The sequence below is a fragment of the Streptomyces sp. NPDC031474 genome, assembly GCF_055581185.1.
In genome coordinates this window covers 227154-321851 of record NZ_JBVIJX010000014.1, presented here as the reverse complement: position 1 = coordinate 321851, position 94698 = coordinate 227154, and the positions used below count along the sequence as shown (strand labels likewise).

The following is a 94698-nucleotide window of genomic DNA, read 5'->3' as shown; positions in this document are numbered from 1 at the left end:
TTGCCGGAGTAGCTGTAGCCGTTGACGGTTTGGGGGTCGTTCAGGTCGAGGATGGGGTCGACGCTGATGAAGCGGCCGATCGCGGGGTCGTATTCGCGGGCGCCGAGGTGGGTCAGGCCTGTGTCGGCGTCCTTCGTGCCGCCGATGAAGCCCTTGTCGCCGGCCCACGGGCCGACCTGGGCGCCGCGCGCGGTACCGAAGATGCCCGTCTTGCGGCGGGTGACGGCCTGGGCGGCGTCCGCGGTGACCTGGGTCGTGGTCGTGCCGTGGTGGTCGGCCAGCAGGAACGTCAGCTTGCCGCCGGTGCGCATCGCGACCGTCTGCGTGCCGGTGCTGTAGTAGCGGGTGCCGGTGGCCTTGCCGGCCTTGTCGACCTGGAGCTCGTTGCCGCCGGGGAGGTAAAGCGTCGTGCCCGTCGAGTCGGTGCGGGTCAGACGCTGACCGTCGACGTCGTAGGTGTAACTCGTGGTCTGGCCGTTTCCGGTCACGGACTTGAGGTGGCCCTCCTCGTCCCAGTCCAGGTCCTGGCCGACAGTCGTCGTGCTGCCCTGCTTGAAGGTGCGGGACTCGGTGTTGCCCGCCGTGTAGGTGTACGTCTCCGTGTGCGGGTCGGCGCCGGTCTGGGTGACGCCCGGCAGGTTGTGCGTGCCCGCGTCCGGCTCGGCATACGCGCGGACCGTGTCCGCAGCAGGCCCGCCGGCCGTCTTGTGCTGGGTCTCCGTCTTGCGGTTGCCGAGCGCGTCGTAGGCGTACGTCGTCCAGTACGGGTCCTGGCCGCCCACCACCGCGTCGGACGGTGCGGCGGCGCACGTGCTGCCGGTGTTCGTCCACGCCTCGGTGATCCGAGCGAGCCCGTCCAGGGCGAAGCACTGGGTGTCGCTCGTGCGGGCCGCGTCCTGGCCGTAGTTGGTCGCGATCTGGGTGATGTTCCCGGCCGGGTCGTACGTGTAGTGGGAGTCCTCGATCCGCTGGGGGGCCTTGTCCCGGTCGGTGTAGGCGTCGGTCAGCTTGCCGGTGTGGTCGTCGTAGACGCTCGTGGTCCTCATGTGCTGAGCGAAGTCACCGTACTCAAAGACCGTGTTGCGGCCGTAGTGGTCGTACCTGGTGTCCGAGATCAGCGGGTCGCTCTCGGCGTTCATGGTCCACAGCAGGCCGCCGCCGTCGTAGTTGGAGGTGACGACTTCGGCAGGCAGACCGCCGAGCGCCGGCTGTTCTGCGTCGGTGAGCAGACCGGTGTGCTCCTCATAGATGTAGGACCACTCGTAACTGCCGGCGGGCACGCCGAGGCCGGCCGGGATGGTCACCTTGGTTCCGGTCGGCTGGTTGTAGGCGTTGTAGCCGGTGGTCTCGGTGACGTAGGCCTTGCCGTCGATGTAGCGGGTGGCCGTGGCGGGCTGTCCCTTGGCGACGGTGTCGTAGGTCCAGGCCGAGAGCGTGGCCGCGTCCTTCTTCACCGCGGTCCGGCGGCCCAGCGCGTCGTAGTCGGTGTGCAGAGTGATGCCGCGGGCGTCGGTGACGTCGGTGGCGCGGTCGCCCTGGTCGTACTTGGTGTGTGACGTGCCCGTGTCCGGGTCCGTGACGTCGGTCTTACGGCCGCGGACGTCGTATGCGTACGTCCACTTGGCGCCGGAGGCGTCTGTGATCTGGTCGAGGCGACCGAGCTTGTCGTAGCGGTAGCGCATGGACTGCGAAGCCGTGCGGTCGGCGTTCGTGTACTGCTTGACCTCCGCCGTGCGGCCCAGCGCGTCCACCACCGTGGTCGTCGCGACGCCGCCCCTGGGCGGGATCACCGTCGTGGTGTCGCCCGTGTAGCTGGTGACCGTGCGCTTGGTCTCGTCCCCGAACTTCTTGGCGATCACGGTCGTGGGCCGGCCCGCGCCGTCGAAGACGGTCTCGGTGGACGACGGGTACTTGGTGTCCTGGCCGGTCACCAGGACGGCCTCAGGCGCGCCCGTGGCGAAGAAAGTGCCCGAGGTACGCCAGGCCTCGCCGCGTGTGTTGTAGAACGTCTCCGTCACCAGGCGCCCGGCCAGGTCCGGGGAGACTGTCTGCGTCTGGCGGTCTCGCAGAAGGCCGTCGTAGAAGGCGTAGCCGGTCTGGTACCTCGAGTTGTGGTCGAGGTGTTTGGTGGTCACGACGGCCGGGCCGTCGGTGCGGATCTGGTAGGCGTAGGAGTAGTTGGGCGCGTTGGGGAACTGGGCTGCCGAGCGGGTCGGCAGCCATACCTTCGTGGTCCGGCCGAGACCGTCGTAGGCGGTGGACGTGACCAGGCCGTTGGCGTCGGTGGCATCGGTCGGCTGGCCGCGCAGCGGATCCAGCAGGGTCTTGGCGGTGTGGCCGCGCGGGTTCGTCACCGTCGTGGCGGTCGGGTTCTCTCCTGTTGCAGGGGTGTACGTCGTGGACGTGACCTGGCCGTACGCGTCCGCCGCTGCCAGCCCCCGGCCGTACTGGTCGTAGCAGAGCTGGTTCTTGGCCGTGCCGCAAGTACTGGGGACGGAACTGGTGGCCTCGTACGCCGTGCCGGCGCCGTTGATCCGCTCGGACTTGGTGACCAGGCCCTTTGTAGGGGCGACCCCGAAGGCAGCGCCGTCGTAGGAGGTGCGGACGTCGTCGATGACGTCCTCGGGGCGGTTGACCGTGGAGTTGCACAGAGCGGCGACGGTCTCGGCGCGGGAAACCGTGTTGAGGATCCAGGCCGTGGTGTTGCGCAGATATGTCGTGGTGGTGCACTTCTCGTCACCGACCGTGGTGGCGCTTCCGGTCTTGGCGGTGTCGCCGTGTTCGGAGACCTGGGTGACCATGCCGTAGGCGTCGAAGCCACGGGTGGTCTTCGTGGTGCGGGTGCCGCCGGTGACAGTGGTGCGGGTCTCTTCCGCTGCGGTGCCTGTGTGGTAGGCCTCCAAGGCCGGCAGGTCCGCCTCGCTTCGGCTTCTGGTGGCGACCACGGCCGAGCGCCACGGCGTGTAGGAGGTGGCCGAGACGAGCGCGCCCCCGTCGCCGTTGTACGTAGCGTTCTCGCGGACCGCGCCGGCGAACTGTTCCCGGTCGGTGACGGCGATGCCCGCCGAGTCCTTCACCTCGGCGCCGTCGATGCCCCGGAAGTAGCGGCTCTCGGTCAGGGTTCTGGCGTCCGCACCGGTCCCCTTGCGGGTCTGCACGCGCTCATAACCGCGGGAGACGGAGTAGGTGCGGTCCTTGGCCTTGGTGAACTCGTCGGTGCTCTTGGCCCACTTGGCGCCGCCGAGGTACGTGTACTCGGTGACGGTGTCGGGAGACTCGACGAGGTTGTCGTCCTCGATGACGCGCTTGACCGGATAGACGATGAACCAGTCCTTCTTGGCGTCCTCGCCCTCGAAAGGCCACTTGACCTGGTAGCAACGGGTGGTGTTGGTTCCGTCGGCCGCAGGCAGGGTGGTGGCGGTGCAGTCGGGGTCGAGGTAGTCGACCCCGATGGCGCCGCCGGTCTCGGTGCGGATCTTCGACATGCGCAGCCGGACGAACGGGGCCAGGCTGTCGTAGAGCTTGTCGACCCGGTTCGGCTTCTGCACGCCCTCGAACATGACCGCGGGCAGGGCTACCGCAGCCCCGGACTTACCCGTGTGCTGGATCGACTTCAGCCACATCGGGGTGGAGATGCCGTCACCGGAGGCCGGGAAGTTCTGGTCGAGAGTCCAGGTGTCGACGTCCTTGTAGGCGCCGCCGGTCAGGATCTTGGTGGTGATGGAGGTCAGGCGCTTCTGGGACCAGAACGTCGGGGAGTACTTGTCCTTGCACTCGGTGGAGCCGTCCTTGCAGTACTGGTCGTAGGGGACGTCCGGCCAGTTGGCGGCGTTGGCGTCGTCGAAGGTGCAGTTCGTCAGGCAGCGGGAGGTCACGCCGAACTGGACCTGGCCCGCCGCCTTGCCCGAGTAGACCTGGTCGTCGCGCAGGCCGTAGTCGATGCGCTCCAGCCAGCCACCGCGCACATACGGGGTGACGGTGGCCTTGCCGGTCGTCTCGGAGACGTTGCGGCCGTAGTTGTTGGACTCCTTGGACCAGTAGTAGGCCATCGCGTTGCCGCGCGGGTCGACGACGTAGTCCAGCTGCCAGCGCCAGGCCTGCTGGCACCAGGCGGAGGCGAAGGAGGCGTTGTAGCACGGCTCGCCGGAGTGGTTGCCGAAGACCGGCGCCGTCCAGGTCGAATTGGTCACCGGGTCGTCGGCGGCGGTGCCGTTGTCGCTCCAACCCGGGAGCTTGTTGCGGCCGAAGAAGTACTGGGTGCCGTCGGCCGTGGTGACCTTCCAGTACTCGCCCTTGCCGTCGACGCCGTCCGTGCCGTCGTCGCCGTTCGTGGCGCCGGTGAGCTTCTCGATCTTCTCACCGTCGTCCGCGACCGCGTGCCAGCCTTCGTCCTTGTCGTGGACGAGGTCGATGGTCTTGCCGCCCAGGGACATGACGGCGTTGTCGTTATACCAGCACTGGTCGCCGACCTTCGTGGTGTTGGTGGCGCCGGCCTTGTCCTTGTCGTCCTCGCAGGACTTGTAGCGGCGCTCGACGTAGCCGGGCTGCCAGTCCCAGCCGTCGCCGATCCAGGAGGGCTGGTTGTTGGACGCCGAGGTGCGGCCGTCGACGGCCTTGGAGTCGTAGCCCAGCGACACGTTGGGCTTCAGGCCGCCCGGTACGGCCGGCGTGTCGATCGGGTACGACCAGGAGAACCCGCCGGTCGAACCGCCCGCCGCCCAGGAGCCGGAGGCCTGTAGGGAGGTCGCCTTGTAGTCGCCGCTGGCGCCTGACGCCTGGGCGGTGGCCGCCAGCACCGTCGCCGCGGACAGGCCCGCCGACTTGAGGGCCGTAGACGGACTCGTGGACGTTCTCGAGGCCGCGGGCACGGGGGCGTTCGCGGTCAGGGTGCCGGTCTTGGTGTCGTTCGTCGTGGGCAGCGGCTTGCCGACGCGGCAGACAGGCTTGTCCGGGGTGGTCAGCGCGCAGGCAGGCAGTTGCACCAGGCGCAGGCGGGACGCCCAGTCGCCGCCGTAGGCGCCCTTGAAGGAGTTGTAGTCCACCTGCACCGAGGCGGTGCCCGCGACTGTGTTGCCATCCGCGCGGGCCAAGGAGAACAGCAGGCCCTCGACGCCGGCCCGGCGGGCGGTCTTCTGGTCGGTGAGCGTGACGGTCGCCTTGGTGGGTGTCGTGGCAGCAGTCCGCTGCTTGACGAGAGGAGCCGTCAGGGCGAAAGGAAGCGAACCGGCCTTTTTCGCACCGGACTTGGCGGTCACGGTGTTCAACTGCACCGTGGCCGAGCCAGGTTCGGGCCAGGTGACCTTCGGCGCCTTCCAGGGGCGCACGTCGTCAGGCCGATGGTCCGTACTGCCGACAGCCATCGGCTTCACTGCCACGGTAGGCGGCTGCTTCGGCTCGGGAACGCTGGCTCCCTTACCGGACGATGTCGCTGCCAAGCTGTTCGCAGGAAGCATTCCCAGTATGAGGGCAGCAGAAATAAGGCCACCCCATCTACGCGCGCCGTACCGGCTCACGCCCCACCCCTCGTGAAGGTAAACAAAGCCCCCAGAAGGTAACAGGAAGATCGGCCGCGAGAAATAGGTTTCCCGCCTTTATGCGCACCGAAACAACTAGAAATCACGACCCCTCGACGTCACATTTGAGCGAGTTGTGAGTTTTCTATGGATCAGTAAAGTCGCAGTTCAGGCCACTGCAGCGAGTTTTGGCCATGGTGGCGATTTGCCCACCTTCACATCGAATACGCACGTTCTCCATGTTTTCCTGTTGCTGCCGGACCATGCAGCCGTGTGAAATACCTGGACGCGCCGCCGATAGAGTTGCGCGAAATCAGGGCGCAGGGATTGGGGATTGAAGTCGTGTCCAGAGAACACGAGGGTGGGGCACTTTTCCGAAGGCGTAGATTCCGCTTGCCGGCCGGAATCCTGACCGCGGGTATTCTGGTGGCGATACTGCCTGCCAATTCGTCCGCAGCTGCACCGGAGCGGCCCTCCAAGGCGCTCACCGCAGCGTCCGACCCGGTCGCCGACGGCTCGATGACCGAGGAGGACAAAGCCCTCGCCGATGCGCAGGCCTCCGGTCAGCCGGTCGAAGTGGTCTCCGCCCGCACCGAGTCGAGTGACACGTGGGCCAAGCCGGACGGTTCGGTGTCGGTGCAGCAGTACGGCAGTGCCGTGCGGGTATGGCGGAACGGGGCGTGGGTCGGTACCGACCCCACTCTGATGTTCGCCTCCGACGGTTCCGTGGTGCCCAAGGCTGCTGCGGTCTCGGTCCGGTTCTCGGGCGGCGGTACCAGTCCCATGCTCACCGGGAACCGTGACGGCCGCACGCTGTCGCTGACCTGGCCCAAGACGTTGCCCAAGCCCACGCTGGCAGGGAACGTCGCCACCTACGCGGAGGTCCTGCCCGGCGTCGACCTCCAACTGAAGGCGGAGGTCGAGGGATTCTCCCAACTGCTGGTGGTCAAGAACGCCGAGGCTGCGAAGAACCCGGAGCTGACCCAACTCCAGTTCACCATCGGCACGGTGGGCCTCGGGGTGTCCAAGGACAGCGAGACCGGGGCACTGGAGGCGACCGACCCGGCGGGGCAGACCGTGTTCACCAGCCCCACCCCCATGATGTGGGACTCCAGCCGGCCCACCACCTCCCAGGCCAAGCAGCTGATCTCCGCCTTCACCACGTCCGCGTCCACCACACAGGCCGCCTTCGACCCCGGAGCCGGAGCCAAGGACGCGGCCATGGCCACGGCCGTGAGCGGCGACACACTGACGATCACCCCGGAGCAGGGGCTGCTGACCGGTGCCGGGACCACGTACCCCGTCTACATCGACCCCACCTGGTCCAGCAACGTCCGCACCCACTGGACGAGGGTCTATCAGGCCTACCCCAACACGTCGTTCTGGGATGCCAAGGAGGTGGTACGCGTCGGCTACGAGGCCGAGACCGGCGGCCGCGACCGCATATCGCGCTCCTTCTTCCAGATGGACACCAGCGCCACTCAAGGGGCGCAGGTCAAGTCCGCGACCTTCCGGATCCGCAACACCTGGTCCTGGTCCTGCCAGGCCCGCGAGGTCCAGTTGTTCGAGGTCGGCGGCATCTCCGACAAGACCACGTGGAAGAACCAGCCCGGCAAGACCGGCTCGGTGCCGCTGGACACCGTCAACGCCGCCAAGGGCTGGAGCAGTGACTGCCCGGCCGGCAACCTGGAGTTCAACGCCACCAGCGTCGTCCGCAAGGCGGCTGCCAACGACGCCGCCAACGTCATTTTGGGCATGTACGCCGCCGACGAGACCGACACCTTCGGCTGGAAGAAGTTCGACCCCAAGACCGCAGTCCTGGAGATCGTCTACAACAACCCGCCCGAGACCCCGACCGAACTGGGCACCTATCCGAGTACCAGTTGCACCGCGGGCGGCACCATCGGGAACACGTCGGTCAGCCTGCACGCGAAGGTCGACGACCCCGACCCCGGAAACCTGACGGCCGAGTTCCAGCTCTTCGCGGCCGGTTCAACCACCCCCGTCTACCAAAGCAGCGTCCCGGCGGTACGCGGACGCGTCCCCACAGTCGTGCTGCCCGCGGACAAGACCCCGAGCGGGACGTACACCTGGAAGGTCCGGGCCAAGGACTCGGACGGCGCGTTGTCGCCGTACAGCAAGACCTGCACGTTCACCGTCGACCGCGTCCGTCCCAGCAAGCCGCCCGTCATCACCTCCCAGGACAACACGTACCCCTCAGGAGACAAGGGCTGGCCGGAGCGGACCGGTCCGGCCCGTGCCACCGCGCGCTTCCAGCTCGCCCCCAACGGTGTGACGGACGTGAAGGCCTACTTCTGGTGGACGGACACCAAGCCTGATCTCGAGGACGTACCACCGGACGCCGCCTGGGCGCAGTTCACGGTTCCTTCCTACGGTCCGCACCTGGTGTACGCCTACAGCGTGGACTCGGCCGGCAACCGCTCCGACACCGCCGTCTATCTGTACTACGCCACGCGCGCCACGGACCGCGACGAGCCCGGTGACCTGAACGGAGACAAGTTCAAGGACATCTGGAGCACCGACGCGAACGGCACTCTCCTCACCCACGCCGGCCAGGAGGGCGGCCACTTCTACGCCGCCACCAACGCGGGCGGCACCTTCCCCGGACGACAGGTCGGTCTCTCCGGCGACTGGGGCCGGGACGGCTACAACGATCTCGTCTCCCTCGAGTATGAGGAGAACGAACAGAGGAACAAGTTGCGCGTCTACGTCAACAACGGCCAGGGAAGTATCGACAGAGACCGACCGCAGACCCTGAAGGTGAGCTCAGGCAGCGACGATCACTGGTACGACGCCGAGCAGGTCACCACTGGCGGCGATCTCAACGGCGACGGCTTCCCCGACGTTCTGGTCAGGCAGGGCGGAAACCTCTGGGTCTACTACGGCAACCGCACGGACCGCCTCGACCGGGTAGAGCTCCACCCGCCCCTCGCCGGCGGAGCCGACTGGAGCAAGTTCACCGTGGTCGCCCCCGGTGACCTGAACGCCGACGCCGTCCCCGACCTGATCCTCCGCGAGGACGCCACCGGCAAGGTCTTCCGCTCCTACGGAACAAAGAATCCGGACACCGGCAAGCTCAACCTCGCCACCTGGGGAGCCTCACTCACCCAGATCGCCACCGGCTTCAAGAAAGCCGACTACCCCACCCTCGGCACCTCCGGCGACCTGACCGGGGACGGTGTCCTCGACCTCTGGACCCGTAAGGCCGACAACACGATGACCGGCTGGCCCGGCAAGGCCACCAACGGTCAACTCACGAGCCTCGGCACCGCATTCAACATCGACGGCATCACCGGCGGCGCCCGTATCGCGGCCGGCACCCAGCTCGCCTCCGGGCAGTCCGTCACGTCCAACTCCGCCACGCTGACCATGAAGGGCGATGGCAACCTCACGGTCACGTCCAAGGCGGGGACCGTCGTCTGGTCGTCCAAGACCTCGGGAAACCCGAACGCCACCGCCCGCGTCGAGGCGGACGGCAACCTCGCCGTCTACAGCGCCGACGGTCAGAACCCGCTCTGGACCACGGGGCTGACCGCCATGAACACCCCCAATCTCACCGGCGAGGGCTACGTCCTGCTCCAGGACAAGGGCAACCTGGTCGTCTACAACGCCAAGAGCCAGGCACTGTGGTCCAACGGCTCCGCGGTGCGTCACGACTACAACGGCGACGGCCGCAGCGACCTGGCCTGGTGGAACGACTTCGACGCCGGCACCGACGCCACCTACAGCCTGCTGACCAACTCCGACGGCACCTTCAAGGAGCCGCTCAAGTCATACGCGGCAGCGGCCGGCGTGTACGAGGCCAAGTACATGAAGTTCGTGACCGGCGACTTCAACGGCGACGGGCGCGGCGACCTCGCGGCCCTGCACCCGCAGGGCGACACCAGCCTCAAGATGCTGACCTTCCTCGGGCAGGCCAACGGCGGCTTCGCCGCGCCGTTCTCCTCGTGGAAGGTCGGGCCCAACGTCATGCACGGCACCTACATGACCCCGGAGGCTGGCGACTTCAACGGCGACGGCCGGGACGACGTCGCGATCTGGTACGCCTACCCCGACGGCACCACCAAGCTGTTCACCCTCACCGCCGACGTCCGCGGCGGCTTCAACACCCCGTTCGAGTCCTGGTCGGCGCCCTCGGGCACCTGGCAGCGCAGCCGCTGCAAGTTCACCACCGGCGACTTCAACGCGGACGGCCGCGACGACATCGCCGTCTTCTACGGCCAGGGCGACGACACGATCCGTACGCACACGTTCCTCGCCAACGTCACGGGAGGCTTCGAGAAGCCGACATCCTGGTGGTACACGGCTTCCCTCGACTGGGACCAGGCCACCCCGCACGCGGGTGACTTCAGCGGCGACGGCCGCGACGACATCATGATCTGGTACGACTACGCCGACGGGAGCGACAAGGTCTCCACCATGTTCGCCGAGTCCATCAAGGGCGCGGACCAGTTCGGCTCGGCGAAGGTCACCCTGGACGGAAAGAAGAGCTGGGACATCAATGCCACCCAGCTCGCCACCGGCGACTTCAACGGCGACGGATACGACGATCTAGCCGCCCTGCGCAAGCAGGACTCCAGCGTCCAGACCTGGACCTGGACCTGGTCTGCCGCGGACTCGACCTTCAAGGGCGGCCTCGCCGGCTGGACCGCTCCCACCAGCACCTATCCCTACGAGCCCATGAAGCTCGTCACCCCCTACAACTGACGTCAACGCAGTAAAGCGGGGCGGGGCATGCGGGACCTCCGTGTGCCCCGTACGCTCTCCCCTCGATGACCTCCATACCCGCCCCCGCCCCCAGCCGTGACCGGCTGCCCTCGCTGACCGGGCTGCGTTTCTGGGCGGCGCTGCTTGTCGTGCTGTATCACCTGTCGCGGCAGGTGGGGACCGTGCCGGGGGTCAGTGACGCCGTCTGGTACGGGCGTAGCGGGGTCACGTTTTTCTTTGTGCTGTCCGGTGTCGTTCTCGCCTGGACCTATGACGGCGCCGGCGTCCCCGCCCGGGTGTTCCTGTGGCGGCGGTTCGCCCGTATCTGGCCGATGCTTGCCGTCAGCGTCGCGGGGTCCGTCGGTGTGTGGGCGGTCATGGATCGCGCCGTGTCCCTGAAGGCCGTCGTCGCGACGTTGCTGCTGGTGCATGCTTGGTTTCCGCAGCCGGTCATCTTCACCGGGGGCAATCCGGCTGCCTGGTCGCTCAGTGACGAGGCTTTCTTCTATCTGACCTTTCCTGTGCTGTTGGCGCTGCTCGCCGGGCGGCGGGCCAGGGTCTGGGGCTGGACGGCCGTCGCGGTCAGCTGTGCCGCTCTCGTGCTGTGGCCTGCCCTGTCCGGCCTGTCGGCCACTCACCGCACCTGGGCACTCGACTATCTGCCGCTGACCCGGTTCCTGCAGTTCGTGCTCGGGGTGGTCGCCGGGCTCGCGCTCAAGCGCGGGTGGCGGCCTCCGGTATCGCTGCCCATCGCCGTCGGGCTCGTCGTCGGCTGGCATCTCGTCCTGATTCCCTGGTCGAACCGGGTGCCGGACGCCCTCTGGTACAGCCCTTACTCCGCCTCGCAGTTGCTCTCCGCGCCCCTCTTCGCGGCCCTGATCTGCGCCGCCGCCCGCGCCGACCTGGACGGCAGGCGGACCGGGCTGGGCGGAGCCTGGATGATCAGGCTGGGCCACTGGTCGTTCGCCTGGTATCTCATCCATGAGGTGGTGATCCGCGCGGCCGTCTTCAAATGGGGCAAGCCCGGCCCCGGCAGTGGCAGCGGCGAGACGCTCTTGTTCTGGGCGGGGGTGCTGCTCGTCAGCCTCACCCTCGCGGCGCTGGCCTATCAGTGGGTGGAGCGTCCTGCGGAGCGGTGGCTGCGAGGCCGGGTGGGCCGGCCGCCGGCCGTTCACGCGGCCAGTAGCGCGCAACCGTCAGCACGACGGCCGCGATCAGGCTCCCCACGGTGATGAGCGCCAGACAGACCAGCGTGGGGTTGATCCAGAACGGCACGAGGTCGTACGACGCGTTGCACTTGTTGTGCAGGGGGAACACGCGCGACGGCTCGCGCCAGTGCTCGGTGCGGTAGGCGTCGTCGTAGACCTGGCCTTTCAGCAGCCGACAGGTCTCCTCCGGGTCCAGGCCGCCGGAGAACGCTCCCCAGAGCCAGACGAAGGGCATCACGGTGCAGGACAGCACGGAGAGCGGAAGCCAGAACAACGGCCGTCGCCGCCTGCGGTGCAGGACAGCCTTCCCGCTCATGACTTCCCGCTCATGATCCGGTCTCCCCCTTCGTTCCCGGCAGATCAGCCGCTCGGCGTGCGTTGCTTGCGCTCCACCGACTCGACCGACTTCGACGCATCCGCCGACTCCGACACGTCCGCCGACGCCGACGCATCCGCCGATTTGGTGCTCGCCGCCGCCGCCGTCGCCGTCGCGAACCGCGCTCTCGGGCCCATCAGCAGGTACGACAAGCCGAAGCCGCCGCCCACCACCGCCGCGCCGCCGACCGCGTCGAGGACCCAGTGGTTGCCGGTGGCCACGATCGCCGAGACCGTGAAGAAGGGGTGGAGCAGGCCCAGGGCCTTCATCCACCACTTCGGGGCGACGATCGCGATGACCAGGCCGCACCACAGGGACCAGCCGAAGTGCAGGGACGGCATCGCCGCGTACTGGTTGGTGAGGGCCGTCAGCGTGCCGTAGTCCGGCTTGGAGAAGTCCTGGACGCCGTGGACGGTGTCGATGACGCCCAGGTTGGGCATCAGGCGGGGCGGGGCCAGCGGGTAGAGCCAGAAGCCGACGAGGGCCAGCAGGGTCGCGAAGCCGAGCGACGAGCGGGCCCAGCGGTAGTCGACCGGGCGGCGCCAGTACAGGACGGCGAGGACCGACAGCGGCACCACGAAGTGGAAGGATTCGTAGTAGAAGTCGAAGAAGTCACGCAGCCAGCCGACCTTGACCACCGCGTGGTTGGCCCAGTGCTCGATGTCGATGTGCAGGAAGCGCTCGATGTCGAGGATCTGCCGGCCGTGGGCCTCCGCGCGGGCCCGTCCGCCGGAGTTCGTGCCGCCCGTCGCCGCCAGCCGGACCTGCTGGTACGCCGCGTACGTCACCCGCATGAGCAGGAGTTCCAGGAGCAGGTTCGGGCGGGTCAGGACGCGCTTCATGAACGGCAGCAGCGGGACGTGCTTCCAGCGCGTCGGGATGGGGGCCGCGTGCTCCGTGGGGATCGGGGTCCGGTAGTGCGGGGAGGTGCGCGGGAGGAAGGGGACGACCGTCGCGGCGGCGAGCGCGGCCAGCAGGACAGCGTTGTCGCGCAGGGGGTACAGGGTCGTCATGTTCGGCAGCAGCATCTTCGCCGGGAGGGTCATCACGAGGATGACCGCCACCGGCCAGACATAGCGGTCGGAGGCGCGCTTGCCGACCCTGCCGACCACCGCCAGCAGCACCCACAGGAGCTGGTGCTGCCAGGACGCCGGGGAGACGACGATCGCCGCGCAGCCGGTCAGGGCCACCGCCAGCAGCAGCTGGCCGTCGCGGGCGTAGCGGACGGCGCGGCGGATGCCGAGGACGGCCACGGCCGCGCCCAGCGACAGGAACAGGACGATCTCCAGCGGGCCGGCGACGCCGAGGCGCAGCAGCGCGCCGTGCAGGGACTGGTTGGCCAGCGCGTCGGCCTCGCCGCCGAGGCCGACGCCGGCCGTGTGGTGCACCCAGTAGGTGTACGAGTCGTGCGGCATCGCCGCCCAGGCGAGCGCCGTGACTGCGGCGAAGGCGGCGCCGGTGGCGGCCGCGGCGCGGCGGCGGCCGGTGAACCAGAGCAGGGCGGCGAAGAGCAGGACCGTGGGCTGGAGGGCCGCGGCCACGCCGATCAGGGCGCCGGCGGCCCGCCAGTCCCGGGCGACGAAGCAGCCGAGGAGGACGAGGAGGACGGGGAGAATGCTGGTCTGGCCGAGCCAGAGCGCGTTGCGCACCGGCAGCGACAGCATCAGCAGGCTGCTGGCGACCGGCGCGGCCAGCAGGGACGTGCGTCTGTTGACCGGCTGGGGCAGGGCGCGGGCGGCGACCAGACCGAGGGCGGCGACGAGCAGCAGGGTGCCGAAGGTCCAGCCCCAGCCGAGGGCCTGTTCGGCCGCCCTGGTCAGGGGCTTGAGGACGAGTCCGCCGAAGGGGGTGCCCGTGAAGCGTGTGGAGTCGTAGAGCGAACCGTTGACGTGCAGCACACCGTTGGGTCCGACCCAGGTCTCCAGGTCCGTCAGTCTTTCTCCGCGCGGGGTGCCGAGGACGACGGCCACCTGGCGTACGGCGAGGACCGCCGCCACCAGCCAGAGGCCGAGGCGGGCCGCGCGCAGCCGCGCTCTCGTCGTGTCGACCGTCGTCGACCCGAAGGCCTCCGCCGGCCGCCCGCTGTGCTCCGCATTCGCCACGACCGGTCGGCCTCCGCCCCGTTCGTCCCACACGTCTCGTGCGCGGGTTCCCAAGCGCACCTTACGAGGAGCCGAGACTCCCCCGGACAGAGACGCAGGCCACCCCTACTTCACCTGACGTCCGTTCTCCTTTTGTCCGGAAGACGATAGTGCTCCTGCGACGGGGCCGCCTCCGCGGGGTTGGCTCGATGGCTGGATCAGGACGGCAGGTGGGCGGCCGGTGGCAGCCCCGTCGCGCCCGCGTTGCGCAGCGGCTCTCGCCCCCGTGCGCCGAACGGCTGAATTCCTCGGGCGGGGGGCCGTGGCACGCGGCGGGAGGGAAAACCGTGCGCGGCGGGTGGCGTTGACCTGTTCTAGTTAGCATTCCTAACGAGGTATGCCGACCATATGTCAGGCACACGATCAGGAACATGATCAGGCACACATCAGGCACACGATCAGGCACACGAGAGGCAGAGCGCATGAGCGAGTCGCAGGTCTGGGACGCCGTCGACGCCTACTTCACCGACCTACTCGCCCCGGACGACGAGGTGACGGCCGCCGCGCTGCGCGACAGCGGGGCCGCCGAGCTGCCGCCCATCAGCGTCACGGCGAACCAGGGCAAGCTGCTCCAGCTGTTCGCCGAGATGCAGGGCGCGCGGGCGATCCTGGAGATCGGCACGCTCGCCGGTTACAGCACGATCTGGCTGGCCCGTGCGCTCCCCGCCGACGGCCGTCTGATCTCGCTGGAGTACGACCCCCGGCACGCGGAGATCGCCACCCGCAACATCGCCCGCGCGGGCCTCGACAAGGTGGTCGAGGTGCGGGTCGGGCCGGCCCTGGAGTCGCTGCCGCTGCTGGCCGACGAGAACCCGCCCCCGTTCGACCTCGTCTTCATCGACGCCGACAAGGCCAACAACGCCCACTACCTTGAGTGGGCGCTGAAGCTCACGAGCGTGGGCAGTCTGATCGTCCTCGACAACGTCGTACGGGGTGGCCGGGTCATCGACGCGGACAGCGAGGCGGGGGACGTGCGCGGCACCCGCGCCGCGATCGAACTGATCGCTTCGCACCCCAGGCTCAGCGGCACGGCGATCCAGACGGTCGGGGCGAAGGGCTACGACGGTTTCGCGCTGGCGCGCGTCCTGGCGTAGCCGGGAAACGGGAACGGGGAGCCGGGACGGGGAGCCGGGACGGGAGCCCGGAACCGTCACGCCTCGTGGTAGAACCCCACGTTGACGCTGCGCGGCCCGGTGCGGTCGAGGACGATGATCTCGCCGGAGCCGCCGCGCGCCAACGGCACGGTCCCGCCGTACGCGAGCTGCTGCGCGTACTCGCCGATCATCAATCGCACCTCGGAGGACGGCTCGTCCTGCGAACCGCGCAGCCAGGTCACCTGCCAGGTGCCCTCGGGGCCGCACAGGAACTCCAGGTGCACACGGGAGACGAACAGCCAGTCGTCCGGGGTCGCGAGACGGCACACGGACTTGTCCCGGCCCACCCGCAGCACGGCGCCCGGATCGCTGGGCGAGTCGGCCATCAGCATGCCGGCCGTGGCGCCCTCTTCCGTGCCGGAGACGGTGGCCATGGTCAGTTCGAGCACGTGCGCTCCCCTTGAGATGTCTGTGACATGCCTGTCGGCGTCCTGGGTCCTCAGTGTGTATGTGCAGCCGCCGCATGATAAATCGCCCGGCCCCACCGCGTCCGGCACAATGGACGCATGACCGAGCGAAAGCCACCGGGTGTCCCGTTCGAGTCCTGGGTCGACAAGCAGATCCGTGACGCGGAGCGGCGCGGCGAGTTCGACCAACTCCCGGGCGCGGGAAAGCCGTTGCCGCCGGGCACGGACACCACGTACGACGAACTCTGGTGGATCAAACGCAAGATGGCCCGCGAGGGCCTCTCCGTCCTGCCGCCGACGCTCGCCCTGCGCAAGGAGGCGGAGGACGCGCTCGCGGCGGCGTACGCGGCGCCCTCGGAACGCATCGTCCGGAAGATCATCACGGACGTCAACGTCAAGCTCCGCGACATGATGTTCAAGCCGCCGCCCGGCCCCCCGCTGGGCATGAAGCCGTACGACGTCGAAGCGGTCGTACGGGAGTGGCGGGAGCGCCGGGCGACGGCCGGGGAGTCCGGGACGTCCGGGAAGTCACAGGTGTAGCAGTCGCTCCGTCAGGGCGCGGTAGTCCCGCAGGGCCAGGCGGAGTTGCTCGGTGTCGACGGTCGGCGCGGCCGTGGCCGCCGCCCGGTCCTTGCCGCCGTCACCCTTGCCCTTCGCCGGCTCCTGCCAGGACCCGCGCAGGGTACGGCGGCGCCGGTCCACGGCGTCGGTGAGGCGGGCGGCGAGTTCTTCCAGCACCTGGTCCGCCTCCTCCACGGCGTCCCGGGGTCCGTCGACGAACCCGACGACCGCGTGCCGCATCCGAGCGGCGATCCGGTCGTACTCGTCCTCCGGGAGGAGATGCGTTCCCTGACCGCCGGCGGGAGGCGCGGTTGCGGTGGCGGCAGGGGTGGCCGCGGCTGTCCCGGAAGCGGCAGGAGCCCTGGAACCGGCTGTCGTGCGCCCGCGGGGCTCGCCTTCGGCCGGCTCGTCCGGCAGGGCGACCTCGCCGGACGGCACGGCCCCACCCGGTTCCATCGGCGCCACGGTCCCGGCCGGGGGTGGGGGCGGGGCAGCGGCCCGGGTCGGAGCCTGGGTCGGAGCCGGGGCGGGGGCCCGCGTCGGGTCGTCCGGCCCGCGGCGGTTCCCCGAGCCCGTGCCTGGGCCCGTGCCGGTGCCGCGACCCGTGCCCGGGGCGGGTGTCACGTTCGGTGTCGTGTCCGGCATGGTTCAGCCCTCCTTCGCCTGGTGGCGGTGGAAGCCCCACGGCAGGTGGTGGCCGGAGCGGGAGCGGTCCTGTCGTGCGGGCTGCTGCGCGCGGTGTCGGCCGGAGTCACCGCGGGCCGCGCCGACCAGGTCGTCGAAGAGCGCGCGGGCCTCGACCATGGCGGCCCGCATGTCCTCCGTGCCGGGCGCGCGACCGTCGTCCACACCATCTGCACCAGCCACCCCGGTCGCACCGCCCCTACCGCCCGCGCCGGTCATATGGACGCGTGCGACGCGGTGGACGCGTCGGTAGCCGTGGACGTGGCGGGCGTGGTGGACGGAGAGGGCGGCGAGCTGCTCGTCGTACTGGGCGCCGTCCGGGAAGCCCCGGGCGCCCGCCACCTCCGCGAGCAGGTGGTCCGCCTCGGCGACCGCCTCCCGGGGCGAGTCGACGAAGCGCTCCTGCGCGGCCGTCCAGCGGGCCGTGAACCGATCGCGTTCGGCGGGCTCCAACGGCCGCTCGTGCAGCCCGCCGTGCCGCTGCACGAGAGCCTCCAGTTCCCGCTCGGCGGCCTTGACGTCCCCGTCGTGCCGGGCCACCGCCCGGTCGTACTCGGGTCCGAAGCGGTGCTTGAGGCCCCGTCCGCCGTGCGAGCCGCGGGCCCGTACGGCCAGGACGGCCGCGACGGCGACGACGGCCGCCACGATCACGATCAGAGCGATGATCACTCCTGTGGACATGCCTTGCCTTCCGGTGTGTCGGCCCCACGGGCCGGTTCCCGTTTCGGGTTGCCCGGACGGCCCCTCCCAAACGGCGCGCGGCGCACGGCGCATCGCGCCGGTGGTCCTCGGAATTGATGCGAGCAGCGTGTCGATTCGGCGGCGGGCCGATCGACGCAGAGGTGGAAGCAGGAAGTCAGTGATCGCTGAAACAGGAAGTCAGTGATCCGGGAAACAGTTGCCGAGGAGGCTGTCATGGGTGAGGTCATCGCACGGCTGGCCATGTCGCTCGACGGATACGTGGCGGGCCCGGAGTCGGGGCGTGAGCATCCTCTCGGAATCGGCGGGGAGCGGCTGCACTCGTGGGTGTTCGGGTTGCGGACGTTCCGGCAGATGCAGGGGATGACGGGCGGGGAGACCGGCCCCGACGACGAGTTGATCGCCGAGCACGTCGCCCGGCCCGGCGCGGTGGTGATGGGGCACGGCATGTTCATCACCGGGGAGATCCCCTGGGGCGACGAGCCGCCCTTCCACGCGCCGGTGTTCGTCGTCACCCACCACCCCCGTGAGTCCCTGGTGAAGAAGGGCGGCACCACCTTCCACTTCGTCACCGAGGGCCCGGAGCGGGCGCTGGAACTGGCCCGGGAGGCGGCGGGCGGCAAGGACGTGTCGCTGGCGGGCGGCGCGGACCTGGTGCAGCAGTTCATCCGCAACGGCTGGCTGGACGAGCTCCTCCTGCACGTCGTGCCGGTGCTGGCCTGCGGCGGCCGACGCCTGTTCGACAACCTCGACGACCTCGGCGGTTCCGGCGGCTCCGGCGTCCCCGGCGGTTCCGGTCACCGGCACATCGAGTGGCAGAAGACGCAGGTGCTGGACTCGCCGGGGGTGACGCATATCCGGTTGCGCGCCCCGCACACCGTCGCCGCAGAATGAGCGGGTGACCTGGACCATCGCCCCCGAACCCCACGACTCCCCGGTCGCCGGCGCGCTCTGGCGGGAGTACTACACAGAGGTCAGCGACCGCTGGTACCTGCTGCACGAGGGCCGAAGGACCGATCCGGACGAGCTGGAGCGGGAGATCGCCGCCCGGAGCTGGGCCGAACTCACCGCGCCCGGCGGGCAGTTGCTGGTCGGGCGGTACGACGGTGAGCCGGGCGGCTGTGCGGGCGTGCGGCTGATGGACGTGACGACGGCCGAGCTGAAGCGGGTGTTCGTACGGGAGGGGCTGCGCGGGAAGGGCGGCGCGACGCTCCTCGTCCGGGCCGCCGAGGACGCCGCCCTCGCTCTCGGCGCCGCACGGATGGTCCTGGACACCCGGGGCGACCTCGTCGAGGCCCGCGCCCTGTACGCCCGGCTGGGCTACGCGGAGACCGAGCCGTACAACGACGACCCGTACGCCGAGCACTGGTTCGCCAAGTCGCTCGGCCAGGCCCCCGGATGAGCAAGTCCCTCAGGTGAGACGGTGGTCGGGCACCACCCGTCCGCCGTACGGCTGTTCGCGGTCCGAGCCGCACAGTTCGTCGTTCAGTTCCTTGACCAGTTGGACGAGGTCGGTGGGCCGGTCCGGGCCCCACCAGTCGCCCAGCAGTTCGGCCAGCGACTCCTCGCGGGCCTGCGCGAGCCGTTCGGCGGCCTCGTGGCCCTCGTCGGTCAGCACCATGTCGAGCCCCTCGCGTACGGCGAGCCGGCGTACCTCGACCTGCCGGGCCCCCTCGATGATCACCGCGAGCGGGACGGTGCTGCGCTCGGCGAGCACGCCCGGCTCGACACTGCCGTACCGCTTGATCCGCAGGAGCAGCCAGCTCGCGGCCGGGAGGAGGTCGTAGCCGGCCCGCGCGGTGATCTTCACATAGATCTCGCGGCGGCCCTCGCGGGTGCCGAGGACGGACAGCGCGCGGCACACCTCGTCGTACGACGACCGCTCGACCGGGTTGCTGGCGAGGGTCTCCGTCACGTCGGGGGCGGTGACCGAGCCACGCAGCGGGTCCTCCTTGAGGAACCACGCCAGGACGAAGCCGAGGAGCGCGACCGGCGCCGCGTACAGGAAGACGTCGGTGATGGAGGAGGCGTAGGCGTGCAGGACGCGCGGACGCAGCGCGGACGGCAGGTCGGCGATGCCGCGCGGGTCGGCCTCCAGCGCGCCCGGCGAGATCCCGGGCGGAAGCGGGACGCCCCGGAGGGCGTCGGTGAGCTTGTCGCCGAGGCGGCTCGCGAAGACGGTGCCGAAGATGGCGACGCCGAAGGAGGCGCCGATGGAGCGGAAGAAGGTCGCGCCGGACGTGGCGACGCCGAGGTCCTCGTAGGCGACCGCGTTCTGCACGATCAGCACCAGCACCTGCATGACCAGGCCCAGTCCGAGGCCGAAGACGAAGAAGTAGGCGCTCATCTCGCCGGTGGAGCTGTGCTCGTCGAGCCGGTGCAGGAGGAGCAGGCCGAGGGCGGTGACGGCGGTGCCCGTCACCGGGAACACCTTCCAGCGGCCGGTGCGGCTGACGATCTGCCCGGAGCCCGTGGACGACAGGAGCATGCCGGCCACCATCGGCAGCATGTGGACGCCGGACATGGTCGGCGAGACGCCCTGCACCACCTGGAGGAAGGTCGGCAGGTAGGTCATCGCGCCGAACATCGCGAAGCCGACGATGAAGCTGATCACGGCGGAGAGGGTGAAGGTGCGGATGCGGAACAGCTTGAGGGGGAGGACGGGTTCGGCCGCCCGCCGCTCCACCGACACGAACGCGAAGGCCAGCAGCACGCCCAGGACCGCCAGTGCGACGATCTGCGGCGAGCCCCAGTCCCAGGTGGTGCCGCCGAGGGAGGCCACCAGGACCAGGCAGGTGGCGACGGAGGCGATGAGGAGGGTGCCGAGGTAGTCGATGACGTGCTTGGTCGCCTTGAGCGGGATGTGCAGGACCGCCGCGATGACGGCGAGGGCCACGACGCCCACGGGCAGGTTGACGTAGAACACCCAGCGCCAGCTGAGGTGTTCGGTGAACAGGCCGCCCAGCAGCGGGCCGAGGACGCTCGTGGTACCGAACACCGCGCCGAACAGGCCCTGGTAGCGGCCGCGGTCGCGCGGCGGGACGAGATCGCCGACGAGTGCCATCGACAGCACCATCAACCCGCCGCCGCCCAGGCCCTGGACGGCCCGGAAGGCGATCAGCTGCGGCATGTTTTGCGCCATTCCGCACAGCGCCGAACCGATCAGAAAGAGGACGATCGCGATCTGGAACAGCCTCTTGCGCCCGTACTGGTCGCCCAGTTTGCCCCACAGCGGGGTCGCGGCCGTCGACGCCAGCATGTAGGCCGTGACCACCCACGACAGGTGCTCCATACCACCCAGGTCGCTGACGATGGTGGGCAGGGCGGTCGACACGATCGTCTGGTCGAGGGCGGCGAGGAGCATGCCGAGCAGCAGGGCGCCGATCGAGACGAGGACGTTTCCGGACACGTGTTCCTGACGTGGATCCGCCGTCCTGCTGTGCGCGTCCAAGGCCATGGATGCCTCCTGGGGCTCTGGTGACCCTTTCCATCGTGATCGGTGTGACCCGTTATGGCCTCTTGAGTCCTCGTAAGCCCCCTTGATTCCTGGCGGAATATGACATTCCGGGGGGTGCGGGCGGTCCGCTGTGTGGAGGATCTGCATAATCCTTGAAGTTTGAATGGGGAGGGGCGAACACGTGATCGATGCGACGGGGCGGCAGGGGCCACCGGGGCAGCGGGGGCTGCCCTGCCCGCAGTGCGGAGCGCTCCGCGCGCCCGACAACACCCCGTCCTGCTCGTGCGCCCAGCGCGCCGCCGAGACCCTGCTCGACACGCGCACGGCGGAGGCGGCCGCGGCGGAGGACTTCGATCCGCTGCGGATACGGCCGTACGTGGAACTGGACGGAGAGCAGCCGCCCACGGAGGGGGCCCGGGGTACGACCGCGGAAGGGGGCTCGGGCCCGGGCCCGACCGGGAGTGGGGCGTGGGCCGCGGTTGCGCCGGACGGTGAGCTGACCATGCCGCTGCCTGCGGTTCCGGCCGACGCGACGATGCCGTTGCGCGCGGTGGATCCCGCCGGGCCGCCGCCCCACGCGACGGCGGCGCCGTTCACCCCGTCGGCCCCACCCGCCGCCCTGCCCGGCGCCGGCACCGGCGACCTGAGCCTGTTCGGGGCGGCGGCCGCCGGCTCCGCGCACCCCGACGACGAGGAGCCGGGAAGGCCGCGCCGTCGCCGGACGCTGCTGGTCGCGACGGCCGCTGCCGTCGTGGCCGTGGTGGCCGCGGCCGGGTTCGCGAGCGGGCTGTTCTCCTACGACAAGCCGACGCGCGACGGGGCTGCTCCGAAGGACGTACGGGCGGCCGTGCCGGTCCCGGCGACGAGCGCGTCCGCCGGGACGCCGTCGGCGAGCCCGTCCGCGTCCCCGTCGGCCTCCGAGGCGTCGGTGTCCCCGTCCGAGAGAGGGACTCCGTCGCCCTCCGCGGCGAAGGAGAGTGCCTCACCCTCGGCGTCCCCGTCATCGTCGTCGTCGGCGGCGGGCCAGGCGAAGCCGACCGCCCCCGTCAGCGCCTCCGCGAGGCCCGGGAACGGGGCCGACAAGAGCGAGCCGATCTCCGAGGGCACGGTCCTGCGGCGCGGCGACACGGGCGCCGAGGTGACGGAACTCCAGTTGCGGCTACGGCAGTTGTTTTTCTACAACGGCGAGGCCGACGGCACCTTCGGCAGCGAGGTCGAGGAGGCGCTGCGCAACTACCAGTGGTCCAGGGGGACTACGGCGGACGGGCTGGGCGTGTACGGGGCGGCGACGCGGACGAAGCTGGAGTCCGAGACGAAGGAACCGTGACGCGGGAGGTGGGGCGTCCTGCGCGGGGGACGCTGGGGACGCTGGGGACCCCTACGCGCTGAAGGACAACCGCACGCCGTCCGCCACGACCTCCACCCGCACCTGCCGCAGATCGCGCACCACCACGTCCGGGCCGTGCACGGCCGCCCGCGGCCCCACCCCCACGACGCGCATCCCCGCGGAGCGCCCCGCCGCGATGCCCGCGCCGGAGTCCTCGAAGACCACGCAGTCCGCCGGGGCGACGCCGAGCTCGGCCGCGCCCTTCAGGAAGCCCTCGGGGTCCGGCTTGCTGGCGCCCACCGATTCCGCGGTGACACGCACGTCGGGGAGTGCCAGTCCCGCCGCGGCCATCCGGGCGGTCGACAGGGGGACGTCCGCCGAGGTGACCAGCGCGTGCGGGACGCCCCGCAGGGAGGCGAGGAACTCCGGTGCGCCGGGCACCGGCACGACGCCCTCCAGGTCGGCGGTCTCCTCCGCGAGCATCCGCGCGTTGTCCGCCAGGTTCAGGTGCATCGGACGGCTGGGCAGCAGCACGGCCATCGAGGCATACCCCTGGCGGCCGTGGACCACCTTCATGACCTCGTCCCCGTCGAGCCCGTGCACGTCGGCCCAGCGCCGCCAGATCCGCTCCACGACGGCGTCGGAGTTCACGAGGGTGCCGTCCATGTCGAGCAGGAGGGCGCGGGCGGTCAGGACCGGCATCATCAGCTCCAGGTACGTAGAAACAAGGCGGCCCCGCCCGCCGGTCAGGGAAAACGGGCGGGAGCCACTTTGTTTCCTCACGGTACAAAACAATCACCCCCCACCGCCACCCCCCACAAAAACCAGCAGCAACCATTCACCAACCGTTCAGCCGACCGCCCCCGACTCCCCGACCCCCAAGCCCAGCGACCCCAGCTCGCCGACCCTCCAGCCCAGCGAGCCCGGCTCGCCGACTCCCCAAGCCCAGCGAGCCCGGCTCGCCGACTCCCCAAGCCCAGCGGTCCCAGCCCCCGGCCCGACTCCCCCCGCCCCCGGCTTCCCCGCCCCCCCAGCCCAGCCGAACCGACCTTCCTGCCGCGCGGCCCAGCCGGACCGTCCCGCCCCACCCCCAAGCCGGACCGACCCCCACGCCCCCGGCTTCCCCGGCCCAGCCGAACCGACCTCCCCCGCCGCCAGGCCCAGCCGCGCTGACCAGCCTCGCTCCCCCAGCCACCTGGACCGACTCCCCGGCCCCCGGCTCCCCGCCCCCAGCCCAGCCGACCAGCCTCCCTGCCGCGTGGCCCAGCCGGACCGGCCTCCCTGCCCCCAAACCGGACCGACTCCCCCGCCCCCAGCTTCCCGGCTTCCCCGGCCCAGCCGAAGCAGCCTCCCCCTGGTGCCCGACCCAGCGCACCGACCTGCCCCACTCCCCCCACCCAGCCGAACCGGCCTTCCCTGCCCCTGACGTTCGCGGCCCAGCCGAACCGACCTCCCCCCGCCCCCGGCGCCCCCGGCCCAGCCGGACCGACCTCCCCCCGCCGTCGGCTCAGCCGGTGATTGCCTCCCACAGGCTCCATGCGCCGAGTGTCAGCATCAGGAGTGCTGCGATCCGGGTGATCAGTTGGAGCGGGATCCGCTTCATGAGGGCCTTTCCGCCGAGGATGCCCAGGCCGGCGACCGCCCACAGCGCCAGCACCGCGCCGAGGCCGACGGAGAGGGGGTCGTCGTAGCGGGCGGCGAGGTTGGCCGTCATGATCTGGGTGAGGTCGCCGAACTCGGCGACGAGGATCAGCATGAAGCCCGCGCCGGCGACCTTCCAGAAGGACTGGTTCTCCGGCCGCCGGATCTCCTCGTCGTCCTCGTCCTTCTTCAGCAGCAGCACGGCCGCGCCGCCCAGGAACAGCACGCCCGTCAGCGCGTGCACCAGCTGCTGCGGGAGCAGGGTCAGCACGCTGCCCGCCGCGACGGCCAGCGCGACATGCAGCGCGAAGGCGGCGGCGACGCCGGCGAAGACGTACGAGGCGCGGTAGCGGGTGCCGAGGACGAGGCCGGCGAGTGCGGTCTTGTCGGGCAGCTCGGCCAGGAAGACGACGCCGAAGACGAGCGCCGTCACGGTGATGCTGATCAAGGTTCCTCAATCGGTCGGGGGCCGCCCCACCGAGAGTCCTCAACTCCTCAGGAATAAGACACCTCGGCACGGCAGCACACATCTCACCCGTGCCATGCGGCACGGATGTGCACTGCTTGCCGAAGGTCTCGCTGGCCGACCCACCACAACGGGTCTGCCTCCGGGCGCCGGCTCAGACGAGCTGAGCAGTATGTCGACGGTCCGGCGAAGAGCTACTCCCCTTCTGCGCATCCCATTGTACGAGATCGTTCTGCCATAAACCTTGTCGTGTCATGAGCACGTCACTAACTTCTTACCGAACGCACACCTCCCCGCAACGCGACACGGCGAGCATTCCAACGCTCGCGCTCCAACACCCCCGCCTCCCCAAGGGAGTTCGCATGTCGAAGTTCTACGCGCGTGGACGGCTGAGCATACTCGCCGCCCTCACGGGCCTCATAGCATCGGTCGGACTGTTCACCTCCCCGACCGCCTCCGCCGCTCTCCCCACCCCGGTCAGCGCCGCCACCGCGCGCAGCTACCTCGCCTCCCTCACCGTGGCGAGCGAGGTCAGGACCGGCTACAACCGGGACCTGTTCCCGACCTGGATCACCATCAGCGGCACCTGCAACACCCGTGAGTACATCCTCAAGCGGGACGGTACGAACGTCGTCACCAACTCCGCCTGCACCGCCACCAGCGGCAGCTGGTACTCCCCCTACGACGGCGCCACCTGGACCGCCGCCTCGGACCTCGACATCGACCACCTCGTCCCGCTCGCCGAGGCCTGGGACTCCGGCGCCCGGAACTGGACCACCGCCCAGCGCCAGGCCTTCGCCAACGACGTCACCCGCCCGCAGCTGATCGCCGTCACGGACAACGTGAACCAGCAGAAGAGCGACCAGGACCCGGCCGACTGGATGCCGTCGGTCACCTCGTACCGCTGCACGTACGTCCGCGCCTGGGTGCAGGTGAAGTACTACTACGACCTCTCGGTCGACTCCGCCGAGAAGAGCGCGCTGACGAGCTACCTCGCCAACTGCTGAACCCGCGCGCCGATCGATCCGCGTCCGAGCCGTGACCGCCGGAACCTCCCCGCGGACCTCCGTCGTTCCGTACCGTACGGGGCGACGGAAGAGGGCGGGCCGCAGGCGAGCCCGACCAGACAGAGGGGCGGCTGATCGCGTGGCCGGACTGCGGCTGGGACCACTGCTGAGATACGCCGACGCCTCGTCCGCGACCGTCTGGGTCGAGGCGAGCCGCCCGTGCACCGCCGAGGTGCGCTGCACGGACGGCGCCGGCGGCACGGCCCGCACCTTCCAGGTGGCGGGCCACCACTACGCCCTGGTCCCGGTGACCGGTCTCACGGCGGGGACGGCGACGGTGTACGAGGTGCTCCTCGACGGCGCCCGGGTGTGGCCGCCGCCCGACTCCCGTTTCCCGCCCTCCGAGATCCGCACCCCCGGCGACGGGGGCCACGGCGTCCGGGTGACGTTCGGCTCCTGCCGCTGGGCGGCGCCCCCGGCCGGCGGACACGATCCCGTGGGCCCCGACGCCCTGGACAGCCTGGCCGCGCGCCTCGCCGCCGATCCGACGGCCGAACGGCCCGACGTACTGCTGCTGTTGGGCGACCAGGTGTACGCCGACGAGGTCTCCGACGCGACCCGCGAGCGGATCGCCGCCCGCCGCGGCCTCACCGATCCGCCGGGCGCCGAGGTCGCGGACTTCGAGGAGTACACCTGGCTGTACTACGAGTCCTGGCTCGACCCCGAGGTGCGCTGGCTGCTGTCGACCGTGCCGAGCTGCATGGTCTTCGACGATCATGACGTCGTCGACGACTGGAACACCTCCGCCGCCTGGCTGGCCGACATGCGGGCCACGCCCTGGTGGCGCGAGCGGCTGCTGAGCGGTCTGACGTCGTACTGGGTGCACCAGCACCTCGGCAACCTCACCCCCGCCGAGCTGGCCGCCGACCCGCTCTACGCCGCCGTACGCGCGGTCCCCGACGGCACCGACGTGCTGCGTGACTTCGCGTGCCGCGCCGACACCGACCCGGCGTCCGTGCGGTGGAGCTACCGGCGCGACTTCGGGCGGGTGCGGCTGCTGATGGTCGACACCCGGGCCGCGCGGGTGCTGGACGAGGACGGGCGGGCGATGCTCGACCCCGGCGAGGCGCGGTGGCTGCGCGAGCAGATCCTCGACGGTCCCGGTTCCTACGACCATCTCCTGATCGGCACCTCCCTGCCCTGGCTGCTGCCGCATCTGGTGCACGACGCCGAGGCGTGGGACGCGGCCCTGTGCCGGGGCGAACGCGGGGCGCGCTGGGCCCGGTTCGGGGAGAAGCTGCGGCGGGCGGCGGATCTGGAGCACTGGGCGGCCTTCCCGGCGTCCTTCGCCGCGCTGACAGAGCTGATCGCCGAGGCCGGGACGGGATCGCGGGCGCCGGCGAGCGTGCTCGTGCTCTCCGGGGACGTGCACCACGCGTATGTGGCCGAGCCGCGCTGGCCCGACGGGAGGGGGCCCGACGCCCGGGTGCTGCAACTCACCTGCTCGCCCGTCCACAACTCCATCCCCCTGTCGATACGGGTGGGCTTCCGCTTCGGCTGGAGCGCCGTGGCCCGTGCGCTCGGGCGGCGCTTTCGCCGGCACGGGCGCTGTCCGCGACCGCCCGTCGACTGGCGCAGGACCGGCGGGCCGTGGTTCGGCAACCAGCTCATGTCCCTGACGCTGAACGGCCGTTCGGCCCGGCTGCGGCTGGAGCAGGCGCGAGCGAACAGCGTGCTGGCCACCGTGGAGGAGTCCGAGCTCACCTCCTGATGCGGGACAACCGGGGCCTGTGGGACCCGCGTTGGCGTCCGTGACGGTGGGGGTCCCCCCGTTCTCGAAGAGTTCGGAGGGCATGATGAGGCGGACCGTCCGCTTCCGTCAGGGCCTCGCGGGCGGCCTGCTCCATCGCGCCCCACACGCCCGGGAGTCACCCCCTTGCCCTCAGTGAACACCGATCTCGCCGTCGCCCTCGTCGGCGCCGGGCCACGCGGCACCAGCGTCCTGGAACGTCTCTGCGCCTCAGCGCCCGAGCTGTTGCCGCCCGGGGTGCGGCTGACCGTCCATGTCGTCGATCCCGCCCCACCGGGACCGGGGCGCGTGTGGCGGACCGCCCAGTCGCCGGAGCTGCTGATGAACACCGTGGCCTCGCAGGTGACCCTGTTCACCGACGACAGCGTGGACTGCGCGGGCCCGATCCGCCCGCACTACGGCCGCTATCGAACACTTGCCCAGTGCGCCATCCTTCAGGGTGGAGGTGTAGGGCATCCTGCCCGTAGTAGCCCGGAGGGGCGCAGCGGCATGGCTAAGATCGCCTTGTCCGACAACGGAGTTGTGGGACCTACCGCCGGACGGGCGGGAAGTCAGGCCTGCGGAGGCCGTGTAAGACCGACCCTCACCGGTCGGCGGTGGCCTGTGAAACAGGAACCCATGGTGGTACCGCGTAGCGGTACGGACCGGAATCCCCTGCCCTCGGGCAGGGGAGGGCGTCAACTGGAGTGGGTGTTCGCCCGGACCGTGCGCCAGGCCCCACCCTCGGTGCGCGTCGAGACGCACGCGGCTAGCGCGGTCCGGCTCGACGACGCCGCCGACGGCCGTCAGCTCCTCACCCTGGACAGCGTCCCCGTCCCGCACGGCCTGCGCTACGTGCCCTCCGGCCACGAGCCGCGTCTGTACGCCGGCTCCCGGCGCGGCATCCCCTACCAGGCGCGCGGCGACAACGCCAAGGGGCCGTACGGGCGTCACACCCCGCGCGTGCTGACCCCGGAGGTGATCGCGGGCTTCCGCAAGCGCGCGGACTCCGGTGAGGCGCCCGACTTCCTCGCCGAGATATGGCCGTTGGTGGCGAAGGAGGTGGAGACGGTGTACTACGCGGCCCTCGTACGGCATGCGGCGTTCCTGGACCGGTTCCTCGCCGTCCCGCACCGCGCTCCCCAAGAGGCTCTGATGCTCGACGAGTTCGGGGTGCCCGAGGCCGCCCGCTGGAGCTGGGAGCGGATCTCCCGGCCGTATGGGGAACGCCGGTTCGCACATCCGGGGCAGTGGCGCGACTGGCTGCTGGCGTATCTGCGCAGGGACGCGGCGGAAGCCGCCCGGGGCAATGTCGACGGCCCCTCGAAGGCGGCCCTGGACGTGCTGCGCGACCTGCGCAACGAGCTGCGACTGATCGTCGACCACGCGGGGCTGGCCGGCGCCTCCCGCCGGGACCACCTGGATCGCTGGTACACCCCGCTGAACGCCTTCCTGTCGATCGGACCGCCCCGCCGCCGCGTCGAGGAGCTGGCCGCCCTGGTGGAGGCGGGGGTGGTGGAGGTGCTCGGGCCCCGGCTGGAGGTGCGGGAGGAGGACGGGGCCTGGCGGGCGCACTCGCCGCAGGTGCCGGGCTCGGCCGTCCGCGTGAGAACCCTCATAGAGGCCCGGCTGCCGGAGACGGACGTGCGCCGCACCGCCGACACCCTGCTGGCCCGACTGCTGAGGACCGGACAGTGCCGTCCCCACACGGTGGACGGTTACGAGACCGGAGGACTGGACGTGACACAGCGCCCCTACCGCCTGATCGACCGTCAGGGGCGGGCGCACGCAAGGCGGTTCGCCTTCGGGGTGCCCACGGAGGGCGTGCACTGGGTCACCGCGGCGGGCGCCCGCCCAGGGGTGGATTCGGTCACGCTTTCGGACGCGGACGCGGTGGCGAGAGCCGTTCTACGTGCCGCTAAGGCGGAAACGGAGCCCCAAACGGAGCCCAAGTCATGGCCAAAAGTTGAACTTGAAAGCATCTATTAGGTCCACCTAACGTGAGTCGCTCATTCGGTACCGCCGCCCCACCGGCCCGTCAACCCCCTTGTACGGGACCGGCCCTGACCGACACCGAAGGAGCACCCCCCATGTCCGCTCGCCTCAACACCGCACAGCCCTACGCGGTCGGCCTCTTCCGCATCGTCGTAGGCCTGCTCTTCGCCTGCCACGGCGCGTCCTCCCTCTTCGGCGTCCTCGGCGGCGTCCCGGGCACCGACGGCGGCACCATCGACTCCGGCACCTGGCCCGGCTGGTACGCGGCCGTGATCCAGCTCGTCTGCGGCAGCCTGGTGCTGCTCGGCCTCGGCACCAGGGCCGCCGCGTTCCTGGCCTCGGGCTCCATGGCGTACGCGTACTTCGACGTGCACCAGTCGAACGCCCTGTGGCCCATCGAGAACGGCGGCGAGGCCTCGGCGATGTTCTGCTGGGCCTTCCTGCTGCTGGTCTTCACCGGTTCCGGCGCACTCGGCCTGGACCGCCTGATCGCGCGCCGCGCGGCCACCGAGCGGCCCGCGGAACAGCGGGCCACGGTCGCCGCCTGACCGGCCCGGCCGAACGGCACAGTGCTCTCCGCGGCCACCCGGGAGTCGACCGCGCCCGGGTGACCTCGGAGCACGACGTCAACGACGCGAACGATGCGAATCATGTGAATCATGTGAACGACGCGAATGACGCGAATGACGTCAATATCATGACGTGGATCATGACGTGGGTTGCGGCGCAGGTGAACGTGCTGTGCCGAACACACGAGCCCCCCGTGAATCTGCTGTCACACCCCACGCGTACGCTGTATGGCTGTCATTGGCCGCATCTGCCGCTCCCCGCGACACAGCGGCACGGTCGGCCGTCACGGGGGAGACACGGGGAGACTGCGGTGTTCGAGAGCGTGGGGGCTTTGCTCGGCAGCCCCTGGATCTACGCGGTGGTGGGCCTCTCGGTCCTCCTCGACGTGTTCCTGCCGGTGCTGCCCAGCGGAGTGCTCGTCATCACCGCGGCGACGGCCGCGGCGGCGGGCTCGGGCGCGGCCACCGGCCAAGTGCCGAACGACGTCCCCGACATCATGGTCCTGATCCTCTCCGCGACGACCGCCTCGGTACTGGGCGACCTGGTCGCCTACCGGCTGGCCTGGCGCGGCGGTGAGCGCCTGGACCGGGCGATCTCCCGCTCCCGCCGGCTGACCACCGCGCAGGAACGTCTCGGCGACGCGCTCGCCCGGGGCGGCGGCGCCCTGGTCGTGCTGGCGCGCTTCGCCCCGGCCGGCCGTTCCGTCGTCTCCCTCATCGCGGGCGCCGCCCATCGCCGCCCGCGCGAGTTCCTCCCCTGGTCCGCGCTGGCCGGCCTGTCCTGGGCGGGCTACAGCGTGGCCCTCGGCTACTTCGGCGCGCACTGGCTGGGCACGACCTGGCTGGCGACGGGGGTGTCGGTGCTCGCGCTGTTCGGCGCGGGGGCGGGCGCGGCGTACGTGATGCGACGGCAGCCGGCGTAACCGGGCCGTTCCCGGCCCGCAGGCAGCTTTCAGCGCTCACGCCCGCGCGCGTACGTCTCAGCGCCCGCGCGCGTACGTCGACGTCACGCCGCCGTCGGGCGGTGCGACCCGCGCACCTCCAGGCCGTCCAGCAGTTCCGCGGTGGCCGCGGCGATGACCTCGACCGCTGTCTCGAACACCTCCCGGTTGTGCTCGGCCGGCGCCCGGAAGCCGGACACCTTGCGTACGTACTGAAGGGCTGCGGCGCGAATCTCGTCCTCCGTGGCCTCTTCGGGCAGGGCGGGGGGACGCAGCGTCTTGATACTCCGGCACATGTGCCCAGTCTGCCCCGGGACCCCGCCCGCGTGCCATGATCATGTCCGCGGCATGATCCGCCGGACAGACCCTCGGGCCCGACCGACGGGAGGACGACATCACCATGACGAACGGCACTCCCCGCGTTGCCGTGCTCGGCCCCGGCGGGGTGGGCGGCCTGGTACGGGAGTTGGCGGCCGCTACACGCCAGGCGGCGCCGTGCGGATGCTCCGCAGGTCGACGTACCAGTCGTTGGACCGGATCGGGTTCCCCTTCGGGTACTCGAGGTCGATCTGCCCGAGCAGGGTGAAACCGGCTTTGCGGCACACTCCGTTGGACGCCGTGTGGTCGACCTTGGGGAAGGCGTGCAGGGACGGGTGGCCGCCGTGACCGGCCGCCTGTCCCGCGACCTCTATGAGCGCCCGGGCGGCCCGCACCGCGAGGCCTCTGCCCTGGAACTCGGGCAGGGTCCCCCACCCGGTCTCCCACACCGTGGCGCCCCGCACCTGGGTCTCCCAGTAGCCGATCGACCCGACCGTCTCCCCGCTGTCCGCCAGCGCGACGCGGTACATACCGCCCGGGGACACCGCAAGGTACCGGCGGTGTCGGTCGGCGAGCTTCTCCTCGCTCTCCGGCCCGCCGAGATGCGCGGTCATCTCGGGGCTGTTGGACCGCTGCAACAGCCAGAAGTCGCCCTGCGACCATGGCACCAGCCGCACCTGCTCCACACCACTGTGATCCATACCGGCAACCGTAGAACGAGGGTCTGACAATGGGCCGTCCGTCAGCGGGCGACCCGGTCCGTACCGGTCCGTACCGGTCCTTCGGAACGGTTGCCCTGAGGGAAGGGAACACCCATGCCCGGCTCCGCACCCCCCGTTCTCGCCTACGACGGGGACTGCGGCTTCTGCCAGACCTCCGTCGACCGCCTCCGGGCGCTCGCGGCGCCGACGCTGGAGGCGGTTCCCTGGCAGTTTCTGCCCGCCGAGGAGACCGCACCGCATCTCGAACGGCTGGACCAGGAGGTGCTGTTGCTGCGCGGCGGCACGGTCCTCGCGGGCGGGTCGGACGCGCTGGCCCGCTGGGTGGGCACCTCGCCGTCCGGCGTGTGCCGCGTGCTCGCGGCCGTCGTGCGGCTGCCCGGCATCCGGGCCGGCGCCCGCGTGGTCTACCGCTGGGTGTCCCGCAACCGGCACCGGCTGCCCGGCGGCACTCCCGCGTGCGCGGTGCCGCCGCGCTGATCCGGACGAGCGGCGACTTCGTGAACCCACGCGGCCCCGCTCGAACGCATGTTCACACGAACACCCCAAAGGAGCTCGCCACTCAAATTCGAACAGGCGTACCATTGCCGTGTGGCTAAGACCTATGACTTTCCCAGCGACCTGCGCGCCGGTCAGGAGGAGCTGCATCAGGTCCGGGGCGAGCTGGCGGCCCTGCTGAAGCGGCTGCCCTGGTCCGTCGAGCCGCTGGACGGCTTCAGTGACGACGGGGGCTGGCGCAAGGTCGAGCGCCCCGCCTCCCCCGGCTGGACGGCCGACGAACAGGCCGAGGTGGAGAAGCTCCGGCGCCGGGAGCACGAGCTGGCGGTGTTCGTGAGCTGCCACCGCTTTTGGGCGGAGGTCGCCGAGGCGGACCGGGTCGAGGCCCGCATGAGCCTCAAGCATGCGCATCCCGACACGTGAAAGGACCCCCGGATCGCTCCGGGGGCCCTCTCGCTCTCCTGGTGGGCGCGGACGGTTTCGAACCGCCGACATCCTGCTTGTAAGGCAGGCGCTCTACCCCTGAGCTACGCACCCAGGACGAGTCGACAGCCTACATTGCCGGGGCCTGTGTCCTGCAAACCCGTATCCGCCCGAGGATTCCCCCGGGGGTTACCCCCACCCCGGATGCGGGAGCCCACCGGATCGTCCGCCCGCCCACGGCTGCCTACGGTCGTCAGTGCGCATCAGTGCACCGTCAGGCAGCAGCCCAGGGGGAGACCGACATGGCCCGCACGACCCGTACGACCCGAACGACCCGTACGACCCGAACGCGCCGTTCGACCCGTGGGACGCTCGCCGCCGTCGTCGTGGTCCTCGCCGTGGGTGCGACCGCCTGCGCCTCCGCCGACGACGACGAGCATCCCGACCACCGGTCCTTCGGCCTACAGGGCCGCACGCTCACGATCGACTCCGACGACTCGGCGCTCGAGATCGTCGCCTCGGACACGGCCAAGGCGGACACGGTCGACGTCACCCGGTGGTTCCAGGGGTCGGTCACCGTCGGCAGCAGCCCGAAGGTGACCTGGTCGATGAAGGACGACCGGCTGACGCTGCGCATGCACTGCTCCGGCCTGGTCGCCGACTGCGCCGCCAAGCACCGCGTCGTGGTGCCCCGGGGCGTCGCCGTGAAGATCGACAGCGACGACGGCAGCGTGCGGGCGCAGGGCTTCCGGGACGCGCTGAGCGTGCGCACCAAGGACGGCTCCGTGCGCGTCACCGACTCCAGCGGGCCGCTGGAGCTGCGCAGCGACGACGGCTCCGTACACGCCGAGGTCGCCTCGCGCACGGTGAACGCGCACACCAAGGACGGCTCGGTGCACCTGACCCTGAGCGCCGTACCGGACCGGGTGGAGTCGGTCAGCGACGACGGCTCGGTGACGATCGCCCTGCCCGCGGCGACGTACCGGGTGACCACGAAGACCGACGACGGCGGGGTGCATGTGTCCGTGCCGCGCGACGAGTCCAGCGCGCATGTCGTGGACGCGCGCAGCGCCGACGGCGAAGTCACCGTCAAGAACGCGAACTAACGGGCCCGTGTGTTCGTCCTTAACCGGTGGGAGAATGAGACCGGCAGGACGGATCACAGCACGGGAGAGGGATGTGACGGCGACACCAGCGCAGCCGTACTCGCCGTTGGTGCCGCGCGCACGGCGTCCCGCGCGAAAAGCGCTGCGCTCAGCGCTCCAGGACACCGTCACGCTGGTCGCCCTCCCTCTCGTGGTCGCCCTCGCGCTGCCCGCCGCGTTCGCGGGCGGCGGCACCCGGCGCTGGTTCGGCGGGCGGGCGGAGGGTCAGCGGGCCGAGGCGCAGGCCGCGAAGGACGCCGCCGCGGCCGCGTTCTACGAACTGGACACCGCCCAGCGCGACCTGCGGATCTCCATCGAGACGATCATGGCGGTGGACGACACGCCGGCCGCCCGGCGCGCGGTCTCCGACTTCGAGGCCGTCGGCCGGCGCATCGACGAGGCCAGCAGCCAGTACATCAACGCCGTAGACGCCCACGATCTCGACCGGGACGACCTGGAGGCGTCGGTGGCCGCCCGGGCGCGCACCGAGCTGACCCGCGCGAAGGACGAGTTGGGGCGCGTCAAGCAGGAGCTGGACCGGTTCGCCGACGGGCTGGGCCCGCTGCTCGGCAAGGCCGAGACGCAGCTGGCCCGGCTCGCGCCCGCCGTGGAGCGGGCCCGGCAGGCGCTGCGGGCCGCGTCCCAGGCGCTGGACGCCGTACGGGAGAGCGGTCTGCGGGCGGACGATCTCGCGGCGCGGCTGGCGGCGCTCGCGCCCGAGCTGACGATGCTGAACCAGGGCGCGGGGCAGCACGGGGTGGCGCAGACCTTGGAGCGGGCGGAGCGGGTGTCGCGGGAGGCCGAGGCGGTCCGCGTGGAGGCGGCGCGGCTGCCGGAGCGGGCCGCCGAGATCGACCACCGGCTGGTGTCGCTGCGTACGCGCGCGCAGGCGCTCCAGACCCGCTCGGGGCAGGTGGAGCCGATCCTGAGCGAGCTGCGGCGGCGGTTCTCGGCGGCCTGCTGGCAGGACCTCCAGCACGTCCCCGAGCAGGCCGGGGAGAACGTCCGGCAGGCGGAGGCGAAGCTGAAGGAGGCGCAGGCCGCGCGGGACGCCCAGCGCTGGCCGGACGCCACCGCGCTGCTGTCGACGGTGCGGGCGCTGCTGAACGGCACGGACGAGGCGGTGTCGGCGGCCGGTGACCGGCTGAGCAGGCTGAACGCCGTGCAGAAGGATCCGCAGGCGGAGATCGACCGGACCCGGTTCGCGATCCGGGACGCGCAGCGGCTGGCCATGTCGGGCCGCAACACGCCCGATCCGCGGCATGCGCGCCCGCTGGACGACTCGGTGGCGCGGCTGGAGCGGGCGATCGCCACGCTGGAGGGCCGGCACCCCGACTACTGGCACTTCCTGACCGAGACGGAGGCGGTCCGGCGGGCGGTGGCGGACACGGTGGCCCGGATCCGCGAGGAGCGCGGCGCCGGGCAGTGACGCCCCGGACGCCGCGGACGCTCCGAACGCTCCGACATTGCCCTCGGCGCGCGGCGGGCGGATATTGAGAGGTACGTACGGCCCCCGTCGGCACGTCCACCCCCAGGGAGGCGGAGATGGCCACACACGTACTGCACGGCCGGTCCGGGCGGCGGATCAGACTCGACGACCACCTGCCCGTCGACCACCGCCTGAACCTGGTCTACCGGATCGGCGCCGGGCTGATGGGCCTGGGTCTCGTCGTCTTCGGGATCTTCGGGATCATCGACGAGATCGGCTTCTTCGACACCGGCGGGGACGAGGTGTGGAGCCTGAACACCAACGGCGCGCTGAGCTGGCTGTCGGTCGGTGTCGGGCTGCTGCTCTTCGTGGGCATGGTGATCGGCGGGAACTTCGCGTCGACGCTGAACATGACCCTCGGCCTGCTGTTCATCGTCAGCGGCTTCCTGAACATGGCGCTGCTGGAGACGGACTACAACTTCCTGGCCTTCAAGATCCAGAACTGCATGCTCAGCTTCGTGATCGGGATCCTGCTGATGGTCTTCGGGATGTACGGCAGGGTGGGATCCGCCCTGCCGCACGACAACCCGTACTGGCGGGCCCGTCATCCCGAGGAGTGACGGAGTGACGGGCCGGCCGGATCAGGTGCGGTAGGCGTAGTAGTACGCGTTCGGGTTCTGCGTGATGATGCTCGACAGCGACTTACGCAGCGTGTTGTTCGAGTGGTACGTCAGGTACGGGATGCCGTTGGCCTTGTACGTGACGATCATCGTGTGGTCCTTGGCCCCGTCCCGGTCGAAGTCCATCTGGAGGACGTCGCCGACCTCGAGCTGGTACACGTTGGCGAGCGGGGTGGTCCGCTTGGAGTTCTGGGCGAACCAGGACCACTCGTTGACGCCGACGAACGAGTCCGACTGGATGTCGGCGTTGCCGAACCACTTGGTGTAGTCGTACACGTAGCCGGGGACGTGCTTCCAGCCGCCCGCCTTCAGGGACTGGCTGACGAAGTTGGTGCAGTCGCCGCCGGCGGTGTGGTTGTTGAAGTCCGGGTAGTCCTTGTTGTAGACGTTCCAGTACTTCTCGGCGTAGGTCGCCATCGCCTTGTAGTCGTAGGCGGTGCCGGTCTTCGGGACGGCGGCCGGATTGCGGGTGATCTCCGCGCGCTTGGCGTTCGGCATCGGGTTGTCGTCGGCCGCGGTGGTCACCTTGACGGACGTCGGCTTGGACAGCGTGTTCACGGCGAGGCCACCCTGGTCGGTGTCCGTGATGCCGGTGAGCTGCCAGGTGCCCTGCCGGTCGGCCTTGAACGTCAGCTCGTGCCTGGCCTGGAACCCGGTGGTCTTCGGCGCGTTTCCGCGGGCCTGCGCGTAGGTCAGGGTCGTGGTCTCGGTGACATCGGCCTTGGCCGTGCGGCCCGTCACGCGCGTGGCGTTCAGGGTGACGGTGGTGGCGGCCTTGCTGTACTTCTCGCCGGCCTTCGCGAGCTTGTCCTTGCGCTGCCCCAGGGAGGACAGCGTGGCGCCCTCGCTGCGGGCGGTGCCCGAGGACAGCTTGACGTCACCCGAGAAGCCGTTGGTCAGCGGCTTCTCACGGTCGCCCTGAGCGCCCGTGACGAGGGCGTCCGTACGGTCGGTGAAGACCGCGTCCGCCAGCCGCTGGAAGGTGGCCTTGGTCTTGGCGTCGACCGTGGGGTCGTCGACGACCGCGGCGCCGGCGGACCAGTTGGGCAGCAGCGCGACTCCGGCGACGACCGAGGTCGCCGCTGCCCCGAGTATCGTGACGCGGCGGCGCGTCCCGCTCAATTTCCTTGACTTCACTGATGTTTCCCCTCTTGACCCGGCGGGGGGATGCCGGGCAGGGGCATCTTTGCATGACATGTGCAGCTCGTGTGAAGAGGGTTGCGGTTGAGGTTTGGTTACGCCGTACCCGGGATCCGGCGGTCACTTCACGACGGTCGACCAGTCCGGATTCTGCGCCGGGTCCAGGGTGCGCATCCGCTCCAGCGTCGCGGGCGACTGCACGTCCATCCAGTCGGCCAACTCCTTGAAGGACACGCACTTGACGTCCTTCTTGGTGCATACGTTCTGGATGACCTGGTCGACGGCCTTCATGTAGATGCCGCCGTTCCACTGCTCGAAGTGGTTGCCGATGAACAGCGGGGCCCGGCTGCCGTAGTACACCCGGTTGAAGCCGGCCATGTAGGAGTCGAGGGTCTCCTGCTCCCACTGCGTGTACTTGGCGGGGTCGCCGTCGGGCTGGCCGTCGGACTGGTTGGCCAGGAAGTTGAAGTCCATGGACAGGGACTGGACATCGCCGTTCGGGAGCGCCTGGAGCGGGAAGTCCCAGAGGCCGTTCTTCTTCGTCGGCCAGATCTGGAAGCCGCCCGGGTTGGAGGCGTCGTAGCGCCAGCCGTAGCCCTTGGCGGCCTTCAGGAGGTTCGGCTGGCCCTCCAGGCAGGGCGCCCGGCCGCCGGTGACCTCTTTCTTGAAGTCGAAGGGCAGCGGGGGGATGTCCTTGTAGCCGGTGTTGGTCTTCCAGTTCTCCACGAACTTGTAGAACTGGTCGATCTCGCTCTTCCACTCCGCGACGCTCCAGTCCTTGCCGCCCTTGGCGCCGCAGAAGTGGCCGTTGAAGTGGGTGCCGATCTCGTTGCCCTCCTTCCAGGACTCGGAGAGCTGCTCCAGCGTGGTGCGGATGTGTTCGTCGGTGGGGTAGCTGATCGCGGCCGAGCCCCTGGGGTGCTGCGGCGGCAAGTACAGGTTCTTCTTGCTCTTGGGCAGCAGGTAGATGCCGGTGAGGAAGAAGGTCATGTTGGCGTTGTACTTCTCGCCCAGCTTCCGGTAGTGCTCGAAGAGGCCGTCGTCGCCCATCAGCGCGCCGTCCCAGGAGAAGACGACGAACTGCGGGGGCTTCTCACCGGGCTTGAGCGGGACCGGCTTCAACTGGCCCGTCTGCGGCCCGGTGTACGAGGTGGAGCCGTCCCCCAGGACGTGGGTCTTGCCGTCCCACGGCGGCTCCTTGGCAGCCTCCGACGACGCCTTCTTGCTGTCCCCCGAGGACGCCGTCGGCTGGGTGTCGTCCGTGCGGTGGAGCACCAGGTAGCCGGCCATCAGGGACGCGACGACGAGGAACGCCGCCAGTGTCAGGAACCCCGGGTGGGTGGCTGCGGGGCGGCGCGTGGATGCCGGGGCCTTGCGGCGGCGGCCCGACGGTGACTTCATGTGCGGATCATTTCTCCGGATTCGGGGGCGCGGGTGCCCGGGGTCGGTGGTCAGCCGAGCGGGCTCATGGCACCTGACCAGATGCCGTACGGAACGCTGTCGTCCCTCGTGCCGGCGACGCCCTTCAGCGGCAGCGGTTCGAGGCTCTTGGCGAGGTCGATGCGGTAGACGACGACGGCGGTGGACACGGCCTTGGCCGAGCCGACGTACCAGGCGGCGGTGTCGTCCTGGGTGGTGCCCGCCTTCCCGGCCACCCGGCCGAGCGAGCCGGACCGGGCGGCCTGCTGCTGCGAGGAGGGCACGTCGTCCGGGTGGGCGAGGCTGAAGGAGTCCGCGAGCGCGGAGTTGACCTCCTCGGCCACGTCGGCGCCGAACGCGCGGTCGGTGGCCGGGGTCTCCAGGACGACCTTGGTGCCGTTCTTGGTGATCATGCGCACCGAGTACGGCTCGGTGTGCTTGCCGCCCCCGGCGAAGGTGGCGTAGCCGCTCGCCATGCGGATCGCGCTGGGCGTGGCGCTGCCCGTGGACAGGGCGGGCACCTGCGCCCCGAAGCTGGAGGACAGCAGCCCGGACTTCTCGGCGGTGGAGCGCACCACATCCAGGCCGGTGTCCATGCCGAGCTGCATGAACGGCGTGTTCACCGACCGGGCCAGGGCCCGGTGCAGGGAGATCTGCCCGTAGGACTTGCCGCCGTCGTTCTCGGAGGCGACCCGCTTGCCGTTGCGGTCCCAGTAGTAGCCCTCGGGGGTGGTCAGCAGCGCCTTGTTGTCGCCGTCGTAGAGCGAGTCGCCGGTGATCTCGGTGGTCTCCCCGTCACGGGTCTTGTGGATGCCGTGCTCCAGGCCGGCCGCGTACACGAACGGCTGGAAGGCCGAACCGGCGGGGACGGTGGTGGCGTTGGACTCGTTGTAGCCCTGCGTCCGGTGGTCGGGGCCGCCGTAGACGGCGAGGATCCGGCCGTCGGCGGCCACCGAGGAGGCGCCGTAGTGCGCGGTCGCGGCGTTCTTCGGGTCGTCCTTCTGGGCCTGCTTGCGGGCCTTGGTGACGGCGTCGGTGAGCTGGGTCTGGCGCTTCTTGTCGAAGGTCGTGTAGATCTGATAGCCGCCCAGGTCGAAGTCCTTGTCGGAGATGTTCCCGGCCTTCTTGACGTACTGGGAGGCGAGTTCGACCAAATAGTCGCTCTGCTCTCCCGTGTCGTACAGCGGGTTGGCCTTGAGCGGCTCGGGGAACTTCGTGTACTTGGCGCGCTCGGCCTTCGACAGCTTGCCGATCTCGACCATCCGGTCCAGGGTCCACGACCAGCGCTCCACGGCGCGGGCGCGGTTGGCGGGGTTCAGCGTCGGGTCGTACAGGCCCGCCCCCTTGAGCAGGGAGGCGAGGAACGCGGCCTCGCTGGCGTTGAGTTCGCCGACGTCCTTGCCGTAGTAGGCCTGGGCGGCGCGCTGGATGCCGTAGGTACCGCGGCCGAACCAGCTGGTGTTGAGGTAGCCCTCGAGGATGTCGTCCTTGCTCATCTGGTTGTCGAGCTTGAGGGCGATCATCGCCTCGGTGAACTTGCGGCTGACCGTCTGATTCTGGTTCAGGTAGACGTTCTTGACGTACTGCTGGGTGATCGTGGAGCCGCCCTGGGTGTCGCCCTGGCCGATCGTGCGGAACAGGGCGCGGCTGATGCCCTTGAAGGAGATGCCGGGGTCGCTGTAGAAGCTCGCGTTCTCCGCTGCGAGCACCGCCCAGCGGACGTCCTCGGGTATGTCCTTCAGCGGCATCGCCTGCCGCTGCACCCAGCCGGTGCGGGCCATGGGCGTCCCGTCGGCCCAGAAGTACACGTTGTCCTGCTGGGTGGCGTACGAGTTGATGTTGTCCGGTATGTCGGTGGCCGCGTAGGCGACGACCAGCAGCAGGCTGCTCAGGCCCATCGACGTGAGGAAGCCGCCGAGCCACTGCCGCCAGGAGGGTATCCAGCGCCGCCAGCCGGTACGGCCCGGGCGCGGGTACTGCGGGCGCAGCTTGCGGGCGTACGGAGTGACACGAGCCACATACGGGGCCAGTGCCGCGAGAAGCGGGGTCAGCCGGGGGCCCAGAGCCGCGGATATGCGGGCAAACACGGAAGGACGGGGGGCTTTCCGCCGATTTTTCGACGAACGCGCTTTCTTGTCGTCGCCGCCTTCACCGCCCCCCTCGAATATGTCCGGCAAGGCCGGTATATCCGATACCCGCAGTTGCATGGTCTCGTCCGCCCGGAAAGAGGCAGGGACCTTCAACTGCATGGTGGCATCTGGCTCCTGGGGCTCCTCCCCCTGCCCCGCCTGGGTCACGACGCGTCTCCCTCCCGCACTCCGTATTGCTCGCAGGCAGACGTACAGACTTACGAGGGCCTGACATGGTTGCCGTTGACGCGGCCGCAAACGGCGAACCCTTCCGACCTTGGGGTTCGCGCGGCGCTCTCAAATTACCAGCGCCCTTCGCAAATTCTCCACATAAGAAAACGACAGAAGTGAACAACGGTCAAACTGCTGACGCCCCGTCCGAGGATAAGGCCCTAATCTGGGGCCATGCCTCGCTACGAGTACCGCTGCCGGACCTGCGGCGACACCTTCGAATTGAGCCGGCCGATGGCCCGGTCCGCCGATCCCGCGTCCTGCCCCGCAGGTCATGACGACACAGTGAAGCTTCTCTCAACCGTGGCCGTGGGCGGCACCGCCTCCGCCCCCGCGCCCGGAGCGGGCGGCGGGGGCGGAGGCGGAGGCGGTTGTTGCGGCGGCGGCTGCTGCGGCTGACGGCCGGCCCAGGGCGGATTCTCAGGAGTTCTTCAGAAACTCCCGCAGGATGCGCTCGCCGGCCAGCACGCCCCGCTCGGGCAGGGCGGTGATCTCCGGGGCCGTCCAGGCCGCGTCGGCCAGTTCGCCGTGCCCCGGGCGCCAGCCCCGGTCGGCGGCCAGCAGCAGGTCGGCGTCGAGCAGCGAGTCGCCCGCGGCCAGCGTCAGTTCGGCGCCGGTGCGGCGGGCCACCTCGCGCACGGCCGCGCTCTTGGTCAGCGGCTTCGGCACGGCGTAGATCTTGCGGCCCTGGAGCGACACGGTCCAGCCGCGGTTCTCCGCCCAGGCCGCGAGCTCCTTCACCCACTCCTCGGGCAGCAGCTCGCGTTCGACGACGAGGTAGGCGAACAGGTCCTCGGCGATGCGCTGTTTGCGCAGCCAGAGCGGGTCCGCCGTCTTCGTCAGGTACTCCTGCACCTCGGCGAGCGGCGCGCACTCGTCGGCCAGCCGGGCGAGCACGGACCCGTGCCAGTCCTGGTCGGTCGCCCCGTCGACCAGCAGATGACCGCCGTTCGCGCAGATCGCGTACGTCGGCTGCGGGCCGGGAAGGTTGATGCGCTGGTACTGCTTGCGCGTCCGGGTCGTCGTCGGCACGAACACCGCCGTGTCACCGAGGTCGGTGAGCAGCTGCGCCGCCGTCTCGGTCATGAACGACAGCGGCCTCGCCTCGTGGACCTCCACGCACAGCAGGCGCGGCGCGCGGGCATCCGGCATGGTCAGCGCCAGGGCGGCCGCCGAGTAGATGAGCGTACGGTCGAGGTCGCTCGCCACCAGAACCGGCATCAGACCGTCACCGCCCTGCCGTCGGCGCCGGTCGCCCCGCGCGTGAACTGCGGGTGGATCAGCCCCACGCAGGTGTACGGCAGTTCGTCGACCTCCTCCACGGGCACCCCGCGCTGCCCGGCGAGCAGCCGCACGTGCTCCAGGTCGGCGCCCGCCCCGGCCCGCGCGAGGATCTTCCAGGGCACCCGGCGCAGCAGCACCCGGGTGGTCTCGCCGACGCCGGGCTTGACCAGGTTCACGTCGTGGATGCCGTACTCCTCGCTGATCCGCTCGACGGCGGCCCAGCCCTCCCAGCTCGGCGTGCGGTCACTGGCCAGGAGCTCCTTCGCCGCGCCGTCGACGGCGTCCGCGACCTCCGGGAAACGGGCGGCGACGGCGTCCACGAAGGCCACCGAGACGTCCGCGCCGGCGAGCTCACGGTAGAACTTCGCGCCGTGGAAGTCGTCCGGGCCGACGAGGTCGGCGCGCAGGACGGTCCGCGAGATGAGCCCCGACACGGTCGAGTTGAGACAGGCGGACGGGATCAGGAAGTCCTCCCGGGTGCCGTACGTCCGCACGCACGAGCCCGGGTCGGCCAGCACCGCGATCTCCGCGTCGAAGCCGGCCGCGCCACCGCCCGCCTCGAAATCCTCGATCGCCGCCGCCAACTCCCGGGTGATCGCGCCCTTGCCGGTCCAGCCGTCGACGAAGACGACGTCCCGCGGGTCGTGATGGGCGGCCAGCCAGCGCAACGCGTTGGCGTCGATGCCCCGGCCGCGCACGATGGACACGGCGTAGTGCGGCACGTCGAGCCCGTGCCGGAACCGCGCCCAGCGCCGCATCAGCACCCCCACCGGGGTGCCGGCGCGGGCGAGCGAGACCAGGACGGGCCGCGGCGACCGCTCGGCGATCACGGTCTCCGTGACGACGCCGACAGCCTGCGCGAGCCGCGCCGCGGAGGTCTCCAGGGCCGCGTGGAACAGCTCCTGGTACTGCTCGCTGGGCTGGTACTCGACGGGCAGCGACTCGGCGTAGTGCGCGCCGCCGCTCTGGATGGCCTCCTCCCGCTCCTCGGTCGGCGCCTCCAGCGTCACGTCCGAGAGGTCCTGGAGCAGCCAGCCGACCTCCTCGGGCGGGTACGAGGAGAAGGCGGGGCCGCGAAGGGGCTCGGGCAGCATGGCGGGTCTCTCTTCCGGCAGGGCGGCTGCGGACAGCGGCTCGGGGACGTACGACGGTACGACCGCGAGGACGACATGCGGGGTATGCGCGGCGAGCCGGGCGAGCAGCCCGTCGGGCGCGTGCAGAGCCGCGGTGTCGGCCACGGAGTCCACGACGGCGACCACGGCGTCGAAGCCGCCGCCCGCGACGTTGTAGGCGTAGCGCTCGCCGGGGCCGTCGGCCGGGTCGTCATGCGCAGGGAAAACGATTCGGCTGCGTATCGCGTAGCCGGGGTCGTCGACCGCGAGGACGGGTGAGCGGGTGGTGGTCGAGTAACGCACCTCCGCGGCCAGGACCTGCTCCAGCTCACGGGCAAGGCGGAGGGGCGTGTACATCAGCTCCTCGAAGCCGAGTACGAGGACGCTCCCCGGGTTGGCCGGGATTGCCTCCGCGAGGCGGGCTGTCATGGCGGGGAGGGCGGCTTCGAGGCGTATTCGGTCGTGCGGGGTGAAGCCGTGGCGGCCGCCGTCGGGGAGGCCTTGAGGCCAGCCGAGTTCTACGCGGGTGATGTGGCCGTGGGGGCGCGTCTGCCGGGTGCGGTTGTCGTCCGGGTGCGGGTGCGCTGTGGCTGGTCGCGCAGTTCCCCGCGCCCCTTCGAGGGCGGCTGCCGCAGCGCCCGCTTCTAGGGGCGCGGGGCTGTGTCGATATGCGGCTCCGCCGCGGGGCGCGACCAGCCCCGACGGCGCGGCAGAGTACTGCGCCACCAGCTCCTGCCCCTTCTCCAGCACGCCCTCCGGGAGCCGTACGGTTCCCGAGGCCGCCGCGACCAGGTCGACGCGGGCGCCGATCTCGCGTGCGAACGCCGCGAGGCGACCCGCGTCGGCGGCCGAGCGCATGTCGACGAGGGCGACGACGACGTACCGCCTCCGCGGATACCGCTCGTGCAGGCCCCGGATGGTGTTCAGGACGGTGTTGCCGGTGGAGAACTCGTCGTCGACCAGGACGAGCGGGCCGTCCCCGGCCAGCAGCGCGGCATCCTCCGGCAGGAGGAGGTGGGACGTGGCGTGGGAGTGGGACTCCTCGAAGCCGCCCGCCGTCGGGACGCCCGCCACCGGACGGCGGGTGGAGTGCAGGTAGGGGGCGGTGCCGAGGCCGTCGGCGACGGAGTGGCCGAGGCCGGTGGCGGTCTCCGCGTAGCCCAGCACGACCGCCTCGGCCGCCTCCTGCGCGCCGAGCAACTCGCGCACCCGGCGGCCGAGGGCGAAGCCGTGTCCGTGTACGAGGGACGGGGACTGCGGGACGTGCTTGCCCAGCACGTTGGACACCAGCAGGTGCGCCCGCTTGGGGTTGCGGCGCAGGGCCAGCCCCAGCATGTCCGTCAGCGTGTCGTCGCCCACGAGCTCGACCCCGAGCCGCTCGGCGACCCACGAGCCGGACCAGACCCGGCTGTCCCGGGTGTCCCGGCGGTCCCGGCGGTCGTGGTCGTCCCCGTTGTTCACTGCGTTGTTCATGCGTCCCTTGTGAGTGAGGTGGTGGTTCAGCCGGGTATGCCGGCGGCGAGCAGGTCGACGAAGCTGACGTCCTCATGCGCGACGCCGAAGACCTCCGCGCGGAGCATCGTGCGCTCGGCCCAGGCGCGGTGCGGTTTCACCTCGTTCATCTTGTTCGTGTACTGCGACCGCAGCACACCCCCGCCGCCGCGTTCCGGCCGCAGGATGTCCGCCGCGTCGCTGTACTCCTCGTGACTGACGACGGACAGCGCGTGCACGGCCGGCACATGCGAGGGGTGGATGCAGGTCTTGCCCAGCAGGCCGTTGGCGTGGTCGAGGGAGATCTCACGCAGCAGCCCGTCCATCGCGTGCTCGATCAGTCTCTCGCGCAGTTCCACGGCCTGCCCCTCCAGGAAGGGGCTGTGTCGCAGCATCGGCTTGAACATGCGCTCGGGGACCCGGAAGTACTCCCACACCGGGCCCGTGACCGTGAAGCCGGTGCCGTCGGCCCGCCCCAGCATGTTCACCACGTCGGCGATCACGGAGGCGACGATCTGGACGTCGTAGGCGGTCATGTCGGGGGCGCGGCGCAGGCCGTAGGACGAGCAGAAGTCGGTCACGCCGAGGCGCAGGGCGAGGACCCGGCTGCGGTACTTCTCGACGGCGCGGGCGATGCCCTCCAGCGCGTCCACCCGGGACTCGCGGTACATCAGCTCGGGCGTCTCCAGCACGGGCATGCCGAACAGCCTGCGTCCGCTCGCCGCCTCGGCGCCCGACAGCGCCTCCAGGAACGGGATGCCCCGCTCCTCGGTGAACTTCGGGAACACGAACCCGCTCAGCAGCTCCGCGCCGGCCCCGAGCCGCCGGACCAGGTCGGGGATCTGCTCGGGCGTCCGCACCCGGATGAAGAGCAGCGGCGGCTCCAGGTCCGTACGCGCCGCCAGGTCGGCGAACTGCCGGACGAGGTTCTCCTCGCCGGCCGCGACGTCCTCGTCGCCGATGGAGTCCTCCAGGCACAGCACCATCGACACCACACCGCGCTCGGTCTGCTTGACGATGTCGTCCGCCAGCCGGGGCCGGGTGGCCGGGCTGTAGAGCGTGGCGCCCAGGGCCGCGGAGAGCAGCCTGGCCGGGGAGTCCCTGTCGAAGACGCACGGCTCCCGGTAGAAGAGGCGCTGCCGCACCTCAGGGGCGAGGTGCCCGAAATGACGCATAAAACTCCCCCGTGGTGCAAGGTAAGGCGGTGGATTCGGCAAGAGGTGGCCGGTAATAGTACGTAGGGATCCATGTCTGGGGTTCCCGCCGGGCATGAACTTCAGGTAACTCGCCCGTGAGACTTGTCCGGACCCGCCATGGACCCCGCGTTGTCGTGAGCAGGACCGAGAAGGCAGGATGACCGCATGACGCACGCGATGCTGAAGGGGTCGAACGTCCCGCTGAAAACCACCACGGTACGTGCCGTGCTGCGCTGGACCCCCGGGCAGGGGGTCCCGGACGTCGACGCCTCGGCGCTGCTCCTCGGCCTCGACGGTCGTGTGCGTTCCGACGAGGACTTCGTCTTCTACAACCAGCCCCGGCACCCTTCCGGGAAGGTGTGGCGGCTCGGCAAGAAGCGGGTCGCCGAGGGCCTTACGGACACCATCCAGACAGATCTCTCCGGTGTCGAGTCCGGCGTCGGTCAGATTCTGCTGGTCGCTTCGGCGGACGGCGTCCCGTTCGACCGCGTACGTTCCCTCAGCATTCTGCTGTACGACGCGAAAAGCGACGGCGAGCCGCTGGCCACCTTCGACATCCGTCCCGAGACGGGCGAGGAGACGGCCCTGATCTGCGGCGAGCTGTACCGGCGCGGCGACGGCTGGAAGTTCCGCGCCCTGGGCGAGGGCTACTCCAACGGCCTCAAGGGCCTGGCCACCGACTTCGGCATCTCGGTGGACGAGTCCGAGGAGGCGTCCGACCCGACGCCCGCCCAGCCGACCCCGAGCCTCTCCCAGCCCCTGCCTCCGGAGCAGCCGACCTCGGCCGTCCCGCAACAGCAGCAACAGCAGCCGGCCTACGGCTACCCGTCCAGCCTTCCGACCCACGGCTACGGCTACCCGGACGGCTCCTTCCGTCTGCCGCCGCAGGGGCCGCAGTTCGTCGGACGGTGAGGACTCGGGGAACGCGGGACCGCGGGGCCGTGAGCGCTACTTCTCCACCTTCGTCTTGTAGCCCCGCCCCCACTGCAGCCCCCACCCGTACAGCCGGTCCAGCTCCGCCTGGAATCCGTAGACGAACCGCACCTCGCGCCGGACCATCAACTCCCCCTTCACGTTCTCGATCATGACCACCGCGCAGGACCGGGCCTGCGGATGCCGCTCGTCGAGCCCTATCTCGATCCGCGGCCCGTTGCTCGGGTACAGCGTGACGATGGCGTGGGTGCGGTCGAACGCCGGCGTCTGGTCGTAGATGTAGACGAAGACCAGCAGTCGCTTGATCTCGTCCCGGTGGTCGAGGTTGACGTACATCGTCTCGCCGGACGCCGATCCGAATCGGTCGTCGCCGCTCAGCTTCACGTACGGCGCCGCGTTCACGTCCCCCAGGAACCCGCCCAGCGGCTGGACGACGCCCTTGGTGCCGTCGGCCAGCTCGTACAGGCAGCCGAGGTCGAGGTCGACGTTGACCATGCTCTGGCTGTGTCCGATGACCTCCGGGGGCCGCAGCGCCTTGAAGGGGTGGCGCAGCAGGCTCTCGCGCTGCGGCCCGCCGATGTCGGACGTCCGCATCCGCCAGGTCAGGTTGACCCGTAGGTTCCCCGTCGCGGCGCCCTGCTTGGTGAGGGAGACCTGATGATGCCGCTTGGTCAGCTCGATCGCGTTGCTGGCCGCGCTGCCCGAGTCGAAATCGGCCGTTCGGCTGCCCAGAATTCCGTCGAAGAAGCCCATTCCCGCCCCCTGCCTCCCCATCGTTCGCCACAAGGATTCGCCACAAAGATCCGTACATGGCCGGCGGGGCGGCCGTGGAGGACAGTTTCCTCACCGGCCGCCCCGCACAGAGCGTTCCTCGGTCAGAAGGTGATCACACCCCGGACGAGACCTCAGTCTTCTCGTCCGAGCCCTCCGCTTTTCCCTCGGCGGCCGCGAGTGCCTTGTTGCGGCGCACGGAGGACCAGAAGGACGCGGCGATCAGGACCACGCCGACGAGACCGGTGATGACCTCGTTGATCTGGTGCTGGATGGTGACCAGGAGGAGCACGGCGAGGGCGCCGATGGCGTAGTGGGCGCCGTGCTCCAGGTAGACGTAGTCGTCCAGGGTGCCCTGGCGGACCAGGTACACGGTCAGCGAACGGACGTACATGGCGCCGATGCCGAGGCCCAGGGCCATGAGGACGATGTCGTTGGTGATGGCGAAGGCGCCGATCACGCCGTCGAAGGAGAAGGACGCGTCGAGGACCTCGAGGTAGAGGAACATGAAGAACGCGGCCTGGCCGGCCAGCACGACGGGCGAGCGCTGCTTGCCGCTGCGCACCGCCTCTTCCTCCTCCTCGTGCTCGCGTTCCTCCTCTTCTTCGAGTTTGTCCTCGAAGTAGCCGGAGAGACCGCCGACGATCATGTAGGTGATCAGTCCGGCGATGCCGGAGATCAGCACCGTCTGCGCCTTGTCGACGTGGGCGCCGCCGTGCTGGTGGGCGTGGGTGGCGAAGGTGAAGGCGGTGATCAGCAGGACGATCAGGGCGATGCAGACCGACAGCATGTCGACCTTGCCGAGCTTGGCCAGCGGGCGTTCGATCCAGCGCAGCCACTGGATGTCGCGGTCCTCGAAGATGAAGTCGAGGAAGATCATGAGCAGGAACATGCCGCCGAAGGCGGCGATCGCCGGGTGGGCGTCGGTGACGAGCTGCTGGTAGTGGTCCTTGTCGTTCAGCGCGAGATCGACGGCGTCGATCGGGCCGATCTTGGCGCTGATCGCCACGATGACGACGGGGAAGACCAGCCGCATGCCGAAGACGGCGATGAGGACACCGACGGTGAGGAAGATCTTCTGCCAGAAGGCGTTCATCTTCTTCAGGATTCCGGCGTTGACCACCGCGTTGTCGAACGACAGCGAGATCTCGAGGATGGTGAGGATCGCCACGATGCCGAAGGCCTCCCACCCCCCGTAGAAGACCGCTGCGACCAGGCCGAGCGCGGTGACCGCGAACGACCAGCCGAAGGTTTTCAGAAGCACTGGCTACCCAATCCTGTGTGTACGGGTCTCCCCCGCGCCGTACTCGGCTTTACAAAAAGTTGACCTAACGGAGCAAGTCTAGAGGCGACTGCCCCGACAGGCACCGGCACCCCCATACCAGCCGGTAGCAGCGCTCGCGCGGGGAGGTCCTGGGCCCACCAGCCGACCGGCCCACCGGCCCACCGGCCCACCGGCCGACCGGCCCACAAGTCGCCTAGGAGACGTGCACGCCGAAATCGAGGGCGATGCCTCGCAGACCCGACGCGTACCCCTGGCCCACCGCCCTGAACTTCCACTCGCCGCCGTAGCGGTAGAGCTCGCCGAAGATCATCGCGGTCTCGGTCGACGCGTCCTCGCTCAGGTCGTAGCGGGCGAGTTCCTGGCCGTCGGCCTGGTTGACGACGCGGATGAACGCGTTGGAGACCTGCCCGAAGGTCTGGCCGCGCTCGTCCGCCATGTGGATGGAGACCGGGAAGACGATCTTGTCGCACCGGTCGGGCACCTTGGAGAGGTCGACCAGGAGCGACTCGTCGTCGCCTTCGCCCTCACCGGTGAGATTGTCGCCGGTGTGCTCCACGGAGCCGTCCGGACTCGTGAGCTGGTTGTAGAAGACGAACCACTCGTCCCCCATCACCCGCCCGCTCGAGCACAGCAGCGCGCTGGCGTCGAGGTCGAAGTCGGCTCCGGTGGTGGAGCGCGCGTCCCAGCCGAGTCCGACCATCACCTGAGTGAGGTTCGGCGCGGCCTTGGACAGGGAGACGTTGCCCCCCTTGGCGAGCGTGACGCCCATTGCTGGTCCTCCCCTAGGTACTGCTTCTTCGGTTGTCCTGCACGTCCGGCGCCGCCCGTAAACGGTGCGGCGCCGGACGGTCGGGCTTTCGGTGACCTCAGGTCCTCCGGGTCAATCAGACGTTGACGCCGAAGTCCTGCGCGATGCCGCGCAGACCCGACGCGTAGCCCTGGCCGATGGCGCGGAACTTCCACTCCGTGCCGTGCCGGTAGAGCTCGCCGAAGACCATCGCGGTCTCGGTGGACGCGTCCTCGCTCAGGTCGTAGCGGGCGATCTCGGTGCCGCCGGCCTGGTTCACGACGCGGATGAACGCGTTGCGGACCTGGCCGAAGGACTGCTGACGGTTCTCGGCGTCGTAGATCGACACCGGGAAGACGATCTTCTCGACGTCGGCCGGGACGGTGGCGAGGTTGACCTTGATCGCCTCGTCGTCGCCCTCGCCCTCACCGGTGGTGTTGTCACCGGTGTGCTCGACCGAGCCGTCGGGGCTCTTGAGGTTGTTGAAGAAGACGAAGTTGGCGTCGCTGCCGACCTTGCCTGCGTTGTTCAGCAGCAGCGCGCTGGCGTCCAGGTCGAAGTCGGTGCCGGTCGTGGTGCGGACGTCCCACCCCAGACCGACGATGACCGCGGTCAGGCCCGGGGCCTCCTTGGTCAGCGATACGTTGCCGCCCTTGCTGAGGCTGACTCCCACGAGTCCTCCATTGGTGTCCTGGGGCGGGGAGCCCCGTGGTGCGTTGGATATCGGATCAACGAGTCGATCCTAGTGACGGGTTCCCGCCCCACGCAGGCCTTGGAGCCGAAGAATCACAGGGTGTCGGCGCCGGACCGGGCCGGCGGCGGGACCGGCGGGGATCAGAGGGTGTCGAGTGCCGTGACGTACTCGCCGAGGTCGCGCGCGTCGGGCAGCGCGTTGACGACCGTCCAGCGCACGACGCCCTCCTTGTCGATGACGAAGGTGCCGCGCACCGCGCAGCCCTTGTCCTCGGCGAAGACGCCGTAGGCGCGGGAGACCTCGCCGTGCGGCCAGAAGTCGCTCAGCAGCGGGTACTCCAGGCCCTCCTGTTCGGCGAAGACGCGCAGGGTGTGGATGGAGTCGTTGGAGACGGCGAGCACCTGGGTCTCGCGGTCTGCGAACTTCGGAAGGTTGTCGCGTACCTCGCACAGCTCACCGGTGCAGACGCCGGTGAAGGCGAAGGGGTAGAAGAGCAGGACGACGTTCTTGCTGCCCCGGAAGTCGGAGAGCTTCACGGTCGCCCCGTGGTTGTCCTTGAGCTCGAAGTCGGGGGCCTTGTCGCCGACCTGGATCGCCATCGCGTGGATGTCCCTTCGGATGGGGCTGTCTGGGTGAGAACACCCTACGCAGCAGGCCCCACGGGACGGCGGACGGGCCGACCGGAGTCGGTCGGCCCGTCCGTTTCCAGACCGGATTACCTCGGCTTACCTCGACGAGGTCACTTCTTGGACTTGGCGGCCTTGGGCGTCACCAGCCGGCTGCCGCTCCAGTCCTTGCCCACGCTGACGCTCTTGCTGGCCGACAGACCCGCAGTCGTCGCGGCTTCGGAGATGTCGCTGGGCTCCACGTACCCCGTACGGCCGGTCTTCGGCGTCAGGAGGAGGATCGACCCGCCTTCTTCGATGTACGTGGTGGCGTCCACCAGCGCATCCGTCAGGTCTCCGTCATCGTCGCGGAACCAGAGCACTACGGCGTCGGCGACGTCGTCGTAGTCCTCGTCCACCAGATCGCTGCCGATGACTTCCTCAATGGACTCGCGGAGCTCCTGGTCGACGTCGTCGTCGTAGCCGATCTCCTGGACCACCTGCTCGGGCTGGAACCCCAGCCTGACGGCAGGGCTCGTCCGCTCCTCCGCGTGGTCCGCGGTCGCGCTCACGGGTTGCCTCCTGATCATGATTCGGGAACTAACTCAGCCACGCGCGTGCGCGAAGCATTGGCCGTAGTCCACACGGGCGGGACGGATCGCGCAAGTACCCGGCGGTTCGGACCGCCGAAACGGTGACGATCCTGGCCGTGTCGACGCAACTCCAGGCATGAGATCCAGACGGAAGGTGACATACGCCACACCCATCTGCCCTGTTTGCGTATTTGAGAACCATCCAAGGGTACGAGATTCGAACGAGTGCCGGTTACCTAGGGGTAGAGATGACGTTTGCGGCCCCTAGGTACACGATGGGGGCTGTGCAGGTCACCCTCGCCCAGTCCCCCACACAGCCCCACACAGCCCTCTGACAGGTAAGGAACAGCGTGGCTTCCGGATCCGATCGCAACCCGATCATCATTGGCGGCCTTCCGAGTCAGGTTCCTGACTTCGATCCCGAGGAAACCCAGGAGTGGCTCGACTCCCTCGACGCCGCGATCGACGAGCGCGGCCGGGAGCGGGCCCGCTACCTCATGCTGCGCCTGATCGAGCGGGCCCGCGAGAAGCGCGTGGCCGTGCCCGAGATGCGCAGCACGGACTACGTCAACACCATCCCCACCAGGGCCGAGCCGTTCTTCCCGGGCAACGAGGAGATCGAGCGGCGGATCCTGAACGCGACCCGTTGGAACGCGGCCGTGATGGTGTCCAGGGCCCAGCGCCCGGGCATCGGCGTGGGCGGCCACATCGCCACCTTCGCCTCCTCCGCGTCCCTCTACGACGTCGGCTTCAACCACTTCTTCCGCGGCAAGGACGAGGGCGACGGCGGTGACCAGGTCTTCTTCCAGGGCCACGCCTCTCCGGGCATCTACGCGCGCGCGTTCCTGCTGGACCGGCTCAGCGAGGACAACCTGGACGCGTTCCGCCAGGAGAAGTCCAAGGCGCCGCACGGTCTGTCCTCGTATCCGCATCCGCGGCTGATGCCGGACTTCTGGGAGTTCCCGACGGTGTCGATGGGCCTCGGCCCGATCGGCGCGATCTACCAGGCGCGGATGAACCGCTACATGCACGCGCGCGGGATCGCCGACACCTCGAAGTCACACGTGTGGGCGTTCCTCGGCGACGGCGAGATGGACGAGCCGGAGTCGCTCGGCCAGCTGACCATCGCCGCACGTGAGGGCCTGGACAACCTGACCTTCGTCGTCAACTGCAACCTGCAGCGGCTGGACGGGCCGGTGCGCGGCAACGGCAAGGTCATCCAGGAGCTGGAGTCGGTGTTCCGGGGCGCCGGCTGGAACGTGATCAAGCTGATCTGGGACCGCTCCTGGGACCCGCTGCTCGCGCAGGACCGGGACGGCATCCTCGTCAACCGGATGAACACGACGCCGGACGGCCAGTTCCAGACCTACGCCACCGAGTCCGGCTCGTACATCCGCGAGCACTTCTTCGGCGACGACCAGCGGCTGCGCGCGATGGTCGAGGGCATGAGCGACGACCAGATCCTGCATCTGGGCCGCGGCGGTCACGACCACAAGAAGATCTACGCGGCCTTCAAGGCGGCCGTGGAGCACACCGGCCAGCCGACGGTCATCCTCGCCAAGACGGTCAAGGGCTGGACGCTGGGCCCGAACTTCGAGGGCCGCAACGCCACGCACCAGATGAAGAAGCTGACGGTCGCCGACCTCAAGGGCTTCCGCGACCGCCTGCACCTGCCGATCTCCGACAAGGAGCTGGAGTCCGGCGCGCCGCCGTACTTCCACCCGGGCCGGGGCTCGGAGGAGATCCAGTACATGCACGACCGCCGCAAGGGCCTCGGCGGTTACGTGCCCACCCGCGTCGTCCGCTCGAAGCCGCTCGCGCTGCCCGAGGACAAGACGTACGCGAGTGTGAAGAAGGGCTCGGGTCAGCAGTCGATCGCCACGACCATGGCGTTCGTACGGCTGCTCAAGGACCTCATGCGGGACAAGGAGCTCGGCAAGCGGTTCGTGCTGATCGCGCCGGACGAGTACCGCACGTTCGGCATGGACTCCTTCTTCCCGAGCGCGAAGATCTACAACCCGCTCGGCCAGCAGTACGAGGCCGTGGACCGGGACCTGCTGCTCGCGTACAAGGAGTCGCCGACCGGCCAGATGCTGCACGACGGCATCTCGGAGGCGGGCTGCACGGCCTCGCTGATCGCGGCGGGCTCGGCGTACGCCACGCACGGCGAGCCGCTCATCCCGGTCTACGTCTTCTACTCGATGTTCGGTTTCCAGCGCACCGGCGACCAGTTCTGGCAGATGTCGGACCAGCTGGCGCGCGGTTTCGTCCTGGGCGCGACCGCCGGCCGTACGACCCTGACCGGTGAGGGTCTCCAGCACGCGGACGGCCACTCGCAGCTGCTGGCCTCGACTAACCCGGGCTGTGTCGCCTACGACCCGGCGTACGGCTTCGAGATCGCGCACATCGTGCAGGACGGGCTGCGGCGCATGTACGGCAGCTCGGCCGAGCATCCGCACGGCGAGGACGTCTTCTACTACCTCACGGTCTACAACGAGCCGATCCAGCACCCGGCCGAACCGGAGCACGTGGACGTCGAGGGCATCCTCAAGGGCATCCACCGCTTCAGCGCGGGCACGGCCGGCCAGATCCCGGCGCAGATCATCGCGTCCGGTGTGGCCGTCCCGTGGGCGGTCCAGGCGCAGAAGATCCTCGCCGAGGACTGGAACGTCAAGGCGGACGTCTGGTCGGCGACCTCCTGGAACGAGCTGCGGCGCGAGGCCGTCGAGGTCGAGCGGCACAATCTGCTGCACCCGGAGGAGGAGCAGCGGGTGCCGTACGTGACGCGCAAGCTCTCCGGGTCCGAGGGGCCGTTCGTGGCCGTCTCGGACTGGATGCGGTCGGTGCCGGACCAGATCGCGCGATGGGTGCCGGGCACCTACCAGTCGCTGGGCGCGGACGGCTTCGGCTTCGCCGACACCCGGGGCGCGGCCCGCCGCTTCTTCCACATCGACGCCGAGTCGGTGGTGGTGGGCGTGCTGACCGAGCTGGCCCGGGAGGGCAAGGTCGACCGGTCCCTGCTGAAGCAGGCCATCGACCGCTACCAGCTGCTGGACGTCGCCGCGGCCGACCCGGGGGCGGCGGGCGGCGACGCGTAGCGCGTACCCGTACCACAGGGGTGGGGCGGTGGGGCTCGAGGCTCCACCGCCCTTACTCGTTCTTTACGATGCGAGCATGCAAGAACAATCGGCGCAGGGCCGGTGGGAGTTGTGGACCCAGCGGCCGTTGCTCGCCCTCGCCGTGGTGTTCGCCGTCGCCTACGCCGTCCCGATCGTGGACACCTCGGCGGACCACACGCTGACGAGCCTGTGCACCACGGTCGAGTGGGTGGTGTGGGGGGCGTTCGCCACGGACTACGTGATCCGGCTGGCGCTGACGTCCGACCGGCGGCAGTTCGTCCGTACGCACTGGCTGGACCTGTGCGCGGTGGTGCTTCCGGTGGTGCAGCAGCTCAAGCTGCTGCGGCTGGTCGCGACGCTGCTGCTGGTGGGGCGGCGGGCGCGGATGGCCTCGCAGATCCAGATGACGACGTATGTCGTGGGGGCGGTCGTCGGACTGCTGATGTTCGGCTCGCTCGCCGTGCTGTCGGTGGAGCGGGACTCGCCGGACGGGAACATCCGCACCCTGGGTGACGCGCTGTGGTGGTCGTTCACCACGATGACGACGGTGGGGTACGGGGACCACTCCCCGACCACCGGGCTGGGCCGGATCATCGCCGTGGGTCTGATGCTGTCCGGGATCGCGTTGCTCGGTGTCGTCACCGCGAACATCGCGGCGTGGTTCATCGAGCGCTTCGAGAAGGACGACGTCGAGGAACGCGCCCAGACGGAGGCGATCCTGGCCCTGACGGAGGAGGTACGGGCTCTGCGCGCGCAGGTCGCGGCACTGCAGCCCGGTCCGCTAGGGCCTGTCCGGCGGATCGAGTCGCAGGAAAGCAGCGGCGCCTGATCAACGCAGGTGAGCGGGGAATGGTGCGTGCAGCTGCAAGGCGGAGGAGGGCGGCGACGCGGAGCGTCGGCAACCGACGACAACGCCGCAGGTGGGCGTGCCATTCCCCGCGTCTGCGGCACGATCCGCCGGACAGGCCCTAAAGCAGCCCGTTGCCCGTGCCCGCCGCGCCCGCCAGCCAGATGATCGCCAGCAGTGTGTCGATCGCGCCGAGGACGACGGCGACCAGGGCCGGTACCGGGCGGGAGCCCGCCCAGGTGCGGCCCATGGCCAGCCAGCCGCAGACGATCGCCGCGGGGCCGAGGACGATCCCCAGCGCGAAGAATCCGGCGACCGCGCAGACGAGGCCGACAAGGCCGAGCGTCGCGCGATCCGGCCCGGTCCGTGACCCCATGCGGCCACGTGAGCGGGGGTACCTGCGCGTGCCGTGTCCGAAGCCGGCCATCATCAACTCCCTGGATTCCGGGGATGTTTCGATGGCCGGGTACCCACGGCGCGCGGTTCATGCCCGCCAAACCGGTCAGGGCCGCGGCGCGCTGTCCCCCTCCGGCAGCGCGCCGCGGCCCTGACCGCCCTCCCATCCGGAGGGCTTGACTAACTGTGACCTGCGACGCGTGCCGGATGCGAGGGACCTTTAGCGTTGTCACCCTGATAGGGGAAACTTCTTGAAGTTCCGTCAGATATGACCGACGCCCGCGCCCGCCTCCGCGTTCTCCCCGCGCTTGGTGAGCAGCGCGACGAACACGGCGACGACCGCCACCCCGGCCGCGACCAGCGACGCGAGGCTCATGCCCGAGATGAACGTGTCATGGGCGACGTCCGTGATCTTCGCGGCGACCGCCTCGGGCGTTCCCTTCGCCACCGGCGCGACGCCGACCTGGACGGCCTCGGAGGCCTGGTCCAGCTGGGCCGGGGTGAGCTCGGGCAGGCCCGCGCCCTTCCAGTTGGCGGGCAGGTCGCCGTCCACCTTGGACGCCATCACCGCGCCCAGCACGGCCGTGCCGAGGCTGCCGCCGATCTGCATGGCCGCCTGCTGCAGTCCGCCCGCGACGCCCGACAGCTCCATCGGGGCGTTGCCGACGATGACCTCCGTCGCGCCGACCATGACCGGTGCGAGGCCGAAGCCCAGCAGGGCGAACCAGATCGACATCACGGCACTGCCGGTGTCCGTCTCCAGCGTGGACATGCCGTACATGGCGATCGCGGTGGCGGCCATGCCGCCGGCCAGCGGGATGCGCGGGCCGAGCTTGGTGATCGCCGCGCCCGCGAGCGGGGAGCCGACGATCATCATGCCGGTGAGCGGAAGCAGGTGCAGGCCGGCGTCGATCGGGCTCATGCCGTGCACGTTCTGGAGGTAGAACGTCACGAAGAACAGGCCGCCCATGAAGGCGATCGCCATCAGGACCATGAGGACCACGCCCGCCGACAGCGGGATCGAGCGGAACAGGCCCAGCGGGATCAGCGGCTCCTTGACCTTCGTCTCCCAGAAGGCGAAGGCCGCGAAGAGGGCCACGGAGCCGACGATGAACGCCCAGGTCAGGCCGTCGCCCCAGCCCCAGGTCGGGGCCTTGATGAGGGCCCAGACCAGGCAGAACATCGCGCCCGAGAGGAAGGCGATGCCGAGCAGGTCGAAGGAGCGCGGGGCGTTCTCGGCGCGGTGGTCGAGCAGGATCAGCCCACCCAGGACGAGCGCGAGGGCGCCGACCGGCACGTTGATGAAGAACACCGACTGCCAGTTGACGTGCTCGACGAGAACGCCGCCGAGGATCGGCCCGCCGGCGGTCGAGGCGCCGATGACCATGCCCCACAGGCCGATCGCCATGTTGAGCTTCTCGGCCGGGAAGGTCGCGCGCAGCAGCCCGAGCGCCGCCGGCATCAGCAGCGCGCCGAACAGGCCCTGCAGTGCCCGGAAGGCGACGACCGCGCCGATGCTGCTGGACAGGCCGATCGCGCCGGACGCGGCGGCGAAGCCGACGACGCCTATCAGGAACGTCTGACGGTGGCCGAAGCGGTCACCGAGCTTGCCCGCGGTGATCAGGGAGACCGCCAGGGCGAGGAAGTACGCGTTGGTGATCCACTGGACCTCGGCGAAGGTGGCGCCGAGGTCGCTGGCGATGGCCGGGTTGGCGATGGCCACGATGGTGCCGTCGAGGGCCACCATCATGACGCCGACGGCGACGGTGATGAGGGTGAACCACGGGTGGCCGCGCAGCCCCTTGGCGAGCGGCCCCTCCGACGGGTCTGCCGGCGCCTTGCCCCCCGGACCCGTCGAGTCGATGGTGGTCTGACTAGTCATGTGTTCGAGGCTAGTGACAGCCACTGACAATTGACAATCGAGTTCACAAGTCGGTAACTGACACCTATGGAAACACTGCGCGAACGCAAGAAACAGCGCACTCGGGAGGCGCTGCTGCGGGCCGCGGTGGAGCTGTTCGCCTCGCAGGGATACGAGGGGACGACCGTCGACGAGATCGCCGAGGCCGTCGACGTCTCACAGCGCACCTTCTTCCGCTACTTCGCCGGCAAGGAGGAGGCCGCGCTGGCCCTGGTGGAGATGACGGTGGCGCGGTTCGTGGCGGCGGTGCGCGAACGCCCTCCGCACGAGGCGCCGCTGGAGGCGCTGCGCCAGGCCGTCGTGGAGGGCTGGTACGCGATCAACGACGTCGTCGAGTCCGTCGTACCGGTCGAGACGTATCTGCGGCTGTACCGGGTGATCGAGTCGACGCCGGTGCTGCTCGCCGCGCATCTGCGGCGCTCGGCGGAGGTCGAGGAGACCCTGGCGCGGGTGATCGGCGAACGCGAGGGCCTCGACGTGGACACCGATCCGCGGCCGCGGCTGGTGGTGGCCGTGTTCAGCGGGGTGATACGGGTGACGGAACGACAGTGGACCCTCGGCGACGACTTCAGCCTGGAGGGGGTGCGCGCGCTGACGGCCCTGAACCTGGACGGGGTGGGCCCGGCCCTGCTGGGCGGCTGGCGCGAGACCTGAGAGGCGCCGGGCGCACAGGCGTGAACGCGCGGAGGCCTGAAGGGCTTTATGACCATTCCCACGCCGAATGAAACGTGATCCCCGTCACTTGGGTCACCCGAGACCCTCCCGTTCTCCTAGTGTGTCCTTTCAGTGACTTCCTTCGACACCTCCCCTCAACTCAGCGTCTGGCGCGCCCTGGCCGCCCTGGCCGTGGTGTTCGTGATGCTGGCGACCACCGGCTGGACCGCCAACCGCCAGCACCGGGAGAGCACCGCCGTGCAGGCCGCGCGCACCGCGTGGGAGCACGGCCGGCTCGCGGGCCACCAGCTGCCGGATCCCGACGCGGCACCCGCCCGCCTCGCCCGCTTCTTCGCCTCGCTGACCGGCCCGCAGCGCACCGCGCTCGCGCGGGACTACCCGCTCGCGGTCGGCAACATGAACGGCGCGCCCGCCGAACTGCGTTACCGCGCCAACCGTGTCGCCCTGTTCCAGCAGATCCGCCTCGAGCGCACCCGCATGCACGACAGCCGCCTCACGCCCTCCGGGCAGCAGTTGGCCGGCCGCCGCATGCACCGCTACGAGGCGCTGAGCGCGGCCGGCCGGCAGATCCTCGCCTTCGACCCGGACGGCTCCGGCCGGATCGCCGAGGTGTTCGGCAGCCTCGACAAGGCCGAGCGGATCTCCGTCGTCGTCCCCGGCGTCGACACCGACCTGCTCACCTTCCAGCGCACGAACCGCAAGTACTCGGCGCCCGTCGGCATGGCCCAGGCCCTCTACGCGGCCGAGCACGAGGCGAGCCCCTCGACGCGTACGGCCGTGATCGCCTGGGCCGACTACACCTCCCCCGACGGCCTGGGCATCGACTCGGCCACCGCGATGCGCGCCCAGAGCGGCGCCGTCCGGCTGAACGCCCTGCTGGGCGCCCTGCCCGGGAGCGCGCCCGTCTCGATGTTCTGCCACAGCTACGGCTCCGTGGTGTGCGGGGTCGCCGCGCACGCCATGCCGGACCGGGTGGCCGACATAGCGGTGGCCGGCAGCCCCGGCATGCGGGTGGAGAAGGCGGCCCAGCTGGACACCGACGCCCGGGTGTGGGCGATGCGGGACGCCGACGACTGGATCCAGGACATTCCGCACCTGGAGGTCGGCGGCCTCGGGCACGGCGAGGACCCGATGGCGGAGGCCTTCGGGGCCCGCGTGCTGTCGGCACGGGACGCCAAGGGCCACGGCGGCTACTTCGAACCGGGCACGGACAGCCTGCGCAACTTCGCCGAGATCGGCACTGGCTCGTACCGCTCGGTGGAGTGCGCCCACGACGACGATGCCTGCACGACGGGTTTGTCCGACACGACAAAGGCCGGACGCGCGTAGAGACGCAGGAATTGCGGCGCGCGCGGGGAGGGGACGAAGAATGGGTGTCCCGCATACGATGAGCCGCATGGGTGACGTACTGGCCGGTTTTCATGCCGCCTGGGAGTTCGAGTCCGACTCCGTCCTCATCCGCTACGAACGGGGGCTGCGCACGCCCAAGCTGCTGTCGGCGCTGGGAGAGCGCCGGATTCCGCTGGCGGCCATCGACCGGGTGACGCTGGCCCCCGGCAAGCGGGGGACGGTCGTCCTGCACGCGGAGCCGCGGCCGGGCGCCGACCCGTTGATGGAGGCGGCGGCGGGGCAGCTCAAGGAAGGGTGCGACCCGTACCGGCTGGTGCTGCCCGCCGAACGGGAGACGCTCGCCGAGTACTACGCGGACGAGCTGACGTCACGGCTGACCGACTCCGGTCCGGCGGATCGTTTCCTCGTGGACGCTCCCGACGCGCCGCTGTCCTTCAAGGCGTACGACGGGAAGGCCTCGTTCGACGGGCGTACCGTGCGCTTCCGGTGGTTCTGGACGGGCGCGTCGTCGGCGAAGTGGAAGGCGGGCGACCAGAGTTTCGCCGTCTCCGAGCTGAGCGGGGTCGAATGGCGGTCGCCGGAGGTGTTCGAGGGGCATCTGCGGCTGCTCAACGGGGAGCCCCCACCGGTGCAGGCCGACCAGGATCCGGCGACGGTCGTCTTCGGGCTGGGGTACGGGCCGGTGCACGAGTCGCTGCCGTTCGCGGCGGCGGTCCTGGCTGCCGTACGCACCCGTGGGCCCGCGGCCTCCGTCCCGGCCTCGAGCCCACGTCGCGATCCCGCCGACATCGCCGAACGCATCCGCCACCTCGGGGAACTGCACCAGGCCGGACTGGTCACCGATGAGGAGTTCTCCGTGAAGAAAGCGGAACTGCTGTCGGAGCTGTGATCACTCGCGTCCGGCGGAGGTGGACCTCATGTCGGCGTAGCGGTCGCCTGCCACCTTGTCCGCTATCGGCTCCAGCAGGGCCAGTTCCTCCTGCGTCAGCTCGATGGTGGTCGCCGCCGCGTTCTCCTCCACCCGGCCCGGCTTGCGGGTGCCCGGGATCGGGATCACCGGCAGGCCGTGGACCTGGGACTGTTGCTGGACCCAGGCCAGGGCGATCTGCCCGATCGTCGCGTCGTGAGCCCCCGCCACCGTGCGGATCGGGTCCAGGAGCGTCACGTTCGCAGCGGCGTTCTCGCCGGTGAAGCGGGGCTGCTGGCGGCGGAAGTCGTCGGCGGTGAGGTCCTGGTCGGCGTTGGTGAAGGAGCCGGTGAGGAAGCCCCGGCCGAGCGGGGAGTACGGGACCAGGGTCACGCCCAGTTCGCGGGCCGCGGGCACCACGTGGGCCTCGATGTCCCGGCTGAACAGCGACCACTCCGACTGCACGGCCGCGATGGGGTGGACGCCCTGCGCGGCGCGCAGCTCGGCGGCCGTCACCTCGCTCAGCCCCAGCTGCTTGACCTTGCCCTCGCGCACCAGCTCGGCCATCACGCCGACGGTCTCCTCGATCGGCACGTTCACATCGCGCCGGTGCATGTAGTAGAGGTCGATGACGTCGACGTCCAGCCGCTTCAGGCTCGCCTCGACGCAACTGCGGAGATAGGGCGCGTCGTTGCGGATGATCCGCCGGGTCGGGTCGTCGGGGTGGACCGCCAGGGCGAACTTGGTGGCGATCACGACCTCGTCGCGGTGCGCCTTGAAGAACGGGGAGAGGAACTTCTCGTTCTCGCCCGCGCCGTACGCGTCGGCCGTGTCGTAGAGGGTGACGCCGAGTTCCAGGGCGCGTTCCAGGGTGGCCCGGGACTCCTTGGCGTCGGCGGGGCCGTACGCGAAGCTCATGCCCATGCAGCCGAGGCCCTGGACGCCGACCTCGGGGCCGTCCTCGCCGAGTCGTGCCGTTGGGATCGTGCTGTCGGTCATCCGACTTTCTCCTTCTCGTAGACGCGCCCTGCGTCCGCATAGAAACTGATTTTCCGGTCCAGTACGGCGAGGGTGTCCTGCAGTTCGGAGATCCGGGCCAGGACGTCGCGGCGGGTCGACTCGAGCAGTTCGAAGCGCTCGGTATACGTGTGGTCGCCCTCGCGCACCAGCTCCGCGTACCGCACCATGTCGGCGACCGGCATGCCGGTGAGCCGGAGCTTGCCGACGAAGTCGAGCCAGTCCAGGTCGCGGTTGCTGTAGCGACGCTGACCGGTGTGCGAACGGTCGACGTGCGGCATCAGGCCGATCCGCTCGTACCAGCGCAGGGTGTGGGCCGTCAGGCCCGTGAAGGCGACGACCTCACTGATCGTGTAGCTGTCCTGCCCGGCCGGTCGCCGATGCGGGTGCGGCGGGGCGGCGCAGCTGTCGGTCCTGGTACCCGTGGTCTCCATCACCGTCATGACCCCAACGCTATGACCTTGGAGTGCACTCCAAGCAAGCGGAAACGGTAAGAAAACCGGGGGACGGGGCTTGATCACACTGGTTAGCGTGCGGGGCATGAGCCTCGTACGCCGTGCCCTGCCCGAGGACGCCGCCGAAGTGCTGCGGCTGCGTCAAGTGATGATCGACTCGATGTGGCCCGTGGACGGGTCCACCGACTGGCATGTCGAGTCGCTGCCCACGCTGCGGGAGCGGCTGGCGGAGCCCGACGGGGACTTCGCGGCGTTCGTCGTGGAGCACCCGGAGCGGGCGGGGGCGCTGGCCGCGCTGGTCGTCGGGACGATCGAGTACCGGATCGGGTGGGCCGGCGACCCGCACGGGATCACCGGGTACGTCTTCAGCGTCGCCACCGATCCGGACGCCCGCCGCCGCGGGTACGCGCGCGCGTGCATGGACGCGCTGCTGGAGTGGTTCCGCGCGCGGGGCGCGGCGAAGATCCACCTCACGGCCTCCGCCGACGCGGCGCCGCTCTATGCGTCCCTCGGTTTCAAGCCCAAGCCGGACCCGCTGATGGAGCTGCTGCTGTGAGCGTCTCGGGCAGGCTCTGGGACCTGTCCGGCCGATCAAGTCGCAGGAAAGCGACGTCACCTGTCCGATCCCGGTGAGCGGGGCCTGGTGCGTGCAGCTGCAAGGCGGAGGAGGGCGTCGACGCGATGGGGGTCCCCGCGCTCGAGCGAAGCCGAGAGTGGGGGAGTCGGCAACCGACGACAACGCCGGTGGGGGCACCTCCCGCTCGAGCGAAGCCGAGAGTGGGGGAGCGCGTGCCAGACCCCGCTTCTGCGACATGATCGGCCGGACAGGTCCTAGGCTCGGCGGCATGTCGTTGAAGCGCCTCGCGTTGATCGAGAACTGGCCGGTTCCCTCCGCCGCTGCGGGTGTCGTTCGGGCCGACGGTACGGTCCTGGGGACCCATGGCCCCGTCGGCCGGCGTTTCCCGCTGGCCTCGGTCACCAAGCCGCTCGCCGCGTACGCCGCGCTCGTCGCGTACGAGGAGGGGGCGATCGAGCTGGACGAGCCGGCCGGGCCGCCCGGGTCCACGGTCCGCCATCTCCTCGCGCACACCTCCGGGCTGGCCTTCGACGAGCACCGGGTGACCGCGCCCCCCGGGGAGCGGCGGCTGTACTCCAACGCCGGGTTCGAGCAGCTCGGCGACCATCTCGCGAAGGCGACGGACATCCCGTTCGCCGAATACCTGCGGCAGGCGGTGCTGGAGCCGCTGGGGATGACCGACACGTCCCTGGAGGGGGCGGGCTCTCCGGCCAAGGACGGGGTGTCGACCGTGACGGACCTGCTGCGGTTCGCAGCCGAGGTGCAGGCGCCCCGGCTGCTGGACCCGCGCACGGTGGCCGCCGCGATGACCGTGCAGTACCCCGGCACCAAGGGCGTCCTGCCGGGCTACGGCCACCACAACCCCAACGACTGGGGTCTCGGCTTCGAGATCCGCGACTCCAAGTCCCCGCACTGGACGGGCAGTTCGTCCTCCCCCCGCACCTTCGGCCACTTCGGCCAGTCCGGCACGTTCCTGTGGATCGATCCGGACGCGGGGGCCGCCGGGGTCGCCCTGACGGACCGCGCCTTCGGCCCCTGGGCGGTCGAGGCCTGGCCGCCGTTCACGGACGCGGTGCTGGCGGAACTCCGGTAGCTAGGACATCTCCCACACCAGCAGCTCCGCCTCCGTCACCCCCACCGCCTCCAAATCCTTCGCGTCCGCGATGCGCGCGGCGTCGCCGGGGCCCAACTGCATGCCGTCCAGCCGGACTTCGCCGCGTACGACGTGTGCGTACACGTACGGCGCGTCCGGTACGGCCGTGCGCTCGCCCGCGGCCAGGCGTCGTACGTGGAGCATCGCGCCGGCCTCCGGGACGGCGTACGGCGTCGAGTCCGCGATGCCGTGGACGATCTCGTACGACGGGTCGCCGCCGGGGTCCAGGGGGGCCAGCCACATCTGGACGAAGGTGAGGGGGGTCGGGCCGTCGTTGCGTTCCACGTGCCGGACGCCGCCCGCCGCACTGAGCCGCTGCACGTCCCCGGGGCGGACCCGCGTCTCGTGGCCGGCCGAGTCGCGGTGGGTGAGCTCGCCCTCGACCACCCAGGTGACGATCTCGGTGTGGCTGTGGGGGTGCTCGTCGAAGCCGGCGCCGGGCGCGAGGCGCTCCTCGTTGCAGGCGATCAGCGGGCCGAAGCGGAGGTGGTCGGGGTCGTAGTGGGGGCCGAAGGAGAAGGCGTGCCACGACTCGATGCCGGCGGCCTGGTCCCCGCCCGGGTAGCGCTCGTCTGCGCGCCGTACGTCCATCACGGGACCACCGTAGACCCGGGGAGCGGAAACCACGGCCGTCGACGGCACCGGGGACGACACGACCCACCGGCGCAGGCGAGCGCAGCGATAAGGCAGTCTTGTCCACGTGCCCGAACCCGAAACGAGTCGCCCCGATACCGTGGCGCGCGCCGTCCACTCCCATCCGGCGACGCTGAAACGGCTGGAGAAGTCCTCCGGAAGTCTCGCCGCCCAGGCCATCGCGCGGATGGACGAGACACTGCCGTGGTACCGGGCGATGCCCCCGGAGAACCGTTCCTGGATCGGGCTGGTCGCCCAGGCGGGTATCGCCGCCTTCACCGAGTGGTTCCGGCGCCCGGACGCCCCGCAGGCGATCTCCACCGATGTGTTCGGCACGGCGCCGCGTGAGCTGACGCGGGCCATCACGCTGCGGCAGACCGTCGAGATGGTGCGGACCACCATCGAGGTGATGGAGTCCGCGATCGACGAGGTCGCGGCCCCCGGCGACGAGAACGTGCTGCGCGAGGCGCTCCTGGTGTACGCCCGGGAGATCGCCTTCGCCACCGCCCAGGTCTACGCCCAGGCGGCCGAGGCGCGCGGCGCCTGGGACGCCCGGCTGGAGTCGCTGGTCGTGAACGCCGTGCTGAGCGGCGAGGCCGACGAGGGGGCCGTGAGCCGGGCCGCCGCCCTGGGGTGGAACGCGCCCGAGCATGTGTGCGTGCTCCTCGGGACCGCGCCCGACGGGGACTCCGAGCTGACGGTGGAGGCCATCCGGCGGGCGGCGCGACACGCCAAGCTCCAGGTGCTGACGGGGGTGCTCGGTTCCCGGCTCGTCGTGATCGCGGGCGGCAGCGACAATCCGCTCGGCGTCGCCAAGTCGCTGATCGGGCCGTATGCCGCCGGTCCCGTCGTCGCCGGGCCGGTGGTGCCCGACCTGCTGGCCGCGACCCGGTCCGCGCAGGCCGCCGCCGCCGGGCTCAAGGCCTGTTCCGCCTGGCAGGACGCGCCCCGGCCGGTGCTGGCGGACGATCTGCTTCCGGAGCGCGCGATCGCCGGAGATCCCGGTGCGCGTGAGCAGTTGGTGGAGGAGATCTACAGACCGCTGGAGGAGGCCGGGTCCGCGCTCCTGGAGACGCTCTCCGTCTATCTCGAACAGGCGTCCAGTCTCGAAGGGGCCGCACGGATGCTCTTCGTTCATCCGAACACCGTGCGCTACCGGCTTCGACGTGTGACTGACGTCACCGGTTGGTCGCCTTCGGATGTACGCTCCGCGTTCACGCTCCGGATCGCGCTGATCCTGGGGCGTCTGGTCGATGGCGAACCCCAGACCTAGGCTTTTGTTCGAACTCCACAAATCCCCCTGCCGTTCTTCGTCCCTGTCCCCACGGGCGGCTTTGGCCGTCCCCAAGAGAGAGTGTGAGAGTGCTCGTACTCGTCGCTCCCGGCCAGGGCGCCCAGACGCCCGGCTTCCTGACCCCCTGGCTCGACCTCCCCGGTGTCGCCGACCGCCTCGCGGCGCTGTCCGCGGCCGCCGACCTCGACCTGGTGCACTACGGCACGAACGCCGATGCGGACGAGATCCGTGACACCGCGATCGCGCAGCCGCTGCTCGTGGCCGCCGGAATCGTTTCCGCAGCGGCCCTGGGCGACGAGGTGACCCCGGGCGCCGTCGCGGGCCACAGCGTCGGAGAGTTCACCGCCGCCGTCTTCGCCGGCGTCCTCGACGACACCGCCGCGCTGACCCTCGTCCGCAAGCGGGGCCTGGCCATGGCCGACGCCGCCGCGATCACCGAGACCGGCATGTCGGCGCTGCTCGGCGGCGACCCCGAGGTGTCCGTCGCGCATCTTCGGACGCTGGGGCTGACCCCGGCGAACATCAACGGCGCGGGCCAGATCGTCGCCGCGGGCACGCTGGAGCAGCTCGCCGCGCTGAACGAGAACAAGCCGGAGGGCGTCCGCAAGGTCGTCCCGCTGAAGGTCGCCGGCGCCTTCCACACGCACCACATGGCTCCGGCCGTGGAGACCCTCGCCAAAGCCGCCGCGGATCTCACCCCCGCCGACCCGAAGCTCCGTTACGTCTCCAACAAGGACGGGCAGGCCGTCGCCACCGGCGCCGAGATCCTGGACCGGCTGGTCGGCCAGGTCGCCAACCCGGTCCGCTGGGACCTGTGCATGGAGACCTTCAAGGAGCTCGGCGCGACCGCGATCATCGAGGTCTCCCCCGGCGGCACGCTGGTCGGCCTCGCCAAGCGCGCCCTGCCCGGCGTGCGGACGCTGGCGCTGAAGACCCCTGACGACCTGGACGCCGCTCGTGCGCTCATCGCCGAGCTCGGCGTCGCCTAAGGAGCCCTGATGGCGAAGATCAAGCCCAGCAAGGGCGCCCCGTACGCGCGCATCCTCGGCGTGGGCGGCTACCGGCCCACCCGGGTCGTGCCCAACGAGGTGATCCTGGAGACGATCGACTCCTCCGACGAGTGGATCCGCTCGCGCTCCGGCATCGAGACCCGGCACTGGGCGAACGACGAGGAGACCGTCGCGGCCATGTCGGTCGAGGCGTCCGGCAAGGCGATCGCCGACGCCGGGATCACCGCCGCGCAGATCGGCGCGGTGGTCGTGTCGACCGTCTCGCACTTCAAGCAGACCCCGGCCGTGGCCACCGAGATCGCCGACAAGCTCGGCACGGACAAGGCCGCCGCGTTCGACATCTCGGCCGGCTGTGCGGGCTTCGGCTACGGCCTGACCCTCGCCAAGGGCATGGTGGTGGAGGGTTCCGCCGAGTACGTGCTGGTCATCGGCGTCGAGCGGCTGTCCGACCTGACCGACCTGGAGGACCGCGCGACGGCCTTCCTGTTCGGCGACGGCGCGGGCGCGGTCGTGGTCGGCCCGTCCAAGGAGCCGGCGATCGGCCCGACGGTCTGGGGCTCCGAGGGCGACAAGTCGGACACCATCAAGCAGACCGTGCCGTGGACGGACTACCGCGACGGCGAGGTCGCCAAGTTCCCCGCGATCACGCAGGAGGGCCAGGCGGTCTTCCGCTGGGCGGTGTTCGAGATGGCGAAGGTCGCCAAGGAGGCGCTGGACGCCGCCGGCATCACCGCCGACGAACTGGACGTCTTCATCCCGCACCAGGCCAACGAGCGGATCATCGACTCGATGGTGAAGACTCTCAAGCTGCCTCAGTCCGTCACGGTCGCCCGTGACGTGCGCACCACCGGCAACACCTCGGCCGCCTCGATCCCGCTCGCGATGGAGCGGCTCCTGGCGACCGGCGAGGCGAAGAGCGGCGACACCGCGCTCGTCATCGGATTCGGGGCGGGTCTCGTCTACGCCGCCACTGTCGTTACCCTCCCCTAGGCACTCCGTGCCGGATCATCTGGTCCGGTACGGGAAGCACCACTGCCACACCCTCTGGATATCTACGAAGGAGCGCCCACATGGCCGCCACTCAGGAAGAGATCGTCGCCGGTCTCGCCGACATCGTGAACGAGATCGCCGGCATCCCGGTTGAGGACGTCCAGCTGGACAAGTCCTTCACCGACGACCTGGACGTCGACTCGCTGTCCATGGTCGAGGTCGTCGTCGCCGCCGAAGAGCGCTTCGACGTCAAGATCCCGGACGAGGACGTCAAGAACCTCAAGACCGTCGGTGACGCGACGAGCTACATCCTCAAGCACCAGGCCTGATCAGCCGATCCCTGGGCTGAACTGCCCCGCCACCCGGCGGTGGCGCCGTTGAATCCTCGCAATGTTGGAGAAAGAATCCGTGAGCCCGACCAATCGCACCGTGGTCGTCACCGGTATCGGCGCAACCACACCGCTGGGTGGCGACGCAGCCTCGACCTGGGAGGGTCTGGTCGCCGGCAAGTCCGGTGTCAAGGCCCTGGAGCAGGAGTGGGCGGCCGAGCAGGCCGTCCGTATCGCGGCCCCGGTCGCGGTGGAGCCTCTTGAGGTCATTCCGCGGCCGCAGGCCCGCAAGCTGGACCGCTCGGCGCAGTTCGCGCTGATCGCGGCCCAGGAAGCGTGGAAGGACGCCGGTTTCGTCGGCAAGGCCGGCGAGGCGGGCAGCGAGGGCGACGTCGACGCCGACCGGCTCGGCGCGGTCATCGCCTCCGGCATCGGCGGCGTGACCACCCTCCTCGACCAGTACGACGTGCTGAAGGAGAAGGGCGTCCGCCGCGTCTCCCCGCACACCGTGCCCATGCTGATGCCGAACAGCCCCTCCGCCAACGTGGGTCTGCTCGTGGGCGCCCGCGCGGGCGTGCACACGCCGGTCTCGGCGTGCGCGTCGGGCGCGGAGGCCATCGGCTACGCCATCGAGATGATCCGCACCGGCCGCGCCGACATCGTCGTCGCCGGCGGCACGGAGGCGGCGATCCACCCGCTGCCCATCGCCGCGTTCGGCAACATGATGGCGATGTCCAAGAACAACGACGACCCGCAGGGCGCCTCGCGTCCCTACGACGTCGCCCGTGACGGCTTCGTCCTCGGCGAGGGCGCCGGCGTGATCGTCCTGGAGTCCGCCGAGCACGCCGCCAGGCGCGGTGCGCGGGTGTACGCCGAGGCGGTCGGCCAGGGGATCTCCGCCGACGCGCACGACATCGTGCAGCCGGAGCCCGAGGGCCGCGGCATCTCGCACGCCCTGCAGAACCTGCTGGACAACACCGACCTGAACCTGGCGGAGATCGTGCACGTCAACGCGCACGCGACGTCGACGCCGGCCGGTGACGTGGCGGAACTGAAGGCGCTGCGCAAGGTGTTCGGCGACGACGCCGACCACATGGCGGTCTCCGCCACCAAGTCGATGACGGGTCACCTGCTGGGCGGCGCGGGCGGTGTCGAGTCCGTCGCGACGATCCTCGCGCTGTACCACCGCATCGCCCCGCCGACCATCAACGTCGAGAACCTCGACCCCGAGGCCGAGGCCAACGCGGACATCGTGCGCGGCGAGGCCCGCAAGCTGCCCGTCGAGGGCCGTATCGCCGCCCTGAACGACTCGTTCGGGTTCGGCGGCCACAACGTCGTCCTGGCGTTCCGCTCGGTCTGAAAAGCGCCTGTACGCAACTGAAGGGCCCCCACCGGCCGGTGGGGGCCCTTCACCTGTCCGGAACGTGTCCGCGTACTCGGACCGCCTGACTCAGACGACCTGGTGCAGCCAGCGCACCGGTGCTCCCTCGCCCGCGTACCTGAACGGCTCGAGTTCGTCGTCCCACGGCTTGCCCAGGAGTTTGGAGAGTTCGCTCTCCAGGTCCGTCTCGCCGCGCCTGCTGCGCAGCAGGGCCGCGCGCAGCCGGTCCTCCGGGATCAGGATGTCGCCGTGGATGCCGGTGACCGCGTGGAAGATGCCGAGGTCGGGGGTGCAGCTGTAGCGCTCGCCCTCGGCGGTGGCGCAGGGTTCGGCGGTGACCTCGAAGCGCAGCAGGTGCCAGCCTCTCAGCGCCGACGCCAGCTTGGACGCCGTGCCGGCCTCGCCCTTGAAGGAGAACTCCGAGCGCCAGGTGCCGGGCGCGGCGGGCTGCCGGATCCAGTCGAGGCTGACGCGCGTGCCGAGCACCCCGGCCACCGCCCACTCGACGTGCGGGCACAGCGCGCGCGGCGCGGAGTGCACGTACAGAACTCCACGTGTCGTCACCGGGACCTCCGGGCAGAGCGGGACAGTCTTGCAGGCTGGCGTGGCGGCGGTGGCGGGCAGCCGCGTTGATGGCGAGGCTACCCTGCGGCGGCGCAAGGAGTGTGACGTACCGTCGGTCCCAGTGCCGTGAAACCACCGCCATTCACTCGGCAGGACGCCTGTACGGGCGGGAAGCGTTCCATCTTGTGGGTGGTGATTCGACGGGAACTCCCGCGCGTTGTCATAGGGGGCGTTGTTCGAGGAGCGAGGGGAACACCAGCGGATGCGAAAGCGATACCGGCACACGCGGGCCGTGCTCGCGGGCACGACGGCGGCCGTACTGGGCCTGGCCGGATGTGACGCTCTGGGGGGCGGCGACAGCCCCACCCCGTCGGGCACGCAGGCGCGGCAGGCGAAGCCGTCGCCGTCGCCGGCCTCGGTGTGGGACTCCAGCCCCGACTCGGTCGCGGCGGTGGGCGACTCGGTCACCCGCGGCTTCGACGCGTGTACGGTCCTCGCGGACTGCCCCGAGGTGTCCTGGGCGACGGGCAGCAGCGCCGAGGTCAACAGTCTCGCCGTACGCCTGCTGGGCGCGGCGAAGGCGGCCACGCACAGTTGGAACCACGCCTCCAGCGGGGCGCGGATGGCGGACCTGCCGGCCCAGATGACGCAGGCGGCGGCCGACAAGCCGCAGTTGGTGACGGTGATGGCGGGCGCGAACGACGCCTGCCGGGACTCCACTCGGGCAATGACGTCGGTGGCCGACTTCCGGGCCCAGTTCGAGGACGCGATGAGCACGCTGCGCCGCGCACTGCCGAAGACGCAGGTGTATGTGGCGAGCGTGCCGAACCTGAAGCGGCTGTGGTCGCAGGGGCGGACGAACGCGCTGGGCAAGCAGATCTGGAAGCTGGGCATCTGCCCGTCGATGCTGGGCGACGCGGACGCGCTGGACTCGGCGGCGACACTGCGGCGGGACACCGTGCAGAAGCGGGTGGAGGACTACAACACGGTGCTCAAGGAGGTCTGCGCGAAGGACGTGCGGTGCCGGTTCGACGGCGGCGCGGTGTACGACTACCGGTTCGGCACGGATCAGTTGAGCCACTGGGACTGGTTCCATCCGAGCAAGAACGGGCAGGCGCGGCTCGCGGAGATCGCCTACCGCGCAGTGACGGCGAAGGCTTCGTAGCGGGGCTCCGGAGGCCCGGTGACTTAGGGTTTCGCTCATGAGCGAACACTTCGGAACACTTTCCGACGGCACTCCGGTGCACCGCTGGACCCTGGAGCGGGCGGGCACGCGGGTGCGCGTCCTGTCGTACGGCGGAATCGTGCAGTCCGTGGACGTTCCGGACCGGGACGGCCGGACGGCGAACGTGGTGTTGGGCTTCGCCGACCTGGACGGCTATCTCACGCATCCGGAGCCCTATCTCGGCGCGCTGATCGGGCGGTACGCCAACCGGATCGCGCACGCCCGCTTCCCGCTGGACGCGGTGACGTACGCGCTGGAGCCCAACAACGCGCCGGGCTCCCTGCACGGCGGCGCACGGGGCTTCGACAAGCGGGTGTGGGACGTGGAGCCGGTGGAGCACGGGGTGCGACTGAGCCGGGTCAGCCCGCACGGCGAGGAGGGTTTCCCGGGGCGTCTCAAGGTCTCGGCGACGTACACCCTCGACGCGTCGGGGGCGCTGCGGTTCGTGTACGAGGCGGTCACGGACGCGCCGACGGTGGTGAACCTGACCAACCACAGCTACTTCAACCTGGGCGGGCCGGGCAGCGGGGACGCCACCGGCCATGAACTGCGGCTGGCGGCCTCCCGGTACACGCCGGTCGACGCCGACCTCATCCCGACCGGGGAACTCGCGCCGGTCGAGGGCAGCCCCCACGACTTCCGCACGGCCCGCAAGACCGGGTCCGGCTACGACCACAACTTCGTGCTCGACAAGGGCGTCACCGACGCGCCGGAGGAGGTGGCCGAGCTGCACGATCCGGCGACCGGGCGGGTGCTGACGGTGTCGACGACCGAGCCGGGGCTGCAGGTGTACACCGCGGACCACCTCGGCGAGCCGTTCGTGCCCTGCGAGGGCGTGGCGCTGGAGACCCAGCACTTCCCCGACTCGCCGAACCGGCCGGAGTTCCCGAGCACGGTGCTGCGGCCGGGAGACGTGTACCGCTCGGAGACGGTGTACGGCTTCTCGGTCCGTTAGCGAAAACCCGTAGCGAACAAGACGCAGAAAGCAAGACGCAGAAAAGGACGGAGAAAAAGATGTTGCCCCGGTCCGGGGGTCAGGTCCCGGACCGGGGCTGTTCGTGGGGCGACGAGCGCCTGATCACACGGTAATCGTCGCGGTGATCCTGCGGTCCGCGATCGAGCGGCCCACCTGGATTTCGTACGAACCTTTCACAAAGGACCACCGGTGGTCCGCCTCGTCCCATACCTCGAAGGCACGGTCGCGGATGTCCACGGTGACCTCGGTGCTCTCCCCCGGGCCGGCCTCCACGGCGGCGAAGCCGGCCAGCCAGCGGGCCGGACGGTCGGGCGCGGGGGCCGTGCCGGTGGGCGCGAGGTAGACCTGCACGACCTCCCGGCCCGGCCGCTCGCCGGTGTTGCGCAGACGCACCGTGATCGTGGAGCCCGCGATGTCGACCGACTCGTACGTCCAGTCGGTGTAGCCGAGACCGTGCCCGAAGGGGTACGAGGGGGTCCTGCCCTCCTTCTCCCAGGCGCGGTAGCCGATGAAGACGCCCTCGGTGTACGGGAGTTCGCCGTCCACCGGGGTGACCTGGGTGACGGGGGCGTCGGTGAGGGAGCCCCAGGTGGTGGGGAGCCGGCCGCCGGGTTCGTGGGCGCCGGTCAGCACGTCCGCCAGGGCCGCGCCGCCTTCCTGGCCGGGGAACCAGGTGAGCAGGACGGCCGCGACGTCCTCGCGCCACGGCAGCTCCACCGGGGAGCCGGCGTTGACGACCACGACGGTGTTCGGGTTGGCGGCGGCGACGGCGCGGACGAGGTCGTCCTGCCGACCGGGCAGGCGCAGGTCCTTGCGGTCGAAGCCCTCGGACTCGACGCGGTCGGTGGTGGCGACCACGACGACGGCGGTGTCCGCGGCCCTGGCCGCCTCGACCGCCTCGGCGATCAGCTCGTCGGCGTCGCGCTGCGGCTCCAGATGGGCGAGCGCGAAGGCGACGACCTTGAGGGGGAACTCCTCGGGGACCGCGTAGACATGGGTGAGGGAGACCTCGACCGGTTCGCCGGCGGTCAGCTCGGGATGTGCGTGGGGCACCGGGGAGCCGAAGAACGCCTCGAAGGGGTCGGTGTCGTCGGCGGGGAGCTGGACGTCGTCGAAGTACGTCGTTCCGGCGACGGCGAGCCGGAAGGCGCCGGCGCCCTTGACGCCGAAGGTGTGCGGGCCGGTGTCGCGCGGGGTGAACGTGCCGGTCAGCTCGACGGTGTGGAGGCGTTCGTGAGTGACGCCCTCGGGGAGGTCCGCGCCCATCCACTGGATCTGGCCGCCCGGCGCGGAACCCGTTCCGAGGATGTTTCCGTCCACGTCCCGGCAGACGGCCCGCAGCGCGAAGCCCTTGTCGGCGACCGCGAGTTCCGTGGTGGGGTCGGCGCCGACGGCGTAGGTGAGGGCGCCGTCGGGGAGGGCGGCGGTGAGGCCGTCGAGCGGGGAGACCGTGCGGGCGGGGAAGACGGTGGCGGAGCCGCCGCCGAGGACCCGGGCGTCGCGGGCGGCCGCGCCGATGAGGGCGACGGTGCCGTTCGGCCGCAGCGGGAGTGTCTCGTGCTCGTTGCGGACCAGGACGAAGGAGCGGCGGGCCAGTTCACGCGCCAGGGCCTCGCCGTCGACGGGGGCGGGCGGTTCGGCGACGGCCGGGGCGACGTCCGCGAGAGCGCCGACGCGGGCCGCCAGCAGCAGGACGCGGCGTACGGCCTCGTCGACCTCGGACTCCTCGACCTGGCCGTCGCGGACGGCTTGGGCGAGGGCCTCGCCGTAGACGGTCCGCGGGCCCGGCATGGCGACGTCGAGGCCGCCCTTCAGGGCGCCGACCGTGTCCCGGGCGGCCATCCAGTCGGAGACGTTGAAGCCGTCGAAGCCCCACTCGCCGCGCAGGACCTCGTTCACCAGGCGGTGGTGCTCGGTCATCGTCGTGCCGTTGACCGTGTTGTAGGCGGTCATGATGCCCCACGGGCGGGCGTTCTCGACGACGGCCTCGAAGGGGGCGAGATACAGCTCGCGCAGGGCGCGCTCGCCGACCAGGTTGTCCACGGTGAAGCGGTCGGTCTCGGCGTCGTTGGCGACGAAGTGCTTGACGGTGGTGCCGACGCCGCCTTCCTGCACGCCCGTCACGTAACCGGTTGCGATACGGCCGGTCAGGTACGGGTCCTCGCTGTACGCCTCGAAGTGCCGGCCGCCCAGCGGGGAGCGGTGCAGGTTGACGGTGGGGGCGAGCAGGACGTCGACGCCCTTGCGGCGGGCCTCCTGGGCGAGAAGGGTCCCGGCGCGGCGGGCGAGCTCCGGGTCCCAGGCGGCGGCCAGCGCGGTCGGGGAGGGCAGGGCGACGGAGGGGTCGTCGGCGGTCCAGCGCACGCCCCGGACGCCGATCGGTCCGTCGGACATGACGAGGGACCTCAGGCCGATCTCCGGCAGGGCGGGCAGCGACCACATGTCCTGGCCGGCCAGCAGCCGGGTCTTGGCGTCCAGGTCGAGCTTGCCGAGGGCCGCCTCGACGGCCGCTCCGGTTTCCGCCATGGCGGGGCCTCCTCGTTGCGCGCAGCTTTCCTTGCGTGCCCCATCGTGCACGAGTCACCTGTAGGGCGGTAAGTTTCGTTATCCTGTCGTTATATTTCCTGGTTCGGATGCCGTACCGTGACGGCATGAGCGCCAGGACGACCAGGAGCGAGGAGCGGCGGGCCGAGATCGTTCGGGCGGCCCTGGAGGTGATCGCCGAGCGCGGTTACCGGGGAGCGAGCCTGGCGGCGGTCGCCGAGCGGGTCGGGCTGACCCAGCAGGGGCTGCTGCACCACTTCCCGACGAAGGACGCGCTGCTGGTGGCGGTGCTCCAGGAACGCGACCAGTGGGACGCGGTTCCTGCCGCGCAGTGGCGGGTGGATCTGCTGGCCTCGCTGGTCGAGTACAACGCGATGCGGCCCGGCATCATCCAGACCTTCTCGGCGCTGCTCGGCGAGAGCGTCACGGAGGGGCATCCGGCGCGGGAGTACTTCACGGAGCGGTACCGGCAGGGCCGGGCGAACATGACGGCGGTGCTGCGCGCCGAGTACGGCGAGCGGCTGCCGAACGGGCTGACGCCGGAGCGGACGGCCCCTCTCCTCCTCGCGGTGATGGACGGCCTTCAGTACCAGTGGCTGCTGGACCGGGAGTCGGTGGACATGCCGGCCGCGTTCCGCGACTTCCTGCACCTGCTGGGCGAGCAACTCCACTGACGGCCGGCCCGAACCGCCGGACCGCTGGGTGCTCGACGAGGGCGCTCCGGCGCGGGCGGTGTACGCGGCGACGGACGGGGCCGCTCGTCGACTCCGGCGGTGGAGGCGTTCGTCGTCGCCCTGCGGGAGGCGGCCGGCCGGGTTCCGCGGTAGGTACCGGTACTCAGGCGTCCGGCCGGGAGCGATCGTGGGGTACGGGTGGCCGTCGGTCGGCATGACCGGCTGGGCGGCGGGTCACGGCGACGAGCCGGCCGAGCCGCCGTCGACCGAACCGGGCACGGCCTGCGGCCTGGTGGTGGCCATCGGCGTGGTGCGGTGGCCGACCCGGGCCTCACAACCGTCACACGCCATGGCGTGGACCACTTCCGTCACGCGATACTGCCGCCGTTCGGCATGACGCTCCACGCTCCCCACGGCGACGGAAGGACTGAACACCCTTGAGTTCTCTACGTGTTCGGATCGGCATCCTCGGACTGGCCCTGCTGGCGGGGCTCGCGGCCCCCACCATCCCGGCGGCGGCCGAGACCGCCCCCTCGCCCACCGTGGAGGAACAGCGGCTCGACCGGGCCGTGCCCCAGGAGATACTCGAACGCTCCGGATTCGACACCGTGGCACCCGAGTTCACCCGGGCGCTCGGCGCCGCGCACTCCTACGCCGAGGCCCGCCGGGTCGTCGCACGGCAGGGCGCGGCCCTGTGGCGGCGGGCCGTCGACCGGGCGCAGGGACGGGGGCCGGCCGACGGCGACCTCAGCCGGGACGACGACCGGCCGCTGTACTGGGCGCGTCTCGGTATGGCACGGGAAGTCCGCACCTGGGAACCGAAGTTCGTGCTGACGGCGGCCCAACGCGCCGCGCTGCTCGACCGGTTGGAGCAGACCTCGCGCGGACAGAGCGACATCCGCTACCCACGGCAGCACACCAAGGGCCTCAAGCGGGTGCTGGTCACCGGCTTCGACCCGTTCACCCTGGACCGGGACATCCGCATCTCCAACCCGTCCGGGGCGACGGCTCTCGCCCTCGACGGCACGGTGATCCGGACCGCGGACGGGCCCGTGCGGGTCGAGACCGCCGTCTTCCCCGTGCGCTGGCAGGACTTCGCCGAGGGCACCGTGGAGCGCGCCCTGCGGCCTTATCTCCCGCAGGTCGACCTGTTCACGACCGTCAGTCAGGGCCGTGTCGGCCGCTTCGACGTGGAGCGCACCAACGGCGCCTGGCGCGGCGGCTTCGCCGACAACAACGTCATCGGCCGCACGGAGACGATCCCGGTCGCCGACCCCGCCTCACAGCCGCAGTGGACGACCACGACCCTGCCGTACACGGCGATCGTGGCCGCGGACACCGGCCGGTTCCCGGTCTACGACAACACGAGCGTCACCGAGATCCCGGCGGGCGGCACCGCCCCCGTCGTCCGGCCGGACGGACCGACGGCGGGGTCGACCGCCCGGGCCGGGGGCGGCGGCGACTACCTCTCCAACGAGATCGCCTACCGGGCCACCCTGCTGCGCGACCGGCTGGGCCTGCACGACCGCCTGCCGGGCGGACATGTGCACACGCCGGTACTTCAGTTCGCGGCCGGCAACACCGATCCGGCGACCGGCACGGTGACCGATCCGGAGTTCGTGCGCAACCGGCTGGACATCATCGCCCAGGCACGAGCGATCCTGACGACGGCGGTCACCGCATCACAGCGCGGCTGACGCCACCCGGGCGTCAAGCGCCGGACGGGCCGGCCGTGGCCGAGGCTTCCGCCTCGTCTGCATCGTCCGCCTCGCCTGCATCGCCTGCCTCGTCGGGCGCGGCGGTTTCCTCGTTCAGCAGGTCGCGGGCCAGGAGGGTTGCGCCCGCGACCGCGCCCGGCATCAGGAACACCGCGACGAAGGGGACCAGGAAGGCCAGGCCCAGGGGGGTGCCGAAGCCCCAGACCAGGGTTTTGCGGGAGCGGAGCAGGGTGAGGCGGGCGCGCAGGTCGACGTTCCGGCGCTGGAGGGCGACGGCGGTGAGTTCCTCGGTGAGGAAGAAGCCGGTGACGAAGAACCCGAGCACCGGGACGACCGTCTGTCCGGCGACCGGAATGAACCCGAGGGCGAACAGCAGCACGCCCCACAGCAGGGCGCGGACCAGGATGCGCAGGCTGTCGCGGGCGGAGATCCACAGTTCGCGCCAGAGCGGCAGCCCGGACTCGGGGGACGTGCCATCGGGCGAGACGTCCCGGTCGACCTTCTCGGAGAGGTTCTCGTAGAAGGGCTGGCCGACGAGGAGGGTGACGGCGGTGAAGGTGAGGACGGCGAGGAGGAGGGCGAGGGCGAACAGCACGACGGTGAGGAGGCCCCGGAAGAGGCCCTGCCAGGGGCTTGACCAGTCGTCGGCGAAGGGCGTCGCCCAGCCCACGAAGTCCTCGCCCCACACCGCGAGCGCCACCAGGGCCGCCGCGTAGAGGACGAGGGTGATCAGGCCGGGGACCAGCCCCCACCCGTACTGCCTGCCGTGCCGGGCCACCCATCGCTGGCCCTCCAGGAGGTACTTGAAACCCACCCCGAGATCGCGCATGGCCGAAACTTTACCCCGGGGGCCGCCGCGCCCGGTCTCCGCCGCGGTCCTCGACGGGCCGCCGCCCTCAAACGCCGTACGGGCGGCGGGACTTGCAGATCCTCCTAGGCCATCCGGGGTATCGGTGACACCAACGCCGTCTTGTTGCAGTTGAGTCGAACAGGTACACCTCGCCGTACCGATCTCCGGAAGCAACGATCGCGGCAAGTCCAGAGGAGGTACACGTGCGCACCACGAGCACCTACCCTGCCCGACCCGCCGTCGCGGGCAACGGCGTGGTGCGGGTGGTCGGCTTCCGCCGCGGCCGGGCAGGCGTCGGCCGTGAGCGGGCCGCATGCTGTCCTGTTCGGCGCAAAACCTCTCTTCCGGGACCATCCCAAGGGAGAGTTTCCGCAGGTCGCACAGGCATTGATCACCATGGCACAGGCACACGCGAGCAGCGGGCCGGTTGAGGAGAGCGGATGACTCGGTTGCATCGGACGGCGAAGGAGATCCACGGCACCGTCGCCGACGGTTACGAAACGGTGCGGGAGGAGTTCGCCGCGTTCGTCGCGGAGGAACAGCCCGACTACGAGGGCCAGTTGTGCGCGTACGTGCACGGCAGGCGGGTCGTCGACCTGTGGGCGCCCGGGGACGGCGCCGGCCCCGAGTCCCTCTACGGCGTCTACTCGTCGACCAAGGGCGCCGCCCATCTGGTGGTCGCGCTGCTGGTGCAGGAGGGCACCTTGGAGCTGGACCGCAAGGTCACCTACTACTGGCCGGAGTTCGCCGCCGAGGGCAAGGGCGCGCTGACCCTGCGCGAGCTGCTCGCGCACCGGGCCGGGGTGATCGGCACCGACGGCGGGTTCTCGCCGCAGGAGCTGGCCGACGACCGGCAGATCGCCGAACGCCTCGCCGACCAGCGCCCGTTCTGGCGTCCGGGCACCGCCTTCGGCTACCACGCGCTGGTCATCGGGGCGCTCACCGGCGAGGTCGTCCGGCGGGCCACCGGCCGCACGCTCCAGGAGGTGTACGAGGAGCGGGTGCGCGTCGCGTACGGGCTGGACTTCTTCCTGGGGCTGCCGGCGGTGCACGAGCCGCGTTTTCGCACCGCGCAGCCGATGGCGCCGACCGCCGAGCAGCGGGCGCTGCTGGACTCCCAGACCACCGGGCCGCACACCCTCGCCGCGATCGCCTCCAACCGTCACACCGCCGAGCCGACCGACCTGGAACTCCTGCCGAACGACCCGCTGATCCGAGCCAAGGGGCCGGCCTCGGTGGGCGGGGTCGCCTCGGCGCGCGGGCTGGCCGGGATGTACGCGGCGGCGATCAGCGAGGTCGACGGGAAGGCGCCGCTGCTGAAGGAGGACACGGCGGCGGAGTTCGGGCAGCTGCACTCCGTGGGCTACGACGTGGTGGCGCGCACCCACAAGGCGTTCGGTCTTGGCTTCCAGGCCACCGCGGACGCCTGGCACCCGTTCCTGGGCGCCGGGGCGTTCGGGCACGCCGGGGCGGGCGGCTGCCAGGCGTTCGCGGACCCGCGCAGCGGGCTCGCCTACGGCTACACGCGGCGCCGGTTCGCGTTCCCCGGCGGGGCGGCGCCGGAGAACGACCGGCTTGCGGGGGCCGTCCACCGGGCGGCGCTGGCGCACTGACCGCTGAGCGCACACCGCGGGCACCGCGGGCGCTGAGCCCGCGGAGACACCGATGAAGGCCGCGCCCCACGTCCAGGGGTGCGGCCTTCGGCGTGTGCGGGCTCGTCGGGTGCGAGCGAGCGCGGGACGACGGTCAGAGCTTGACGATCATCTTTCCGGTGTTGTCGCCGCGCAGGACCCCGAGGAACGCCTCCAGGTTGTTCTCGATGCCCTCGACGACCGTCTCGCGGTACTTGAGCTCGCCGGAGCGGACCCAGGGGCCGACCTCCTGGACGAACTGCGGCTGGAGGTCGTAGTGGTCGCCGACCAGGAGGCCCTCGATGCGGCCTCGGGTCTGGATGAGACGGGCGAGGTTCTTCGGGCCGGGGGCGGGCTCGGTGTTGTTGTAGACGGAGATCATGCCGCAGATGGCGATGCGGCCGTGCAGGTTGAGGGAGCCGATGGCGGCCTCGAGGTGGTCGCCGCCGACGTTGTCGAAGTAGACGTCGATGCCGTCCGGGGCGGCGGTGCGCAGCTGCTCGGCGACGGGGCCGTTCTTGTAGTTGAAGGCCGCGTCGAAGCCGTACTCCTCGACGAGGAGCTTGACCTTGTCGTCGGAGCCGGCCGAGCCGATGACCCGGGAGGCGCCCTTGAGCTTGGCGATCTGGCCGACCTGGCTGCCGACGGCGCCGGCCGCGCCGGACACGAAGACGGAGTCGCCCTCCTTGAAGGAGGCGGTGCGCAGCAGACCGGCGTAGGCGGTGAGGCCCGTCATGCCGAGGACGCCGAGGTAGGTGGACAGGGGCGCGGCCTCGGGGTCGACCTTGACGGCCTGCTTGGCGTCGAAGGTGGCGTACTCGCGCCAGCCGCCGAAGTGCAGGACGTGGTCGCCGGCCGCGATGCCGTCGGCGTTGGAGGCGACGACCTCGCCGACCGCGCCGCCCTGCATGGCCTTGCCCAGCTCGTAGGGGGCGGTGTACGACTTGGCGCTGCTCATGCGGCCGCGCATGTACGGGTCGACGGAGACGTACGCGTTGCGCACCAGCACCTCACCCGGGCCGGGCTGCCGGATGTCCGCCTCGGCCAGCTCGAAGTCCTCGGGCTTCGGCCAGCCGACGGGACGGCTGAGCAGACGCCACTCGCGGCTGGTGGTGGGGAGGGCGGAGTCGGTCATGAGGGGGCTGCCTTTCACATGTCGCACGCTTACAGATGCTTCACTACCTGAAACAACTATGCCAATGAATATTTCATGTTGTCAAGTAAACCGGGTACCCTGAAACCATGGCCACCTCACATCCGACTTCCCCGAGTCCCCGTCCCGACGCGCTGACCATGGAGGTCGTCGAGCTGATCGGCGAGGTCGTGGCCCGTTTCCACGAGGACTACGAGGAAGCCGCCGGCGGTCACGCCCTCACCGGCGCGCAGGCCCGGCTGCTGAGTCTGCTCTCGCGGGAGCCGCTTCCCATGCGCAAGCTGGCGCAGAAGCTGAAGTGCGAGCCGTCCAACGTGACCGGCATCGTCGACCGGCTGGAGTCCCGCGGCCTGGTCGAGCGGCGTCCCGATCCGGCCGACCGGCGCGTGAAGCTGGCGGCGGCGACGGACGAGGGCCGGCGGATCGCCAGGGGACTGCGCGAATCGCTGCGGTTCGCCCGGGAGCCGCTGGCGGGGCTGGGCGAGGAGGAGCGGGTGCTGCTGCGGGGGATGCTCCAGCGGATGCTGGAGGCGTAAGCGCGTAATCGCGTAATGCGTAATCGCGTAAGCGCGTAATGCGTAATCGCATAAGAGGCGTGAGCCGCGGGCCCCGGCCCGTGGGCCGCGCCTCAGTTGTCCGAGCCCGAGTCCCCGCCCGAGTCCGAGACCGTGTCCCCGCTCGACGACTTCCGGTTCTTGCTGGTCAACGCGCCGGCCACCGTGCCCATCGCGAGAGTCGCCGCCGACACGACGCGGGCCCAGCGCGGAGCGTCACCTCGGGCCGTCCACCAGACGCAGGCGCAGCCGCCCAGGACGAGCACGAGCACCCCCACAAGAACGAGCACGATCACGCCTCTCCCCCTCTTTCACCGGTGAACTCGTACTGCAACTCGTAGAGATGACCCGCCTTCACCATCACGGTGACTTCGACGGGACGGTCGTCGTCGCTGTGGACGACCCGCAGTGTACGCAGCACCGGCATGCTGCTGGTGAGGTGAAGGGCCTGGTACTGCCGCTGGGTGGGGACGCGGGCGGAGACACGGTCCGTGCTGCGGCGGGGCGGGTGACCGAGGTCGGTCAGCAGGGCGGGGGTGCCGCCCTTGATACGGCGGCGCTCGGCGAGGGGTGTGCCGCGGGCGATGTCCAACGGGTAGTAGGACTCGACGAGTTCGGCGGGTTCGTCGTCCACGAGGAGGATCTGGCCGCGCAGCACGGCCAGGCCGTCGGCTGGGAGGCCGAGGGCGGCGCGGACGTCGGCGGGCGGGCAGGTCTCCGTGACGTCGAGGAGCTCGGTACGGGCGTGCGTGCCGTGCTTGGCGGCCTCGGCGAGCCAGCGGTAGGGCGTTCCGGGACCGCCCGGAATCATCAGGGCGGCCGGCCGGACGGTGCGCTGGCGATGCTCGCGGACGGTGACGGCGGCGCCCGCCCTGCCGACCACCAGGCGTTCGTCCTTGAGGAGTTGCAGGGCCTTCTGGACCGTCGCGCCGGACGCCTCGAAGCGTTCCTTGAGCTGGGCGGTCGTGGGCAGGTTGGCGCCGGGGGCGAGCTCTCCGCTCATGATGTCGTCGCGCAGATCGGCCGCGATCCGCTCGTGCAGGGATCGGCGGTCGACGGCTTCCGGTTCTGCCTTGGGCACGGTCATCCGATCCTGATCTGGTAGCGCAGCCTCTGCCGTAGGGCAGGCATCACCATACGGTCGACCTGGATCGGCCGGTCGTCGCGGTCCAGCGTGAGCCGGACGAGCCGCAGGACGGGCTCCTCGCGGGCGGTTCCCAGGGCCTGACGCTCCTGCTCGTCGGGCATCCCGGCCGTCACGTCCTCCCGGACGAGGACGCCGACGTGGCCGAGTTCGGCGAGCAGCGCGAGGGCGCCGCCGGGGATCTTGGCGGTGCCGGCGAGCCGGGTGCCGGCGGCTATGGCCACCGGGTAGTAGGTGTCGGTCAGTTCGCTGGGCTCGTCGTCGAGGAGGATCAGACGCCGGCGCACGACGACCGGCTCGCCTTCCGGGACGTCGAACAGCGCCGCCACGTCCGCGGGGGCGGGCACCTCGCCGGCGTGCACGATGCGCTGGGTGCCGCGCCGGCCCCGGGCCGCGGCCTCGGCCGCCCAGGGGTCGCCCTGCCCCGTCCCCCGCGGCGTCAGATACGGCAACGACGTACTGACCCAACCGCTCGCACCCACGACGTCCTCCTGTTACGGCCGACCGTTCTTCCGACCCTGCCGCCCTACACGGTAGGCGACCCGCCTCATCCGTAGACCGCCACCCCGAGCCACCCTCAGCTACCCTGCACCACCTTGTTGCCTTTCGCGAATAACAGTAAGGTATCGCCGCAGGACGCCCCAGAACCACCGGAGGTGCCCCCGTGCCCTTGTCACGGCAACGTCGTTTTCCCCGCTCGCGCGCCTCGGTACGGGCCGCCCGCACCTTCGTCCACCAGGTCCTCACCGACTGGGGCCGCGTCGACCGGCTGGACGACATAAAGCTGTGCGCGTCGGAACTCGCCACGAACGCCCTGCTGCACGGCGTCCCTCCGGGTCGGCAGTACTGCGTGACCCTCACCCTCGACGGCCCGCTGATCCGCCTGTCGGTGCGTGACACCGGAGACCATCCCGCGCCCTCGCCCCCGCCGAACCCGGACGCCTGCTCGGGCCGCGGTCTGCACCTGGTCCGCGAACTGGCGGACGACCTGGGTGTCACCGAGCACGCCATCGGCAAGACCGTGTGGGTCGCCTTCAAGTCGGACGGCCGATCCGGAACGTCCCGACCCTGAACGTGCGGACCCGGCACCTCCTGCCCCCGCACCTCCGGACCCGGCACCTCCGGACCCGGCACCTCCGGACCCCGCATCTCCTGCCCCCGCACGCCGCGACCCGGCACGTCCCGGGAGCACGACGGCGCCCGGCCCGCGGTCCGCCGGGCAGCCGACGCGGGGCGTCGACGGTGGCAGAGGCCGCGGGCCGGGCGCGTCGGTTCCGGCTCAGGTCTTCTTTCGGGTCGTCATGAAGCGCTGGACCAGGATGAACGCGCACAGCAGCACACCGGTGGCGATCTTCGTCCACCAGGAGCTGAGCGTGCCCTCGAATTGGATGATGCTCTTGATCAGGCCCAGGACGAGAACGCCGAACAGGGTGCCCAGGACATAGCCGGAGCCGCCCGTCAGCAGCGTGCCGCCGATGACGACCGCGGCGATCGCGTCGAGCTCCATGCCGGTCGCGTGCAACGGGTCACCGGACTGGATGTACAGCGTGAAGAGCAGTCCGGCCAGCGCCGAGCAGAACCCGCTCACCGTGTACACGGCGATCTTCGTGCCGCCCTGCGGGAGACCCATCAGCATGGCCGACTGCTCGTTGCCGCCGATGGCGTACACCCGGCGCCCGAAGCGGGTGTAGTGCAGGACGTAGAACGCCACGGCGAGGACCACCAGCGAGACGATCGCGCCGATCGACAGGAATCCCATCCCCAGCGACACCTGCGCCGTCGCCATGCTGCTCACCGTGGAGTCGCTGATGGAGATCGACTCCTTGCTGATGACCAGGCACAGGCCGCGGAACAGGAACAGGCCGGCGAGGGTCACGATGAACGGCTGGATCTCGAAGTTGTGGATCACATAGCCCATGAGGAAGCCGCCGAAGGCTCCCACGGCCAGCGCCATCGGGACGACCAGCACGAGCGGCAGTCCCTGACGTTCCACCAGCCAGGCCGTGAACATCGTCGTGAAGCCGATCATCGAGCCGACGGACAGGTCGATGCCGCCGGACAGGATGACGAAGGTGACGCCGACCGCGGCGACCAGCAGATAGCCGTTGTCGATGAACAGGTTCAGGAAGACCTGCGGTTCGCCGAAACCGTAGTACTGGTACCGGGCCAGGCCGCCGACGTACATCAGCAGGAAGAGCAGGGCCGTCACCGCGACGGGCAGCCGCCGGTCGCCGAGCAGCCGCGCGGCCTTGGACGGGGTACGGCTGTCCGGGGCGGCCGGGGGGCTCTGGGTGGTCGTGGTCATCACGACACCTCCATCTTGGGGGCGGCCTCGGTCGCCGCGGCGGTGTCCGCCTTGGCCTCGGCCGGCTTGGCGCCCGCCTTCGCGCCGAACCTGGCGGCGAACTTGGCGCCGAAGACCTTGTCGCGGAACTTCGGGGACTGCAGCAGACAGACCACGATGACGACGGCGGCCTTGAAGACCAGGTTGGTCTGGGTCGGCACGCCGATGGTGTAGATCGTGGTGGTCAGGGTCTGGATGACGAGGGCGCCGACCACCGTTCCGCCGACGGAGAACCGGCCGCCCAGAAGTGAGGTGCCGCCGATCACCACGGCGAGGATCGCGTCGAGTTCGATCCACAGGCCGGCGTTGTTGCCGTCGGCGGCCGAGGTGTTGGAGCTGATCATCAGGCCCGCGATGCCCGCGCACAGGGCGCAGAACATATAGACCATGATCTTGATGCGCCGGGACCTGATGCCGACCAGCCGGCTGGCCTCGGCGTTGCCGCCGACCGCCTCGACCAGCAGGCCGAGCGCCGTGCGGCGGGTCAGCGCCACGGTGACGGCCACGACCGCGGCCACCACGAAGATCGAGAACGGCAGCGTCAGCCAGTAGCCGCCGCCGATCAGCTTGTACGGCTCGCTGTTGATGGTGATGATCTGGCCGTCGGTGATCAGCTGGGCGACACCGCGGCCGGCGACCATGATGATCAGGGTGGCGATGATCGGCTGGATGCCCATCCGGGCCACCAGGAAGCCGTTCCACAGGCCGCAGACGACCGCGGCCAGCAGCCCGAGGCCCATCGCGAGCAGCACCCCGGACAGGGCGCCCTGGTCGGACTGGTCGCTGATGTACGAGCAGGCCAGTGCTCCGGTGATGGCGACCACGGCGCCCACGGAGAGGTCGATGCCGCCGGTGGCGATCACCAGGGTCATGCCGACCGCCACCAGGATGAGGGGCGAGCCGAACAGCACGATCGAGACGAGGCTGCCGTAGAGGTGGCCGTCCGCCATCTTGATCGAGAAGAAGTCGGGCGTAAAGGGAACGTTGACGAGCAGCAGGAGGACGAGGACCGCTACCGGCCAGAACAGGTGGTGGCGGGTCAGCGCCCGCCATCGGGAAGAGGGGGTCGACGACGTGGTCACTGGTGCTCTCCGCTCGCGATGGTCTCCAGGATCCGGCTGGTGGTGATCTCCGGCCCGTTGGCGATCTGCGCCACCAGCCGGCGGTCGCGCAGCACTCCGATGGTGTGACTGAGCCGGAGTACCTCCTCCAGCTCGGCCGCGATGTACAGGACGGACATGCCGTCCTCGGAGAGGGAGACGACGAGCTTCTGGATCTCCGCCTTCGCGCCGATGTCGATGCCGCGCGTCGGCTCGTCCAGGATCAGCAGCTTCGGACTCGTGATCAGCCAGCGGGCCAGCAGCACCTTCTGCTGGTTGCCGCCGCTGAGCTGGCCGACCCTGGCCTCGGGGTTGGCGGGGCGGATGTCCAGCGCCTTGATGTACTTGGCGACGAGTTCGTCGCGCTGGGCGAGCGGGATGGGCCGGGTCCAGCCGCGCGAGGCCTGCAGGGCCAGGATGATGTTCTCCCGCACCGTCAGATCGGGCACCAGGCCCTCGCTCTTGCGGTTCTCGGAGCAGAACGCGACGCCGGCGCCGATCGCGTCGTTCGGGGCGCTCATCGAGACCTGCTTGCCGCCGATGGTCACCTTGCCGCTGTCCGGCTGGTCGGCGCCGAAGAGCAGCCGGGCGAGTTCGGTGCGGCCCGAGCCGAGGAGGCCGGCCAGCCCGATCACCTCGCCCTTCCTGATCTCCAGGTCGAACGGGGCGATGCCGCCGGTCCTGCCGAGGCCGTCCGCCTGGACCAGGGTGTCGCCCGCGTCGGAACGCAGCTGGTGTTCGTGGAGCTCGTCCAGCTGGCCCATGGCCTTGCCGAGCATGAGCTGGACGAGTCCGACCTGGTCGAGGTCGGCCACCATGTGCTCGCCGACGAGGGTGCCGTTGCGCAGGACGGTCATCCGGTCGCAGACCTCGTAGATCTGGTCGAGGAAGTGCGAGACGAACAGGATCGCGACGCCCTCGTCCTTCAACCGCCGCATCAGGGCGAACAGTTGGAGGACCTCGTCGCGGTCGAGGCTGGAGGTCGGCTCGTCGAGGATCAGCACCTTGGTGGCCGGGCCCTCGCCGTCGCCGTCTGCGCCGCCGGTGCCCAACGACCTGACGATCGCGACCAGTTGCTGCACGGCCAGCGGGTAGGAGGACAGCGGGAGGCTGACGTCGATGTCGAGTCCGAGGCGGTCCACCAGCTCCGCCGCCTGTTGGCGCAGCTGCTTCCACTGGATGCGGCCCATGCGGGTGGGTTCACGCCCGATGAAGATGTTCTCCGCCACCGACAGGTTCGGACAGAGGTTGACCTCCTGGTAGACGGTGCTGATACCGGCCTGCTGCGCCTGCAGCGGGCTGGCGATCCGTACGGACCGGCCGTCCAGTGTGATCGTGCCGCCGTCCAGGGAGTAGACGCCGGTGAGCACCTTGATGAGCGTGGACTTGCCCGCCCCGTTCTCGCCCATCAGGGCGTGGATCTCGCCGGGGAAGAGCCGGAAGTCGACGTCCGACAGAGCCCGTACCCCCGGAAATTCTTTGACTATGCCCGCCATTTCCAGGACGGGCCGCGGCTCTGCCATGGCAGTGCTCCTTGAGATTGGTTCAGGCCCGCAGGGAGCCCCGGGACCGAGGGCACTCGGTCGGCCGGAGGCTCCCTGCCGGTGGGTGCGTCGGTCAGTACTTGCGGCTCGGGAGCGCGGCCTTGGCCTGGTCCTGCATGAAGTCGCCCTCCTTGGTCTTGATCCAGCGCTCGACCGTCTGGCCGTCCTTGACCTTCTTCACGGTGTCCATCAGCTGGGGGCCGAGGAGCGGGTTGCACTCGACGATGGCGTTGATCTTGCCCTCGGACATGGCCACGAAGCCGTCCTTCACGCCGTCGATCGAGACGATCAGGATGTCCTTGCCGGGCTTCTTGCCGGCCGCCTCGATGGACTGGATGGCGCCGATGGCCATGTCGTCGTTGTGCGCGAAGAGCACGTTGATGTCCGGGTTGGACTGCAGGAAGGCCGCCATGACCTGCTTGCCGCCGGCGCGGGTGAAGTCACCGGTCTGGCTGACGACGATCTTCCAGTCGGCCTTGTGCTCCGCGTCCATGATCTCCTTGAAGCCCTTGGCGCGCTCGATCGCCGGGGCGGCACCGGTGGTGCCCTCCAACTGGGCGATCTTCACCGGGGCCTTGAGCCCGGCCTTCGCGATGACCTTCTCCAGGATCCTGGCGGCGCGACGGCCCTCGTCGGTGAAGTCGGAGCCGACCAGCGTGACGTACAGGGACTGGTCGGAGGTCTCCACGGAGCGGTCGGTGAGGACCACCGGGATCTTCGCGGCCTTGGCCTCCTTGAGCACCGCGTCCCAGCCGGTGACGACCACCGGCGAGAAGGCGATCACGTCCACCTTCTGCGCGATGTAGTTGCGGATCGCGGAGATCTGGTTCTCCTGCTTCTGCTGGGCGTCGGAGAACTTGAGGTTGTAGCCCGCCGCCTTGGCCGCGTCCTTCACCGAGGTGGTGTTGGCGCTGCGCCAGCCGCTCTCGGAACCGACCTGGGAGAAGCCGAGCGTGATCGCCTTGCTGCCGTCCGCGGAGGTGGAGCCGGTGGAGCTGTCGTCCTTCTTCGCGCAGGCCGTCAGACCGCCCGCGGCCGCCACGCCGACCGCCGTGGTGAGGAAGTTTCTTCTGCTGAGCATGTTCTTCTCCTTTGAAGAGCCGGCCCGGGGACGGACCTGCTGGTACTCGATGGGACCGGCCATACTGCGTCCAGCCTGTCGATCATCGTTCGATATGTCGGCCACACCGCTGGGCAGGTGCGTCCGACCGATGGGGTCAAAGGGGTGCGCGCTCCGACTGGGCGGCGTACGGGAACGTACTGGCGCGCACCACGAGTTGGGGTTCGATCGCGATCCGGGAAGGGGTGGCGGGCGGGCGGCCCTCGATCAGCTCCAGGAGCAGTGCGATGCCTTGCTTGCCCACCGTCGCGAAGTCCTGCCGGACGGTGGTGAGCGGAGGGGCGAAGAACTCCGACTCCGGGATGTCGTCGAAGCCGACCACCGCGACGTCCTGGGGGGTTCGGACCCCCGCCTCCCGCAGGGCCCTCAACACCCCCAGTGCCATCTGGTCGTTGGCGACGAAGACGGCGGTCAGCCCCCGGCCCACCCAGCCGGCCAGTTCCTGGCCCGCCCGGTAGCCCGACAGCGGACTCCAGTCCCCCCGCAGCAGCATGGGCGGCTCGACGCCCTCCGCTTCGAGGGTCGCCCGCCAGCCGGCGGCCCGGTCGGCCGCCTCCTGCCAGTCCTCGGGCCCGGCGAGGTGCCAGACCGTGCGGTGGCCCGCGGCCAGCAGGTGGCCGGTGGCCAGCCGGCCGCCGAGGTGCTGGTCCACGCTGACGCCGGGGATGTCCACTCCCGGCCCGCTGCCCACGATCACCACGGGGAACGGGTGGCGGAGTTCGGCCAGGGCGTCCACCGCCGACCGCTGCGGGGCGATGGCGACCACGCCTTCCACCCCGCCCTCGCTGAGGTGGTCGAGCGCCTCGGACAGGCTCTCCATGGTCAGTTTGCGCAGACTGACCGTCGAGACGAGATAGCCCTCGGCGCGGGCCGCTTCCTCGAGCGCGAACAGGGTGCTGGCCGGCCCGTAGAGGGTGGTGTCGGAGGCGACCACGCCCAACGTCCGGGTACGCCGGGTCGCCAGGGCCCGTGCGGAGGAGTTGCGGCGATAGCCCATCTCCTCGATCGCACGCAGCACCCGGGCCCGCGTCTCGTCCCGCACATTGGGGTGGTCCCCCAGCACGCGGGACACGGTCTGGTGGGACACACCGGCCTGGCGTGCCACGTCGGCCATGGTGGGCGGCCGAAGCTGAGTGTGTGTCACGGCCGCACCTCCTTGGCGCCGGTCTGCCTGTAAGTCCTGTGATGGGGCTGGATGATCCCGCGCCGCCGACGTCACGCCGGGGTTCCGGTGAGTCCAACGGCACGGGGAATGAAGGCGAGTTGGGACACTAGGGGCACACCGCTCGTAACTCCCGTGTTCGCGTCGGACGCTGACTGGTGAAGCGGAGGTCATTGTGAGCGCTAACAATTCATGGCGGTCAAGAGGGCTGCACCGGAAGGTCGTCACGGTTCCATAACGTGCATGACAACTATGGTGCGTCTTACCTGGTCAGAGCCCTGAAGGCCCGATCGGCCCACCCACCCCGAACAACGGCCCAACGACGCCCCGCCCAGCGGGAACGCGCGCGACAACAGTCCACACCGAACAATGTGCGCACCGCCAGAACATCCCCCACACCGCCCTGGACACCACCCACACCGCCCTGGACGGCCGTCCAGCCGGGCCGGCGTCCACCCGACGCCCCGCCTGAGGACGCCCGACGGGGGCGGGCGCGAGGCGGCCCGCCCGGCAGGAGCCGACGGGGAGCGGACCGCCCGCCGGGAGCCGACGCGGAAACGGCACCCCGGGCGGGAGCGGACGCGAAGCGGGCCGTCCGGCGGGGGCCGGCCCGGCCTGCGGAAGCGGACGCAGGGCGGTCCGCCCGGCAAGAGCCGACCGGCCGACGGAAGCGCAAGCGGACGCGGAGCGGCCCGCCCGATCGGGGCCGATGGGGAGCGGACCGCCCGCCGGGAGCCGACGCGGGGCGAGTCGGCCGGCGGGAGCGGACGCGAAGCGGTCCGCCCGACCGGAGCCCACGCGGAGCAGACCGCCCGACCGGAGCCCACGCGGGGCGGCACCCCTGGGGGAGCCGACGCGGGGGCGGCCGGGGTGGGGAGCTGACGCGGGGCGGGTGGCGGGAGCCGACGCGGAGCGGACCGCCCGGACCGTAGCCGACGCGGGGCGGGCCGGCCGACCGGAGCCCACGCGGAGCGGCACCCCTGCGCGAGCCGACGCGAGGGCGGCCGGGGTGGGGAGCCGACGCGAGGCGGGCCGGCCGACCGGAGCCCACGCGGAGCGGCACCCCTGCGCGAGCCGACGCGAGGGCGGCCGGGGTGGGGAGCCGACACGGGGCGGGCCGGCCGACCGGAGCCCACGCGGAGCGGCACCCCTGCGCGAGCCGACGCGAGGGCGGCCGGGGTGGGGAGCCGACACGGGGCGGGCCGGCCGACCGGAGCCCACGCGGAGCGGCACCCCTGCGCGAGCCGACGCGGGGCGGGGCGGCCGGGGTGGGGGAGCCCACGCGGGGCGGCACCCCTGTGGGGGCCGACGTGGGGTGGGGTGGCCGGGAGGGGAGTCCACGTGGGGTGGCGGCCCTGTGGGGGTCGATGCGGGGTGGGGGGTTAAGAGCACCACCACAGGAAGCGGGTGCATGTTTCGGTCGGCGATGGTTGGGGGGTCTTGGTCGGGGCGGCGGTCGGTGTGGGGTTCGAGCCGGGGTCCGGGTCCGACGGGGGCGTCGATCCGGAGGAGGCCGGGAGGGTGGCCGACTGGGCTTCCTTGTCCGGGGACCGGGTGGCTTTGCCGTCCTTCGCGGACTCCGACGCCGACGGGGAGGCGGAGGAGCTCGGGGACGAGGAGGCCGTGGCCGCGCCCGGGGCCGTCCTGTCGTCCAGCGGCTGCGCGGACGTGCTCGGCTCCGGCACCTTCCCCGCCTCCCCGTCGACCTCGGACGACTCTCCCCCGGCCACCTCGGGGTTGTGGGGCGAGGAGAACCCCGGTGCGTCCACGCCGAGTTCGGCCAGGCTCAGGCCGCCCGCCGCCAGGACGAAGCCGGCGGTGATCAGCACCACGCGCTTGCGGCGCCGACGGTGGGCCGAGGCCTTGCGGTCGCGACGGCTCGCGTCCGATGCGGCAGCCGTGCCTTCGGGGCTCCGCCGGGCGCCCCGGCCCTGCCCACGGCGGCGCGCGGCGCGCCCCTGGGGCTCGGCGCCGTCGACTGCATGATCGTCATGATCGTCGCGCTCGTCGCGCTCGCCGTCGTCGTGGTCGGCATGATCGCCGCGACCGTCCGGGCCGCCGGGCGCCTCGTGCGCCGACGCGTCCCGCGGGTACGGCTCGGGCTCCTGCGTGTACGGTTCCGGCGCATACGGCTCGGGCTCGGGCTCGTACGCGGTGGGCGGATACGCGCGTAGCTGCTGAGCGGGTGCGCCGCACCCCGGGCAGGCGAGGGCGCCGTTGAGGTGCCTTCGGCACGGGTGGCAGTAGTCCATGACGCGGGAAGACTAAGTTCCCGGAAGGTCACGTTCCCAGGCCCGGCTGTGAAAGTTGTGTGGGAAACCGGCCATACCGGCGCGGCGACTTGAGTGACCTGTCACACACAGCCGACCCTTCGACTTTCGCAAGGACCCTCGAAAGTGTCGAAACCGTTACACGTTCGACCCATTGACACCCCCGTCGCGCAAAACTTACTGTCTGCCCAGCATTTCGAACATGTGACGAAATCTCGAACAGCCGAAGGGTAACTTCCGTGCGCATCACCGGAATCAGCACTCACGTGGTAGGGACGCCCTGGCGCAACCTGACCTACGTCCTGGTGCACACCGACGAGGGCATCACGGGTGTCGGCGAGACCCGCATGCTGGGCCACACCGACGCGCTGATCGGCTACCTGAAGGAGGCCGAGGCCAACCACATTCTCGGCTCCGACCCGTTCGCTGTCGAGGACCTCACCCGCCGGATGAAGTACGGCGACTACGGGCGCGCCGGCGAGATCGTGATGTCCGGCATCGCCGTCGTCGAGATGGCCTGCTGGGACATCAAGGGCAAGGCCCTCGGAGTGCCGGTCTGGCAGCTGCTCGGCGGCAAGGTCACCGACAAGGTCAAGGCGTACGCCAACGGCTGGTACACCACCGAGCGGACGCCGGAGGCGTACCACAAGGCCGCGCAGGGGGTCATGGAGCGCGGTTACAAGGCGCTGAAGATCGACCCCTTCGGCACCGGCCACTTCGAGCTGGACCACGCGCAGACCCTGTACGCCGTCTCCCTCATCGAGGCCGTGCGCGACGCCATCGGGCCGGACGCCGAGCTGATGCTGGAGATGCACGGCCGCTTCTCCCCCTCGACCGCCGTCCGGCTCGCGAACGAGCTCGCGCCGTTCAAGCCCGCCTGGCTGGAGGAGCCCTGCCCGCCGGAGAACCTGAAGGCCCTGGAGAAGGTCGCCGCCAAGGTCGACATCCCCGTCGCCACCGGTGAGCGCATCCACGACCGCATCGAGTTCCGCGAGCTCTTCGAGAGCCAGGCCGTGGACATCATCCAGCCGGACGTCGGCCACATCGGCGGCATCTGGGAGACGCGCAAGCTCGCGGCGACCGCCGAGACGCACTACATGCTCGTCGCCCCGCACAACGTCGGCGGCCCGGTCCTGACCGCGGCCTCCCTCCAGGTCGGGTTCACCGCCCCGAACTTCAAGATCCTCGAGCACTTCAACGACTTCGCGGACGCGGAGATCAAGAAGGTCGTCAAGGGCGCGCCCGAGGTGATCGACGGCTACTTCCACCTCTCCGACAAGCCCGGCCTCGGCGTCGAGCTGGACGTGGACGCCGCCGCCGAGTTCCCCCAGCAGCAGGCCCGCTTCGACCTGTGGGCCGAGGGCTGGGAGCAGCGCAAGCCCAAGGCAGGCAAGTGAGCACCGCCGTCGTCGTCGAGGCGCCGGGCGAGCATCGGCTCGTCCCGCACGAGCCCCGGCAGCCGGAGCCCGGCGAGGCGCTGGTGCGGGTGCACGCCACCGGCATCTGCGGCAGCGACCGCGAGGTGTACCAGGGCAACCGGCCCGAGGGGTACGTCCGCTACCCGCTGACGCCCGGCCACGAGTGGTCCGGGACGGTCGAGGCGGTCGGCGCCGGGGTCCCGGCGTCGCTCGTCGGCCGCAAGGTGGTGGGCGAGGGCTTCCGCAACTGCCAGGTCTGCGACCGCTGCCACGCGGGCGAGACGACGCTGTGCACGGACGGCTACGAGGAGACGGGCTTCACCCAGCCCGGGGCGATGGCAGCCACCCTCACCCTGCCGGCCCGGCTGCTGCATGTGCTCCCCGAGGACGCCGACCTCACGGCCGCCGCGCTCCTGGAGCCCGCCGCCTGCATCGCGGCCGCCGCGATCAAGGCGCGCGCGCTGCCCGGCGAGAAGGTGGCCGTGGTCGGCACCGGCACCCTGGGCATGTTCGCCGTCCAGTTCCTGAAGGCGGGCTCGCCGGCCGAGCTGCTGGTGGTGGGCACCCGAAGGGACCGGGAGACGCTTTCCCGGCAGTTCGGGGCGACCGACTTCCGCACCCGGGACGAGGAGCTCCCCGACGACTTCGACGTCGTCATCGAGACCGCGGGTTCGGCCTCCGCCGCCCGCACGGCCGCCTCGCTGCTGCGGCGCGGCGGACGTCTGGTCCTCACGGGGATCCCGGCGCCGGGCGCCGACGGGCTCGACCCGACGGACCTGGTGGTACGGCAGCTGGAGGTGCACACCGTCTTCGGGGCGCCGCCCGACGCCTGGTCGCACACCGTGCGGGTGTTCGGGGCCGGTCTGCTGGATCCGCTTCCGTTGGTCACCCACGAGCTGCCGCTCGCCGCGTTCTCCGAGGCCATCGAGCTGGTGGGATCCGGCGATCCGAAGGTGGGCAAGGTGCTGCTCCGGCCTTAGGTCACCCCTAGCCGTACGCCGGTACGGGGGCGACCTGACGGCCCCCGTACCGGCGTACATCCCAACCCCGCACCCCGCACGCCTTGAGCCGCGAACCTCGTCCGAAATATCGAACACGAAGGACAGCT

At 70.5% G+C, this 94698-nt stretch carries 80 protein-coding genes, 1 tRNA gene and 1 pseudogene; 40 read left to right on the top strand and 42 right to left on the bottom strand.

Going from position 1 to position 94698, the window contains the following annotated elements; genetic code table 11:
• Positions 1-5360, bottom strand: a 5360-nt coding sequence (locus ACZ5SK_RS30045; protein ID WP_468576722.1) for an RHS repeat domain-containing protein, incomplete at its 3' end; no start/stop codon positions are given.
• Positions 5361-5939: 579 nt separating this feature from the next.
• Between ACZ5SK_RS30045 and ACZ5SK_RS30040 the strand changes: the two genes are divergently transcribed.
• A complete protein-coding gene (locus ACZ5SK_RS30040; RefSeq protein ID WP_468576721.1) occupies positions 5940-10241 on the top strand; it encodes an FG-GAP-like repeat-containing protein in 4302 nt (1433 codons plus the stop codon).
• A 65-nt stretch (positions 10242-10306) separates the two neighbouring features.
• Complete coding sequence (locus ACZ5SK_RS30035) at positions 10307-11473, top strand: acyltransferase family protein (RefSeq protein WP_468155631.1); 1167 nt, start codon at positions 10307-10309, stop codon at positions 11471-11473.
• 336 nt (positions 11474-11809) lie between these two features.
• On the opposite strand, the gene ACZ5SK_RS30030 is transcribed toward ACZ5SK_RS30035, so the two are convergent.
• The gene (locus ACZ5SK_RS30030) at positions 11810-13927 is read right to left on the bottom strand and encodes a bifunctional glycosyltransferase 87/phosphatase PAP2 family protein (protein ID WP_457494218.1); all 2118 of its coding nucleotides are present in this window, start codon (positions 13925-13927) and stop codon (positions 11810-11812) included.
• Positions 13928-14388: 461 nt separating this feature from the next.
• Here ACZ5SK_RS30030 and ACZ5SK_RS30025 point away from each other — a divergent pair, with 461 nt between their 5' ends.
• Positions 14389-15060 carry an O-methyltransferase gene (locus ACZ5SK_RS30025; protein WP_361703192.1) on the top strand — a complete coding sequence of 224 codons (672 nt, stop codon included), beginning with the start codon at positions 14389-14391 and terminating at the stop codon, positions 15058-15060.
• A gap of 56 nt (positions 15061-15116) precedes the next feature.
• Here the strand turns inward: ACZ5SK_RS30025 and ACZ5SK_RS30020 are convergent, their stop codons facing one another.
• Complete coding sequence (locus tag ACZ5SK_RS30020; protein ID WP_361703195.1) at positions 15117-15509, bottom strand: hypothetical protein; 393 nt, start codon at positions 15507-15509, stop codon at positions 15117-15119.
• A gap of 117 nt (positions 15510-15626) precedes the next feature.
• Here ACZ5SK_RS30020 and ACZ5SK_RS30015 point away from each other — a divergent pair, with 117 nt between their 5' ends.
• Positions 15627-16067, top strand: a complete 441-nt coding sequence (locus tag ACZ5SK_RS30015) for a DnaJ family domain-containing protein (protein ID WP_361703198.1) — start codon at positions 15627-15629, stop codon at positions 16065-16067.
• Here ACZ5SK_RS30015 and ACZ5SK_RS30010 read toward each other — a convergent pair.
• Entirely contained in the window at positions 16056-16544 is a 489-nt protein-coding gene (locus ACZ5SK_RS30010) for a hypothetical protein (RefSeq protein WP_468155630.1), read from the bottom strand. The two genes, ACZ5SK_RS30015 and ACZ5SK_RS30010, sit on opposite strands and share 12 nt — an antisense overlap.
• A 192-nt stretch (positions 16545-16736) precedes the next feature.
• The gene (locus tag ACZ5SK_RS30005; RefSeq protein WP_468576720.1) at positions 16737-17453 is read right to left on the bottom strand and encodes a hypothetical protein; all 717 of its coding nucleotides are present in this window, start codon (positions 17451-17453) and stop codon (positions 16737-16739) included.
• Between the two features lie 234 nt (positions 17454-17687).
• Between ACZ5SK_RS30005 and ACZ5SK_RS30000 the strand changes: the two genes are divergently transcribed.
• Positions 17688-18365 (top strand): dihydrofolate reductase family protein, encoded by a 678-nt coding sequence (locus ACZ5SK_RS30000; protein WP_468415336.1) that lies wholly within the window; start codon positions 17688-17690, stop codon positions 18363-18365.
• Positions 18366-18369: 4 nt separating this feature from the next.
• Positions 18370-18873 (top strand): GNAT family N-acetyltransferase, encoded by a 504-nt coding sequence (locus ACZ5SK_RS29995; RefSeq protein WP_468576719.1) that lies wholly within the window; start codon positions 18370-18372, stop codon positions 18871-18873.
• A gap of 9 nt (positions 18874-18882) precedes the next feature.
• On the opposite strand, the gene ACZ5SK_RS29990 is transcribed toward ACZ5SK_RS29995, so the two are convergent.
• Entirely contained in the window at positions 18883-20928 is a 2046-nt protein-coding gene (locus ACZ5SK_RS29990) for an MDR family MFS transporter (protein WP_457494221.1), read from the bottom strand.
• Between the two features lie 181 nt (positions 20929-21109).
• Between ACZ5SK_RS29990 and ACZ5SK_RS29985 the strand changes: the two genes are divergently transcribed.
• Positions 21110-22255 carry a peptidoglycan-binding domain-containing protein gene (locus ACZ5SK_RS29985; protein ID WP_468576718.1) on the top strand — a complete coding sequence of 382 codons (1146 nt, stop codon included), beginning with the start codon at positions 21110-21112 and terminating at the stop codon, positions 22253-22255.
• 51 nt (positions 22256-22306) lie between these two features.
• Here the strand turns inward: ACZ5SK_RS29985 and ACZ5SK_RS29980 are convergent, their stop codons facing one another.
• Entirely contained in the window at positions 22307-22957 is a 651-nt protein-coding gene (locus tag ACZ5SK_RS29980; RefSeq protein ID WP_334580490.1) for an HAD family hydrolase, read from the bottom strand.
• An 805-nt stretch (positions 22958-23762) separates the two neighbouring features.
• Positions 23763-24344: a TMEM165/GDT1 family protein gene (locus tag ACZ5SK_RS29975; RefSeq protein ID WP_468576717.1), complete on the bottom strand. Its 582-nt coding sequence runs from the start codon at positions 24342-24344 to the stop codon at positions 23763-23765.
• Positions 24345-24724: 380 nt separating this feature from the next.
• On the opposite strand from ACZ5SK_RS29975, the gene ACZ5SK_RS29970 reads away from it, so the two are divergent.
• The 5 genes from ACZ5SK_RS29970 to ACZ5SK_RS29950 all read left to right on the top strand — a co-directional run bounded on the left by ACZ5SK_RS29970 (position 24725) and on the right by ACZ5SK_RS29950 (position 30645).
• A complete protein-coding gene (locus ACZ5SK_RS29970; RefSeq protein ID WP_334580488.1) occupies positions 24725-25369 on the top strand; it encodes an HNH endonuclease family protein in 645 nt (214 codons plus the stop codon).
• Positions 25370-25508: 139 nt separating this feature from the next.
• The gene (locus ACZ5SK_RS29965; protein WP_468576716.1) at positions 25509-27140 is read left to right on the top strand and encodes a DUF7800 domain-containing protein; all 1632 of its coding nucleotides are present in this window, start codon (positions 25509-25511) and stop codon (positions 27138-27140) included.
• 165 nt (positions 27141-27305) lie between these two features.
• The gene (locus ACZ5SK_RS29960; RefSeq protein WP_468576715.1) at positions 27306-29147 is read left to right on the top strand and encodes an FAD/NAD(P)-binding protein; all 1842 of its coding nucleotides are present in this window, start codon (positions 27306-27308) and stop codon (positions 29145-29147) included.
• Positions 29148-29248: 101 nt separating this feature from the next.
• Positions 29249-29701 (top strand): DoxX family protein, encoded by a 453-nt coding sequence (locus tag ACZ5SK_RS29955; protein ID WP_334580485.1) that lies wholly within the window; start codon positions 29249-29251, stop codon positions 29699-29701.
• Between the two features lie 332 nt (positions 29702-30033).
• Complete coding sequence (locus ACZ5SK_RS29950) at positions 30034-30645, top strand: DedA family protein (protein WP_334580484.1); 612 nt, start codon at positions 30034-30036, stop codon at positions 30643-30645.
• 83 nt (positions 30646-30728) lie between these two features.
• On the opposite strand, the gene ACZ5SK_RS29945 is transcribed toward ACZ5SK_RS29950, so the two are convergent.
• On the bottom strand, positions 30729-30959 hold the full coding sequence (locus ACZ5SK_RS29945; RefSeq protein ID WP_334580483.1) for a DUF2277 domain-containing protein: 231 nt from the start codon (positions 30957-30959) through the stop codon (positions 30729-30731).
• Positions 30960-31139: 180 nt separating this feature from the next.
• On the bottom strand, positions 31140-31682 hold the full coding sequence (locus tag ACZ5SK_RS29940; RefSeq protein WP_334580482.1) for a GNAT family N-acetyltransferase: 543 nt from the start codon (positions 31680-31682) through the stop codon (positions 31140-31142).
• Between the two features lie 114 nt (positions 31683-31796).
• On the opposite strand from ACZ5SK_RS29940, the gene ACZ5SK_RS29935 reads away from it, so the two are divergent.
• Positions 31797-32180 (top strand): thiol-disulfide oxidoreductase DCC family protein, encoded by a 384-nt coding sequence (locus ACZ5SK_RS29935; RefSeq protein ID WP_334580481.1) that lies wholly within the window; start codon positions 31797-31799, stop codon positions 32178-32180.
• Positions 32181-32291: 111 nt separating this feature from the next.
• Positions 32292-32621: a hypothetical protein gene (locus tag ACZ5SK_RS29930; RefSeq protein WP_334580480.1), complete on the top strand. Its 330-nt coding sequence runs from the start codon at positions 32292-32294 to the stop codon at positions 32619-32621.
• A 39-nt stretch (positions 32622-32660) separates the two neighbouring features.
• Here ACZ5SK_RS29930 and ACZ5SK_RS29925 read toward each other — a convergent pair.
• Positions 32661-32735 (bottom strand) — tRNA-Val (locus ACZ5SK_RS29925).
• Positions 32736-32923: 188 nt separating this feature from the next.
• On the opposite strand from ACZ5SK_RS29925, the gene ACZ5SK_RS29920 reads away from it, so the two are divergent.
• The 3 genes and pseudogenes from ACZ5SK_RS29920 to ACZ5SK_RS29910 all read left to right on the top strand — a co-directional run.
• A complete protein-coding gene (locus ACZ5SK_RS29920) occupies positions 32924-33727 on the top strand; it encodes a DUF4097 family beta strand repeat-containing protein (RefSeq protein ID WP_361703229.1) in 804 nt (267 codons plus the stop codon).
• Between the two features lie 73 nt (positions 33728-33800).
• Positions 33801-35195: a coiled-coil domain-containing protein gene (locus tag ACZ5SK_RS29915; protein ID WP_334580478.1), complete on the top strand. Its 1395-nt coding sequence runs from the start codon at positions 33801-33803 to the stop codon at positions 35193-35195.
• 116 nt (positions 35196-35311) lie between these two features.
• Positions 35312-35812: pseudogene (locus ACZ5SK_RS29910) on the top strand (DUF4383 domain-containing protein); the annotation flags it as partial.
• A gap of 24 nt (positions 35813-35836) precedes the next feature.
• Here ACZ5SK_RS29910 and ACZ5SK_RS29905 read toward each other — a convergent pair.
• From ACZ5SK_RS29905 to ACZ5SK_RS29895, 3 genes are all read right to left on the bottom strand, one after another.
• Entirely contained in the window at positions 35837-37012 is a 1176-nt protein-coding gene (locus tag ACZ5SK_RS29905) for an amidase domain-containing protein (protein WP_334580477.1), read from the bottom strand.
• A gap of 123 nt (positions 37013-37135) precedes the next feature.
• Complete coding sequence (locus ACZ5SK_RS29900; RefSeq protein ID WP_334580476.1) at positions 37136-38416, bottom strand: polysaccharide deacetylase family protein; 1281 nt, start codon at positions 38414-38416, stop codon at positions 37136-37138.
• A 50-nt stretch (positions 38417-38466) separates the two neighbouring features.
• The gene (locus ACZ5SK_RS29895; protein WP_468415452.1) at positions 38467-40683 is read right to left on the bottom strand and encodes a transglycosylase domain-containing protein; all 2217 of its coding nucleotides are present in this window, start codon (positions 40681-40683) and stop codon (positions 38467-38469) included.
• Positions 40684-40968: 285 nt separating this feature from the next.
• On the opposite strand from ACZ5SK_RS29895, the gene ACZ5SK_RS29890 reads away from it, so the two are divergent.
• The gene (locus ACZ5SK_RS29890; RefSeq protein WP_079662631.1) at positions 40969-41193 is read left to right on the top strand and encodes an FmdB family zinc ribbon protein; all 225 of its coding nucleotides are present in this window, start codon (positions 40969-40971) and stop codon (positions 41191-41193) included.
• Between the two features lie 21 nt (positions 41194-41214).
• Here the strand turns inward: ACZ5SK_RS29890 and ACZ5SK_RS29885 are convergent, their stop codons facing one another.
• Genes ACZ5SK_RS29885 through ACZ5SK_RS29875 form a run of 3 tightly spaced genes read right to left on the bottom strand, consistent with a single transcriptional unit; the run spans position 41215 to position 45856 of the window.
• Positions 41215-42015: an HAD family hydrolase gene (locus ACZ5SK_RS29885; protein ID WP_334580475.1), complete on the bottom strand. Its 801-nt coding sequence runs from the start codon at positions 42013-42015 to the stop codon at positions 41215-41217.
• Positions 42015-44663 carry a phosphoribosyltransferase gene (locus ACZ5SK_RS29880; RefSeq protein WP_468415350.1) on the bottom strand — a complete coding sequence of 883 codons (2649 nt, stop codon included), beginning with the start codon at positions 44661-44663 and terminating at the stop codon, positions 42015-42017. The genes ACZ5SK_RS29885 and ACZ5SK_RS29880 overlap by 1 nt, the downstream gene beginning before the upstream one ends.
• Positions 44664-44689: 26 nt before the next feature.
• Positions 44690-45856 carry an HpcH/HpaI aldolase/citrate lyase family protein gene (locus tag ACZ5SK_RS29875; protein ID WP_334580473.1) on the bottom strand — a complete coding sequence of 389 codons (1167 nt, stop codon included), beginning with the start codon at positions 45854-45856 and terminating at the stop codon, positions 44690-44692.
• Positions 45857-46042: 186 nt separating this feature from the next.
• Between ACZ5SK_RS29875 and ACZ5SK_RS29870 the strand changes: the two genes are divergently transcribed.
• Complete coding sequence (locus tag ACZ5SK_RS29870) at positions 46043-46789, top strand: TerD family protein (protein ID WP_334580472.1); 747 nt, start codon at positions 46043-46045, stop codon at positions 46787-46789.
• A gap of 36 nt (positions 46790-46825) precedes the next feature.
• On the opposite strand, the gene ACZ5SK_RS29865 is transcribed toward ACZ5SK_RS29870, so the two are convergent.
• The 6 genes from ACZ5SK_RS29865 to ACZ5SK_RS29840 form a co-directional block, all read right to left on the bottom strand.
• The gene (locus tag ACZ5SK_RS29865; protein ID WP_334580471.1) at positions 46826-47563 is read right to left on the bottom strand and encodes a TerD family protein; all 738 of its coding nucleotides are present in this window, start codon (positions 47561-47563) and stop codon (positions 46826-46828) included.
• Positions 47564-47696: 133 nt separating this feature from the next.
• Positions 47697-48845, bottom strand: a complete 1149-nt coding sequence (locus ACZ5SK_RS29860; protein WP_334580469.1) for a DUF475 domain-containing protein — start codon at positions 48843-48845, stop codon at positions 47697-47699.
• Positions 48846-49059: 214 nt separating this feature from the next.
• Positions 49060-49635 carry a TerD family protein gene (locus ACZ5SK_RS29855; RefSeq protein ID WP_319340132.1) on the bottom strand — a complete coding sequence of 192 codons (576 nt, stop codon included), beginning with the start codon at positions 49633-49635 and terminating at the stop codon, positions 49060-49062.
• A 115-nt stretch (positions 49636-49750) separates the two neighbouring features.
• The gene (locus ACZ5SK_RS29850; RefSeq protein WP_334580467.1) at positions 49751-50326 is read right to left on the bottom strand and encodes a TerD family protein; all 576 of its coding nucleotides are present in this window, start codon (positions 50324-50326) and stop codon (positions 49751-49753) included.
• Between the two features lie 161 nt (positions 50327-50487).
• Positions 50488-50946, bottom strand: a complete 459-nt coding sequence (locus tag ACZ5SK_RS29845; RefSeq protein WP_319673421.1) for a peroxiredoxin — start codon at positions 50944-50946, stop codon at positions 50488-50490.
• A gap of 140 nt (positions 50947-51086) precedes the next feature.
• Positions 51087-51524 carry a DUF3052 domain-containing protein gene (locus ACZ5SK_RS29840; RefSeq protein ID WP_057583034.1) on the bottom strand — a complete coding sequence of 146 codons (438 nt, stop codon included), beginning with the start codon at positions 51522-51524 and terminating at the stop codon, positions 51087-51089.
• Positions 51525-51895: 371 nt separating this feature from the next.
• On the opposite strand from ACZ5SK_RS29840, the gene aceE reads away from it, so the two are divergent.
• Both aceE and ACZ5SK_RS29830 read left to right on the top strand, forming a co-directional pair.
• A complete protein-coding gene (aceE, locus tag ACZ5SK_RS29835) occupies positions 51896-54643 on the top strand; it encodes a pyruvate dehydrogenase (acetyl-transferring), homodimeric type (RefSeq protein ID WP_334580465.1) in 2748 nt (915 codons plus the stop codon).
• Between the two features lie 76 nt (positions 54644-54719).
• Positions 54720-55493 carry a potassium channel family protein gene (locus ACZ5SK_RS29830; RefSeq protein ID WP_334580464.1) on the top strand — a complete coding sequence of 258 codons (774 nt, stop codon included), beginning with the start codon at positions 54720-54722 and terminating at the stop codon, positions 55491-55493.
• A gap of 139 nt (positions 55494-55632) precedes the next feature.
• Here the strand turns inward: ACZ5SK_RS29830 and ACZ5SK_RS29825 are convergent, their stop codons facing one another.
• Positions 55633-55941, bottom strand: a complete 309-nt coding sequence (locus ACZ5SK_RS29825) for a small hydrophobic protein (RefSeq protein ID WP_079662619.1) — start codon at positions 55939-55941, stop codon at positions 55633-55635.
• Between the two features lie 228 nt (positions 55942-56169).
• On the bottom strand, positions 56170-57789 hold the full coding sequence (locus ACZ5SK_RS29820; RefSeq protein ID WP_334580462.1) for an MFS transporter: 1620 nt from the start codon (positions 57787-57789) through the stop codon (positions 56170-56172).
• Positions 57790-57855: 66 nt separating this feature from the next.
• On the opposite strand from ACZ5SK_RS29820, the gene ACZ5SK_RS29815 reads away from it, so the two are divergent.
• The 3 genes from ACZ5SK_RS29815 to ACZ5SK_RS29805 all read left to right on the top strand — a co-directional run bounded on the left by ACZ5SK_RS29815 (position 57856) and on the right by ACZ5SK_RS29805 (position 60742).
• Positions 57856-58482, top strand: coding sequence for a TetR/AcrR family transcriptional regulator (locus ACZ5SK_RS29815; protein ID WP_334580461.1), 627 nt, complete (start codon positions 57856-57858; stop codon positions 58480-58482).
• Positions 58483-58614: 132 nt separating this feature from the next.
• The gene (locus tag ACZ5SK_RS29810) at positions 58615-59832 is read left to right on the top strand and encodes an alpha/beta hydrolase (RefSeq protein WP_334580459.1); all 1218 of its coding nucleotides are present in this window, start codon (positions 58615-58617) and stop codon (positions 59830-59832) included.
• Between the two features lie 58 nt (positions 59833-59890).
• On the top strand, positions 59891-60742 hold the full coding sequence (locus tag ACZ5SK_RS29805; RefSeq protein ID WP_334581377.1) for a DUF4429 domain-containing protein: 852 nt from the start codon (positions 59891-59893) through the stop codon (positions 60740-60742).
• Here the strand turns inward: ACZ5SK_RS29805 and ACZ5SK_RS29800 are convergent, their stop codons facing one another.
• Both ACZ5SK_RS29800 and ACZ5SK_RS29795 read right to left on the bottom strand, forming a co-directional pair.
• The gene (locus ACZ5SK_RS29800; protein WP_361703247.1) at positions 60743-61759 is read right to left on the bottom strand and encodes an aldo/keto reductase; all 1017 of its coding nucleotides are present in this window, start codon (positions 61757-61759) and stop codon (positions 60743-60745) included.
• Positions 61756-62220, bottom strand: coding sequence for a MerR family transcriptional regulator (locus ACZ5SK_RS29795; RefSeq protein ID WP_334580455.1), 465 nt, complete (start codon positions 62218-62220; stop codon positions 61756-61758). Before ACZ5SK_RS29795 ends, ACZ5SK_RS29800 begins: the two co-directional genes overlap by 4 nt.
• Positions 62221-62317: 97 nt before the next feature.
• Here ACZ5SK_RS29795 and ACZ5SK_RS29790 point away from each other — a divergent pair, with 97 nt between their 5' ends.
• Positions 62318-62788 (top strand): GNAT family N-acetyltransferase, encoded by a 471-nt coding sequence (locus tag ACZ5SK_RS29790; RefSeq protein ID WP_334580454.1) that lies wholly within the window; start codon positions 62318-62320, stop codon positions 62786-62788.
• Positions 62789-63077: 289 nt separating this feature from the next.
• Complete coding sequence (locus tag ACZ5SK_RS29785) at positions 63078-63902, top strand: serine hydrolase domain-containing protein (RefSeq protein ID WP_468576714.1); 825 nt, start codon at positions 63078-63080, stop codon at positions 63900-63902.
• On the opposite strand, the gene ACZ5SK_RS29780 is transcribed toward ACZ5SK_RS29785, so the two are convergent.
• The gene (locus ACZ5SK_RS29780) at positions 63903-64556 is read right to left on the bottom strand and encodes a pirin family protein (protein WP_468576713.1); all 654 of its coding nucleotides are present in this window, start codon (positions 64554-64556) and stop codon (positions 63903-63905) included.
• Between the two features lie 106 nt (positions 64557-64662).
• Here ACZ5SK_RS29780 and ACZ5SK_RS29775 point away from each other — a divergent pair, with 106 nt between their 5' ends.
• The 5 genes from ACZ5SK_RS29775 to ACZ5SK_RS29755 all read left to right on the top strand — a co-directional run bounded on the left by ACZ5SK_RS29775 (position 64663) and on the right by ACZ5SK_RS29755 (position 69578).
• The gene (locus ACZ5SK_RS29775; protein WP_079662609.1) at positions 64663-65868 is read left to right on the top strand and encodes a PucR family transcriptional regulator; all 1206 of its coding nucleotides are present in this window, start codon (positions 64663-64665) and stop codon (positions 65866-65868) included.
• A gap of 89 nt (positions 65869-65957) precedes the next feature.
• Positions 65958-66878, top strand: coding sequence for an ACP S-malonyltransferase (locus ACZ5SK_RS29770; protein WP_334580452.1), 921 nt, complete (start codon positions 65958-65960; stop codon positions 66876-66878).
• Positions 66879-66887: 9 nt separating this feature from the next.
• Entirely contained in the window at positions 66888-67889 is a 1002-nt protein-coding gene (locus tag ACZ5SK_RS29765; RefSeq protein WP_319672869.1) for a ketoacyl-ACP synthase III, read from the top strand.
• Between the two features lie 80 nt (positions 67890-67969).
• A complete protein-coding gene (locus ACZ5SK_RS29760; RefSeq protein WP_057583001.1) occupies positions 67970-68218 on the top strand; it encodes an acyl carrier protein in 249 nt (82 codons plus the stop codon).
• A 79-nt stretch (positions 68219-68297) separates the two neighbouring features.
• Entirely contained in the window at positions 68298-69578 is a 1281-nt protein-coding gene (locus tag ACZ5SK_RS29755) for a beta-ketoacyl-[acyl-carrier-protein] synthase family protein (RefSeq protein WP_468576712.1), read from the top strand.
• 90 nt (positions 69579-69668) lie between these two features.
• Here the strand turns inward: ACZ5SK_RS29755 and ACZ5SK_RS29750 are convergent, their stop codons facing one another.
• Positions 69669-70163, bottom strand: coding sequence for a DUF3145 domain-containing protein (locus ACZ5SK_RS29750; RefSeq protein WP_079662606.1), 495 nt, complete (start codon positions 70161-70163; stop codon positions 69669-69671).
• Between the two features lie 262 nt (positions 70164-70425).
• On the opposite strand from ACZ5SK_RS29750, the gene ACZ5SK_RS29745 reads away from it, so the two are divergent.
• Together ACZ5SK_RS29745 and ACZ5SK_RS29740 are read left to right on the top strand one after the other, a co-directional pair.
• Positions 70426-71328: an SGNH/GDSL hydrolase family protein gene (locus tag ACZ5SK_RS29745; RefSeq protein WP_334580446.1), complete on the top strand. Its 903-nt coding sequence runs from the start codon at positions 70426-70428 to the stop codon at positions 71326-71328.
• A 37-nt stretch (positions 71329-71365) separates the two neighbouring features.
• A complete protein-coding gene (locus ACZ5SK_RS29740; protein WP_334580445.1) occupies positions 71366-72343 on the top strand; it encodes an aldose epimerase family protein in 978 nt (325 codons plus the stop codon).
• A gap of 123 nt (positions 72344-72466) precedes the next feature.
• On the opposite strand, the gene ACZ5SK_RS29735 is transcribed toward ACZ5SK_RS29740, so the two are convergent.
• Entirely contained in the window at positions 72467-74890 is a 2424-nt protein-coding gene (locus tag ACZ5SK_RS29735) for a beta-glucosidase (protein ID WP_468155614.1), read from the bottom strand.
• Positions 74891-74997: 107 nt separating this feature from the next.
• Between ACZ5SK_RS29735 and ACZ5SK_RS29730 the strand changes: the two genes are divergently transcribed.
• A complete protein-coding gene (locus ACZ5SK_RS29730) occupies positions 74998-75582 on the top strand; it encodes a TetR/AcrR family transcriptional regulator (RefSeq protein WP_361703257.1) in 585 nt (194 codons plus the stop codon).
• Positions 75583-75816: 234 nt separating this feature from the next.
• On the opposite strand, the gene ACZ5SK_RS29725 is transcribed toward ACZ5SK_RS29730, so the two are convergent.
• Positions 75817-75954, bottom strand: a complete 138-nt coding sequence (locus tag ACZ5SK_RS29725) for a hypothetical protein (RefSeq protein ID WP_468576711.1) — start codon at positions 75952-75954, stop codon at positions 75817-75819.
• A 65-nt stretch (positions 75955-76019) separates the two neighbouring features.
• Here ACZ5SK_RS29725 and ACZ5SK_RS29720 point away from each other — a divergent pair, with 65 nt between their 5' ends.
• Complete coding sequence (locus ACZ5SK_RS29720) at positions 76020-77279, top strand: pyroglutamyl-peptidase I (protein WP_468576710.1); 1260 nt, start codon at positions 76020-76022, stop codon at positions 77277-77279.
• A gap of 13 nt (positions 77280-77292) precedes the next feature.
• Here the strand turns inward: ACZ5SK_RS29720 and ACZ5SK_RS29715 are convergent, their stop codons facing one another.
• Entirely contained in the window at positions 77293-78129 is an 837-nt protein-coding gene (locus tag ACZ5SK_RS29715; protein ID WP_334580440.1) for an EI24 domain-containing protein, read from the bottom strand.
• A 461-nt stretch (positions 78130-78590) separates the two neighbouring features.
• On the opposite strand from ACZ5SK_RS29715, the gene ACZ5SK_RS29710 reads away from it, so the two are divergent.
• Positions 78591-79763, top strand: a complete 1173-nt coding sequence (locus ACZ5SK_RS29710; protein WP_334580439.1) for a serine hydrolase domain-containing protein — start codon at positions 78591-78593, stop codon at positions 79761-79763.
• Positions 79764-79896: 133 nt separating this feature from the next.
• Here the strand turns inward: ACZ5SK_RS29710 and ACZ5SK_RS29705 are convergent, their stop codons facing one another.
• A complete protein-coding gene (locus ACZ5SK_RS29705) occupies positions 79897-80916 on the bottom strand; it encodes an NADP-dependent oxidoreductase (RefSeq protein ID WP_334580437.1) in 1020 nt (339 codons plus the stop codon).
• Between the two features lie 107 nt (positions 80917-81023).
• Between ACZ5SK_RS29705 and ACZ5SK_RS29700 the strand changes: the two genes are divergently transcribed.
• Positions 81024-81470: a MarR family winged helix-turn-helix transcriptional regulator gene (locus ACZ5SK_RS29700; protein WP_361703265.1), complete on the top strand. Its 447-nt coding sequence runs from the start codon at positions 81024-81026 to the stop codon at positions 81468-81470.
• A 92-nt stretch (positions 81471-81562) separates the two neighbouring features.
• On the opposite strand, the gene ACZ5SK_RS29695 is transcribed toward ACZ5SK_RS29700, so the two are convergent.
• Genes ACZ5SK_RS29695 through ACZ5SK_RS29685 form a run of 3 tightly spaced genes read right to left on the bottom strand, consistent with a single transcriptional unit; the run spans position 81563 to position 83114 of the window.
• Positions 81563-81778: a hypothetical protein gene (locus ACZ5SK_RS29695; RefSeq protein WP_361703268.1), complete on the bottom strand. Its 216-nt coding sequence runs from the start codon at positions 81776-81778 to the stop codon at positions 81563-81565.
• A gap of 2 nt (positions 81779-81780) precedes the next feature.
• Entirely contained in the window at positions 81781-82575 is a 795-nt protein-coding gene (locus ACZ5SK_RS29690; protein WP_334580433.1) for a GntR family transcriptional regulator, read from the bottom strand.
• Positions 82572-83114 carry a GntR family transcriptional regulator gene (locus ACZ5SK_RS29685; protein WP_361703270.1) on the bottom strand — a complete coding sequence of 181 codons (543 nt, stop codon included), beginning with the start codon at positions 83112-83114 and terminating at the stop codon, positions 82572-82574. The genes ACZ5SK_RS29690 and ACZ5SK_RS29685 overlap by 4 nt, the downstream gene beginning before the upstream one ends.
• Positions 83115-83296: 182 nt before the next feature.
• On the opposite strand from ACZ5SK_RS29685, the gene ACZ5SK_RS29680 reads away from it, so the two are divergent.
• Entirely contained in the window at positions 83297-83704 is a 408-nt protein-coding gene (locus tag ACZ5SK_RS29680; protein ID WP_361703273.1) for an ATP-binding protein, read from the top strand.
• 207 nt (positions 83705-83911) lie between these two features.
• Here the strand turns inward: ACZ5SK_RS29680 and yjfF are convergent, their stop codons facing one another.
• From yjfF to ACZ5SK_RS29650, 6 genes are all read right to left on the bottom strand, one after another.
• Complete coding sequence (gene yjfF, locus ACZ5SK_RS29675; protein WP_079662588.1) at positions 83912-84937, bottom strand: galactofuranose ABC transporter, permease protein YjfF; 1026 nt, start codon at positions 84935-84937, stop codon at positions 83912-83914.
• A complete protein-coding gene (locus ACZ5SK_RS29670; RefSeq protein WP_334580426.1) occupies positions 84937-86058 on the bottom strand; it encodes an ABC transporter permease in 1122 nt (373 codons plus the stop codon). The genes yjfF and ACZ5SK_RS29670 overlap by 1 nt, the downstream gene beginning before the upstream one ends.
• Positions 86055-87599 carry a sugar ABC transporter ATP-binding protein gene (locus tag ACZ5SK_RS29665; protein WP_334580425.1) on the bottom strand — a complete coding sequence of 515 codons (1545 nt, stop codon included), beginning with the start codon at positions 87597-87599 and terminating at the stop codon, positions 86055-86057. The genes ACZ5SK_RS29670 and ACZ5SK_RS29665 overlap by 4 nt, the downstream gene beginning before the upstream one ends.
• Before the next feature lie 94 nt (positions 87600-87693).
• Positions 87694-88701, bottom strand: coding sequence for a substrate-binding domain-containing protein (locus tag ACZ5SK_RS29660; RefSeq protein WP_334580424.1), 1008 nt, complete (start codon positions 88699-88701; stop codon positions 87694-87696).
• Between the two features lie 136 nt (positions 88702-88837).
• Positions 88838-89884, bottom strand: coding sequence for a LacI family DNA-binding transcriptional regulator (locus tag ACZ5SK_RS29655; protein ID WP_334580423.1), 1047 nt, complete (start codon positions 89882-89884; stop codon positions 88838-88840).
• Positions 89885-91284: 1400 nt separating this feature from the next.
• On the bottom strand, positions 91285-92154 hold the full coding sequence (locus ACZ5SK_RS29650; protein WP_334580422.1) for an SCO2400 family protein: 870 nt from the start codon (positions 92152-92154) through the stop codon (positions 91285-91287).
• Between the two features lie 257 nt (positions 92155-92411).
• Between ACZ5SK_RS29650 and ACZ5SK_RS29645 the strand changes: the two genes are divergently transcribed.
• Complete coding sequence (locus ACZ5SK_RS29645) at positions 92412-93569, top strand: mandelate racemase/muconate lactonizing enzyme family protein (protein WP_334580421.1); 1158 nt, start codon at positions 92412-92414, stop codon at positions 93567-93569.
• Positions 93566-94570 (top strand): zinc-dependent alcohol dehydrogenase, encoded by a 1005-nt coding sequence (locus ACZ5SK_RS29640; RefSeq protein ID WP_334580420.1) that lies wholly within the window; start codon positions 93566-93568, stop codon positions 94568-94570. The genes ACZ5SK_RS29645 and ACZ5SK_RS29640 overlap by 4 nt, the downstream gene beginning before the upstream one ends.
• The last annotated feature ends 128 nt before the right edge of the window (positions 94571-94698 follow it).

Excerpts from the sequence above, each read along its gene's own strand:
- ACZ5SK_RS29760 (WP_057583001.1), top strand. The coding sequence starts at position 67,970 with ATGGCCGCCACTCAGGAAGAGATCGTCGCCGGTCTCGCCGACATCGTG.
- ACZ5SK_RS29800 (WP_361703247.1), bottom strand. The coding sequence starts at position 61,759 with ATGACCGACAGCACGATCCCAACGGCACGACTCGGCGAGGACGGCCCC.
- ACZ5SK_RS29765 (WP_319672869.1), top strand. The coding sequence starts at position 66,888 with ATGGCGAAGATCAAGCCCAGCAAGGGCGCCCCGTACGCGCGCATCCTC.
- ACZ5SK_RS29705 (WP_334580437.1), bottom strand. The coding sequence starts at position 80,916 with ATGACCGACTCCGCCCTCCCCACCACCAGCCGCGAGTGGCGTCTGCTC.
- ACZ5SK_RS29970 (WP_334580488.1), top strand. The coding sequence starts at position 24,725 with ATGTCGAAGTTCTACGCGCGTGGACGGCTGAGCATACTCGCCGCCCTC.
- ACZ5SK_RS29795 (WP_334580455.1), bottom strand. The coding sequence starts at position 62,220 with ATGACGGTGATGGAGACCACGGGTACCAGGACCGACAGCTGCGCCGCC.
- ACZ5SK_RS29815 (WP_334580461.1), top strand. The coding sequence starts at position 57,856 with ATGGAAACACTGCGCGAACGCAAGAAACAGCGCACTCGGGAGGCGCTG.
- ACZ5SK_RS29980 (WP_334580490.1), bottom strand. The coding sequence starts at position 22,957 with ATGCCGGTCCTGACCGCCCGCGCCCTCCTGCTCGACATGGACGGCACC.
- ACZ5SK_RS29650 (WP_334580422.1), bottom strand. The coding sequence starts at position 92,154 with ATGGACTACTGCCACCCGTGCCGAAGGCACCTCAACGGCGCCCTCGCC.
- ACZ5SK_RS29870 (WP_334580472.1), top strand. The coding sequence starts at position 46,043 with ATGACGCACGCGATGCTGAAGGGGTCGAACGTCCCGCTGAAAACCACC.
- ACZ5SK_RS29660 (WP_334580424.1), bottom strand. The coding sequence starts at position 88,701 with ATGCTCAGCAGAAGAAACTTCCTCACCACGGCGGTCGGCGTGGCGGCC.
- ACZ5SK_RS29845 (WP_319673421.1), bottom strand. The coding sequence starts at position 50,946 with ATGGCGATCCAGGTCGGCGACAAGGCCCCCGACTTCGAGCTCAAGGAC.
- ACZ5SK_RS29875 (WP_334580473.1), bottom strand. The coding sequence starts at position 45,856 with ATGCGTCATTTCGGGCACCTCGCCCCTGAGGTGCGGCAGCGCCTCTTC.
- ACZ5SK_RS30015 (WP_361703198.1), top strand. The coding sequence starts at position 15,627 with ATGACCGAGCGAAAGCCACCGGGTGTCCCGTTCGAGTCCTGGGTCGAC.
- ACZ5SK_RS29665 (WP_334580425.1), bottom strand. The coding sequence starts at position 87,599 with ATGGCAGAGCCGCGGCCCGTCCTGGAAATGGCGGGCATAGTCAAAGAA.
- ACZ5SK_RS29940 (WP_334580482.1), bottom strand. The coding sequence starts at position 31,682 with ATGGATCACAGTGGTGTGGAGCAGGTGCGGCTGGTGCCATGGTCGCAG.
- ACZ5SK_RS29805 (WP_334581377.1), top strand. The coding sequence starts at position 59,891 with ATGAGCCGCATGGGTGACGTACTGGCCGGTTTTCATGCCGCCTGGGAG.
- ACZ5SK_RS29745 (WP_334580446.1), top strand. The coding sequence starts at position 70,426 with ATGCGAAAGCGATACCGGCACACGCGGGCCGTGCTCGCGGGCACGACG.
- ACZ5SK_RS30035 (WP_468155631.1), top strand. The coding sequence starts at position 10,307 with ATGACCTCCATACCCGCCCCCGCCCCCAGCCGTGACCGGCTGCCCTCG.
- ACZ5SK_RS29830 (WP_334580464.1), top strand. The coding sequence starts at position 54,720 with ATGCAAGAACAATCGGCGCAGGGCCGGTGGGAGTTGTGGACCCAGCGG.
- ACZ5SK_RS29945 (WP_334580483.1), bottom strand. The coding sequence starts at position 30,959 with ATGTGCCGGAGTATCAAGACGCTGCGTCCCCCCGCCCTGCCCGAAGAG.
- ACZ5SK_RS29785 (WP_468576714.1), top strand. The coding sequence starts at position 63,078 with ATGTCGTTGAAGCGCCTCGCGTTGATCGAGAACTGGCCGGTTCCCTCC.
- ACZ5SK_RS30010 (WP_468155630.1), bottom strand. The coding sequence starts at position 16,544 with ATGGAACCGGGTGGGGCCGTGCCGTCCGGCGAGGTCGCCCTGCCGGAC.
- ACZ5SK_RS29855 (WP_319340132.1), bottom strand. The coding sequence starts at position 49,635 with ATGGGCGTCACGCTCGCCAAGGGGGGCAACGTCTCCCTGTCCAAGGCC.
- ACZ5SK_RS30005 (WP_468576720.1), bottom strand. The coding sequence starts at position 17,453 with ATGTCCACAGGAGTGATCATCGCTCTGATCGTGATCGTGGCGGCCGTC.
- ACZ5SK_RS29825 (WP_079662619.1), bottom strand. The coding sequence starts at position 55,941 with ATGATGGCCGGCTTCGGACACGGCACGCGCAGGTACCCCCGCTCACGT.
- ACZ5SK_RS29790 (WP_334580454.1), top strand. The coding sequence starts at position 62,318 with ATGAGCCTCGTACGCCGTGCCCTGCCCGAGGACGCCGCCGAAGTGCTG.
- ACZ5SK_RS29710 (WP_334580439.1), top strand. The coding sequence starts at position 78,591 with ATGACTCGGTTGCATCGGACGGCGAAGGAGATCCACGGCACCGTCGCC.
- ACZ5SK_RS29880 (WP_468415350.1), bottom strand. The coding sequence starts at position 44,663 with ATGAACAACGCAGTGAACAACGGGGACGACCACGACCGCCGGGACCGC.
- ACZ5SK_RS29890 (WP_079662631.1), top strand. The coding sequence starts at position 40,969 with ATGCCTCGCTACGAGTACCGCTGCCGGACCTGCGGCGACACCTTCGAA.
- ACZ5SK_RS29690 (WP_334580433.1), bottom strand. The coding sequence starts at position 82,575 with ATGACCGTGCCCAAGGCAGAACCGGAAGCCGTCGACCGCCGATCCCTG.
- ACZ5SK_RS29955 (WP_334580485.1), top strand. The coding sequence starts at position 29,249 with ATGTCCGCTCGCCTCAACACCGCACAGCCCTACGCGGTCGGCCTCTTC.
- ACZ5SK_RS29735 (WP_468155614.1), bottom strand. The coding sequence starts at position 74,890 with ATGGCGGAAACCGGAGCGGCCGTCGAGGCGGCCCTCGGCAAGCTCGAC.
- ACZ5SK_RS29895 (WP_468415452.1), bottom strand. The coding sequence starts at position 40,683 with ATGCAGTTGAAGGTCCCTGCCTCTTTCCGGGCGGACGAGACCATGCAA.
- ACZ5SK_RS29885 (WP_334580475.1), bottom strand. The coding sequence starts at position 42,015 with ATGCCGGTTCTGGTGGCGAGCGACCTCGACCGTACGCTCATCTACTCG.
- ACZ5SK_RS29730 (WP_361703257.1), top strand. The coding sequence starts at position 74,998 with ATGCCGTACCGTGACGGCATGAGCGCCAGGACGACCAGGAGCGAGGAG.
- ACZ5SK_RS30000 (WP_468415336.1), top strand. The coding sequence starts at position 17,688 with ATGGGTGAGGTCATCGCACGGCTGGCCATGTCGCTCGACGGATACGTG.
- ACZ5SK_RS29935 (WP_334580481.1), top strand. The coding sequence starts at position 31,797 with ATGCCCGGCTCCGCACCCCCCGTTCTCGCCTACGACGGGGACTGCGGC.
- ACZ5SK_RS30025 (WP_361703192.1), top strand. The coding sequence starts at position 14,389 with ATGAGCGAGTCGCAGGTCTGGGACGCCGTCGACGCCTACTTCACCGAC.
- ACZ5SK_RS29700 (WP_361703265.1), top strand. The coding sequence starts at position 81,024 with ATGGCCACCTCACATCCGACTTCCCCGAGTCCCCGTCCCGACGCGCTG.
- ACZ5SK_RS29865 (WP_334580471.1), bottom strand. The coding sequence starts at position 47,563 with ATGGGCTTCTTCGACGGAATTCTGGGCAGCCGAACGGCCGATTTCGAC.
- ACZ5SK_RS29990 (WP_457494221.1), bottom strand. The coding sequence starts at position 20,928 with ATGGCCTTGGACGCGCACAGCAGGACGGCGGATCCACGTCAGGAACAC.
- ACZ5SK_RS29715 (WP_334580440.1), bottom strand. The coding sequence starts at position 78,129 with ATGCGCGATCTCGGGGTGGGTTTCAAGTACCTCCTGGAGGGCCAGCGA.
- ACZ5SK_RS29920 (WP_361703229.1), top strand. The coding sequence starts at position 32,924 with ATGGCCCGCACGACCCGTACGACCCGAACGACCCGTACGACCCGAACG.
- ACZ5SK_RS29900 (WP_334580476.1), bottom strand. The coding sequence starts at position 38,416 with ATGAAGTCACCGTCGGGCCGCCGCCGCAAGGCCCCGGCATCCACGCGC.
- ACZ5SK_RS29740 (WP_334580445.1), top strand. The coding sequence starts at position 71,366 with ATGAGCGAACACTTCGGAACACTTTCCGACGGCACTCCGGTGCACCGC.
- yjfF (WP_079662588.1), bottom strand. The coding sequence starts at position 84,937 with ATGACCACGACCACCCAGAGCCCCCCGGCCGCCCCGGACAGCCGTACC.
- ACZ5SK_RS29820 (WP_334580462.1), bottom strand. The coding sequence starts at position 57,789 with ATGACTAGTCAGACCACCATCGACTCGACGGGTCCGGGGGGCAAGGCG.